General features: G+C 38.2%; 103 protein-coding genes, 3 rRNA genes and 1 pseudogene (1 of these 107 only partly in view). 50 read left to right on the top strand and 57 right to left on the bottom strand.

The window, feature by feature from the left end; translation table 11 throughout:
- Both ACLLO5_RS09375 and ACLLO5_RS09370 read left to right on the top strand, forming a co-directional pair.
- Positions 1 to 655 carry the 3' portion of a CPBP family intramembrane glutamic endopeptidase gene (locus tag ACLLO5_RS09375; protein ID WP_413175187.1) on the top strand. The gene continues 179 nt to the left of window position 1, outside the view, so 655 of the gene's 834 nt are visible here — the last part of the coding sequence; its start codon lies off the left edge, out of view; it ends in the stop codon at positions 653 to 655.
- Positions 648 to 941 (top strand): hypothetical protein, encoded by a 294-nt coding sequence (locus tag ACLLO5_RS09370; protein WP_413175186.1) that lies wholly within the window; start codon positions 648 to 650, stop codon positions 939 to 941. The genes ACLLO5_RS09375 and ACLLO5_RS09370 overlap by 8 nt, the downstream gene beginning before the upstream one ends.
- A gap of 132 nt (positions 942 to 1,073) precedes the next feature.
- Here the strand turns inward: ACLLO5_RS09370 and ACLLO5_RS09365 are convergent, their stop codons facing one another.
- From ACLLO5_RS09365 to ACLLO5_RS09355, 3 genes are all read right to left on the bottom strand, one after another.
- Positions 1,074 to 1,712, bottom strand: a complete 639-nt coding sequence (locus tag ACLLO5_RS09365) for a pentapeptide repeat-containing protein (protein WP_413175185.1) — start codon at positions 1,710 to 1,712, stop codon at positions 1,074 to 1,076.
- Positions 1,709 to 3,088: a DICT sensory domain-containing protein gene (locus tag ACLLO5_RS09360; RefSeq protein ID WP_413175184.1), complete on the bottom strand. Its 1,380-nt coding sequence runs from the start codon at positions 3,086 to 3,088 to the stop codon at positions 1,709 to 1,711. The genes ACLLO5_RS09365 and ACLLO5_RS09360 overlap by 4 nt, the downstream gene beginning before the upstream one ends.
- Before the next feature lie 158 nt (positions 3,089 to 3,246).
- Positions 3,247 to 4,839 carry a photosystem II high light acclimation radical SAM protein gene (locus ACLLO5_RS09355; protein WP_413175183.1) on the bottom strand — a complete coding sequence of 531 codons (1,593 nt, stop codon included), beginning with the start codon at positions 4,837 to 4,839 and terminating at the stop codon, positions 3,247 to 3,249.
- Between the two features lie 468 nt (positions 4,840 to 5,307).
- Between ACLLO5_RS09355 and ACLLO5_RS09350 the strand changes: the two genes are divergently transcribed.
- The 8 genes from ACLLO5_RS09350 (at position 5,308) to ACLLO5_RS09315 (ending at position 8,575) form a co-directional block, all read left to right on the top strand.
- A complete protein-coding gene (locus tag ACLLO5_RS09350; RefSeq protein WP_413175182.1) occupies positions 5,308 to 5,889 on the top strand; it encodes a hypothetical protein in 582 nt (193 codons plus the stop codon).
- A 226-nt stretch (positions 5,890 to 6,115) separates the two neighbouring features.
- Positions 6,116 to 6,415, top strand: a complete 300-nt coding sequence (locus ACLLO5_RS09345) for a hypothetical protein (protein WP_413175181.1) — start codon at positions 6,116 to 6,118, stop codon at positions 6,413 to 6,415.
- 12 nt (positions 6,416 to 6,427) lie between these two features.
- Entirely contained in the window at positions 6,428 to 6,829 is a 402-nt protein-coding gene (gene vapC, locus ACLLO5_RS09340; RefSeq protein ID WP_413175180.1) for a type II toxin-antitoxin system tRNA(fMet)-specific endonuclease VapC, read from the top strand.
- 7 nt (positions 6,830 to 6,836) lie between these two features.
- Positions 6,837 to 7,193, top strand: a complete 357-nt coding sequence (locus ACLLO5_RS09335; protein WP_413175179.1) for a hypothetical protein — start codon at positions 6,837 to 6,839, stop codon at positions 7,191 to 7,193.
- Positions 7,194 to 7,310: 117 nt separating this feature from the next.
- The gene (locus tag ACLLO5_RS09330) at positions 7,311 to 7,541 is read left to right on the top strand and encodes a CopG family transcriptional regulator (protein ID WP_413175178.1); all 231 of its coding nucleotides are present in this window, start codon (positions 7,311 to 7,313) and stop codon (positions 7,539 to 7,541) included.
- The gene (locus ACLLO5_RS09325) at positions 7,528 to 7,887 is read left to right on the top strand and encodes a type II toxin-antitoxin system PemK/MazF family toxin (RefSeq protein ID WP_413175177.1); all 360 of its coding nucleotides are present in this window, start codon (positions 7,528 to 7,530) and stop codon (positions 7,885 to 7,887) included. The genes ACLLO5_RS09330 and ACLLO5_RS09325 overlap by 14 nt, the downstream gene beginning before the upstream one ends.
- A 21-nt stretch (positions 7,888 to 7,908) precedes the next feature.
- Entirely contained in the window at positions 7,909 to 8,364 is a 456-nt protein-coding gene (locus ACLLO5_RS09320; protein WP_413175176.1) for a DUF29 domain-containing protein, read from the top strand.
- Entirely contained in the window at positions 8,342 to 8,575 is a 234-nt protein-coding gene (locus tag ACLLO5_RS09315) for a hypothetical protein (RefSeq protein ID WP_413175175.1), read from the top strand. The genes ACLLO5_RS09320 and ACLLO5_RS09315 overlap by 23 nt, the downstream gene beginning before the upstream one ends.
- A gap of 245 nt (positions 8,576 to 8,820) precedes the next feature.
- On the opposite strand, the gene ACLLO5_RS09310 is transcribed toward ACLLO5_RS09315, so the two are convergent.
- The 5 genes from ACLLO5_RS09310 to ACLLO5_RS09290 form a co-directional block, all read right to left on the bottom strand.
- Positions 8,821 to 10,524: a hypothetical protein gene (locus ACLLO5_RS09310; RefSeq protein WP_413175174.1), complete on the bottom strand. Its 1,704-nt coding sequence runs from the start codon at positions 10,522 to 10,524 to the stop codon at positions 8,821 to 8,823.
- A 143-nt stretch (positions 10,525 to 10,667) separates the two neighbouring features.
- Positions 10,668 to 11,258 (bottom strand): hypothetical protein, encoded by a 591-nt coding sequence (locus tag ACLLO5_RS09305; RefSeq protein ID WP_413175173.1) that lies wholly within the window; start codon positions 11,256 to 11,258, stop codon positions 10,668 to 10,670.
- Between the two features lie 158 nt (positions 11,259 to 11,416).
- On the bottom strand, positions 11,417 to 12,820 hold the full coding sequence (locus ACLLO5_RS09300) for an NAD(P)(+) transhydrogenase (Re/Si-specific) subunit beta (RefSeq protein WP_413175172.1): 1,404 nt from the start codon (positions 12,818 to 12,820) through the stop codon (positions 11,417 to 11,419).
- Entirely contained in the window at positions 12,817 to 13,110 is a 294-nt protein-coding gene (locus tag ACLLO5_RS09295; protein WP_413175171.1) for an NAD(P) transhydrogenase subunit alpha, read from the bottom strand. Before ACLLO5_RS09295 ends, ACLLO5_RS09300 begins: the two co-directional genes overlap by 4 nt.
- 183 nt (positions 13,111 to 13,293) lie before the next feature.
- Positions 13,294 to 14,448, bottom strand: coding sequence for a Re/Si-specific NAD(P)(+) transhydrogenase subunit alpha (locus ACLLO5_RS09290; protein ID WP_413175170.1), 1,155 nt, complete (start codon positions 14,446 to 14,448; stop codon positions 13,294 to 13,296).
- Between the two features lie 881 nt (positions 14,449 to 15,329).
- Between ACLLO5_RS09290 and ACLLO5_RS09285 the strand changes: the two genes are divergently transcribed.
- From ACLLO5_RS09285 to ACLLO5_RS09250, 8 genes are all read left to right on the top strand, one after another.
- Positions 15,330 to 15,842 (top strand): DUF2808 domain-containing protein, encoded by a 513-nt coding sequence (locus tag ACLLO5_RS09285; RefSeq protein WP_413175169.1) that lies wholly within the window; start codon positions 15,330 to 15,332, stop codon positions 15,840 to 15,842.
- A gap of 295 nt (positions 15,843 to 16,137) precedes the next feature.
- Positions 16,138 to 16,272 carry a 50S ribosomal protein L34 gene (gene rpmH / locus ACLLO5_RS09280; RefSeq protein ID WP_015209090.1) on the top strand — a complete coding sequence of 45 codons (135 nt, stop codon included), beginning with the start codon at positions 16,138 to 16,140 and terminating at the stop codon, positions 16,270 to 16,272.
- 26 nt (positions 16,273 to 16,298) lie between these two features.
- Positions 16,299 to 16,721 carry a ribonuclease P protein component gene (gene rnpA, locus ACLLO5_RS09275; RefSeq protein ID WP_413175168.1) on the top strand — a complete coding sequence of 141 codons (423 nt, stop codon included), beginning with the start codon at positions 16,299 to 16,301 and terminating at the stop codon, positions 16,719 to 16,721.
- The gene (locus tag ACLLO5_RS09270) at positions 16,708 to 17,097 is read left to right on the top strand and encodes a PH domain-containing protein (RefSeq protein ID WP_413175167.1); all 390 of its coding nucleotides are present in this window, start codon (positions 16,708 to 16,710) and stop codon (positions 17,095 to 17,097) included. Before rnpA ends, ACLLO5_RS09270 begins: the two co-directional genes overlap by 14 nt.
- A 319-nt stretch (positions 17,098 to 17,416) precedes the next feature.
- The gene (gene yidC, locus ACLLO5_RS09265; protein ID WP_413175166.1) at positions 17,417 to 18,568 is read left to right on the top strand and encodes a membrane protein insertase YidC; all 1,152 of its coding nucleotides are present in this window, start codon (positions 17,417 to 17,419) and stop codon (positions 18,566 to 18,568) included.
- A 2-nt stretch (positions 18,569 to 18,570) separates the two neighbouring features.
- Complete coding sequence (locus ACLLO5_RS09260) at positions 18,571 to 19,104, top strand: protein jag (protein WP_413175165.1); 534 nt, start codon at positions 18,571 to 18,573, stop codon at positions 19,102 to 19,104.
- A gap of 80 nt (positions 19,105 to 19,184) precedes the next feature.
- Positions 19,185 to 19,694, top strand: a complete 510-nt coding sequence (locus ACLLO5_RS09255; protein ID WP_413175164.1) for a YceD family protein — start codon at positions 19,185 to 19,187, stop codon at positions 19,692 to 19,694.
- Between the two features lie 183 nt (positions 19,695 to 19,877).
- Positions 19,878 to 21,677 (top strand): AAA family ATPase, encoded by a 1,800-nt coding sequence (locus ACLLO5_RS09250; RefSeq protein ID WP_413175163.1) that lies wholly within the window; start codon positions 19,878 to 19,880, stop codon positions 21,675 to 21,677.
- Positions 21,678 to 21,836: 159 nt separating this feature from the next.
- On the opposite strand, the gene ACLLO5_RS09245 is transcribed toward ACLLO5_RS09250, so the two are convergent.
- Positions 21,837 to 21,989, bottom strand: a complete 153-nt coding sequence (locus tag ACLLO5_RS09245; RefSeq protein ID WP_413175162.1) for a hypothetical protein — start codon at positions 21,987 to 21,989, stop codon at positions 21,837 to 21,839.
- Positions 21,990 to 22,064: 75 nt separating this feature from the next.
- Between ACLLO5_RS09245 and ACLLO5_RS09240 the strand changes: the two genes are divergently transcribed.
- A complete protein-coding gene (locus tag ACLLO5_RS09240; RefSeq protein WP_413175161.1) occupies positions 22,065 to 23,390 on the top strand; it encodes a site-specific DNA-methyltransferase in 1,326 nt (441 codons plus the stop codon).
- On the opposite strand, the gene ACLLO5_RS09235 is transcribed toward ACLLO5_RS09240, so the two are convergent.
- Positions 23,365 to 24,225, bottom strand: a complete 861-nt coding sequence (locus ACLLO5_RS09235) for a hypothetical protein (protein ID WP_413175160.1) — start codon at positions 24,223 to 24,225, stop codon at positions 23,365 to 23,367. The genes ACLLO5_RS09240 and ACLLO5_RS09235 overlap by 26 nt on opposite strands.
- 186 nt (positions 24,226 to 24,411) lie before the next feature.
- On the opposite strand from ACLLO5_RS09235, the gene ACLLO5_RS09230 reads away from it, so the two are divergent.
- Together ACLLO5_RS09230 and ACLLO5_RS09225 are read left to right on the top strand one after the other, a co-directional pair.
- On the top strand, positions 24,412 to 25,923 hold the full coding sequence (locus ACLLO5_RS09230; RefSeq protein ID WP_413175159.1) for an AAA family ATPase: 1,512 nt from the start codon (positions 24,412 to 24,414) through the stop codon (positions 25,921 to 25,923).
- A 165-nt stretch (positions 25,924 to 26,088) separates the two neighbouring features.
- Positions 26,089 to 26,571 carry an SH3 domain-containing protein gene (locus ACLLO5_RS09225; RefSeq protein ID WP_413176045.1) on the top strand — a complete coding sequence of 161 codons (483 nt, stop codon included), beginning with the start codon at positions 26,089 to 26,091 and terminating at the stop codon, positions 26,569 to 26,571.
- 82 nt (positions 26,572 to 26,653) lie between these two features.
- Here ACLLO5_RS09225 and ACLLO5_RS09220 read toward each other — a convergent pair whose 3' ends face one another.
- From ACLLO5_RS09220 to sbcC, 3 genes are all read right to left on the bottom strand, one after another.
- Positions 26,654 to 28,567 (bottom strand): EAL domain-containing protein, encoded by a 1,914-nt coding sequence (locus ACLLO5_RS09220; protein ID WP_413175158.1) that lies wholly within the window; start codon positions 28,565 to 28,567, stop codon positions 26,654 to 26,656.
- Between the two features lie 856 nt (positions 28,568 to 29,423).
- Positions 29,424 to 30,038: a hypothetical protein gene (locus ACLLO5_RS09215; RefSeq protein WP_413175157.1), complete on the bottom strand. Its 615-nt coding sequence runs from the start codon at positions 30,036 to 30,038 to the stop codon at positions 29,424 to 29,426.
- 209 nt (positions 30,039 to 30,247) lie between these two features.
- A complete protein-coding gene (gene sbcC, locus ACLLO5_RS09210; RefSeq protein ID WP_413175156.1) occupies positions 30,248 to 33,271 on the bottom strand; it encodes an exonuclease subunit SbcC in 3,024 nt (1,007 codons plus the stop codon).
- Between the two features lie 219 nt (positions 33,272 to 33,490).
- Between sbcC and ACLLO5_RS09205 the strand changes: the two genes are divergently transcribed.
- Together ACLLO5_RS09205 and ACLLO5_RS09200 are read left to right on the top strand one after the other, a co-directional pair.
- On the top strand, positions 33,491 to 33,616 hold the full coding sequence (locus ACLLO5_RS09205) for a hypothetical protein (protein WP_413175155.1): 126 nt from the start codon (positions 33,491 to 33,493) through the stop codon (positions 33,614 to 33,616).
- A 63-nt stretch (positions 33,617 to 33,679) separates the two neighbouring features.
- A complete protein-coding gene (locus tag ACLLO5_RS09200; protein ID WP_413175154.1) occupies positions 33,680 to 34,291 on the top strand; it encodes a Uma2 family endonuclease in 612 nt (203 codons plus the stop codon).
- Between the two features lie 242 nt (positions 34,292 to 34,533).
- Here the strand turns inward: ACLLO5_RS09200 and ACLLO5_RS09195 are convergent, their stop codons facing one another.
- Positions 34,534 to 35,115 (bottom strand): PAP/fibrillin family protein, encoded by a 582-nt coding sequence (locus ACLLO5_RS09195; protein ID WP_413175153.1) that lies wholly within the window; start codon positions 35,113 to 35,115, stop codon positions 34,534 to 34,536.
- A gap of 239 nt (positions 35,116 to 35,354) precedes the next feature.
- Between ACLLO5_RS09195 and ACLLO5_RS09190 the strand changes: the two genes are divergently transcribed.
- Positions 35,355 to 35,594, top strand: coding sequence for a DUF3134 domain-containing protein (locus ACLLO5_RS09190; RefSeq protein ID WP_413175152.1), 240 nt, complete (start codon positions 35,355 to 35,357; stop codon positions 35,592 to 35,594).
- Positions 35,595 to 35,685: 91 nt separating this feature from the next.
- A complete protein-coding gene (gene mraY, locus ACLLO5_RS09185) occupies positions 35,686 to 36,789 on the top strand; it encodes a phospho-N-acetylmuramoyl-pentapeptide-transferase (RefSeq protein WP_413175151.1) in 1,104 nt (367 codons plus the stop codon).
- A gap of 95 nt (positions 36,790 to 36,884) precedes the next feature.
- Here the strand turns inward: mraY and ACLLO5_RS09180 are convergent, their stop codons facing one another.
- From ACLLO5_RS09180 to ACLLO5_RS09160, 5 genes are all read right to left on the bottom strand, one after another.
- Positions 36,885 to 37,064 carry a PCP reductase family protein gene (locus ACLLO5_RS09180; protein WP_413175150.1) on the bottom strand — a complete coding sequence of 60 codons (180 nt, stop codon included), beginning with the start codon at positions 37,062 to 37,064 and terminating at the stop codon, positions 36,885 to 36,887.
- A 153-nt stretch (positions 37,065 to 37,217) separates the two neighbouring features.
- Positions 37,218 to 37,730, bottom strand: coding sequence for a MogA/MoaB family molybdenum cofactor biosynthesis protein (locus ACLLO5_RS09175; RefSeq protein WP_413175149.1), 513 nt, complete (start codon positions 37,728 to 37,730; stop codon positions 37,218 to 37,220).
- 139 nt (positions 37,731 to 37,869) lie between these two features.
- Positions 37,870 to 38,205: a photosystem II reaction center protein Psb28 gene (gene psb28 / locus ACLLO5_RS09170; RefSeq protein ID WP_413175148.1), complete on the bottom strand. Its 336-nt coding sequence runs from the start codon at positions 38,203 to 38,205 to the stop codon at positions 37,870 to 37,872.
- 152 nt (positions 38,206 to 38,357) lie between these two features.
- Positions 38,358 to 38,810, bottom strand: coding sequence for a D-aminoacyl-tRNA deacylase (dtd, locus tag ACLLO5_RS09165; protein ID WP_413175147.1), 453 nt, complete (start codon positions 38,808 to 38,810; stop codon positions 38,358 to 38,360).
- A 289-nt stretch (positions 38,811 to 39,099) separates the two neighbouring features.
- Positions 39,100 to 40,230 carry a CobW family GTP-binding protein gene (locus ACLLO5_RS09160; protein ID WP_413175146.1) on the bottom strand — a complete coding sequence of 377 codons (1,131 nt, stop codon included), beginning with the start codon at positions 40,228 to 40,230 and terminating at the stop codon, positions 39,100 to 39,102.
- A gap of 376 nt (positions 40,231 to 40,606) precedes the next feature.
- On the opposite strand from ACLLO5_RS09160, the gene cysS reads away from it, so the two are divergent.
- From cysS to ACLLO5_RS09135, 5 genes and pseudogenes are all read left to right on the top strand, one after another.
- A complete protein-coding gene (gene cysS, locus ACLLO5_RS09155; protein ID WP_413175145.1) occupies positions 40,607 to 42,067 on the top strand; it encodes a cysteine--tRNA ligase in 1,461 nt (486 codons plus the stop codon).
- Positions 42,068 to 42,133: 66 nt separating this feature from the next.
- Entirely contained in the window at positions 42,134 to 43,570 is a 1,437-nt protein-coding gene (locus ACLLO5_RS09150; protein ID WP_413175144.1) for a TldD/PmbA family protein, read from the top strand.
- Positions 43,571 to 43,733: 163 nt separating this feature from the next.
- Positions 43,734 to 44,414, top strand: a pseudogene (locus ACLLO5_RS09145) (Uma2 family endonuclease).
- A gap of 9 nt (positions 44,415 to 44,423) precedes the next feature.
- The gene (locus ACLLO5_RS09140; protein ID WP_413175143.1) at positions 44,424 to 45,773 is read left to right on the top strand and encodes a TldD/PmbA family protein; all 1,350 of its coding nucleotides are present in this window, start codon (positions 44,424 to 44,426) and stop codon (positions 45,771 to 45,773) included.
- Positions 45,774 to 45,799: 26 nt separating this feature from the next.
- Positions 45,800 to 45,928: a hypothetical protein gene (locus tag ACLLO5_RS09135; protein ID WP_413175142.1), complete on the top strand. Its 129-nt coding sequence runs from the start codon at positions 45,800 to 45,802 to the stop codon at positions 45,926 to 45,928.
- A 20-nt stretch (positions 45,929 to 45,948) separates the two neighbouring features.
- On the opposite strand, the gene ACLLO5_RS09130 is transcribed toward ACLLO5_RS09135, so the two are convergent.
- The gene (locus tag ACLLO5_RS09130) at positions 45,949 to 46,821 is read right to left on the bottom strand and encodes an XDD3 family exosortase-dependent surface protein (RefSeq protein ID WP_413175141.1); all 873 of its coding nucleotides are present in this window, start codon (positions 46,819 to 46,821) and stop codon (positions 45,949 to 45,951) included.
- Between the two features lie 285 nt (positions 46,822 to 47,106).
- Between ACLLO5_RS09130 and ACLLO5_RS09125 the strand changes: the two genes are divergently transcribed.
- Positions 47,107 to 49,485 carry a tetratricopeptide repeat protein gene (locus ACLLO5_RS09125; protein ID WP_413175140.1) on the top strand — a complete coding sequence of 793 codons (2,379 nt, stop codon included), beginning with the start codon at positions 47,107 to 47,109 and terminating at the stop codon, positions 49,483 to 49,485.
- Here the strand turns inward: ACLLO5_RS09125 and ACLLO5_RS09120 are convergent.
- The 9 genes from ACLLO5_RS09120 to coaD form a co-directional block, all read right to left on the bottom strand.
- Positions 49,482 to 49,727, bottom strand: coding sequence for an element excision factor XisI family protein (locus ACLLO5_RS09120; RefSeq protein ID WP_413175139.1), 246 nt, complete (start codon positions 49,725 to 49,727; stop codon positions 49,482 to 49,484). The genes ACLLO5_RS09125 and ACLLO5_RS09120 overlap by 4 nt on opposite strands.
- A 78-nt stretch (positions 49,728 to 49,805) precedes the next feature.
- A complete protein-coding gene (locus ACLLO5_RS09115) occupies positions 49,806 to 50,012 on the bottom strand; it encodes an element excision factor XisH family protein (protein WP_413176044.1) in 207 nt (68 codons plus the stop codon).
- Complete coding sequence (locus tag ACLLO5_RS09110) at positions 50,012 to 50,119, bottom strand: type II toxin-antitoxin system HigB family toxin (RefSeq protein WP_413175138.1); 108 nt, start codon at positions 50,117 to 50,119, stop codon at positions 50,012 to 50,014. The genes ACLLO5_RS09115 and ACLLO5_RS09110 overlap by 1 nt, the downstream gene beginning before the upstream one ends.
- 13 nt (positions 50,120 to 50,132) lie before the next feature.
- Positions 50,133 to 50,582 (bottom strand): DUF29 domain-containing protein, encoded by a 450-nt coding sequence (locus ACLLO5_RS09105; RefSeq protein ID WP_413175137.1) that lies wholly within the window; start codon positions 50,580 to 50,582, stop codon positions 50,133 to 50,135.
- Positions 50,583 to 50,638: 56 nt separating this feature from the next.
- Positions 50,639 to 51,223, bottom strand: a complete 585-nt coding sequence (locus ACLLO5_RS09100; protein ID WP_413175136.1) for a Uma2 family endonuclease — start codon at positions 51,221 to 51,223, stop codon at positions 50,639 to 50,641.
- A gap of 149 nt (positions 51,224 to 51,372) precedes the next feature.
- The gene (locus tag ACLLO5_RS09095) at positions 51,373 to 51,750 is read right to left on the bottom strand and encodes an STAS domain-containing protein (protein WP_413175135.1); all 378 of its coding nucleotides are present in this window, start codon (positions 51,748 to 51,750) and stop codon (positions 51,373 to 51,375) included.
- Positions 51,751 to 51,826: 76 nt separating this feature from the next.
- Positions 51,827 to 54,190, bottom strand: a complete 2,364-nt coding sequence (locus ACLLO5_RS09090; protein WP_413175134.1) for a SpoIIE family protein phosphatase — start codon at positions 54,188 to 54,190, stop codon at positions 51,827 to 51,829.
- Between the two features lie 208 nt (positions 54,191 to 54,398).
- The gene (locus ACLLO5_RS09085; RefSeq protein ID WP_413175133.1) at positions 54,399 to 55,067 is read right to left on the bottom strand and encodes a DivIVA domain-containing protein; all 669 of its coding nucleotides are present in this window, start codon (positions 55,065 to 55,067) and stop codon (positions 54,399 to 54,401) included.
- On the bottom strand, positions 54,977 to 55,528 hold the full coding sequence (coaD, locus tag ACLLO5_RS09080; protein ID WP_413175132.1) for a pantetheine-phosphate adenylyltransferase: 552 nt from the start codon (positions 55,526 to 55,528) through the stop codon (positions 54,977 to 54,979). The genes ACLLO5_RS09085 and coaD overlap by 91 nt, the downstream gene beginning before the upstream one ends.
- A gap of 347 nt (positions 55,529 to 55,875) precedes the next feature.
- Here coaD and lgt point away from each other — a divergent pair, with 347 nt between their 5' ends.
- From lgt to rlmN, 5 genes are all read left to right on the top strand, one after another.
- The gene (gene lgt, locus ACLLO5_RS09075; protein WP_413175131.1) at positions 55,876 to 56,757 is read left to right on the top strand and encodes a prolipoprotein diacylglyceryl transferase; all 882 of its coding nucleotides are present in this window, start codon (positions 55,876 to 55,878) and stop codon (positions 56,755 to 56,757) included.
- Between the two features lie 216 nt (positions 56,758 to 56,973).
- Positions 56,974 to 57,783, top strand: a complete 810-nt coding sequence (cobM, locus tag ACLLO5_RS09070) for a precorrin-4 C(11)-methyltransferase (protein ID WP_413175130.1) — start codon at positions 56,974 to 56,976, stop codon at positions 57,781 to 57,783.
- A 195-nt stretch (positions 57,784 to 57,978) separates the two neighbouring features.
- The gene (locus tag ACLLO5_RS09065; protein ID WP_413175129.1) at positions 57,979 to 58,332 is read left to right on the top strand and encodes a phenylpyruvate tautomerase MIF-related protein; all 354 of its coding nucleotides are present in this window, start codon (positions 57,979 to 57,981) and stop codon (positions 58,330 to 58,332) included.
- A gap of 108 nt (positions 58,333 to 58,440) precedes the next feature.
- Positions 58,441 to 63,867, top strand: coding sequence for an AAA family ATPase (locus ACLLO5_RS09060; RefSeq protein ID WP_413175128.1), 5,427 nt, complete (start codon positions 58,441 to 58,443; stop codon positions 63,865 to 63,867).
- Positions 63,868 to 63,915: 48 nt separating this feature from the next.
- Positions 63,916 to 64,986, top strand: a complete 1,071-nt coding sequence (gene rlmN, locus ACLLO5_RS09055) for a 23S rRNA (adenine(2503)-C(2))-methyltransferase RlmN (RefSeq protein ID WP_413175127.1) — start codon at positions 63,916 to 63,918, stop codon at positions 64,984 to 64,986.
- 39 nt (positions 64,987 to 65,025) lie between these two features.
- Here the strand turns inward: rlmN and ACLLO5_RS09050 are convergent, their stop codons facing one another.
- The 8 genes from ACLLO5_RS09050 to ACLLO5_RS09015 all read right to left on the bottom strand — a co-directional run bounded on the left by ACLLO5_RS09050 (position 65,026) and on the right by ACLLO5_RS09015 (position 73,677).
- Positions 65,026 to 65,205 carry a replication restart DNA helicase PriA gene (locus ACLLO5_RS09050; protein WP_413175126.1) on the bottom strand — a complete coding sequence of 60 codons (180 nt, stop codon included), beginning with the start codon at positions 65,203 to 65,205 and terminating at the stop codon, positions 65,026 to 65,028.
- Between the two features lie 587 nt (positions 65,206 to 65,792).
- Positions 65,793 to 67,670 (bottom strand): excinuclease ABC subunit UvrC, encoded by a 1,878-nt coding sequence (uvrC, locus tag ACLLO5_RS09045; RefSeq protein ID WP_413175125.1) that lies wholly within the window; start codon positions 67,668 to 67,670, stop codon positions 65,793 to 65,795.
- A gap of 148 nt (positions 67,671 to 67,818) precedes the next feature.
- Positions 67,819 to 68,748 (bottom strand): NF038130 family PEP-CTERM protein, encoded by a 930-nt coding sequence (locus ACLLO5_RS09040; protein WP_413175124.1) that lies wholly within the window; start codon positions 68,746 to 68,748, stop codon positions 67,819 to 67,821.
- Positions 68,749 to 69,033: 285 nt separating this feature from the next.
- Positions 69,034 to 70,236 (bottom strand): LL-diaminopimelate aminotransferase, encoded by a 1,203-nt coding sequence (locus tag ACLLO5_RS09035; RefSeq protein WP_413175123.1) that lies wholly within the window; start codon positions 70,234 to 70,236, stop codon positions 69,034 to 69,036.
- 66 nt (positions 70,237 to 70,302) lie between these two features.
- Entirely contained in the window at positions 70,303 to 70,638 is a 336-nt protein-coding gene (locus ACLLO5_RS09030; protein ID WP_413175122.1) for a thioredoxin family protein, read from the bottom strand.
- A 170-nt stretch (positions 70,639 to 70,808) separates the two neighbouring features.
- A complete protein-coding gene (locus ACLLO5_RS09025; protein WP_413175121.1) occupies positions 70,809 to 71,582 on the bottom strand; it encodes a PspA/IM30 family protein in 774 nt (257 codons plus the stop codon).
- A gap of 194 nt (positions 71,583 to 71,776) precedes the next feature.
- Positions 71,777 to 72,478: a PspA/IM30 family protein gene (locus ACLLO5_RS09020; RefSeq protein ID WP_413175120.1), complete on the bottom strand. Its 702-nt coding sequence runs from the start codon at positions 72,476 to 72,478 to the stop codon at positions 71,777 to 71,779.
- Positions 72,479 to 72,492: 14 nt separating this feature from the next.
- Positions 72,493 to 73,677 (bottom strand): hypothetical protein, encoded by a 1,185-nt coding sequence (locus tag ACLLO5_RS09015; protein ID WP_413175119.1) that lies wholly within the window; start codon positions 73,675 to 73,677, stop codon positions 72,493 to 72,495.
- 96 nt (positions 73,678 to 73,773) lie between these two features.
- Here ACLLO5_RS09015 and ACLLO5_RS09010 point away from each other — a divergent pair, with 96 nt between their 5' ends.
- Both ACLLO5_RS09010 and ACLLO5_RS09005 read left to right on the top strand, forming a co-directional pair.
- Positions 73,774 to 74,331 carry a DUF721 domain-containing protein gene (locus ACLLO5_RS09010; protein ID WP_413175118.1) on the top strand — a complete coding sequence of 186 codons (558 nt, stop codon included), beginning with the start codon at positions 73,774 to 73,776 and terminating at the stop codon, positions 74,329 to 74,331.
- A 526-nt stretch (positions 74,332 to 74,857) separates the two neighbouring features.
- Positions 74,858 to 75,172, top strand: coding sequence for a hypothetical protein (locus tag ACLLO5_RS09005; RefSeq protein WP_413175117.1), 315 nt, complete (start codon positions 74,858 to 74,860; stop codon positions 75,170 to 75,172).
- A gap of 128 nt (positions 75,173 to 75,300) precedes the next feature.
- Here ACLLO5_RS09005 and menB read toward each other — a convergent pair whose 3' ends face one another.
- Positions 75,301 to 76,134 carry a 1,4-dihydroxy-2-naphthoyl-CoA synthase gene (menB, locus tag ACLLO5_RS09000; RefSeq protein WP_413175116.1) on the bottom strand — a complete coding sequence of 278 codons (834 nt, stop codon included), beginning with the start codon at positions 76,132 to 76,134 and terminating at the stop codon, positions 75,301 to 75,303.
- A gap of 157 nt (positions 76,135 to 76,291) precedes the next feature.
- Positions 76,292 to 78,025: a 2-succinyl-5-enolpyruvyl-6-hydroxy-3-cyclohexene-1-carboxylic-acid synthase gene (gene menD / locus ACLLO5_RS08995; protein ID WP_413175115.1), complete on the bottom strand. Its 1,734-nt coding sequence runs from the start codon at positions 78,023 to 78,025 to the stop codon at positions 76,292 to 76,294.
- 115 nt (positions 78,026 to 78,140) lie between these two features.
- On the opposite strand from menD, the gene folB reads away from it, so the two are divergent.
- Positions 78,141 to 78,515, top strand: a complete 375-nt coding sequence (gene folB, locus ACLLO5_RS08990; protein ID WP_413175114.1) for a dihydroneopterin aldolase — start codon at positions 78,141 to 78,143, stop codon at positions 78,513 to 78,515.
- Between the two features lie 85 nt (positions 78,516 to 78,600).
- On the opposite strand, the gene rrf is transcribed toward folB, so the two are convergent.
- The 3 genes from rrf to ACLLO5_RS08975 form a co-directional block, all read right to left on the bottom strand.
- Positions 78,601 to 78,718: ribosomal RNA gene (rrf, locus tag ACLLO5_RS08985) — 5S ribosomal RNA — on the bottom strand.
- Between the two features lie 55 nt (positions 78,719 to 78,773).
- Positions 78,774 to 81,599: ribosomal RNA gene (locus ACLLO5_RS08980) — 23S ribosomal RNA — on the bottom strand.
- Between the two features lie 294 nt (positions 81,600 to 81,893).
- Positions 81,894 to 83,382 (bottom strand): 16S ribosomal RNA (locus ACLLO5_RS08975).
- Together the 16S, 23S and 5S rRNA genes form the textbook arrangement of a ribosomal RNA operon.
- 423 nt (positions 83,383 to 83,805) lie before the next feature.
- Here ACLLO5_RS08975 and nadC point away from each other — a divergent pair.
- Positions 83,806 to 84,678, top strand: coding sequence for a carboxylating nicotinate-nucleotide diphosphorylase (gene nadC, locus ACLLO5_RS08970; RefSeq protein ID WP_413175113.1), 873 nt, complete (start codon positions 83,806 to 83,808; stop codon positions 84,676 to 84,678).
- A gap of 74 nt (positions 84,679 to 84,752) precedes the next feature.
- Here the strand turns inward: nadC and ACLLO5_RS08965 are convergent, their stop codons facing one another.
- Both ACLLO5_RS08965 and ACLLO5_RS08960 read right to left on the bottom strand, forming a co-directional pair.
- The gene (locus ACLLO5_RS08965) at positions 84,753 to 87,674 is read right to left on the bottom strand and encodes a substrate-binding domain-containing protein (RefSeq protein WP_413175112.1); all 2,922 of its coding nucleotides are present in this window, start codon (positions 87,672 to 87,674) and stop codon (positions 84,753 to 84,755) included.
- Between the two features lie 669 nt (positions 87,675 to 88,343).
- A complete protein-coding gene (locus ACLLO5_RS08960) occupies positions 88,344 to 89,567 on the bottom strand; it encodes a ribulose bisphosphate carboxylase small subunit (RefSeq protein WP_413175111.1) in 1,224 nt (407 codons plus the stop codon).
- A 150-nt stretch (positions 89,568 to 89,717) separates the two neighbouring features.
- Between ACLLO5_RS08960 and ACLLO5_RS08955 the strand changes: the two genes are divergently transcribed.
- Entirely contained in the window at positions 89,718 to 90,233 is a 516-nt protein-coding gene (locus ACLLO5_RS08955; RefSeq protein WP_413175110.1) for a GNAT family N-acetyltransferase, read from the top strand.
- Between the two features lie 198 nt (positions 90,234 to 90,431).
- Here ACLLO5_RS08955 and ACLLO5_RS08950 read toward each other — a convergent pair whose 3' ends face one another.
- The 3 genes from ACLLO5_RS08950 to ACLLO5_RS08940 all read right to left on the bottom strand — a co-directional run bounded on the left by ACLLO5_RS08950 (position 90,432) and on the right by ACLLO5_RS08940 (position 92,727).
- On the bottom strand, positions 90,432 to 90,761 hold the full coding sequence (locus ACLLO5_RS08950; protein ID WP_413175109.1) for a ribulose bisphosphate carboxylase small subunit: 330 nt from the start codon (positions 90,759 to 90,761) through the stop codon (positions 90,432 to 90,434).
- 41 nt (positions 90,762 to 90,802) lie between these two features.
- A complete protein-coding gene (rcbX, locus tag ACLLO5_RS08945; RefSeq protein ID WP_413175108.1) occupies positions 90,803 to 91,210 on the bottom strand; it encodes a RuBisCO chaperone RbcX in 408 nt (135 codons plus the stop codon).
- A gap of 86 nt (positions 91,211 to 91,296) precedes the next feature.
- On the bottom strand, positions 91,297 to 92,727 hold the full coding sequence (locus tag ACLLO5_RS08940; RefSeq protein WP_413175107.1) for a form I ribulose bisphosphate carboxylase large subunit: 1,431 nt from the start codon (positions 92,725 to 92,727) through the stop codon (positions 91,297 to 91,299).
- A 745-nt stretch (positions 92,728 to 93,472) separates the two neighbouring features.
- Between ACLLO5_RS08940 and ACLLO5_RS08935 the strand changes: the two genes are divergently transcribed.
- From ACLLO5_RS08935 to prmA, 4 genes are all read left to right on the top strand, one after another.
- Positions 93,473 to 94,552: a two-component regulator propeller domain-containing protein gene (locus ACLLO5_RS08935; RefSeq protein WP_413175106.1), complete on the top strand. Its 1,080-nt coding sequence runs from the start codon at positions 93,473 to 93,475 to the stop codon at positions 94,550 to 94,552.
- A gap of 204 nt (positions 94,553 to 94,756) precedes the next feature.
- The gene (panB, locus tag ACLLO5_RS08930) at positions 94,757 to 95,524 is read left to right on the top strand and encodes a 3-methyl-2-oxobutanoate hydroxymethyltransferase (protein WP_413175105.1); all 768 of its coding nucleotides are present in this window, start codon (positions 94,757 to 94,759) and stop codon (positions 95,522 to 95,524) included.
- Between the two features lie 238 nt (positions 95,525 to 95,762).
- Positions 95,763 to 97,343 carry a phosphoglycerate dehydrogenase gene (gene serA / locus ACLLO5_RS08925; protein ID WP_413175104.1) on the top strand — a complete coding sequence of 527 codons (1,581 nt, stop codon included), beginning with the start codon at positions 95,763 to 95,765 and terminating at the stop codon, positions 97,341 to 97,343.
- A 100-nt stretch (positions 97,344 to 97,443) separates the two neighbouring features.
- Complete coding sequence (prmA, locus tag ACLLO5_RS08920) at positions 97,444 to 98,364, top strand: 50S ribosomal protein L11 methyltransferase (protein ID WP_413175103.1); 921 nt, start codon at positions 97,444 to 97,446, stop codon at positions 98,362 to 98,364.
- A gap of 59 nt (positions 98,365 to 98,423) precedes the next feature.
- Here prmA and trxA read toward each other — a convergent pair whose 3' ends face one another.
- Positions 98,424 to 98,741: a thioredoxin gene (gene trxA, locus ACLLO5_RS08915; RefSeq protein WP_413175102.1), complete on the bottom strand. Its 318-nt coding sequence runs from the start codon at positions 98,739 to 98,741 to the stop codon at positions 98,424 to 98,426.
- A gap of 257 nt (positions 98,742 to 98,998) precedes the next feature.
- Between trxA and ACLLO5_RS08910 the strand changes: the two genes are divergently transcribed.
- Positions 98,999 to 101,029 carry an FAD-dependent oxidoreductase gene (locus tag ACLLO5_RS08910; protein ID WP_413175101.1) on the top strand — a complete coding sequence of 677 codons (2,031 nt, stop codon included), beginning with the start codon at positions 98,999 to 99,001 and terminating at the stop codon, positions 101,027 to 101,029.
- Positions 101,030 to 101,094: 65 nt separating this feature from the next.
- On the opposite strand, the gene ACLLO5_RS08905 is transcribed toward ACLLO5_RS08910, so the two are convergent.
- Positions 101,095 to 101,532, bottom strand: a complete 438-nt coding sequence (locus tag ACLLO5_RS08905; RefSeq protein ID WP_413175100.1) for a DUF29 domain-containing protein — start codon at positions 101,530 to 101,532, stop codon at positions 101,095 to 101,097.
- Positions 101,533 to 101,664: 132 nt separating this feature from the next.
- Between ACLLO5_RS08905 and clpS the strand changes: the two genes are divergently transcribed.
- Together clpS and ACLLO5_RS08895 are read left to right on the top strand one after the other, a co-directional pair.
- Entirely contained in the window at positions 101,665 to 101,988 is a 324-nt protein-coding gene (gene clpS, locus ACLLO5_RS08900) for an ATP-dependent Clp protease adapter ClpS (RefSeq protein WP_413175099.1), read from the top strand.
- Between the two features lie 2 nt (positions 101,989 to 101,990).
- Positions 101,991 to 102,287 (top strand): DUF2103 domain-containing protein, encoded by a 297-nt coding sequence (locus ACLLO5_RS08895; RefSeq protein WP_413175098.1) that lies wholly within the window; start codon positions 101,991 to 101,993, stop codon positions 102,285 to 102,287.
- Between the two features lie 53 nt (positions 102,288 to 102,340).
- Here the strand turns inward: ACLLO5_RS08895 and ACLLO5_RS08890 are convergent, their stop codons facing one another.
- The 5 genes from ACLLO5_RS08890 to ACLLO5_RS08870 all read right to left on the bottom strand — a co-directional run bounded on the left by ACLLO5_RS08890 (position 102,341) and on the right by ACLLO5_RS08870 (position 107,680).
- Positions 102,341 to 102,661, bottom strand: a complete 321-nt coding sequence (locus tag ACLLO5_RS08890; RefSeq protein ID WP_413175097.1) for a hypothetical protein — start codon at positions 102,659 to 102,661, stop codon at positions 102,341 to 102,343.
- Between the two features lie 245 nt (positions 102,662 to 102,906).
- A complete protein-coding gene (locus ACLLO5_RS08885; protein ID WP_413175096.1) occupies positions 102,907 to 104,139 on the bottom strand; it encodes a hypothetical protein in 1,233 nt (410 codons plus the stop codon).
- Positions 104,140 to 104,230: 91 nt separating this feature from the next.
- Positions 104,231 to 105,451 carry a hypothetical protein gene (locus tag ACLLO5_RS08880; protein ID WP_413175095.1) on the bottom strand — a complete coding sequence of 407 codons (1,221 nt, stop codon included), beginning with the start codon at positions 105,449 to 105,451 and terminating at the stop codon, positions 104,231 to 104,233.
- A 35-nt stretch (positions 105,452 to 105,486) separates the two neighbouring features.
- Positions 105,487 to 107,046 (bottom strand): MBOAT family O-acyltransferase, encoded by a 1,560-nt coding sequence (locus ACLLO5_RS08875; RefSeq protein ID WP_413176043.1) that lies wholly within the window; start codon positions 107,044 to 107,046, stop codon positions 105,487 to 105,489.
- 163 nt (positions 107,047 to 107,209) lie between these two features.
- Complete coding sequence (locus tag ACLLO5_RS08870) at positions 107,210 to 107,680, bottom strand: molybdenum cofactor biosynthesis protein MoaE (RefSeq protein WP_413175094.1); 471 nt, start codon at positions 107,678 to 107,680, stop codon at positions 107,210 to 107,212.
- A 316-nt stretch (positions 107,681 to 107,996) separates the two neighbouring features.
- On the opposite strand from ACLLO5_RS08870, the gene ACLLO5_RS08865 reads away from it, so the two are divergent.
- Together ACLLO5_RS08865 and ACLLO5_RS08860 are read left to right on the top strand one after the other, a co-directional pair.
- Entirely contained in the window at positions 107,997 to 110,813 is a 2,817-nt protein-coding gene (locus tag ACLLO5_RS08865) for a PAS domain S-box protein (RefSeq protein WP_413175093.1), read from the top strand.
- A gap of 362 nt (positions 110,814 to 111,175) precedes the next feature.
- Entirely contained in the window at positions 111,176 to 113,083 is a 1,908-nt protein-coding gene (locus tag ACLLO5_RS08860) for a response regulator (protein ID WP_413175092.1), read from the top strand.
- Between the two features lie 51 nt (positions 113,084 to 113,134).
- On the opposite strand, the gene pyrR is transcribed toward ACLLO5_RS08860, so the two are convergent.
- The 3 genes from pyrR to ACLLO5_RS08845 form a co-directional block, all read right to left on the bottom strand.
- Positions 113,135 to 113,671 carry a bifunctional pyr operon transcriptional regulator/uracil phosphoribosyltransferase PyrR gene (gene pyrR, locus ACLLO5_RS08855; protein WP_413175091.1) on the bottom strand — a complete coding sequence of 179 codons (537 nt, stop codon included), beginning with the start codon at positions 113,669 to 113,671 and terminating at the stop codon, positions 113,135 to 113,137.
- Between the two features lie 97 nt (positions 113,672 to 113,768).
- Positions 113,769 to 114,731, bottom strand: a complete 963-nt coding sequence (cbiB, locus tag ACLLO5_RS08850) for an adenosylcobinamide-phosphate synthase CbiB (RefSeq protein ID WP_413175090.1) — start codon at positions 114,729 to 114,731, stop codon at positions 113,769 to 113,771.
- Positions 114,732 to 114,753: 22 nt separating this feature from the next.
- Entirely contained in the window at positions 114,754 to 115,197 is a 444-nt protein-coding gene (locus ACLLO5_RS08845) for an Rrf2 family transcriptional regulator (RefSeq protein ID WP_413175089.1), read from the bottom strand.
- Positions 115,198 to 115,343 lie beyond the last annotated feature (146 nt).

Genomic DNA, 115,343 nt, shown 5'->3' with positions numbered 1-115,343 from the left:
TTTGCTTAAACTATGGGGAAAACGAGTCTATCAGCAACCACAAATATTAACCCATTATGGTTTAGAGTTTTCTAGTCTAAATGCCGCAAATTTTGTCCAAGGTTTGGCTATTGGGTTAATTAGTATTTTGATTGTATTTAGTTTACAGGGTTTGTTAGGTTGGTTGGTATGGGAACAACCGAAAGTTTTTTTATTGAAAATTATTTTAGAAGGTTTACTCGTTGGTTTTGGTGTTGGTTTTGCTGAAGAATTATTATTTCGTGGTTGGTTACTGGATGAGTTGAAAAGAGATTATGGTTTAAGTTTAGCAACTTGGATAGATACAATTTTATTTGCTGTTGCCCATTTTATTAAACCTTTTGAGGCTATAATTCATACTTTTCCACAATTTCCTGCTTTAGTATTGTTAGGGTTAACGCAGGTATGGAGTAAAGGTTCATGTAGAGGAAGGTTAGGTTTACCAATAGGTTTACATGGTGGTTTAGTTTCGGGTTATTACATTATTAATGTGGGAGAATTAACAAAATATTCAGGAGTAGTTCCAGACTGGGTGACAGGTGTAAATAATAATCCTTTGCAGGGAATAATGGGGGTATTATTTATGGGTGGACTCGCTTGGTGGATGAGGGGTAAAGCCTTAAAATTGTATGATTAAATATTTAGTGATTTTACTATTATTAATATTTTCTTTTTCTGGCACATCTCCAGCTTTTGCTCTTGTTTGTCGCAATTATGATGGACATGAAATTTGTATTCTTAATATTAAACGCAGTGCTAAGAAGTATTGGGAATATAGGGCTACTGTAAGTGTGGATGGGGTGAAAGCACCTGTAGAAATTTACAATTGTCGTGCTAAATTTAAGATAAATAAAGACAGGACTGTTTCGCAATTTACAGAGAATAGCCCTGGTGAAATGATTTGTAGTTTTTTTCAACAGTAGTTGAATGAAATTATTCTATTTATTTTCTGCGGCAAATATGCGCCAAATAATAAATATAGTTATTCCCAGATATGCAAATACAGTTAGCCATTCTTGCCAACGTGATATATCATTCATAAACAAAAGTAAAAATTAAGAAACTGCCTCAAGCACTGTACCCACCAAACAAGTCCGATCTAAATTGACTCCGCTGAAATTTGCAGCTTCTAATTCTGCACAAAGTAAGTTTGCTCCGGTTAAATTTGCTCCTGCTAAGTTCGCACCTCGCAAGTCAGCTTCTTCTAGATTAGCTTCACTCAATAAACTCCCTTGTAAGTCAGCCCTACTCAAATCTGCTCCTTTGAGATTTGCTCCTGTGAAATTGGCACCACGTAAGTCGGCACCACGAAAATCAGCGCCTTGCAAGTTCACGCTCATCAAATTAGCACCACTCAAAAAAGCACCTGCTAAAGAGGCATCGCTAAGTGTAGCACCCATTAAGTTCGCACCACGCAAATTACCACCGCGCAAGTCCGCACTGGTTAAGTCAGCTTGCATTAAGTTGGCTCCCATGAGGTTAGCTCGCAAGTCAGTGTCTTTGAGGTTAGCGCCCATTAAATTCGCGCCTTCTAAATGTGCGCCTTCCAGTTTAGAACCTGTCAAGTTAGCACCAACGAGGGTTGCACCGGCTAAGTTGACACGGCTTAAATCTATTTGGGATAGTTCCTCGTCTTCTAAGTCTGCTCCTGGAAGTTGTTTGATTTTTCCTGATCTAATAGCTTCTATGTTCATTGGTGTTGACTATTAATCTCTTCATTGCTTTTGCTGTGACTATCCCATCGAGAATCCAGTAACCACATACCTCTGCTGATTTTTGTTCTCATCAGGGGTAGGTCTAGTCCCTGTTGTAAACCCATAACTAACAAAGTTAGGATATCTATCAGTTTAGGATCAAAACGGGTAGATTGTTGCTGTCTACATTCATCTAAGGCTTGAGTGAATACATCTTTTTCACTTGTTTCTGAGTCTAATTTTTTGCTAACTTGCCATTGAAAGCTGGCTGCTAATGCCAAGATTCTTGACTCTAGGGGAATTTCGTCTCCTGCTAAACCTGCTGGTTGACCTGTTCCATTCCACCACTCGGTTTGGTGGGTGATAATTTGGGCAACTGCTCGCAGTCGTGGCATTGTCCGTAGTGTTTGCGCTCCTGGTATCAGGGGACAGGTTAAAGGGCAACTGGGGGCATCTTCTTGGTAGGTTGTGGATGCACTGGGAGTGAGTGCGCTTTCTACTCTTTGGAGTGGATCTATACGGTGTAATAAGGCGGCAAGACGCAATCTTTTAATTTGCCATGCTGGTAAATCCAATAATTGCCCCATTGTCTCGACAATTGCCACTACTTCTGAGGCGGCCATGGGGTTGTTGATCTCTGCTAAATCTAGCAGTTGTGCCATCCGTAAAAATGCCTGGATTTCGTTAGAAACTAAGTTACGATCTAGGACTGTGGGAATGGTTAAATCATTTTGTTCTGTTTGCAGGTAATCAACTACGCGGGTGACGACTGCGCTTACGTCTTTGGGTGAGATGATGGCGGCTTGAATTGCCTGTTTATGGGTGTTAAGTTTATTGGCTAGTTCTGGGTTATATTTTTCGATGTGAGCGATCGCAAACTCTGCTGTCTCTCTTACTAATTCAGGCTCAAATGTCCACAAACCATAAAATTTACGCTCTAAATCTGATATCGGTACACCACTACCATAATCAGACTCAGATAATTCTTGACAAATTACCATTGCTGTGTATTGGGGTGACAAAATAATCAAGTGCCACTCCTGCCCCACCGGATCATCTGCTTCTAACCCTACTAAATCAACATTAGGTAACTGACTGGTAGGATGTTCAGCAAAGCCGGCATCAGCAGCAGCCATAATCGCAATTTCACGGCTTTTTTGGGCAATGTCTGCGTATCTATTTGCCTCTTGCAGATACCACTTACCGCGTTGGAATGCGGTTATTACTAAAGGCTGACCTTCTTCAGTTAAAATGTGGTCTTCCAGAGCGTGACACAAAGCGACCAGGGTATTTTTGTAATACACCCCAAAATGAATCGGCCTGGTACTGTGACGATGGGCTGTTTCTAGTTGTTGGAGAATTGAACCTTGTAACATGGAGTTTGGGAGTTCAGGAGTTCAGGAGTTCAGGAGTTCAGGAGGCAGAGGTGACAGGTGACAGGTGACAGGTGACAGGTGACAGGTGAATTAAGAAGATTATTATTTCTCCTCTGCTCCCATGCTCCTCTGCCCCTCTGCTCCCTGTTAAGAGTTCCCTAGTTAATACCTACAAGTTGTTTTTCTTTGACTTCAATTGGTGCAGAAAGTGCTGTTTCTAGTTCGGCACAACCTAATTTTTCTTCTAAGATATTCATAACTTCTCGTCCGAAGTCGTTAGGGTTGCGTCGCCAAGCTTGTAAACAAACTTCACCAAAGAATGAACCCAATGGTTCAGGATTCCACAGGAGTTTTTTAGCTGTCCAGGGCATCAAACTCATAGGATCATAACCTGGTTTGAGGATACCCTCTTTAAAAGCATATTCTTCCAAGTGGGTATGGGGTTGGAGTCCAATAAAGAAAATTGCAGGTTCGACTTTATCAGCACCAAAAATCTTTTCTAATTCCCGATGATAAGCGATCGTTTGGCGGATGGTTTCGGGACGTTCGTCAATCACGTTAAAGGAGTAATTGACGGAAACCATATCATTGAAACCGGCTGATTTTAAATCACGGCAATTTTGTAAAACGGTTCGCAAGTTGTAACCCATCCGCATTTTGCGTACAAGTTCTTGAGAACCGCTGGTAATGCCGATTTCAAAATAATTCATGCCGGTTTTCGCCATCAGGGTACATAAATCTGGTGTTAAGTTGTCTGCTCTAATGTATGCTGCCCAATTTATATCAGTCATGCCAGAATCGACAATTTTCTGCAACAGTTCTACAGCATCATCAATATATCTCCGGGCAGGAATAAATTGAGCATCGGTAAACCAAAAGTTACGAATGCCACGATTATATAATTGTCGCATCTCAGCTACGACTTCATCGGCGGGATTAATCCGTACCTGTTTACCTTCAACAACTGTGTAAACACAATAACAGCAGTTGTGGGGACAACCACGCTTAGTTTGGACACCAATGTAGAAATCTTGATCTTGCAGGTAATAGTTAAATTCTGGCCAGATGGTTTCTATATAGTCGTAGTTACAAGCAGTTTTTTCTAGGGGTGTAGGTTGTTCATGAATCAGGCGTTCCCGTGGTTTATTTTCTCCCACTACATAGCAACGTTCATCCCGAAATTCTTGTCCACCTAAGAATTTTGTCAGCAGGGTTTCCCCTTCACCTACAGAAATAATTGTTCCTGCTGGTAGGCTTTTTCCTAACTGTTCATAAAAGACGCTGACAGCACCACCACCTACAACTACACGCGCTTGGGAGTGATATTTTTGGGCGCGTTTTAAACCCCGCTTAATTAATCCCAGGTTACGCCATAGTTCGACATAGTAGGCGATGAAGATCCGCAAACCGCCTAATGCACCCCGTAATTTTATGAATGGGTTTTTGGCATAGTAAAATTCAAAGGCGTTTTGTAGCGGGTTTCCGCCTCGTCCACCCACAGGAGCATATATTTGAATATCTCGCCAAGAAAATACTAGGAGTGTAGGCTTAAATTCATCAATGCAGTAATCTAAGGCAGCAGCATAATCTAGAGGTGGTACTGTGCCTAAGTCAAAGATCCGCTGTTCAATGCTGGGAAACAGCTTGTGGACGTGATCAGAAAGATAAACAACCCCAATGGGAAAGATGGGGTTACAAGGAAGGCGAACGTAAAGTATTCGGTTTTCCGTCATAGTTTTTTTAACTTCCATCTTGCCAATGTTTAGGGGATTTGTGGGCTTAATATTAATTTACCAATATTTACAGTAGCTTTCATCTTTGAGCGATCGCCTGTGCCAGTTGCGTCAGTCCTGGTTAATAAAAACCCTATCCTGTAAATCCTCTAATCCTGGATATCCTGATATGGCTACGCCACGCTATCAGACAAAAATTCCTGACTGACTATTAAATAAGGCGGTTCTTGACATCCGTAAATTTACTCACTTCAAAAGAAATTGATTTCTCAAGTTCTGCTACTTTGCAGTAACGTGAAACACAAGGATAAGGGTAAAAAATTATATAAATTTTCAGTTAACTAACTAGACAAGCTCGTTAGTTTTTTTTTACGATCTCGGTAGTATCTAAATGCTCAGGTGTACAATTTGTTTTTTCAACTTTGGATCACTGGTTGTTGTGTGCGGTTGATGTTATTTGCAAACAAGAAAACAAAGGGTAATGTGATGAAATTATCTCGTATTCTGCCTTTGGTTGTTGGTGGTGCTGTGGCTGGTATGGTGGTTAGTGGTGCTTCTCCAGCGCAAGCTTTAACTTGGAATTTGAATAATGTGCAATTTCAAGATGGAGCAACTGCTACTGGCTCATTTGATTATAATGCTACTACTAGTACTTACTCTAACGTAAGTATTACTCTATCAAATGGAACAATTTACAGTAGTCGAAGTTTTAATACATCCAACCTTAACTTTGTACAACCCTATCGATTCTCTCTGTGTAGTAATGGCTCAGGTTGTTTTTCTAGTCAATATTTATACTTGATATTTTCATCTAACCTGACTAATACACCAGGTACTTTATCAGTTATCGGTCATTCTTATGGACTGACCAATACCTCCGGTATTATCTCTAGTTCTTCTGCTTTAGTGGGAGGCACATTAAGTTCTGCTGCTGTACCCTTCGACATTCCCGGTGGTGCAACTATCCCCACATTCGGTTCTCTATTTGCTCTAGCATTAATGAGACAAGTTAAAAAGCGTTTAGTAGCAAAAACCCTCATTGTTAATCCTGTAGAGACTGTAGTTTAAGTTTTTCAAAATCAGGATGTCCAGGATTTGAGGATGTACAGGATAATTTAAGAAGGTGCGTTAGATATTTATTTATAGGACTATCAGATATCAAATATCTGTTTATTTGCAGGATTCATGAAGTCTGACGCACCCTACTAATATGCCAGTTGCGTAAGTCCTGACTAATCCTAAAGGAAATCCTCTAGTTAAATCAACATACTGAAAATTTAGTAAAAATAAAACTATGAACAATCATCAATCTATTACAGAAACATCCTCAACAACACCCTGGAATGATTTATTATTAGAAATTGCCCAAACTCCAGAAGAATATATACCGGAAATATTGCAAATTGTCCGTTTATTTCGTGAAAACTTGAGCAAAAAAACAGCAACTTTGATAACTACAGAGAAACACAAATTAAACTGGCAAGAATTTATTAATCAAACAGCAGGAAGTTGTGCTGATGATCCAATTATTCTGGATGATTTAGGTATTGATGATAGATTAGATGATAGTTTAGAAGAAATGATTAATTGTTAGAAATACAAACTGATGAAATATTTATTAGATAGTAATGTTTGTATTCAATATCTTAATCAAAGATCAGAAAATATTATTCAGCGTCTTCAAGATTTATCTGATATAGATATAGTAGTTTGTTCTATTGTCAAAGCGGAATTATTTTATGGTGCAATGAGAACTAATAATCCTGCGAAAACTCTGCAAAAGCAACAGGAATTTTTAGACAGATTTGTTTCTTTGCATTTTGATGATAAATGTGCTTTGATTTATGGCGAAATTCGTAGTAAATTGGCTGCTAAAGGTACTCCTATAGGTAATAATGATTTACATATTGCTGCTATTGCAATGGCTAATAATTTAACTTTAATTACTCACAATACTAGAGAGTTTAGTAGAGTTGAAAATTTAAAATTAGAAGATTGGGAGATTTAAGTCTAATTTGCGATCGCACACTTTCCCCCAAATATCACATCCCCTCAACCTCCCAAACAGCGATACCTTCGGTCAGCTATCTCTACGAGACGCTACGCGAACGCTATCGCACCTCCTCACCCTCCTAATAGCGAACTGCTTGCAGCAACTCTTGCGCTATCGCACTCCCTTCAACTTCCCAACATCCTTTTTTAACGAACCACAGAGACACAGAGGACACCGAGAAAAAGCGATCGCACCTCCTCAACTTTCCAAACATCTCTTTTTAACGAACCACGAAGACGCGAAGAGCGCGAAGGGAAGAAAGAATAGAAGAGCGATCGCACACCTTCCCCCAAATATCACATCCCCTCAACCTCCCTAGCGATATCTTCGGTCAGCTTCGCTATCGCACCTCCTCAACCCCTGAAAATCTCTTTGTACCTCATCCAATGTCAAAAAAGTGGTATGATTGATTGGTAAGATGAATGAGTCATACATAATGATGAAAGTCACAATTACTTTGGAAGAAGACATTCTCCAATTTATTGATCAACAAGCAAAAGGTAATCGTAGTGCCTATATTAATGCACTATTAGCAGAACAAAGACGCAAGATTTTAGAAGCAGAAATAATTGCTTCACTCCAAGAAGATGCGAAAGATTTAGAATATCAAAATGAGATTTCTTCTTGGGATAATGTAGCTGGAGATGGTATTAATGCCAGAGAGTAATTTAACTTATAAACGGGGTGAAATTCGCTGGGTAAATCTTGATCCAACTGTGGGAGCAGAAGCACAAAAAATCCGTGCTTGTTTAATAGTTCAAAATGATATTATGAATCAATATGGATTATTAACTATTGTGATGCCATTTCGACCAGGAAGTAAGCAAGCTCCCTATATTGTCAATGTCAAAGCAACAGCAACTAATGGATTAGATAAAGATCGTTTTATTGATGTTGCTCAAATTCGTTCTGTAGATTATCGTCGCGTTTTAGGGTTGGTGGGGATTTTAGAAGCTGAATATTGGGAAGAAATTCGTACTGCTTTGGATGTGGTTTTGGGTTTTGGGATTTAAATTTTTACCAAGGAGAAAACTATGACACATCAATCTATGATATTAACTAATAATCTTTATGCAGAAGATTATAATTTATGGATTCAAAAAACCGCTTCTTTATTAAAAGATAAGCAATTTTCAGAATTAGAATTAGAAAATTTAATTGAAGAAATTGAAAGTATGGGAAGAAGTGAAAAAAATGCTTTAAAAAGTAATTTACGAGTTTTAATTATGCACTTACTTAAATACAAGTTTCAACCTCAAAACAGGTCAAATAGTTGGTTGTATACAATATATGAACATCGTCAAAGATTACAAGAAACGTTTTTAGATAGTCCTAGTTTAAAAGGCTATTATTTAGAAGTTTTGGATAATTGTTATCACCACGCTCGTAAAGAAGCAGCGATTGAAACTGGACTTCCTTTATCTATTTTTCCTCAAGATAATCCTTTTTCTGCTGATGAAATTTTAGATGCTGATTTTTTTCCAGTTTAATTATAATTTCTGTTATCAAGCGATCGCATCCCCTCCAACTCCCTATAAACAGCGATCGCACTTCTTCCAACTTCCCAAAAACGATCGCATTCCCTTCAACTCCCCAAACAGCGATCGCACATCTACCCCCAAGTATCGCACTCCATCAACCTCCCAAATAGCGATACCTTCGGTCAGCTTCGCTATCGCATCCCCTCAACTTCCCAAATAGCGATACCTTCGGTCAGCTTCGCTATCGCACTCCCTCAACTCTCCAAATAGCGATACCTTCTTCGGTCAGCTTCGCTATCGCACCTCCTCAACTTTCCAAACATCTCTTTTTAACGAACCACGAAGACGCGAAGAGCGCGAAGGTAAGAAAGAAGAGAAGAGCGATCGCACATCTACCCCCAAGTATCGCATCCCTCCAACTCCCCAAATACTTGAGTTTGGAAATTCCGCACACCGCTTTCTAGGTCATCTAGGATGACTTTTAATAAAGTTAACATATTGACAAAATTGTATAAAATTTAAATCATCAAATTTTCCTTTTTTGGTATTATCAGCTTGATTCATTTTTTTTATTTGATTAATCTTTTTTATCAATTCACTACACTTTTTAACTTGAATTTCCTGTTTTTTAAGTGAATTTAGTATCTTTTCAATACATCTAATAAATGATACTTCTGTATTCGCTGATCTTTTTCTACTAAGTGAAAAAGAAAGTCTCCAGTTTAAATGTGTAATTCTGTCATCTAAATCCTTGAAAAAGCTATCTTCATAACACATTGATTTTGCTAATTCTAACATTTCTTCAAGATTGTAAAAATCAGGTATTTTTATATTTAATATATGTCCATACTCTATTTTCAGTAAGTTATCATTTATAGTTTCTATATATCCTCTCTCTACTATCTTTTCTCCTTGTTTGATTTGTTTAATAATATTAACCATTAAATTAATAGGTATATTATCTGTTGTAATACGATTGCAAACATCATGTAAATCTAGTAATAGCAAGCATGAAATCTGATGTTCTTCTTCTTGACTGAATAATTTACCATGTGCCACTCTATTTCTAATTTTAGGGAAGATAAATTTAAAATATTCAAAATCACATATATTTGGATTTTTCTTAACAATCTGATCTAGTTTTTCCCCAATACTAGCTTTTTGTAGTGATTTCTCAGAAATTCCTAACCCTAAGCAGTAGTCATGGAATATACCTTCTATTTGAAGTGGTACTAAGTTCAGAAACAATAATAAATTGTTTTGCTCATAAGCATCTAATATAGGAATTAAAATTTTTTCACGATCATTCAAAAAATGATTTTTCTGAATATATTTTTTTATTTCAAAAATAATGTTTTTTTCACGTATATATTGATGAGTATATTCATAGAATTCTAAATCACCAGTTTTATAGAGTGTCTCTAATTTTTCTATTTCCTCAGAAGTAGCATATAAAAATTTATTGGCAATCTCGGACAATTGATCTTTATCATACCTTGATAATAGATATCTATGCTTTGCTTTATAAATATAATTATAATGATCATCTGGTTTGCGACGAAATATTCCGTCGTTTTGTGTGTCACTAACGGCAGTCCATTTTATAGATTTAGTTGTTATATATTTTATAATTTCATTTCTTGCATCTTCATTTACTTTTATATAGTGTCTCATGATTGAATCTTCATAACTATCATTTTCATCAGTATCAGAGTCTTGACGATTTATTTTAATTTCTTGTTGATATTTATTTATTCTTTCTTCAATTTCCCTTAAATCTTCTGCTGCTTCTTGATATAGTTCCAATAAAACAAGACGTGGATCTTTGAGTATAAGACACATTGTTTTGCAAACACAAGTATAAAAATCTTGTTCTTGTTCAGGTAATTCTGGAAAATATATCCTCTGTAACTCTTCAACAATATTATTTTCCTCACTAATATTACTAATAAATTTATTGCGATAATCTTGGTAGAATTCGCTAAAATTACTTCTAATTTCTTGAAATGTAAATTTTTCAAATATATCATTTCCTTGAAATTCTTTAAAAAATAGCTTACCAATTTCCTCCATAGAAAGAGTAACCAAGTATTCTGGATCTTGCAAAAGTTTGTTAGCAAATTCTAGCCCATCAGATTTTTTTATTTTATTTAACGAGAGTTCTTGCATAGTAACGATATTCCCATTGTTAATTTTGAAAAAAATACTAAAAAAAGTAGGTTAAGATAAGGAACAAAAACTAAGACAAAAAATACGAGTTAAGTTTCAATTGGTTCAATTGAGTCTAAAAAAATATTTTTTTACTCAGCATTTTACCAATCATTTAGTAAACATATACCAGCGATACCAGATAAAATTGCGGTTAAGAAACTACCAGAAGTCAAAGAAATAGCTGCCACAAATAATAATAAATAAGCCAGCCACTTTTTAAGGGTATGCTCATCAAAATTAAAGTTTAAATCACCCAAAAACACAACTCCTATATTTCTAAGAAGTGCCTTAGTTGGCAGGTTTAAATGTTGACCAATTCGGCTAGGAAGTTCAATTTGTCGTCTTGGAAGTGAATATTCTGGCTTTGGTAATAAGTGAGAAGTTAAGTCAATCCAGCTTTGCATAAGTCTTATTGATCTAGCTAATTCTTCAGCAGCATCAGGTTCAAATTTTTCATGTCCTATAATATTCATAACACTGGTAAGTCTTGACATAGATTCAATTTCTTGTTCAAAAAACAAGTTCATATATTCCAATTTGCTAGGATCTATCTCATATCCATGTTTTTTGGATATTTCTAGAAAATTTCCAATATTAGTAGCTGTCTTCAATTCCTCTTTTAATAAATTGTCCTTATCTAGTGCTAAAGATAAAAGGACTATATTCTGTGCAGATGGTGATTTTACGTCCATAAGGGTTATTTTTTGAAAAAATCGTCTAAATCTAATAAGCATACTTTAATATCTAGGTAATAAATTTGCAAAAAAATTGCCCCAGAAGCATCACACCCCCAAGGCAAACTCTATAAATTCTTTCTTCGTGTTCTTCGTGCCTTCGTGGTTCGTTTCTTCTAAAGTTGCTTCACCTCACTAACCAACTTAGCCACCATATCCTTAGCACTACCAAACAACATAGTCGTCTTATCCTTATAAAACAACTCATTATCCACACCAGCAAAACCGGCACTCATCCCGCGCTTAATCACAATAGTTTGCTTTGCGCGATCAACTTCCAAAATCGGCATCCCATAAATAGGACTATTCACATCACTACGCGCCGCAGGATTGACCACATCATTAGCACCAATCACTAACGCCACATCAGCTTGTTCAAACTGGGGATTAATATCCTCCATGTCATACAACTGGGTATAAGCCACATTAGCTTCCGCCAATAATACGTTCATGTGACCCGGCATTCTACCCGCAACAGGGTGAATCGCATATTTTACATCTACACCCATGCGTTCTAGTTGATCTGCCAACTCCCGGACGCTATGCTGTGCTTGGGCAACTGCCATACCGTATCCTGGGACAATCACCACAGAACGGGCATATCCCAACATCATCGCCCCTTCTTCAGGATCTATACTGCGGACTGTTTGATTACTAGCACCAGCAGCAGCACCACCAGTAGCGGTAGAAACTGAACCAAAGGCACTAAATAAGACGCTGAACAAAGAACGGTTCATGGCCTTACACATAATTTCGGTGAGGATGATACCCGACGCACCCACCAAAGCACCGGCGATGATTAACATATTGTTCATCACCACAAAACCCGCAGCCGCCGCAGCTACACCTGATAAGGAGTTTAACAGGGAGATGACCACGGGCATATCACCGCCACCAATGGGCAGTACAAACATTACACCCAACACCAAGGAAACAGCTACCACTGCTAAAAAGATGGGTAAACTATCCGGTGAGATGATTAAATATGCACTTCCAGCTAGATATGAACCCAACAGTAAGAGGTTAAATGGTTGTTGCAAAGGAAAGGTAATGGGTGTACCACTAACTAAACCTTGCAATTTGGCAAAAGCGAGAAAACTACCGGTTAATGTCACACCACCGATTAACACATCCAATAGCATGGAAATGTTGACATCGAGGGGGATAGGTTGAGAACTTCCTAATAACCGCCAAAATTCTGCTACAGCGATAAGTGCGGAAGAAGCACCACCCAAACCGTTGAGTAAACCCACCATTTGGGGCATTTCGGTCATTTGCACTTTGTAAGCTGCGATCGCACCAATAATAGAACCAATCGCCAAGCCTATCAATATCATCTCGTAATTTAAGACTTGCTGATCTAGCATTGTGGCGACAACTGCTAACAGCATCCCCACCGCAGCCACAAGATTACCGTTTCTGGCTGTAGCTGGAGAACCGAGTTTTTTCAAACCAAGAATAAATAATGATGCAGCGACTAAATACGTCAGCTGAATCCCAGTTGGTAAAAAGTCGCTCATGCTTTAACTTCCTTTTTCTTGAACATTTGCAGCATTCTGTCAGTTACTAAAAAGCCACCGACAACGTTAACCATTGCCAAAATTACGGCAATTAAACCCAGAATTACAGATAAACTGGTGTTTCTCTCCCCCGCAGCCAGGATTGCACCAATTACGGAAATACCGGAAATGGCGTTGGAACCGGACATTAAGGGAGTGTGGAGTGTGGGGGGAACTTTGTTGATGACTTCAAAGCCTATGAAGGAGGCTAAGACGAGTACGAATAAGGCCGCAAGTAATGCTTCTGTCATGTCGATTTTAGATTTTAGATTTTGGATTTTGGAGGATGTTTGTAAAGTCAAAAAGTTTACTAAAAAACCTCTCTCCAAACCTCTCTCCTACAAAGAGGCTTTAAAATCCCCATTCCCTTGCAGCGAAGGGGGGTAGGGGGGTTAGGTTTTTCATTAATCCTCTTACCTGTTACAGATGTTGAATTACACCGCTACTGCTTGCAAAGCGTCCTTTACTCTTTGGTTTCTGATTTCTCCACCATGAGTAACACAAGCTGCATCAACGATGTCGTCATCAAAGTTGATTTGTAATGCTTTGTCTTTGATGAGTAGTTGCATTAATGAAGTGATATTTTTTGCATACAGTTGGCTGGCGTGTACTGGCATGGATGAAGGTAAATTAATTGGTCCAATAATGGTTACACCGTTCCAAACAATATCCTTTCCAGGTTCGGTACAAGCGCAGTTTCCACCCTGTTCTGCGGCTAAATCCACAATTACAGAACCGGGTTTCATCGCTTTTACCATTTCTTCTGTGACGAGAATTGGCGCTTTTCTGCCTGGTACTTGTGCCGTTGTAATTACTACGTCTGAGTTTTTGACGTGTTCGGCTACTAATTCTTGGGTACGTTTTTTGCTGTCTTCGGAGATTTCTTTGGCGTAACCACCAGCAGCAACGGTTTCTTCTTCTAGTTTGACTTCTACGAATTTCGCGCCTAAGCTTTGTACTTCTTCTTTGACCGCTGGGCGAATATCAAAGGCTTCTACTACTGCTCCTAGTCTACGGGCTGTAGCGATCGCTTGCAATCCTGCTACACCTGCTCCCATAATAAATACTTTGGCTGGAGCGATCGTCCCCGCAGCGGTGGTTAACATCGGGAAATATTTTGGTAATGCGGCTGCTGCTAACAGCACGGTTTTATATCCTGCTAAAGACGCTTGGGAAGATAAAGCATCCATGCTTTGCGCCCTGGTAGTACGGGGGATTAATTCCATACTTAAGGCGGTAATTTGCCGATTTGCTAATTTTTCCGCAATCACAGGATTACCCAAGGGATTCAAAAAGCTAATTAAAACTGATCCTGGTTTGAGTAAGTCAATTTCTGAACGTCCATCTTCTCTTTCTTGGGGAGGACTTACTTTCAGTAATATATCCGCTTCACTCCATAATGTCGCTACATCACTGATAATTTTTGCACCTGCTGCTTCATAGTCTGCATCTGTAAAATATGCTTTGTCTCCAGCACCACTTTCTACATAAATTTCTAAACCCTGTTTGACTAATTTAGCTACAATGTCAGGAATTAATGACACACGACGTTCACAAACTTCAATTTCTTTAGCAACTGCTATTTTCATGGAATCTCCTGAAGATAAATACCTACATATCTACTAACTATGGAATTTCTCTGTTGAAGGATTTCCGCCACTTATGGTATATAAGCGGGTCATCTCACCTCTGATTTTTTTTAGTAGATTTCAAATTCAACTCTGTCTTCTCCACTCTTATTTCTCTACCCCCAGCAAAGCTTGATTATGCCAATGAAAAAGTATGTACCAATCCTAGATAGTTGGAGACTAATTTACTTACTGCACATCTTATGGTCTTTTTCTGTTGTTCTATCTATGTCTTCAGATTATTTTCGGGATTGATAAAGTTTGCTATTTTTTGTTGGCATCATGCAATTTTCATTAAATTTCGCCAATTTGCTTTTGTTCCAATTAATTGTTAATTTTTTATGAGTTCATTCCTGTTGCTAAATAATTCCAGGAATTCCTAAAATACCCATAGTTGAGAGGGTTAATACCAACACATCTTAGACTTGATTTCGGTGGATATAGAACACAAAACGCTGTTTACAATCCTTCTCAGCAGCCACGGTAGTCAACTGGAAAGTTTGAGTCTAACCAATTTATCGTAATTTAAGTAGCGATCGCCAAAGTCATATTTCAACTTTTATGAACTTTTTTTATATTTCTCCATATTTATATATACTCAAAACTATTTAAGCAGTTAAACTCATTTAACGTAAAACGTCAAAGCTACAACGCTCAGGAGATCAAATTCAGTTTTTTACCCCACACCCAGACCCTAAACCCTTAATTTTGGACACACAAGGCACTTTGATTTTGATTTTTCGTCTATTTTTAAGCATAAAGTAGTAAAGTTTAGTTACGAATACTAACGTGACTGTTACTTAAGATTACAGAAATAATATTTATTTAGAGGATGCCTAACTATGCGACGTTTACTTTCTGCTTTGGCTGTTACTGGTTGTTTGTTGACGAGTCTTCCGGCTACAACTTTGGCACAAAGCTTACCCGGCTTAACATTGTTCAGTGGTGTTAAATCAGAAAATCAGCTACCCTTCCGCTTAGATTTTGGCGGACAAACCGCTTCGACCGACAGATATATACTCAGACTACCTGCCAAAAAAATGAAATTGGCAGTGGCTCAATTCGCCATTACTTACCCCAAATATTACAAAGGCAGCTTTGACACCAAAAAAGTCGAAGTCAAAGTCAAAGGTAAAAGCGTGCCACTGAGTGAAGTGAAATGGGATCAAGAAGGACGGGTAATTGAAATATTTCCCCAAGAACCAGTACCAGCAGGTAGCAACGTGGAGGTAGTTCTATCTAACGTACAGAATCCCACCTTTGGGGGAATTTTTTATTTCAACTGCCAAGTTCTCTCCCCTGGAGATGTACCACTACTTCGTTACCTTGGTTCTTGGATTATCAGTATTTCTTAAGAAGAGAACAGGGAATAGGGGAGATGGGGGAGCAGGGGAGCAGGGGAGCAGGGGAGCAGGGGAGAGGGGAGAGGGGAGAGGGGGGAAATATTTTCTTCTTATCCTCCTGACTCCTGACTCCTGACTCCTAGCTCTAACGGAAAGACTTTTTCCGCAAGCCCTAATTAATTTTTCTCCCCCAGTTCCTAGACCCCAATTCCCAGGAACTCTATCCAGAAATATGTTGAGATTGCCTGAAAAGTGGTAAGATTACAGATTGTGACTTTTTATAAAAATCGTCTAAAAGGAGAACGGTATGCAAAGGACATTGGGCGGCACTTGTCGTAAGAGAAAAAGAACCTCTGGGTTTCGTGCCAGAATGCGGACACCAGACGGTAGAAACGTGATTAGCGCCAGAAGAAGAAAAGGTCGTCATCGTCTGAGCGTTTAGGGTAAATTCATCAAAATACAGCCGTTGTGCCTTTGCCCAAAGCATATAGACTAAAATCCCGTAGGGATTTTCAGGCAGTTTTCCGAGAAGGAATTCGGTGTCATAGCTCTCATTTCACTTTGAGAGCTTTAAAACCGTTGGGTGCAAAACAACCTTCTATGGATGCTGCCCATGCCAAAACACAACCAACTAACTGTGAAAATTTAGCCACAACTAAAATTGGTATTTCTATTAGCACCAAAGTCAGTAAAAGAGCAGTAGTTCGCAACCGCATTAAACGGCAAATTGCCACCGCTTTGTATCAATTAATGCCTAAATTACTACCAGGATGGCGGCTAGTCGTAATTGTGAAGCCAAAGGCAGCAGAATCTGAGTGCGTAAGCCAACAATTTCTGCAAGAATTAGAGCAGTTGTTGGCAAAAGCTGAGGTCATAAATGGGTATTCGTGAAGAAATTTATTATGAAGGTGGCCCCCATATTGGGGATTTAATTCTCAATTTATTAATTGGGTTAACCTTAGTTGGTTTACCATTGACCATTGGTGCAATAGTCAGAGCTTTGTGGTTACGTTTCCGCATCACTGATCGCCGAATTGCCGTCATGGGTGGTTGGATGGGACGCGATCGCACTGACGTAATTTACTCAGAAATCGTCAAAGTCGTCAAAATACCCCGTGGTGTTGGCTTATGGGGAGATATGGTAGTTACACTCAGAAACGGCACTCGTTTAGAAATGCGGGCAGTTCCCAACTTTCGGGAAGTTTATGACTACATTAACGATAAGGTGGCTGCTAAGAATCCCCAATATACTGCTGCTAACAAGTAGTCATTAATAGACGGTGTATATCAAGACCAATCTAGCTGGGAAAATACAGCAGGAGTTCAGGAGTCAGGAGTTCAGGATTCAGGAGTCAGGAGTATGGCTAACGCCACGCTATGCCTTCGGCACACTACGTGAACGCTATCAGGAGTTCAGGAGTTCAGAAGAATAAGAAAAAATTTCCCCCCTGCTCCCCCTGCTCCTCTGCTCCCCCTGCTTTCTTCCCTGTGCGGCTATCCGTAGCGAAGGATAATCGCTAATAAATCAAGATTTAGATAAATTAGATTCAGTTCAATTTACAGTACCTCAGGTTGGATTCAGAATAATGGATTTTGGTATCGGATTTCTCTCGAACAACGTGATGCTACCAATCATAGACTTCTTCTATGGTTTTTTCCCTAGCTATGGATTGGCGATCGTTGCCTTGACATTGATAATCCGCTTTGCGCTCTATCCCCTGAGTGCTGGCTCGATTCGCAGTATGCGAAGAATGCGGGTTGTCCAGCCTGTGATGCAAAAGCGGATGGCAGAAATCAAAGAGCGTTATAAAGACGACCCGCAAAAGCAGCAAGAGGAAATGGTCAATGTCCAAAAAGAATTTGGCAACCCCTTAGCTGGATGTTTGCCTCTGCTATTACAGATGCCTGTCTTACTAGCACTGTTTGCGACTTTGCGGGGTTCACCATTTGCAGGAGTTAACTACTCCGTTAACTTGCAAGTTTTCCCAGCTGAACAAATCGAACAAATTCAGCCCCAAGCTTTTGCAACTCCCCCACAAAATATTTATATTGCTGATGGAGAACACACAAAAATTACTGCTATTCTTCCCAGTGGTAACAAATTGACTGTGGGAGAAAAAACTAAGATTCAATATCAGACAGTAGAGGGTAAACCGTTTGATTTGCTCTTAGCAGCACATCCAGAAACTAAGTTAACCCCTGAGTGGAAAATTACCAAAGGCGAAGAAAGGGTCAAAATTGATGCTGAAGGCAATTTAGAAGCCTTACAACCCGGAGACGTTACCATACAAGGTACAATTCCCGGACTGGCAGCAGACAAAGGATTTCTGTTCATTGATGCTTTAGGTAGGGTAGGCGCACAAGATCCTGATGGCACAATCCACTGGGATATTGTGGCGATGATTGTCTTCTTTGGCATTAGTCTTTACGTCAGCCAAATGCTTTCTGGGCAGAATTCCAGCGGTGGAAATCCTCAGCAGGATACGGTTAACAAAATTACCCCTGTCATCTTTTCGGGGATGTTTTTGTTTTTCCCACTGCCAGCTGGTGTGCTGATGTACATGGTGATTGGCAACATTTTCCAAACCCTGCAAACCTACATTCTTTCCCGCGAACCTCTACCGGAGGAGTTGCAAAAGTTGGTGGCTATCCAGGAGAAGGAAAAAGAAGCAGCAACCGCAGAAGCTAAAACTTTGCCCTTTGAGCCAAAAAGTTCTAAGAAAAAGGCTACAGGCTGATTATGAGTGACATTTCCATGCAGCGTGGTGAAGAATGGTTAACACAATTGCTGCAACTTGCTGGCATCTCCACTAATGTGAAGGGGAATTTGGAGGCTGCTCCAGCTATTGGGGTAGACTCTCAAGAACCGGATAGCTACTGGTTGACAATTGATGAAACGAATTTGATGCCAGAACAAATCAGGATGTTGATTGGTACTGGTGGTACTGTGTTGGATGCAATGCAGTATCTAGCAAATTCGGTGCTGAATTTGCATCAACCAGAACAGGATCATACATCTTATACTGTTGAGTTGAATGGCTACCGTGTCAGACGACAAGCAGAAATTAGTGCTTTAGCAAAAACAGCGGCTCAAGAAGTGCGTTTTTCTGGACGGGAAGTGGAAATTAGATCCCTTAGTTCGGCAGAACGGCGACAAGTTCACAACTTTTTGAAGGAATTTCCTGATTTAGAAACCTTCAGTCGAGGTAAAGAACCCCATCGTAATTTGGTAGTTCGTCCTGCTACTGAACCACCAACAGATCCTGGCTATTAGAGCTAAAATCAAAGATGTAGTAACAGCAATTTTGCTGATTATCAACCATAATTTTGCGTGAGGATATCTCACAAATCATAATGGACGCTATTTTTATTCCGCAGCTAACCAAAGCCCCGGAGCGAATAGAGGAAATTCAAGTTAATGAGTCTCTGCCCGGTCTGGAAACTTTAACCCCGGTGCGTGGAACTATCCGCGTGCAGCATCAGGGTAATTATTTAGAAGTTTCCGGTCAGGCAGAAACAATTATTACTTGTACCTGTAACCGCTGTTTGCAGCAATATAATCAACGCTTGGCTGTTAATACTAAAGAAATTATTTGGTTAGATGAAAAAGCTAATCAAACGGAACACTTGCCTTTAGAAATGGAAGTGGCTATAGAAGATTTAGTGGAAACTGTACCACCTGATGGTTATTTTTATCCTAGTGAATGGCTGTATGAGCAGATGTGTTTAGCTATTCCTCAGCGGCAATTGTGCGATCGCAAATGTCCAGGTATTTTGGATAAAGTTGCTAGTAGTTCTGAACAGATTATTGATAATCGTTGGTCTGCTTTGCAAAGCTTGAAAAAACAACTTCCAGAATCTTAAGTCATATCAATTATTGACTGTAAGTTTTACTACCTATGCAGTAGTTGAGTAAGTTAATATATGGCGTTTACCCAGAAACCTGGTTTCTTAGCGAAGCCGGGTTTCATTGTTTCATTAATTTTACTTGGCAAATTAAGTACAATCGCTAATAATAGGATTGGCTGAGTAAATAAATGACACAAGATGTATATCAAGAAGTTGCAAGTATTTAACTATAAATCTTATTTTGACTCTGGGGTAATGGAATTTACGCCAGGTATTAATATTATTGTTGGCAAAAATAATGCAGGTAAAACATCTTTACTTGAGGTGCTGACTTTGGATTTTGAAAATCAGCCGCATAGAATTTTGGATTTTGAAAAATATCCTGATAGAAGTTTAAGGACATTGCCCAATAATATTTCTGGGATAAAAGAAGAATCAAAAATAGAAATTACTTTTTATATAGCTTCAGATGAAGATAATTATCTTGCTATAAAAAAAGTATTTGAAGAAAATCCAGACTTATCTTTAATCGAAGTGTCAGTATATCAGGATTATTTAGAAATAAAATTAAGCCTCAAATTTGATTATAAAATAAATGAAGTAGTTCGTAATACGACAGAAGTGATTAGCCATTATACATATGAAACCAGGGATATATCACAAAAGATGAAATTATTCAGCAATAACATTGATACATTTATTTATAAATTCAATATATTGGTAAGTCGTATTTATAAATTTAAAGCTGAACGTCTAAATATTGGTAGTTGCAAATTTGAAAATAATAATCAACTAAAATCAGATGCTTCTAATCTGGCTGAAGTAATATGTATATTGCAAGGTAAAAATCCAGGGGTGTTTAGCCAATTAAATAAATTAGTTTCAAGTATTTTGCCTGAAATTAAGTGGATTTCTGCACTACCCAGAGATAATTCAGAGGTTGAAATTATAGTTTGGACGCTAGATACTCAACTTAACAGAGATGATTTATCACTTCCCCTTTCTTCATGTGGAAGTGGAGTTAGTCAAGTTTTAGCAATTGTATATATTCTAGTTTCTTCTATTCACGAATCGAGAACGATAATAATTGATGAACCACAATCATTTTTACATCCAGGTGCAGCGAAGAAACTGATAGAGACTATTAAACAATTTCCGCAGCATCAATATTTTATAGCTACTCATTCACCAGATATTATCACAACGGCAGATCCTTCTAATATTATCAAGTTGCAATATCAAGATTGTGAAACAACTGCATCAGTTATAGATGCAAAAGATATAGATTTACAAAAAGAAATTTTAAATGAACTGGGAATTAGATTATCTGATGTTTTTGGTGCTGATAGTATTTTGTGGGTTGAAGGAGAAACTGAAGAAAAGTGCTATCCACTGATACTTGAGAAAATATTAGATAAGCAGTTGAGGGGTATTAAAATTCTTGCAGTTCAGCAGACTGGTGACTTTGAAGGGACAAAGGCTAATCTTGTATTTGATATTTATAAAAAATTGAGTGAAGGAAGCAACTTATTTCCTCCTGCTATTGGTTTCTTATTTGATTCTGAGGGTAAATCAGAAGAAGAGAAAAAAATCTGGCAAGAGAGAAGTAAAAAACCTGTTGAATTTTTGTCACGGCGAATGTATGAAAATTATCTACTTGATCCAGAAGCGATAGCAGCAGTTTTTAATGAAGAAAATCAATCTCGACAAGAACCACTATCAAATATTACCAAAGTTGATGTTGAGGAATGGCTAGATAAGAAACAGCAAGAAGAAGGACTTTCAGAAGAAGAATGGCTATATAAAGTTCATGCTTCTAATATTCTTGAGCAACTTTTCTCAAATCTTTCTCAAAGAAAAATTAAGTTTAGAAAACCCAAACATTCTTACGAACTTACAAAATGGCTAGTTGAAAACAAACCTGGGTTCTTGTCTGGACTTGCTGAAGAAATTGCAAAGATGCTTAATTGTGAAGATCGATCGCACCGACAACCATAATTATCGACTATCGCCTACATCCGCCTGAGATTGAAATCTCAGGCTAATAGCAAAAGTCGTTTCAAGACGACTGAGAAAATATTGAATTATTGAGTCTAATTATTTAGTCCGTTAAAACGGACTTCCGCTATGAGACTGGGAATTGATTTCCAGGCGGATTTAATTTTGTTGACTACGCAATAAACGCAAAATTTCATCTATACTCGATTCTAAATTTCTGATATCTGACTTTATTTGCCGAATGTCACTTTTAACCTCTTTCATATCTGAAGCCAAACCAGTAGCTAAAGTCAAGGTTGTAGGGATTGTCATATTTTTTATGTATTTTATTGGGTAATATCACTATATTTTGCCTGATTTATATAATATAATTATATACAATTGAAAATGCAAAATAAAATGGCAACAGGAATACCTAGTAAAAACGGACGTAATTACCAAAAAAATACAACTTCATTCCGTATTGAATATGAAGGGAAACTTCCTATAGAAGATATATTTAAAATTCACCCAGCTAACTTAAATCATATAATCAGTGTTGTAGGAAAACATAGAAATAAACTCATATATGGCGATAACCTAAACGTTCTTAGCACATTATTGGATGATGAGAATGTTAACGGAAAAGTTAACCTAGTATACATTGATCCACCATACTCAACAGGTAGCAGTTTTGAATCTCGTAATAGAAATCATGCTTATCATGATCACATGGAAGGTGGAGAATATTTAGAATTTTTGCGCCAACGTTTGATTTTAATCAGAGAACTCTTATCAGAAACAGGTTCTATTTATGTTCATTTAGATGAAAACATGGCTTTTGCTGTGAAAATTATCATGGATGAAATTTTTGGAGTTAAAAATTTTCGTAATTGGATCACTAGAAAAAAATGCAACCCTAAAAACTACACCCGCAAACAATATGGTAATATTTCTGATTATATTATTTTCTATACCAAAACAGATAATTATATTTGGAATCAACCTTTTGAAACTTGGACAGAAGAGGCTATTAAAAAAGAATATCAATATGTAGAAGAAGAGACAGGAAGACTATATAAAAAAGTTCCTATCCATGCTCCAGGAGAAAGAAAAGGAGCAACCGGTCAACCCTGGAGGGGTATGTTACCACCTCCCGGTAAACATTGGCAATATACACCAGAAACTTTAGATGAAATGGATGCAAGGGGGGAAATATATTGGTCTGCAAATGGTAATCCTAGAAGAAAAGTATATTTAGATAATAGTCAGGGTATTTCTATTCAAGATATTTGGCTGGATTTTAAAGATGCACACAATCAAAATATTAAAATTACTGGTTATCCAACAGAAAAAAATGCAGCTTTAATGAAACGCATAATCATGGCTTCATCTAATCCTGGCGATATAGTTTTAGATGCTTTTGCAGGGAGCGGAACTACTTTAGCTGTGTCTGAAGAATTAGGGAGAAAATGGATAGGTATTGATAATTCTGCATTGTCGATTGATACAATCATTAAACGTTTAGCGAATGGTAGTGAAGCAATGGGTGACTTTGTTAATGGTAAAACTGCTAACAATCAATATAAACAAATTAGCTTAATTGAAGTCAATAGAATTTTGCAAACAGGCTTAGATTTTTATATTGAAGAATCACCAAATTTAGAATTAATTCCTGAAGAAACTATCAAAGATTGGAATAGCAAGCTTAACTCTCTAGCCAACTTTTTGTAAATCTATCATCTAACATTTTTAAAGTACAAACCATAACTTGACCTTGTCCATATTGTTCAAGGTTAGAGTAATCATCCCACATAGAGCCGAGAAGTAAGCCAGGTCCATCATTGAGAATTAAGACTTTTAATGGTAAATTATAAGCTTGAGCATAATTCAGTATTTCTGTGATTTTATCTCGATTTCCACCTGTTCTATCATCTTCTTGAGAACCTCCTCTGTCAGAATCATAACGAGCAAATCCAACTACTAATGGAGTACCATCTAAGCGAGATATTAAAAGATCCGCAGGAGTTTTATGTTGCCAATTATCTAATACTTCATTTAGCATTACATCTCTTCCAGCACGAACAGGACCACGAATTAAATAATCCTTACTAAATGTTTTGTTAAACCATAAGAAAAAACTTTCTGTTAAGTCATAACCTTTTTGTCCTCTTGTACTTTGTTCTAAAAGTATTGCCATGAGAGTTTCATCAGGTACAGGACGACTCTTTAAATTTTGTTTAACTTGTTCTAGGGGACGAAATCTATAACCAAAATCTTTAATAATATCAGGTATTTTGCTTTTCTTCTTGGTCATTTCTACAGATGTATCGGGAGAAACGTATCTGCGAAAAACTCTGAGTAATTGAATTCGTAAAGGATCAGGCTCTTTTGTGATAATCTCCAGTAAATTTGCAGAACTTTGAGCTTGTTCTACAACTTCAATAAAACGCAATAACACATTCTCATAAAGAATTTTCGCCTCATCCAAAGAATCTGGATAGAAAGGAGAATCAAATATAGTAATCCACTGAGATGCTGTTGCTTTGTAACTAGCAAATGTAGTCAAAATGATTTCCTGTTTTTCATAAGTCTCACAAGTGATTAATATAACTAGTTATCCTATTCTTGTCTAGATTTTGACCAAAAGCTAGATATTCAGCGATCGCTCTCCTCTTCCTTCGCGTCCTTCGCGCCTTCGCGGTTCATTACCTTAAAAATAAGAAAAGAACAAAAATCACCAAACAACTACATCATGAACTTCCGCGACGAATTTAAACTCCTCCTCCGCGCCCGCTACCCGCTGATTTATATACCCACCTACGAAGAAGAACGGGTAGAAGTTGCTATCCGCGAAGAAGCCACCAACCAAGGAAATCGCCCCGTTTATACATGGGATTTTGTTGATGGTTATCAAGGAAACCCCAATGATGCGGGGTTTGGAAAACGCAACCCGTTACAAGCATTGGAATTTATCGAAAAATTACCAGCTTCAGCCCCAGCAGTGTTGATTCTCCGGGATTATCACCGTTTTTTAGATGATGTGGCTATTTCTCGCAAACTCCGCAATTTAGCCCGACTCCTCAAATCTCAACCGAAAAATATTGTTTTATTATCGCCACGTATCGCTATTCCTGACGATTTAACGGAAGTGTTGACGGTGATTGAATTTCCCTTACCAGCCGCACCGGAAATTAAAACCGAGGTGGAACGGTTATTACAAGCCACTGGTAACTCTCCATCTGGTAAATTTCTCGATGACTTGGTGCGTTCTTGTCAAGGTTTATCTATGGAACGGATACGCCGAGTTTTAGCGAGAGCGATCGCATCCCACGGACAATTACAACCAGAGGACGTTGATTTAGTTTTGGAGGAAAAACGCCAAACTATCCGTCAAACCCAAATCCTGGACTTTTACCCAGCCACTGAGCAGATTTCTGATATAGGGGGACTTGATAACCTCAAAGATTGGCTGATTCGTCGGGGTGGTTCATTCACAGAACGAGCGCGACAGTACGGATTACCGCACCCCCGTGGTTTAATGTTGGTGGGTATTCAGGGAACTGGTAAATCTTTAACAGCAAAAGCGATCGCCCATCATTGGCATTTACCCCTGTTACGCTTAGATGTAGGGCGGTTATTTGGCGGTTTAGTCGGTGAATCAGAATCCCGCACTAGGCAAATGATTCAAGTCGCAGAAGCCCTTGCACCATGCGTTTTATGGATTGATGAAATTGATAAAGCCTTTTCTGGGTTGGGTAGTAAAGGTGATGCGGGAACAACTAGCCGGGTATTTGGAACATTTATCACCTGGTTAGCAGAAAAAACTTCCCCTGTATTTGTTGTTTCTACCGCTAATGATATCCAAGCCTTACCGCCAGAAATGTTGCGTAAAGGGCGTTTTGATGAAATTTTCTTTGTTGGTTTACCTACTCAAGAAGAGAGAAAAGCAATTTTTAACGTCCATTTATCCCGATTGCGTCCCCATAACTTGAACAGCTATGAAATTGACAGATTAGCTTACGAAACACCTGATTTTTCCGGTGCTGAAATTGAACAAACCTTAATTGAAGCAATGCACATCGGATTTAGCCAAAATCGTGACTTTACCACTGATGATATTTTAGAAGCCGCCAGTCAAATCATACCTTTAGCGCGAACTGCGGTAGAACAAATTCAGAAACTGCAAGAATGGGCTGCTGCGGGGAGAGCGCGTTTGGCTTCAAAGCATAGTCCTTTGAGTGAACGCATTCAACGCCAAATGTAATCATAATTTAGTCAAAATTACTTGATCAATAGTTCATCGTTTAATGATCATTTACTATGGACTATTGATTAAAAAAGGGACAGTTGATAGGTGACAGTTGACAGTTGACAGGTGACAGTTAAAAATTTACCAATCACCAATTACCAATTACTAAAGGATATAAATATGCTTTCTGGCTTGCTTAAACTTATACTGGGTTTTTTATTAGCGATCGCAGTTTTATTAGGTAGTGGACTAACAATAGCTCTTTATTTTGTCAATCGTACCGCCATACCCCCGGCAAGACCTACATTTGCTAACGATAATCCCCAAACCAAACCAGACAAACCAAAAGTTACTCAAGTAAAAGCCACATCCACACCGAAGTCTACTCCCAGTTCCACTCCCACACCCAGTCCTACTCCCACACCCACTGAATCACCTGATTCATTACCACCAGGAGCCTACCAAGGCATTGTCACTTGGTCACAAGGCTTAAGTATGCGAGATCAACCAACCTTGGATGCTCAAAGTATAGGTGGGGTTGGTGCTAATCAAAAAGTGATTATTTTAGAAGAAAGCCCAGATAAAAATTGGCAAAAAATTCGTATTGAAGGTACTGATAAAGAAGGTTGGGTAAAAGCAGGTAATACTAAACGAGTTGATTGACACTCTCTTGTATGACATACTCCCACACTGATGTTTGCATAGAGTGTGGGCTTCTCATCCAATCCAGCTATAGCTTCGGATTTTATGCCACTAAATATGAGTTTTTGAGGCTATGGGGTTGATATGCTGTCAACATTCTTGTAGCTTCTTCCGCAGAAAGAGGGTGACTAAAAAAATACCCTTGCATAATTTCACATTGCAGAATTCGCAGTGCATTTAGTTGTTCTTCAGTTTCTACCCCTTCCGCAACTACTGATAAATTAAGTCCATGTGCCAAGGAAATAATCGCTGTTGTAATTGCCGTCTGATGATCCTTATTAGCTAAATCCCGCACAAAAGACTGATCTATTTTTAAGGAGTGAATAGGAAAATCTTTTAAATAACTTAGAGAAGAATATCCTGTACCAAAATCATCTATTGATATAGTAACTCCTATTTCATCTAATTCTTTTAAAATCTTTTGAGTCAATTCCACATCTTGCATAGCTACAGTTTCAGTAATTTCTAGCTCTAAATACCTGTGAGCTAATTTAGTTTCTGATAGTACCTGTTCTACCATACCAACTAAGTTAGGTTGCTGAAATTGTCTGGCTGAAAGATTGACAGCCACTGATAAAGATGATAAATTTAGTTTTTGTTGCCAAGTTTTGTTTTGCAAACAAGCAGTTTTTAAGACCCATTCAGAAATTGGTAAAATTAACCCAGTTTCTTCCGCAATAGGAATAAAAGTAGCTGGTGGAATTAAACCTAATTCTGGATGTTGCCAACGCAGCAGAGCTTCCATTTTAGTAATTTCACCCGTAGAACTATTTACTTGCGGTTGATAGTAAACTTTAAATTCTTGGCGTTCTAAGGCATTGTGTAAGCTATTTTCTAAAATGAACAATTCTGTAGCTTGAGAATTGATAGCTGCGTGATAAACTTGATAGCTATTACGTCCTTGTAATTTCACACGAGATAATGCTGCTTCAGCATTTTTAATTAATGTTTCTCCGTCTTCTCCGTGTTGGGGGTACAAAGCAATTCCAATACTAGGACTAATATTTAAGTGATAATTATCTATCTTAAATCCTTGTTTAAACGCAGCAAATATGCGTTTTTGAATGACATCAATGTCATGCATTTCACTAATTTCTGGCAGCAGAATAATGAACTCATCCCCTCCCCACCGAGCAACTATATCATCTGAACGCAGAGATTGTTTGATACATTGGGCAACCATTTGTAATAATTTATCACCAATACTATGACCTAGACTATCGTTAATTTTTTTGAACCGGTCTAAGTCTAAAAAACATACACCCAAGCTATGATTATGACTGACTTTTGTCAAAGCATCAATCAATAAGTTTTTAAATAATACTCTATTTGGTAAATTAGTTAAAAGATCATGTAAAGCTTGATAATGAATTGTACTTGAAGCTAACTTTTCAGCAGTAATATCCCGAAAAATCAAAACTTGACCAATATTTTTTTTATCCCTATATTGCTGTTGATAATAAGGACTAAATATTCGTCCATCTTTAAAAAGAATGTTATCACTAATTTGAATATCTGGATTCTGTTTTAATTTTCTAAGAAGTGATAAATAATGTCTAGGATTATCTAGTTTTTTGATAGCAATTCTCAATACTTGTTTATAATTACCTGATGTGATTATTAATTCGGGTATACCCCACATTTCCAAAAATTTTTTATTAAATCCTACAATTTTATCTAGACTATCTACTATTAAAATGGCATCTGTAGCAGATTCTAAAGTTGCTTTTTGCAAAAGCATTATTTTTTCTAATTCGGTTTGTATCCGTTGGCATTCAGATATTTCTTTTTCTAATTTTATTGACAAATATTCTTCTGATTCTGTGAAATTTAAATTATCATTTTCCTGATTTTTTGGTTGGTTTTTACTAAATTTAGTGACCAAAAAATTCCAAATAGATAAAGAAATCAATTGAATTCCTACGCCGGTGATTACCCCAATCATCAAAATCATCATATTATTTTTGCTCTAGTAGAGTGCGGCTGATGTTCGTCTGGTTATATTTGTGATTTTGCATAATGAATTAATCCACCTTATTTATACCCTATTTCAGCATCAATAAATTAAAAAAATTAAGTAATAACCCAGTTTTAGGGTGATAACTGTAAATTATGAAAATGATGCGTTTTCCCTGGAATTTTCCCTGTACTCCTTGAATTCTACTTTTTTAGCCTAGTTGTGCAAAGTTGCACTTTTAACTAGCAAATTATTTTAATAATATGTTATGTTCATGTTTACATAAGTCTAAATTAAGTCAAAACATGAAGAAGTTAATTAATAAAGTTCCTAGTATATTTTTGAGCCTTTTTATATTCTTTATATTCTTTATAAACTCTTAAAATATAGGCTTGAGTGGATAAATCCGTGCATTCAAGGTTTTTAACGGATCAACCCCTGAACCTTTTTTCAATTTGTTTGTACTCATCTGAAAATAGGGTAACGACGTAGTAGTCGTAAAACTAATCACAGTTTTCGTATCCTGATCTGGTTCAAAAGCACAATTTTCTCAACTGTAAACCTTTTCAGATAAGGAAGGGTAATTTAAAAACCTGCCTTCAGTATTATCACTAATAAACTTCTCTAATGTCAAGATATGAAGAAGCTACTATACCGAATACTTGTAATTACTGAAAGATATATTTAAATATCATCTAAGACTGACGCAGTGATCAAAAAAATGAACCACTTATAAGTTAAAGGGTTCATTTGGTATACCGTAGGCATAAAGGAACTCTACAAATTACAGCATTCAATCCCTGCATATAATAAGACTGGCTTCTGCTCTATCTTAACAAGAAAAATTTATACATACTTAGTTAGATAACAAACCTACACTAAGTTTACTTTTGCGTTTCAGAGTAAATGCACTAATACCGAATACTATTAACCCTAACGTAGTAGTAGGTTCAGCCACAGATATCTTTAAAGCAAAGTTATTAAAACCTGCATAACCCCCTCCAGAAAGCTGATGAGTAATGCTGTACTCTCCTGGAGTTATAAATAAGTTAGTGAGATTGATGTCAGCACTACTACCAACAGAAGTGTTTAACGACTCTACTAAAGTAGAAATACCTGTTGTAACGTTGTTGAGGTACAACTCAAGTATAGAATTGGTGTTCTGGGAGAATACATAGTCAAAGTGTAAAAATGTTTGTTTTGATTTGATGGGAAGAAAAGGGGATGGTTGAGAAGTGGCTAATCCAGATCCATTGATGAAAATGTAATCAGATTGAAAGAAGTTAAATTGATTATCTGGAGGGGCTGTTTGGATGCTGGTGTTTCCTTGCAGTGTAAACGTATTTATACTTAAAGGTATAGTTATTGTTGCTGCTGAAGATACTTGAGTATCCATCAGGCTAGATAAACCAACTATACCGACAATACTGGCTGTCAGAGTTGCTTTCTTGAATAATTGAATATTCAACATTGATATTATTTGTGCAGAACTTTTTATAAATTAGCTATTTATACGGTTAAATAAACTAATTTTATGTTCTCTTCATGTAAAAAATATATTACAAAAATGTTACATTAGCACATAGATATAGTGGAATTATGGTTTCGCGTATATTGACACACCAAATAATGGTCACTTATATAAAGATTTGATGAAGTAAGGCTGTTACTAATTAGCAATTAAATTGATAGAGATATCTGTGAACCTTGTTGAGTTTTATTAACTTCAATCCGGGCTTGGAAAGCTTCTTTAAGGTGGGGGATATGAGTTACAGTGAGTATACAGGCGAAATCACTAGCGATCGCATTAATCGCCGCAATCAAGCGATCGCACCCTTCATTATCCTGTGTCCCAAAGCCTTCATCTACAATCAAAAGTTGTAACGCTGCACCGGCACGTTGAGCCAATAATTTCGCTAATGCTAACCGAATCGCAAAATTAATTCTAAACGCTTCCCCCCCAGAATAAGTTTCGTAAGCCCGCGTTCCCCTCGCATCAGCAATTAAGATATCCAAAGTATCAATCAACTTAGCATTTTTCCTAGTAGACTTTCCACTTCGTCCCGCCCTCTGAGTAACAAATTGTACGTGCAATTGATTAGCACTTAACCGCGAAAGTAGTTGATTTGTCTCAGCTTCCAACTGTGGTAACACATTTTCAATCATCAACGCTTGGATACCATTTTTACCAAAAGCTTGCGTTAATTCCTGATAAACACGCTGTTGCTGCTGACAATATTTTAATTGTTCCTGTTCTTGCACATACTGAGTCTGCAACGTTTCTAATTGATGTAATAGTTGCTCTACACGCCCCAAATTAGCGATTTTTTCATCAAGTTCCCGGCGACGAATCGCTATTTGCTGTTCTAAACTATTAATTTGCTCCGTTGGATTCGCTGTGGCTTTTAATTGCTCCACAATGCTGTCAATTTGAGTAGCAAATTTTTGCTGATCTGCTAATCTACTCTGGTGAGAATTTGCCAAATCTTGTAATCTTGTCTCAAGTTGAGGATACTGTTGTTGAGCCGACAAAAACTGTTGATAACGTAACTGCCAAGATTGTGACTCACGTACAGCTTGACGCAACTTATTGTGTTGTTCTGAACTGTAATTAAGCTCTTTAATTTCCTGAGTTAAAGCTTCTATTTGTTTAGCTGTATCTGAATCAGTTTGTTCTAACTGAATTTTGACCTGAAACTCCTCAATACTAGCTTGTAATTCTGGTTTTCTGGCTGCTAACTGAGCTTGTTTTTTAGTAGCTTCTTTAATTTGTGCTTGTTTAATTTCCGCCCATCGCCAACGCTCTACTTCACTTCTAGCTAAAGCATGGTCTTGTTCGTTGTAATTCAATTGTTGCAGATACTCATCTAACTGCTGGAGTTCTGCTTGTTTATCAGGAGCATAATCACCTTGCAGAGAACGTTCTAAATGTTCTCGTTCTAGCGCAATTTGTCGTAATTGTTCTTGAACATCTGTCGTTGCTTGCAACTGTGCGGCTAATTGTCCCCTTTGTTCACGCAAAGCGTCATAACCAGCTAATTGTTGAGAAATTTCTCGATATTCTTGTCTAAGTACCTGAATTTCTCGGTCTGAAACCGCCATTTGTTCCCGCACTACCCAAAATTGTCCTTGGGTATCTTCATACTCTAGTTGAGTTTTTTGTATAACCCGACTCCAATGATGCTCATCTAGAGGACGTTCACACAAAGGACACAAAGCATTGGGATTTTGAAGCATTTGTAATTTTTGCTCTAATTCTCCCAGTATTTTCTCGTAGTCTCGTTGGTGGGCTTGTAAACGTTCAATAAAGTGCCGGCGTTCCTGTCCTTTTTCCTGTACCCGCTGTAAATAAACCCGCTTTTTCTCCAGTTCTTCAATTTGTATACCCACGTCCAGTACCGCTTGTTGGAGTTGCGGTTGACGACGATGTTGATTTTGGAGTTGGGTTTCTGTGGCTTGCAGTTGTTCCAAGCGTGCCACTAAACTAGCATGAGTGCGATCTAATTGACTTTGTAAACTTAACCGTTGTTGTAATAAAGGATTCACTTGCATTTGCAACTGATCCAAATAATTGAGATGCTTACGAGCCTCAGCTAATTGAGCTAAAGCGGTTTCTACTTCCGACGATTTGGTGAGAGTTTGTTGAATTTCTCGCTCTTGTTGTTCTAAAGCTTCTAATTGAGCTTGAGCTTGTTGGAATTGACGTTCAATTGCTTGAACTTGTTTAGTAAGCTGTTGTTGTTGTTGTTGTCGAAAGCTGGTAGCACGGGTATGTTGTTCAAATTTAGCAGCAAAAGCTTCCTCTTGGGATTGCAGACTTTGATATAGAGCGTATCCGGCTGTAATTTCGTCTTCTTGATTTAAAATGACTTCTAAATCTGCTAATTGGGATTTAACGGCTAACTGTTCTTGGTGCAAGCGATCGCAATCTTGGCTAAGATTTTGATATTGTTGCCTGACAAAATTCAATTGTTGTTCCCAGTTTTGGCGTTGATGTTGGACAACCTGCAAACTTTGTAATTGAATATTATCAAAAGCTTGCTGCTGTTGAAGACCATTCAGTTGAGATTCTAACTCCATTCTTTGCGCTTTCGTTGTTTCCTGTTGTTGGAGTTGAACCTTGATATTATCCAAAGAACGCTCTAACTCTTCCGCCCGTCCTTTATACTGTTTAGAACTGTCCTTAGCTCGTTCTTCTAATAGATCATATTGATTAAGTTTTAACAACTCCGCTAAAATTTCCTTCCTTTCCGTAGGACGCTTGAGCATGAATTCATCTGCTCGTCCTTGACGCAAGTAAGCAGAATTAATAAAAGTTTCGTAATCAAGCTTGATATGTTGTATGATCACATCCTGCGTTGCTCGCATCCCTTTACCAGTTAGGGGACGAAAACCAGCCGGAGTTTCAATTTGAAATTCTAGGATGCTAGTGGCACCCCGTGCGCGAGTACGAATTACGCGATAAGTTTGTTGGTTATTGTAGAAAGTAAAATCAACTCTGACTTCTTTTGCGCCAGAATATATCACATCATCTTCAACACTGGCACGGCTTTGACCCCAAATAGCCCAAGTGATAGCTTCCAGAAGAGAAGATTTACCCGCACCATTAGAACCACAAATACAAGCCGTATGCAAACCGCCAAAATCTAAAGTTGCATCACGGTAACTAAGGAAGTTTTTAAGGATAAGTTGAACTGGTATCATTCAGGCTATAGCGCCATATCTACAATTTTTATAATGAGCAGTACAGATGCACTTTTTGTTAGTTTAGCTGTCTGAATATCAGGTTTCTAGTCTTGAAGACATCAATTTTACAAAAATTTACAATTAAGCAGCAATTTTTTTCCTATTTGATGGTTCGACTAGAAATCAATCAAAAAAAACCGGGGTTAGCATCAACAGTCCCAACCCAACAATTAGTAAATGAACTACATCTTTTGTATCTCACCCAAAGCCGTAGAGGTGCAAAGAAAAAAAGAAGTAGTGTTTGATGCCTTTCCCCATTCCCCAGATTCGGTAAATGGTGTAGAGGTGAAAATGTTATTCTAGGTAATAAATGTCTGGCAGCAAGCATCAGAGCAAACATTGTCAATCTGGGGAGAAACAGCAACAATGATTCAAACTCTACAGAAAGAAGTCACATTTGACGAATTTATTGCCTGGTATCCAGAAAATACAGAACACCGTTATGAATTGCATGATGGAGTAATTGCCGAAATGCCAAAACCAAAAGGTAAGCATTCTAAACTAGCAGGATTGATCTCTGGTAAGCTATTTGTAGAAATTCAGCGATCGCAATTACCCTTCTTTATACCTAGAGAATGTATCATCAAATCTAGAGACGGAAAATCTGGATATGAGCCAGATGTGATAGTTTTAGATGAAGCAGCCCTTGTGAATGAACCAAGATGGGAAGCTGAATCAGTCATCACACAAGGAAATTCAGTTAAATTAATTATTGAAGTGGTCAGCACAAACTGGCGTGATGATTATTTTAGGAAATTGGGAGACTATGAAGAGTTAGGTATTCCAGAATATTGGGTTTTTGATTATTTAGCTTTGGGTGGAAGAAATTTCATTGGTAATCCTAAACAACCGACTATTTCTGTTTATGAATTAGTAGATGGAGAATATCAAGTTACTCAATTCCGGGGCAATGAAACCTTAAAATTGCCAACATTTCCAGAATTGAATTTAAATGTTGAGCAGATTTTTCAGCTTTAGCAGATTTGTACGCCAGTATATAGAAGATACTTTACCCATTGCAGAAATAGAAACCTATCACAGACAATAGCATCTGTGATTATTTATCCTACTTAACCCCTTGAAAAGGGAAACCAGAATCAATCACCTCTACACCCTACACCCCAGTCCCGATTCCCCCATAAAAGTATCATTCCCTACTTGACAAAGGACTCATAATAGAATAAGGTCGTTCGCAAATACTTCTTGCGAAATACTAAAACTTATGACTTGCTCAAGACGAACACGCTTCCCTCGTTACCCCTGCCAATCCGTAGATCGCTATCTATATAGGTAATATCTAACCATCCTTGTCGATCGCTTTTGATGGGAAAGTCAATGGCTGTGAATTTCTGACCGGATTCAATTTGTTGGATAAAATCTGCTGGCGATTTGTAGCCAACTAGCTTTTGTAAGCCAATAATAGAACGTTGGAATTTTACTTGGACTCGACGCTCAGAGACTGGTTCAAATTTAGCAGCTACGCTGACTAATCCTTCTAAAGAAGGTAGTCCATAGATTTCAGCTATGTTATAAACACTGGTAGTTTCTACCCGAATAGATTGGTAAATCTGACCAAGTTTATAAAAGGGAAAACGATCTAGGTTTAACAAAGCTTTGCTGGTAGTGTATAGTAGTCGCCAATCACCTTCTAGTAAGTGTGTGGCTTCTAAAGGGCGCGGTGTAGGGTTAAAATCTTCTAAACCTGCGATCGCAGTGAGGATCACCTGTTTTTGGGTTTCAGTTGCCAGCAAACCGCGATTTGTACCAGCAATTGCTTCTAACAGAGCAGATTTTGTCATCATGGCCTTCTACCTCAAAATATAAATATAAAATCAGAATTAACAATCTTAATTAATGTTCTGTGTATACAGCCATGCAATCTACTAAGAATGACTGGCGGTTTACTATAGGCCAATTAAATTAATTTTTTTGTTTAATTCGGATTTCTAAATCAAAGAGTTGAATCATTAACTAAATTATCCCGTATCAAATGATAGACTCTTAATGTCTAGTTACAAAAACCTGTTCGTACATCGTTGATATGTTAAATTCTCCTCTACGTGAGCAACCCCGAAACCAGCGAGCTACAGTAATTCCCGTGAAGCAAGAGTCCTCAATGTTGGACTGGTTGCAATCTAGCGGTCGTCTCATAGCGCGTGAAGCTCATGAATCGGCATTTTCCGAACAAGAAGAAGAAATATCAGATTTCCTTGGTGGAGAAGATGGAATTGGCGACATTGATTATGATGATGATAATGATATCGCTATAGATGAGGAATAGTCAGAAGAGGCTTGGGGACTTAGTTTGATCAACATCAACAGTCTCTTTTTGCCGTTTTTATTTTTAAGTGTGGAGTGAAGGGAAATTTTTTGTGGACGCTAAACTATCTCCTAATCAAGGTTTGAACATTTCTGGTATTGGGTTGGCTTCTTTGTTAGCCCTTTCGTTGACTGTAACTGCATTAATTTTAGATTGGCTGGGGCATAGATTACCCTGGTATCCGAGTTCCCTCACCATGCCGTTTTTACTGTGTGCTGTGGGTGCTGCGGCTGCTGGTAATTTTGTCATCCCCCTATTACAAGCATTGAAAACAGGGCAGATTATTCGAGAAGATGGACCTCAAGCACATTTGAAAAAAGCTGGTACTCCTACCATGGGGGGTATTTTTTTCATACCTGTAGCTGTGGTAGTTGCCTGTGTGTTGTCTAACTTTTCTCAAGACGTAGTTGCTGTTTCTGTTTTAACACTCAGCTATGGTTTAATTGGCTGGATAGACGATTGGCAAATTTTGCGTCGGAAATCAAATAAAGGTATATCTCCGAAGATGAAACTGGCTTTGCAGATCCTGTTTGCGACTGGTTTCTGTCTGTGGATGATGTTGAATCGAGATTTTAGTATAACAAATATCGCCTTACCTTGGGTTAGTTTTACCCTCCCTTTAGGATTACTCTTTTGGCCTTTAGCTGGTTTTGTGTTGGTCGCAGAAAGTAATGCTACTAATTTAACAGATGGGATTGATGGGTTAGCAGGGGGAACGGTTGCGATCGCTATTTTCGCATTAGGCGCTTTTATTGCACCAACTTCACCTGACCTGATGATATTCTGTGCAGCCATGAGTGGTAGTTGCTTAGGATTTTTAGCCCATAACCGCAACCCAGCCCGTGTTTTCATGGGAGATACAGGTTCTCTCGCCTTGGGTGGTGCTTTAGCTGCTGTTGCACTGCTAACTAATAGCTTAGTAGCCCTGTTTATTTTGAGCGGTATCTTCTTTGTAGAAACCCTGTCTGTAATGGCGCAAGTGAGTTATTACAAAGCCACCAAAGGCCCAGATGGTAAAGGTAAGCGTCTATTTAAAATGGCTCCTTTACACCATCACTTAGAATTAACTGGCTGGTCAGAATTGCAAGTAGTTTCGGTCTTCTATATTATCGCCGCGATTTTAGCTACCATCTGCTTGACAATGATTAAATTCTAGAAACTTTAGCATATCAACGCAAATAAAACGAAAATAAAATCATTAACCCCCTGTAAATTAGGGGGTTTTTTATGTTTATTCCTGCATTTAATCAGTTAGTCATATTTTTTATTGAACTGTTGTTTAACCTGTTCATAAATCTCAATTGTGATCAAAGATAAATTATGATCTTGAGCATAAGTTTCAATCTTTTTGCGAGCAAAAGGACGGACAAAAAAGGGAATGTCTTTGAGTTTAGCTTCGGCCTCAGCAGTCCATTGAATTTTTTCACTCATGGATTTTTAGGTTTCATTTTTGAGAGTTTGCTTCAGGCTCTATAAATTTTATAGCAGGGAACGGGGAACGAGTTGAAAGTCTTTTAGTGTATGGATTTTTGACGTTAATTGTGTATCTCATTCAAGTGCATACCGCTATAACCCTTGAAGGGGCTATCTATCGCCTGTTAACTGTTTTACTAAATGCACCAATTCTGGTAAGATAAGTTTTTCCATCCCCAATCGCACGGCGTTACTAGAACCGGGAAGAGAAAATATGATTTTATTTTGATAAATACCAGCTACAGCGCGAGATGCGATCGCACGTGAACCAATTTCTTGATAACTTAAAAGGCGAAATAACTCACCAAATCCAGGTAAAGTCTTTTCTAACAATTTGGCGATCGCATCATAGGTGGTATCTCTCGGTGCAATTCCTGTACCACCATTAAAAATAATTACATCTACATTAGTGTTTTTACTGATACTTTCTATATATGCTTGGATTTGCTCTGGTTCATCTTTGATAATTTGATAATCTGCAATTAGATGATTAGCGGTTAATAATATTTCCTGTATTAATTTTCCACTTTTATCTGTTTCTGGTGTGCGGGTATCGCTGACGGTAATAACAGCACAATTAACCGTGATATTTTCTGCATCTGGATGTGGTTGTAATTGGATCATATATGGATATAGAAAATGCAATTGCTATTATTAATGCTGCTATAAATTAGTATGTAACAAATATCAAAAAAATTAAAACTACATTTTCTTAGTCAAAGATCAAAGATCAAAGACCAATGACCAATGACCAATGACTAATTTAGGATTTACTTAATCCCAAATCGTTTTCTTGAGCGTAGCGTTCCATAAAGCGCATAAAGCGATCCCATTCTTCGGGAGTTTTCATCAGATAAACAGCTTCTAATGCTTCTGGTTTACCATTGACAAATTTACCCTTAACTTCGCGGGTAAGAATTTCGCCTTCTTCGTCAATCATATACATCCCAGTGATTTCATCAGTCCCACCTTGACCCAAAATCTGGGGATTGGTAAAAATAAATGTCGCTGTCCCTTGATCACCACTGCGCGATCGCGTTAAACGCACCTCTGGAATTACTTCTTCGTCCAAGCCTCTAGAAAACTGGATTTTTGCCATGATGAATGAATTTTAAGTTTTGTGATGTTTAGTTTAATATTCTCTCATCTTACAGTAGGTCTTTAGCTATAGCAGCCGAATCAGTTTCTAGGTTTAGCCTTAATAGCAAGTTATTTGCCGCATCTTAAAGTTAAAATTAGTTTATACTTATATCAATCAGCTTCCCGTTCTAATGTTAAAGTCACGGGTCCATCATTTTCAATTGTGACTTGCATCATTGCACCAAATTCACCAGTTTCGACTTTTAAACCGCTTTCTCGTAATTTTTCAACAAAGCGGTTATACAAATTAACAGCCAATTTGGGTGTAGCAGAACGGTCAAAAGAAGGACGACGACCTTTACGACAATCTCCATAAAGTGTAAACTGACTGATTACCAATAACTCACCGTTAATTTCCTGTACAGATTTTTGCCATCTATCACTACCTTCATCATCAGGAAATAAGCGTAAATCAAGACACTTTCGCACCATCCAATCAAGTTCTGCATCAGTGTCTGTATGAGAAATACCAACGAGTAAATTTAATCCCCGGCTAATTTGTCCGACAATTTCCCCATTTACAGTTACTTGCGATGACTTAACTCGTTGAACAATTACTCGCATAGTTGTTATTTGTCAGTTGTTAATTATTGGTAGGACTAAAGCTGCGTGTCACACCAAAAATCTATTGTAGGGTGCATCAGATATCAAAAATCTGTTTATTTACTAGTTTTATGCAGTCTGACGCACCTTAACCAATGTGCCAGTTGCGTAAGTCCTGTATTTGTAGAACTTAAGCAATATGTGACTGAAAACCTTATTCTTGCATAGCAGTAATTCATGAATTACTGCTACTTTTGTTCTGTTTTGCGTAAGTCCTAATTTATCTAGACCGCTGACAACTGACTAATGACTATTTCCCAAATCCTTTACCTCTACTAACCGAAGGGAGACAAAGACAATTTTCTAGTTGCTTGAGTAGAGTTTCTTCATGCAAATTTTGACCAATTAACACTATTTGGTTTTTCCGTTCACCCTTCCATTCATCATCATCTATGGTAAAGCGTTTACCGCACAGATGAAAAATATGGCGTTGGGGACTTTCATCAAACCACATAATTCCTTTAGCACGGAATACATTAGTGGGGAGTTGGTTATCTAAGAAATATTGAAATTTGCGAATTGAAAAAGGTTTATCACTTTGGAAAGATATGGATGTGAAACCATCATTTTCCAAGTGGTTAGAATGATGATGGTGGTGGTGTTCATGGTCGTGATGATCGTGACCACAATTAGCATGGTCATCATCGTGATGTTCATGTTCACATTTAGAATGGTCATGATGGTCATGATGATCATGATGTTCATGATGGTCTGCTTCTGATTCAAAGTATTTATCAGATTCAAACAAACCAACACTGAGAATCAAAGGAAGTGGAACTTGAGAATTTTTAGTTCTAATAATTCTTGCACCTTCCTTAACTTCGTTAATCTTGACTTCTAATTGTTGTAAAGTGGGTTCATCAACTAAATCTGCTTTATTTAACAGAATTACGTCTCCATAGGTAATTTGACTAAATGCAGCTTGGGAGTTAAATAAATCTAAACTATAATTTGCCGCATCTACTACTGTAACAATGGAATCAAGACGGGTTAAATCGCGTAATTCTGAACCCAGAAATGTCATGGCTACAGGTAAAGGATCTGCCAATCCTGTAGTTTCTACAACTAGATAATCTAGTTTTTCTTCTCGTTCTAAAACTTTGTAAACAGCATCAACCAAGTCATTATTAATAGTGCAGCAAATACAACCGTTGCTAAGTTCCACCATATTATCCGTGGTGGAAATAATCAATTCATTGTCAATACCAATTTCACCAAATTCATTAACTAAAACAGCGGTTTTTACACCTTGCTGATTAGTGAGAATATGATTGAGTAAGGTTGTTTTGCCGCTGCCAAGGAAACCTGTGATAATGGTTACTGGTAATCCTTGTTTGGGGGCTTCCATTGTTTGAGATTCAGATGTAACTGCTGATGGCATAGTCGTAAAGTAGGATTTTTGTCTATCTTGAATGTTAGCCTGATTTTGGCTAATTGGTATTGCTGGTTTATATTCTCTATCCTGAATACCTACGGATGTTCAATTCATGAAAAACCAAAGTTTAATTCATCTCAACAATTACTCCATTATGTAATTCACATTTTTTATTTTCTGGTTTATATTCCAAAAACTCAGCAAAAGTTGTTGTTTTATTTGTGGGTAATGTTTGAATCATAATTTACCTCACTGCTTGCTGTTAGACATATCATCTACAACTTACACCAAATATTCAAATACAAGCAATTCAAGGGATTGTAGATTTTAAGTTACTATTGGTTTATCATTGCTGATCGTTAGATTGTCCCATTCCTAGATTATGACCCTATCTATTTACAATACGCTTACTCGTCGTCAAGAACCGTTTACCACCGTCGAACCTGGCAAAGTCAAGATGTATTATTGCGGTGTTACGGTTTACGACTATTGTCATTTGGGTCATGCTAGAGCTTGTATTGTTTGGGATGTAGTGCGTCGATATTTACAGTTTATCGGCTATGATGTGCGGTATATCCAAAACTTTACGGATATTGATGATAAGATTCTTAACCGTGCTAGACAAGAAAATTCATCAATGGAAACGGTAGCAGAACGTTATATTCAGGCATATTTTGAAGATATGTCACGTTTGGGGATTAAAGAAGCTGATGAATATCCCCGTGCTACCCATACGATGAATGGTATTCAAAGATTAATTCATGATTTAGAACATAAAGGTTTTGCCTATCCTGCTGATGGAGATGTCTATTATGCAGTGCGAAAATTTGATGAATACGGTAAACTTTCAGGACGCAAACTAGAAGATTTACAAGCTGGTGCGAGTGACCGGGTAAATATCGAAGATGCGGAATATCAAAAGAAGCAATACCCCTTTGATTTTGCCCTGTGGAAAGCTGCAAAACCGGGAGAACCTGCGTGGGAATCTCCATGGGGGAAAGGCCGTCCTGGATGGCATATTGAATGTTCAGCTATGGTGCGCGATCGCCTCGGTGATACGATAGATATTCATGCTGGTGGTGCAGATTTAATTTTCCCTCACCATGAAAATGAAATTGCCCAATCAGAAGCTGTTACAGGTAAACCTTTAGCAAGGTACTGGTTACACAATGGCATGGTCAAGGTAGATGGAGAAAAAATGTCCAAATCCTTGGGTAATTTTACCACTATCCGCGACTTGTTAGATCGTGGTGTTGACCCAATGGCATTAAGGTTGTTTGTGTTGATGGCACAATATCGCAAACCTATTGATTTTACCGATGAAGCCATATTAGCTGCAACCAATGGTTGGCATACATTGAGAGAAGGTTTATTATTTGGCTCTCAACATGGTAAACAATTAGGCTGGGAAAATCTCGAATTAAATAAATCTCAGTTAGAAAAATTTGAAGTTGAAAAATTTACCACAGCAGTCAATGATGATTTTAACTTTCCCGGTGGTTTAGTGGTAATTTTTGAATTAGCTAAAGAACTGCGGAAAGAAGGAAATATCATTGTTCATCAAGGGAAAACAGCAACATCCGCAGACCAATTATGGCAAAAATGGCAAACCCTTGTTACTTTAGCAGATGTGTTAGGATTAACTGCTCAACCCGAAATAGAACCTATATCCCAGGATAGTTTAAGTAATGCAGAAATTGAGGATTTAATTCAAAAAAGACAGGAAGCAAGAAAAGCTAAGAATTTTGCTGAATCCGATAGGATTCGTGATGAACTGTTAGCAAAAGATGTTGCCTTAATTGATACTAAAGAAGGCACACTCTGGCACAAAATGAACAATTAAAAATTCTCTCTGTGCCTCTGCGTCTCTGGTTGAGAAAAAATTAATTTCCAATTTTTAATTAATACCATGTGGAAAGAACTAACAACAGCAATTTCTCATTTTGATATTCCTGCTGATTGGATTGGTATTCGCGCTGTAAGAGAAACAGCTAGAAACCATTATGTTCGTGATGGCTTACCCAAAAGCAATGGTAAATCATTGACAATGGGAGCGATGATAGAAGTTATGGTTAACGGTTGTTTGGGTTATGCTGCTACCAACTCACTCACCTTATCATCCCTAAAAAATGCTGCCGAAATAGCCTATAAACAAGCACTAGCAGCTAGTGAATTTTGGATTTATCCTTTTGGTGAAAATACCCGTCCTAAAGTTGTTGGAGAATATAATTCACCATTCTTTGAACCATTAGACGCTATTAGTCCAGGTGAAATCAACGACTTATTAATTCGTGTTTGTCAAAAATTGAAAATTAACGACAAAATTGTCCAAACTACTGCCAACATTAACACCAGTCAAAAAGAAACTTGGTTTGTGAGTAGTAATGGTTCAGAAGTATATCAAAAAATCCTATCTCTTGGTACTCATTTTGGTGCGATCGCACAAGATGCTGGAGTTGTTCAACAACGTACAAATAACGGACTTCACGCACACTGTTATCAAGGTGGATGGGAACTATTAAAAGAAGAGAATTTATGGCATCAAGGGCAAAAAATTGGTGAACAAGCATTAGAATTATTAACAGCCGAAGAATGCCCAAATATCCGCACTAATTTAGTTTTAGCACCAGATCAAATGATGCTACAAATTCACGAAAGCATCGGACATCCCTTAGAAATAGATAGAATTTTAGGAGATGAACGTAACTATGCTGGAGGTAGTTTTGTTAAACCGAGTGATTTTGGTAAATTAGAATATGGTTCACCTTTAATGAATATTACCTTTGATCCAACAGTAGAAGGTGAATTTGCCAGTTATGGCTTTGATGACACTGGTGCAAAAGCAACCAGAGAATATGTCATTAAAGATGGTATTTTACAACGAGGTTTAGGAAGTTTAGAAAGTCAATATAGATCAGGTTTACCAGGGGTAGCTTGTGCGCGTGCTTGTTCTTGGAACCGTCCACCAATTGATCGCATGGCTAACTTAAATTTAGAACCTGGAAATGCTAGTTTTGCAGAAATAATTGCAGGAATAGAACACGGTATTTATATGGAATCTAACCGTTCTTGGTCAATTGATGATCAACGGTATAAATTTCAGTTTGGTTGTGAATATGCCAAATTAATTGAAAACGGTAAACTTACTAAAACTCTGCGTAATCCTAATTATAGAGCGACAACTCCAGAATTTTGGCACAGTTTAATTCAAGTTGGTAATGACTCCAATTGGCAAATGTATGGTACACCTTTTTGTGGAAAGGGAGAACCAAACCAAGCTATTTGGGTAGGACATGGTTCACCTGTTTGTGTATTTGCAAATGTGGAAGTTTTTGGTGGTGGATAAAGATTATCGAATTTACCTTAAATTCTTGATAAAAATAAGCTAAATTTCCCAATTTATTACTTTGATCATCTCAATAGATTGTTAAGCAATCTTAGAGTTGGGAGATTTGAAAGATTTGAATTAATGCTAAAATTAACAAACAACTACTTGATGCTATATCAATATGATCATTGCACAAGATTTAGAACCAATAGAAGACACCTCCCCAGATGTAACATTTCCCCCTAGCGACTTATATAGTGATGAACCACCCGTGGAAACTGAACTGCATCTACGACAAATAATTTTATTGTTCAAATGCCTAGAATGGTTGTGGAAAGATAGAACAGATTTCTATGCTGCGGGAAATCTAAGCATTTACTATAGTCCTAAGCAGAAAAAAACCGAAAAGTTACGAGGCCCTGATTTTTTTGTCGTTTTAGGAACTGAGCGCAAAACCCGTAAAAGTTGGGTAGTGTGGGAAGAAGACGGTAGATATCCTAATGTGATTATAGAAATTCTTTCACCAAGCACAGCTAATACAGATAGAGGTAATAAAAAAGAACTTTATCAAAATACTTTCCGTACACCTGATTATTTTTAGTTTGATCCTTACACATTAGAATTTGTCGGGTTTCATTTAGTAGATAATAAATATCAACCTTTAGCAGCAAATGAAAAAGGTCATTTATGGAGTGAACAGTTAGGTTTATATTTAGGAATTTATGAAGGTTTGTTAAGGTATTTTACTCCTGAAGGGGAATTAGTGCCAACACCAGAAGAAACCGCAGAACAGGAAGCTAAAAGAGCAGAACGTTTAGCAGCGAAATTGAGAGAATTAAATATTGATCCAGAGACGATTTAAAAAAATAAAATGGGAATTGAAGAATTGTTAAAATCAGAAAAAAACTTTGATCAACTGTTAGAAATGCTGCTCACAAAAAAAGCAGAAAATGAACATTTCACAGTCAGACTTAATAGCGAGATAAGCCAATTTATCCGCTTTAATCATGCTAAGGTGCGACAAACGGGATTAGTTGCTGATGGTTGGATTAAATTGACTTTAATGGAAAATCAGCGCAGCAGTTTTCGTCAATTTCCTTTTACTGGAGAATGGGAAACAGATTGGCAATTAGCATACACAGCTTTACAAGAATTACGGGATGAGTTAAGTGTATTACCTGCTGATCCTTATTTAGTTTTACCTACAGGAAATAATACCAGTCGAGAAATCAATACAGGTAAGTTATTAGCACCAGAAACTGTAGTTGATAATATCTTACAATCTGTTGCTGATTTGGATTTTACTGGTAGCTATGCTGGTGGATTTGTTATTAGAGGGTATGGGGATTCTAGTGGACAAAAACACTGGTTTGTAACTGATTCTTTTAATTTAGATTATTCTTTGTTTATGGAATCAGGACAAGCTGTAAAAGGCACTTTTGCTGGTAGTGAGTGGGATGAATCTGCGTATATAGCCAAGATAAATGAAGGTAAACAGCAATTAACAATGCTTTCTCGCTCACCTAAAGAATTAGCAAGAGGACAATATAAAACTTATTTTGCTCCTGCATCTGTTGCCGAATTATTAGGTATGCTATCTTGGGGTGCTATTGGTGAAGCGGATATTCAACAAGGCAATAGTGCTTTAGCTGCTTTGTCCCGTCACGAAAAACAACTTTCACAAAAGTTTAGTTTAAAGGAAAATTTTCAACTGGGTTTAGTTCCGAGATTTAATGATTTGGGAGAAATGGCAGCACCGGAGTTAAATTTAATTGAAAAAGGTGTTTTAGTCAGTAGTCTGGTTAATTCTCGCACGGCTAAAGAATATAATAAATCTGCTAATGGTGCGAATAGTTCAGAAACTTTACGTTCTCCAGAAATAAGTCCAGGTAATTTGAGATTTGATGAGATTTTACCCAGTTTAGATACAGGGTTATATGTTTCTAATTTACATTATTTAAATTGGAGCGATCGCCCAACTGGTAGAATTACAGGTATGACTCGTTATGCTTGCTTTTGGGTTGAAAAGGGGGAAATAGTTGCACCTATTGAGAATCTGCGTTTTGATGAAAGTCTTTATCGCTTTTGGAGTCAAGAAAATTTAGTTGATTTAACCAATTTTCAAGAATTTATTCCCGAAGTTGGAACTTATGAAAGCCGTCAATTAGGTGGTAGTTTAGTTCCTGGTATGTTGGTGAATGATTTCACCTATACTTTGTAACAACAGTTAGCAAGAATATCGCACTGATGAAGTCGTGGCTAGAGACTAGAGTGCGATCGCTCAATCTGATGAATGAGAAAGGCGATCGCACTGATGAAGTCGTGGCTAGAGTGCGATCGCTATGGGTTCATATCCAATTAGTGATAATTAGCTAGAAACACGGTAAATTCAATTTCTATCTAGCTAAAACTGATTTTTGACGTTTTTTTATCACCAGACTTCCAATAGTACCAAAAACCAATAAACCTAAAGTAGTTGATGATTCTGGTACAGATTGTTTTCCATAAATGAGAGCCATGATATCATTACCACATTCAGGAGAAAACAAAGCAGTAAATTTACCATTACGAAGTAAAGAAGAATCAAAACCTACTGCTATAGTGTTATAACCTTCGCGTCCAATATAACTAGAATCATAACCAAGATTTTGTAAAGCATTAGCATCCAAAAGATTGATATTACCTTTCAAATCTCCAGAAGCAATCACATTGAGAATATGTTGACTGGAGTCAATCTCAGAAGTATTTAATGCTAAATCTCCCATTGAGGGTGTTCCCCCATGATTCGGAACATAATTATGATATGCTCCTACACTGTTTAAAAGTAGTCCATTAGCGGTAGTCACAGATTTAGCAACAACATTTTCATAAAAACCTAAAGAACTAACTCCCGCTGCATTGTTCAAAACCAGGTGTATTGCGCTCAAATTACCCTTTTCACTGGCTACATTAAAACTATCTGTAGTAGAGTTGATCAGAATATCACCTAAAGCTATATAACCATCATCAGCATAGGTAGAAGCAGTTCCTTCTAAGGGAAGTTTAGTAGAAATCACAAAAATAGATTGACCATTTTTTTCCCCATAAGCCATACCACCAATTTCATATTTTGTTCCACCTACAGTATTTCCGCTAATACTATCAGTCAGAGAATCAAAAGCATAATACCAGTTGTCTTTTGCTATTCCGGCTTGAACACCTTTTCCAGGAAGAAAAGATAGAGCGAGTCCAACTATAATCACACCTGTTGCTTTAAGAATAGTCTTCATGGTATTTACCTAATCTGTAGAAATAATTTACGATACCTGACCTTTATGGGTTAGTTTTTTTGCTTCAATAATCCAGATTAATGAAAGCAGTATTTTTACCGTATTTTCAACCCACAACCTGACTATACAGAAACCTCAAAGCCGTGTCTGTCTGTAAAAGTCGGGTATTTTTGCATAGATGTATTACAAATTTTGTCGGAAAATGTCGGTTTTAATCGGTTTATAGTCAAAAACTGATATATATAGTCTATATTTGTCAAAAGAGTATTTAAGTTTACATTAACTATGAGTCTTAACCGCGCGGTAAATTTTGCCTGTGAGTTAATTATTACCGAGACTGGTAAACCCCTGATTGACTCAGAGATGAATGTACTCAGGGGAATGTTAGATAAGAAAACTTATATACAAATAGCTGAATTACACCAGTATAGTGAAGGTGCTATCAGAGATATTGGTTCTGATTTATGTAAAAAACTATCTGTTTCACTCAATATCAAAGTTACTAAAAATAATCTTATAACTATTATAGAACAAAATTCACCTACTGAACAAAAGAAAATATCTAATTCTGAAACTCTACCCAAATGCAATGATGAATCGCATTATTTTGTTGGACGTGACACAGCAATTAATTATATTAATGATCGCATGAATGAAGGAATGAAAATCATCGTCATTCAAGCAGCAGGAGGTGTAGGAAAAACTACTTTAGCCAAGCAATATCTATATAATCAAGGATTTGATTTAGTCCTACCGCTAGAAATGGCGAAAGGTACAGAAAATATCACCGCAGTTGAAAGTGAAGTTGAAACTTGGCTAAAACAATATTTTCAAGAAGAACCAGGAAGGGACTTTAAAACTACTCTAACCAGACTAAAACAACAATTGCAAAATCGCAAAATTGGAGTATTTATTGATAACTTAGAACCTGCTTTAGATAAACAAGGTAGGTTTATTGAAAAACATAGTCTTTATGTTGAATTATTACGAGTTTTAGGTGATGATAAGGTGCAGTCTGTCACCCTCATTACCAGTAGAGAAAGGTTATGTGATGACCGTGTTAATGGCATTTATCATTATCCTTTAGCTGTGTTGACAGTAGAAGCATGGGAAGAATTTTTGACATCTCGCAAAATTAAGATTGATACTCCATCTCTGGAAGCAATGCACAAAATTTATGGGGGTAATGCTAAAGCAATGGATATCCTGTTTGGGGTAATGAGAGAAGATTATGATGGGGATATGGCAGCGTATTGGCTAGAAAATTCTACTTGCGTAGAAACGGAATTAAAAAATTTAGTTGAAAGTCAGTTTAACCGTTTACAAACTTTAGATAATGAAGCAGATAAATTGCTTTGTCGGTTGGGTTGTTTTCGTTATCAGGATGTACCTAGAGTTTCTATTGATGCGCTGTTAGCTTTACTTTGGGATGTTCATCAAGATAAGCGAAGAGATGTAATTAAAGCTTTAAAAAATCGGTGTTTAGTGGAGTTTGAAAAGGGTGAATACTGGTTACATCCAATTGTTCGGGAATATGGGATAGAAAGATTGAAAGCAAGTGGAAAATGGGAGGAGATAAATCGTAAAGCTGCTGAGTTTTGGACTGAGAGTGTTAAGAGTGTTAAAACTTTAGAGGATGGGAAAAAAGCATTAGAAGCTTATCATCATTATTTAGAAATTAATGATTTTGAAATGGCTGGAAAAATTCTGATTTTTGGTAGAGATAATAAATGGGAAAAAGGTGAAAAACTAGGGAAAGCTTTGTATAGATTAGGTTGGTTACAAAAAATCAATATTTGTATTAGTCAAATAATAAATCAAGTTAAACTGCCGTATACCCTCTGCCATATTTATAACATATTTGGTAATGTCAAGTGGTTACAAGGTGATATTAATAATGCTATTAAATTTCACGTCATGTCGAGCCATATAGCTAATCAAGCATTAGATAATTCTTGTGATGAAAGGGAAAAAATAATACTGCAAATTATGATAGGAGTATCTTTATTTAATCAGGGATTATGTAAAATAGAATTTGGAGATTTATCAGAAGCTTTGAATAGCTTTAATAGTTGTCTTATAGTGATTAAAAAAAATTATAATAATGAAAGTCAATATAATCTTCCTTCTCGTTTAAAATATACTGACTTAATAAAAGAATCTTATTTAAATATCGCCTTTATTAATTCATACTTAGGAAATTATGTAGAAGCAAGAAAATTTTTAGAAAAAAGTCAACCCTTTACGACAACATATAATACTTGGGGACATGGTTATTCTTTAGTGTATCTTGGTGCAACTTACCAAAAACTTCAAGATACAGATAATGCTTCTTATTTTTATCATGAAGCTATATCATTTGCACAGCAAAGTAATTATATTCAAGTTAAATCTCTAGCATTAATAGGTTTAGCAGAACTATATCGGGAACAAAATGACTTTAAAACAGCACTTTCCCATCATTCAGAATCAATAGAAATATTAGATAAAATAGGTGCTAAAAGTGATTTAGCAGAAGCATACTACCAACTAGGTTTAACATATAAAAAAATGGGTGAACCCGAAAACAGCAACACCAATTTTAATGAAGCTATCCAACTCTACCAAGAAATGGAAGCACCCAAGCAAGTTGAAAGAGTGGAAAAAGCGAAAAGCCAAAATTAAGCTACAGAAAAATCTTTAAACTGACGATACTCAGGACGAATAAAGCCTAAAATAATGTCATCTTTACTTACTCCTAATTCCAATAATTCCGCAGTTATCCCTCCTTCTGTACCATCCCATTCAATGCAGATTTTATTATCAATAATTAGCAGATGAAACACGACTGCATGAACCCTACCTGTTTTATCCCAACCCGTATCCATTAATAAATAATTATCAGATTCTTGATCACAAATACACAAAGCCTCAATTTTTCCATGACTAGGTTTATATTGAGCGTGTTTTTTTTACAATACTAACTACTAATTTTCTGTATTGTTTTAATTTATCCATTTTATAATTACCTCCTGAATTGGATCGAAAATAATGTAATTAATCTGCTGTTGATCACTTAAAATATCTTGAATAGCTGGTTTTAGAAAAAAGTCTTGATAAGCAGCTTCAGGAATTGCTAAATATAATTTATATTCTGGATTAATCCTTTTTATTAAACTCACATAAATATTATATTGTCCTAATGTTTTTATTAAAAAATTCTCCCAGTTTTTGATTTAAAATAAATTAATTGATCTTCGTAATCTATGCTAACAATCAAACGATATTTATTGCCTTTAATTTTGTTTATACTTTCCAAATTTAAACCATCACTATTCTTCCCAAAACTTCTTACTTAACAAAGCATCTACATCACTGGGAAATGGACAAACATCAGAAAAATAAATATCAGGATAACCATCTCTGACATTTTCTAAAGCCATTTCATAGCTTTTAGCAAGAATCTCTAAAACAAAACTCTTCAAACTTGGTGAGTCTTCTAACTCAATTTGTAACCTTTGCCGAAAATTTCTAATTTCAATTTCCCAACCCCGATAACAGTCGGACATTGGTACATAACACCGCTTTAATAAATGTTCTAATAAACGCACCAAAAAACTCCTGACAGTTTTACGCTGACTTTTACCCAAAGACTCTACCTCTTCAATCAAATTATCCCAATCTAAATTTTCATTGTCTCTTGCTTTTAATTTACTGACTGTATCCTCAACCCAAAGATAAAAATCTTGTTCGTATAAATTTTTGACTGATGTTTTACTCATATTTCGTACTCGCTATTTATTTTAACTTGATCGGATATTTTCTCTAACCATCATCTCTACCAAATTTTCTCCATCTTCAAAACAAACCCCGGTAACACAGGTTCACAACTCACAGTATCAGGATTTTCTAAACATTCTGCTATTTGTCCAGGACGATAAATATAAACATGACGATTTTTGCGATCAATTAATAAACCTAACTGTATACCAGGTTCTTGCATATATTCCTGCATTTTATCTTTTAAAGGTTGCAAATTATCAGATGCTGACCTTAATTCAATGACAAAATCAGGACAAATAGGTGCAAACTTTTTCTGTTGTTCTGGTGTGAGTTTATTCCATCTGTCTAATTTTATCCAGGAAGCATCAGGAGAACGTTCTGCACCTGTAGATAGTTTAAAACCTGTACTGGGGGAAAAACCAATTCCCGTACCATCTTGTTCTGACCAAACTCCTAGCTGGACAGCAATATTAAATTCTCGATTTCCTGTTTCTGAACCTGCGGGTGACATGATTGATATATCTCCAAATTGATTCCTCTCTATGCGTAAATCACGGTTTTCTTGACAGAAGTCAAAAAATTGTTCGTCTGTCATTGGCATTGATGAGGGAAAATGCAAGATCAAAGGTGATGAAAGCATAAATAGTTCCTCCATCTGAAGATTACAATTAATTTTAGCACAGGCTATTACTGAGCTTTGTTAAGGATAACTGTAGGTTTGTTAAGCGATAGTGCAACCTAACAAATGCTCTTAAATGTTAGGTTACTATTCGAGTGAGTTTTGAGTTTTTAATTACTTTCCCCATCTACTCCAGCTTGCATGGCTGTTAAGTAATCATCTAATTCTTTCGTATTGGCAAACACCTCAGCCAGAGGCACAGCTTTGACAATATCAAATACTTTCTGTACTTGCGGGGTAGGATGGGTGAAATATACTTTGCCTTTTCTGGATGTCATTGTTTTGCGTGCTTTGGCAAATATTCTTAGTCCAGCACTGGAGATAAAATTTAGGTTCTGAAGATTTAAAATCAGAGTCTGAGTGTTCGGTGTTAAGCTGCTGTGAATGGATTGATCCAAATCATTTGCTGTTAAAGTATCTAACCGACCATCCAAGGCTATACACAAGGTACAGGAGTTAGTATTTTCTACGTGGATTTGCAATGCCATAGGTTTTATTTTGTAATTAAGTATTTATTGGTAGTTTAGCTGAAATTGGGTTATTCTAAGCTGCTTGAGCGATCGCCTACGGTGAGCATTTTGCGATCGCTTGCCTAACTGTCAAAATGTTATTACCGTTGAGATAAACATAATCTACTTGCTGTGCCAATTGTTGCACTAAGAAAAAGCCAAATCCTCCGAGCGATCGCTCGTCATCATCCATACTTGTATCTGGTAGCACAATCTCCGTCAGGGGATTAAAAGGCTTACCACTATCTTTAAAGGTCATTATTAACTGTTGATTATTAATTTCAATCCGCAAGTCAATATAACCGTCGCTGCGATTTTCATAACCATATTGAATAATATTGACTAATACCTCTTCTACAATCAACTGGGCATCTTCAATCAATTCCACAGTCAGACTAGCTGCCTGTAAAATCTTACCTAAGCTGTGTTTCACTGTCTCTAACTCGGTTAACTCGCTGTTGAGAGTCAGATTCCATTCCATAACATTTACTACTTGAGCAAAAGGGCTTGACGGTAAATACTGCACAGCTAACAAGGTAATATCATCTGATTGCGGTGCATCCCCCACAAACTGCTGGCAAAAATGTACAATTGTGCGAACTGCACGTGCTGGGTTGCTTGGTGGATAAGAGGTCATCATCTCGATTAACCGCGTTTCAGAAAATATTTCGCCCTGGGAGTTCATCGCTTCTGTGATGCCATCAGTATAAAGTAAGATCAAATCGTTGGCAGCAAGTACACACTCACTTTGCTCAAATACTGAATCTTCATACAATCCTAGCGGTGGGCCAGTTTCCAAGTCTAAAAACTTAACTTGCCGATTGTGTATCAATAAAGGAGCATCATGACCACCACTGGCGTAAATAAATTTGCCACTACGTAAATCAATTACACCGCAAAACACGGTAACAAATAAACATTCTTCGTTTTCGGCACATAGTTCCTGATTCACGGTGTACAGGATTTCGCTAGGGGTATTGAAGGGTTTGGTAAGAGTGCGAATTAAGGTGACAGTGCGTGCCATCAGTAGTGCCGCTGGAAATCCTTTATCGGCGACATCGCCAATAATTATACAGAGGCGATCGCTTCCCAGGAGAAAGAAGTCATAAAGATCACCACCCACAATCCGCGCAGGTTTCAAGAGAGCAGATATCTGATATGGCGAATTGGGACTGCTATCCACAGTAGTCCGGGGTACCATCGTGCGCTGAATTTGGGCAGCTATGGAAAGTTCACTTTCTAGTTTTTGTTTAGCCGCTGTTGTCTCTTGCAAATTGCTGATATACAGTTGCAGAGAATCGCGCATTTGCCGAAAAGATTGGGTTAACCGTCCTACCTCATCATCGGAAGTAACTGCGGGTAGGATGGTATCAAGGTTGCCCTGAGCCATTTCTTGGGTGCTAGTGTTGAGTTGACGCAGAGGGCGGGTAGTAAGTTGAGAAATAAAGGCAATTACTACACATATCAACAACATATCTTTTGACATAGAAACAATTACCAACCACAGGTATTGCTGCTGGAACTGCTCTAACTTGGCAGATGGAAATGTGATGCCGACAATCCAATTTGTAGAGTTCACCTTTGTCGTCACCAAAATGCCTTGGGGATTGTTTTTAGTATTAATTAAACCCGGACTTGGTTCTTGGTTATTTAAACTATGATTTTGCCCAGATAACCATAGATGAAGTAGTTGGGGATTTTCTGGTTTGACAATCCATTGTGCATTTGATGGTGAAAATACAAAATAATTACCCAATTCTAGACCACGCGATTGATGGGACTGGGTTAATTTTTCTGCCATATTAGGAGATACCCAATCTAAATTCACTGCCATCACTAGCCAATTAATAGTTTCTGGATTACTATTAGCAGAGAAAGGAAAGCAATAAGTAATAGCTGATGGATGATTGAGGGGATAGGGTTGTGTCCAAAACGGTGAGGTAGCGGAGGTATTGCCTTTGATTTGGCAGCGAGTTAGCCAAATTTTGCTTGCTTCTGGATTAAGGTTGCTATATTTTCCCTGTCGGTCATAGTACCATCCAGTCTCAGAAATATTGCTGGCATTAATGAGTGCGATCGCCTGAATTTGAGGCTGTTTTTCGACTAGGTTTGTTAGTAGTGGTAACAGTTCATTTTGATTAACAGCATTGGAATTTTGTGCTGATTTTTCAATACCATAAATCGACAGCAGAATACTTCTTTCAATGGCTTGCAGTTTCCCTTCTATCTCATTGGCCACAGTGTCAATTCGGGACTGAGCTAAATCAATCAACCAATCATTTACACTGTTTTGCAACAGTTTGCGGGCTTGCCAATAGGAAACTCCATAAATTCCTATTGCGGCCACAACACAACTAAATATCAACCGATGGGTAATACTTTTAAATCTAATAAATCGAAATATGAATAGCTTGTTCATAACTAAATTTGTAATTAAGCTGCCTAAATTTGATGCGTTTGTCATGATCAAGACAAGGCATCAATAGGATTTTCAGCTTTCCTACAATTATGAATTAAAAATTACCGGAATCATCTTTGATTTTTGTAAAGATAATTACACCTGAATATACTGGAGTCCTATTTCCTGCCTCCACAAGTAATTACAATCATCAAATGCGATTCCTGTATCATCTCTTTTTAGAATTTGGTGAATTTCTTTGTTTTGGTATATCTCCCCGCAGTTGTAAACGACCATTGGTAATAATCCGCAACATTTCCTGAAGATCCTGTTCAATATTTTCCAGGACATTATCAGCATATTGATCAGCACCATCTTCAATTTCTTGAGCTTGTGCGATCGCACTTTGTCTCATTTCCTCCAATTCTTGCATACAAGCACGTCGTTTTTGCTCAATTTCTGCCAGAGTCTCTTGCATCATCGCATCACACTCTTGCTGCACTTTGCGGCGTACTTGTTCTGCTTCTCGTTCAGCCTGTCGGATAATATCGCTATCAGCCAAAATTTGCGCTCTTTTAGACTGTGCTGCTTCCACAACCTGCTGTCCATATTCCTCAGCTTCCAGCATAATTTGCTCCTTTTGTTGCAGGAGTTCTGCTGCATTCTGAAACACCGACGGCAAGGAAAGACGAACAAAGTCAAGCTGTTCTAGCAGCTTTTCTTCATCTATCAGCGTCCGTCCAGTCAGCGGAATTCGTAAACTAGAAAGAACAATGTCCTCTAGTCGGTTGAGTTCTTGCTGAATATCTACACCTCCTTGTCCGTAGGGAAACTCTTGAGGTGGGGGATTGTGTCCGTTGTGGTTGGATTCAGGGCTGGGGATTTTTGGTTGTAGCATTTGTATATATCTATGGCAATATGTGGGGGAACAAGATGATTGACAGAGCCACCAAACTTTGCAATCTCTTTTACCACACTACTACTTAAAAAACTATACTCATTCGAGGTTGCCAGAAAAACAGTCTCAATTTGAGTAGAAAGTGTTTTATTAGTGTGCGCCATTTGTAACTCGATCTCAAAGTCGGAAACTGCTCTTAATCCGCGCAATAAAACTTGTGCTTGTCGCATTTGGGCATAATTAACAGTTAAACCATCAAAGCTGTCTACTTCCACATTAGGTAAATGTTTTGTAGCTAGACGAATTTGCTCTAACCGTTGTTGCACTGTAAAAAGTGGCATTTTGTTAGGATTTCGCAGTACAGCAACTACCACCCCCTCAAAAAGCCGACTACCACGCTGAATTAGATCAAGATGACCCAAGGTGATAGGGTCGAAGCTTCCAGGATAAATAGCAATCATTTATATACATCAAGCTGCTTTAGGTAATTATAGCGACAGAAGGGGGCAGGGGAGCAGGGGGGCAGGGGAGCAGAGGAGCAGAGGGGCAGGGGGCAGGGGAGCAGGGGAAGCAGGGGGAGCAGGGGGAGCAGGAGGATAAAGATTAATTCTTTCTTCTGACTCCTGACTCCTGACTCCTGACTCCTGACTCCTGAACTCCTGAACTCCTGAACTCCTGAACTTCTGCCTATTCCCTATTCCCCATTCCCTATTCCCTATTCCCTATTTTGATTTGATTTCCACCCAGCTTATGATGTTTAGGATCGGGAACGTAGCAGTAGTCAATCAAATCTTTTAGGTAATTTTGCATGGCACTGGATTTTTCTGCTTTGCCCTTGGGGTTTCAATTTACTTCTCCAGGCCCGATTTTAGTAAAAATAGGGCCAATACTTATTCGCTGGTATGGCTTGTTAATTGCCTCAGCCGTATTAATTGGTGTTACCATTTCCCAGTACCTGGCAAAGCGTCGTCACGTTAATCCTGAATTAATCAGCGATTTGTCAATTTGGCTGGTAATTGGCGCTATTCCCGCTGCTAGGCTATATTACGTTTTATTTCAATGGTCAGAATACTCCCAGCATCCAGAGAGGATCATTGCTATTTGGCAAGGAGGTATTGCGATTCACGGGGCAATTATTGGTGGTGTAACAGCGGCGTTAATCTTTGCCAAACTCAAAAAGATATCTTTTTGGCAATTAGCAGATTTGGTAGCTCCTTCGCTGATTTTAGGGCAAGCAATTGGACGTTGGGGAAATTTCTTTAATTCAGAAGCTTTTGGTGGACCGACAAGTTTACCCTGGAAGTTATATATTCCCGCAGAACGTCGTCCTCCTAGCTTGGTTAATTTTGAATATTTCCATCCCACGTTTCTTTATGAATCGCTGTGGGATTTAATGGTGTTTGCTTTGCTGCTAACTTTATTTTTTCGCGCTCTATCTGGCAAACCAAGGCTAAAAGTAGGGACGTTATTTCTAGTTTACTGGGTAGCCTACAGCTTGGGACGATTTTGGATTGAAGGCTTACGCACAGATAGTTTAATGCTCGGACCGCTGAGAATAGCGCAAATAGTTAGTTTAACGGGAATTACTTTAGGATTAGCTGGTTTAACCTGGCTTTATTTTCTCAAACGTCCTTTACCTGATGTGGTTTCCCCGTCTAAAGGTGATGGGATGATGGGGACTGGGAACTAGGAATTGGGGATTGGAGATTGGAGATTGGGTAAAGATGAGGGAGATAGGAAGTAATTTTCCTAATGCCTACTAAAAATAAAAAATGCCCCAGAGTGTTCTCCAGGGCTTAACCAGGGTGCATCTACCATATCTATCTACTAGGCAAAGGGAGTTAATCCGGAAGGGTATTGACAGAAATGCTAAAAAGTTTTTTGTGGATTTTTTGTTTAGGTATGTATGAGTAAATGTACGAATAATGTGAGTAATACAAGTTCGATTTCTTCCTTAGAATCGGCTGTGTACATTGTGGGAGCAGGCCCAGGAGATCCAGATTTATTAACTGTTAAGGCTCAGAAACTGCTGGCTAATGCTGATGTGATTTTATTTGCTGATTCTTTAATTCCCGAACAGATTTTAGATATTTGTCGGTCAGATGCGGAGATTATTAAAACAGCAAATAAGACTTTAGAAGAGATATTACCGATGATGATTGAAAAAGTGCGATCGCACAAATCTGTTGTTCGTCTTCATTCGGGTGATCCTAGTCTTTACAGTGCTATCCATGAGCAAATGCAGCTTTTAGCAGAGGCTAATATCCCTTTTGAAGTTATTCCTGGCATTAGCGCCTTTCAAGCAGCTGCGGCTAAACTCAAAGTAGAGTTAACTGTCCCTGGCTTAGTACAAACTATCATACTTACTCGTATCAGTGGACGCACTGAAGTTCCCACCAAGGAAGAATTAGCAGCTTTAGCCACACATCAAGCTAGTCTTTGCTTGTATTTGAGTGCGCGTCACGTCAGCGATGCCCAAGCCAGACTCCTAGAACATTATCCAGCACATACTCAAGTGGCAATTTGTTTCCGTATAGGTTGGCCTGATGAAAAAATTCGCGTTGTTCCCCTCGAACAAATGGCAAATTGTACCCATGATGAACAATTGCTACGCACTACACTTTATATAATCAGTCCCGCACTCTTGCCAACAACAGGCAGGTCTCGTTTATATCATCCTCAACATAGTCATTTGTTTCGTTCATCTCATCACTAAATAGGTAAAATTAATACAATGATTGCGACTTTCTAGGTCATACCGTTTGTTCATAATAGCTTGCGTAATATATCCATAAATACACTGTATTTATAAATACAGATACACCGATTCAAGTTTCTACATAATTTAGTGGGTGCAACCTCACATAGAATTGGATAGCGATTGTAAATTTTGAATTTAAAATAGTTGATTATGCCACTAATTAAAGTCCAAACTTCTGTTGCGTCCCTAGAAAAAGCTGCTATTGAGTCCATGCTCAAAAATCTGTCAGCTAAGTTAGCTAAACATACAGGGAAACCAGAATCCTATGTGATGACGGCTTTTGAACCTGAAACACCCATGACCTTTGCAGGAACAACAGAACCAGTATGTTATATCGAAATTAAGAGTATTGGCACAATGAAACCTGAACAAACTCAAGCAATGAGTCAGGACTTTTGTCAGGAAATTAACCAAGTCTTGGGTGTTGCCAAAAATCGTATTTATATAGAGTTTACAGATGCCAAAGGTGCCATGTGGGGTTGGAATAGTACAACTTTTGGTTGATGTTCTATAGCAGCAGTCAGCAGTTAGGAAGCAGAAAACAGGTTATAATTAATTGACTATCTCCTCTGCTCCCTGCTTCCCAGTCCCTAATCCCCAGCACCTAGCTTTATGAGCAAGAGTAACATCTCTGCGATCGCAATTCCAGGTTATCAAATTACCGAAGTAATTCATGTTAGCACTAGAACTACTGTATATCGTGGAGAAAATGAAAAGAATCAAACCCCAGTAATTATCAAAATTTTAAACGCACAATATCCACAAATCCGCGAATTGATATCGCTGAAAAATCAATTTACAATCACCCAACAAATAGAACATCCAAATATTATTAAAAGTTATAGCATAGAAAATTATGGCAATAGTTATGCCTTAATCTTAGAAGACATAAATGGAATATCTCTCAGTCAATATGCTAATTCTCAACCCTTAGAATTAGAACTATTTTTCAGTGTTGCCTTGGCAATTACTCAAGCATTAGAGTTTTTATATGAAAATAAAATTATTCATAAAGATATTAAACCCAAAAATATTATTATTAATCCAAACACTAAGCAAATAAAACTAATAGATTTTAGTATTTCCTGTCTGTTACCCAAAGAAATTGCCCAAATCAAAAGTCCGCACGTATTAGAAGGTACTCTTGCCTATATGTCACCAGAACAAACGGGCAGAATGAATCGGGGTATAGACTATCGTACTGATTTTTACTCCCTTGGTGTCACTTTTTATGAATTACTCACAGGACAAGTACCTTTTATTAGTAAAAATCCTTTAGAATTAGTACACTGTCATCTTGCTAAAACACCTAATAATCCCAGGGAAATTAATCCCCAAATTCCTCCTGCTATTGCAGATATGATTATTAAGTTAATGGCAAAAACTCCAGAGGAAAGATATCAAACAGCCAGAGGCATTAGATATGACTTAGAGATATGCCAACAGATGTTATTAACTAAGGTAAATAACATTGTTAAATTTGAATTAGGGAAGGGAGATAGAGCCGACCTTTTTTTAATTTCTGAAAAAATTTATGGTAGAAAGAATGAAATCACCAGCTTATTAAATGCCTTTGAAAGAGTCAGCAAAGGCAATCAAGAATTAATGTTAGTTGCAGGGTTTTCTGGTATAGGAAAAACTTCTGTCATTAATGAAATTCATAAACCTATTATCCGCCAAAAAGCTTATTTTATATCTGGTAAATATGATCAATTTCAGCGCAATATACCTTTTTCAGCTTTATTAAAAGCATTACATAATTTATTACAACAACTTTTAACCGAAAGTACAAATCGGTTGCAAGAGTGGAAAGATAAAATTTTATCAGCCTTGGGAGAGCAAGCACAAGTTATCATTGATGTCATTCCCGAATTAGAAAATATTATTGGACATCAATCTCAAGTTTCAGAACTTACAGGCAATGCTTCCCAAAATCGTTTTAATTTACTATTTAGTCAATTTATTCAGGTATTTGCTACTAAAGAGCATCCATTAGTAATATTTTTAGATGATTTACAATGGGCAGATGCAGCTTCTTTGAAGTTAATACAATTATTAATCAGCGACACAGATACTAAATATCTGTTGTTAATTGGTGCATATCGAGATAATGAGGTCTATCCCGGACATCCTTTAATAATGACCTTAGAAAATATTCTCAAATCCCATACTATAGTCAATCAAATTAATTTACAACCTCTGGATAAATTACACATCAATCATCTGATAGCAGATACTTTATATTGTCCAGAATTTCAAGCTAGTTCTTTAACTGAACTACTGTTCACAAAAACTCAAGGCAATCCATTTTTTACTAATCAATTACTAAAATCCCTGCATGAAGATGGGTTAATTAATTTTGATTTTAGTTTAGGTTACTGGCGTTGTGATATTCACGCAGCAAAAGCTATATATCAAAATAATGACATAGTTTATTTTATAAAATTACAGTTACAAAAATTACCACCTAATACTCAAAATATCTTAAAAATAGCTGCTTGTATTGGCAACCAATTTGATTTATATACCTTATCTACAGTCTGTGAAAAATCCCAGTTAGAAACAGCTAGCGATTTGTGGAATGCTCTGAAAAAAGGACTAATTTTACCACAAGATGAAAGTTACAAATTTTTTGCAGATACTGTTGATTTATTCAATTCTAATTTAAAACTTATTAACTCTGCACACCTCATAGTTAAGTATAAGTTTCTCCATGACCAAGTTCAACAAGCGGCTTATTTTTTGATCCCAGAGAATGAAAAACAAGCAATGCATTGGAAAATTGGTCAACAGATTTTAAATCATACTGATGCTATTGAATTAGAAGAAAAAATATTTGAAATTGTTAACCAATTAAATATTGGTATTGACCTTATTACTAATAAATCCCAAAAATATCAACTAGCCAAACTTAATTTAATCGCAGGTCATAAAGCCAAATTAGCTACAGCTTATGAAGCTGCTGTCAGATATTTAAAAATGGGTTTAGAACTGTTATCAAATGATAGTTGGATACATGAGTATGACTTGACCTTAAATCTCTATGTGGAAGCTGTAGAAGCAGAATATTTAAATATCAATTTTAAGCAAGCAGAAATATATATAGAAATAGTTAAAAAAAATGCAACTAATCTACTAGATCAAGTCCAGGTTTATGAAGCACAAATCCAGATGTATATGGCTCAACTTCAGATGCAATTAGCAATTGATACCGGCTTAAAATTGTTGGATATGCTGGGTGTAAAGTTGGAAGAATTAGCACCCTCGAACTTGAATGTTGAAGATTTAATTAATTTACCAAGTATTACTGCTCCTGATCAGCTTGCCGCTATTCGTATATTAATCAGTATGAGTGCAGCTTCCTATTTTGTTAAGCCAGAATTATTGCTGCCAATTATTTTTACCATGATTAATATATCTATTCATTATGGTAATTCCTCTGTTTCTGCTTATGTATATGTTGTCTATGGTTTAATATTGTGTGGGATTTTTTCTGATATTGATACTGGATATCGTTATGGAGAACTGGCTTTAAAGTTGGCAGATAAATTTGATGCCAGAGATATAAAATTTAAAGTTTTGTTTTTTTGGTATTCTACCATCAGATGTTGGAAAAAACATATTCGAGAATCAATTCAACCGTTAGAAGAAAATGTTCGTTACGGTCTGGAAATTGGAGATTTAGAATATGTTGGATATTGTTCTACTAATCATTATTTCAGTCTAATATTTTCGGGAGAAAATTTAGCAGATGTATTTCAATGTATTGAAAAATATGGTGTTTTAATGTACAGATTGAAACAACAGTGGAGTATTGATAACCAAAAATTCTGGAAGCAGATGGTGTTTAATCTTTTGGAAGTTACTCAACACAAATCAAAATTATATGGTGATTTTGTTAATGATGAATTATTTCTTGGTTTCGTTAATACCAAAAACTATAATTCAATTTTTGCATTTCATCTAGCTCAAACTATTTTATATTATTTATTCAAAATTCCCAAAAAGGCACTTGATAGTGCTAATTTAGGCAAGCCATATATAGCATCTGTAACAGGGCAAATTCTCGTTAGTCAACATAATTTCTATTATTCTTTAGCTCTTTTGGCTGAGTATAATCATGTGTGTGATGAAGAAAAATTAGCATACATGAATCAAATTTCAATCAACCAGGAGCAAATGCAAAATTGGGCTAATCATGCTCCCATGAATTATCAACACAAATATAATTTAGTAGAGGCAGAAAAAGCCAGGGTATTAGGTAATAATTGGGAAGCTATGGAACTTTATGACATAGCAATTTCTGGCGCAAAGCAAAATAAATATATCCAAGAAGAAGCACTAGCTAACGAACTAGCTGCTGATTTTTATCTTGGCTATGGTAGAAACAAAGTTGCCCAAATATATTTAATAGATGCTTATTATTGTTATTTAAATTGGGGTGCTAAAGCTAAAGTCGAAGATTTGGAAAGATTGTATCCTCAATTACTTGAGCCTATCCTCAAACAAAAAGCTATTGAAAGTGAAGAACCTGCTTTAATTAGTAAAATTATCTCGGATTCTAGCAATATTGGTGTATCAGCAATTTTAGATTTGGAAACAGTTACTAAAGCTTCTTTGGCGATTTCTTCAGAAATTAAAATTGATAAATTACTGCATACTTTATTGGAAGTAATGGTAGAAAATATAGGAGCTAAAAAAGCTGCTTTCATTCTGCAAAAAGAGAATAAATTAATTATTGTAGCCGAATTTTTAGAAGGTATAAATAAGCAAAACAGTGGTCTTCAATCTACAGTAATAACTGAAAGTGAAAATATACCACTAAGTGTGATAAATTATGTTTTTAATACGCGAGAAGATATTCTCATTAATGATGCTAATACTGATAATATGTTTGGTGCTGACCCCTATGTGAGAAAATACCAACCCAAGTCTATACTATGTAATACTATTCTGAATCAAGGTCAACTTATCGGAATTATTTATTTAGAAAATAATTTAACTGTGGGTGCTTTTACTCCTGAAAGATTGAAAATTTTAAAACTTTTATCTTCCCAAGCTGCTATTTCTTTGCAAAATGCCCAACTCTATGAGAATTTGGAAGAAAAGGTTGCTGATAGGACTCAGGAATTAAATGATAAAAATTTATATTTAGAAAATACTCTGAGTAAGTTAAAACTGACACAATCGCAACTTATTCAAACGGAAAAAATGTCTAGTCTGGGACAAATGGTTGCAGGTATAGCCCATGAAATTAATAATCCAGTTAGTTTTATTTATGCTAATATTGACTACGCTGATAGCTATATTGAAGCTTTGATTAATTTGATTAATATTTATCAACAGGAATATCCCAATCCTACATCAAGAATTAAGAAAAATCTTGCAGATATAGATTTGGATTTTATCAGAATTGATTTGCCAAAAATTTTCAATTCTATGGCTGTAGGAGCAGAGCGGATTCGGAAAATTGTTCTGGGGTTACGTAATTTCTCCCGTCTTGATGAATCGGATATGAAACCTGTAGATATCCATGAGGGTATGGAAAGTACATTAATGCTTTTACAGCCACGGTTTAGAGAAAAGTTAGGTTATTCACCAAATATAGTTATTAAGGATTATAGTGAATTACCTTTGGTGACGTGCTATGTATCTCAAATCAACCAGGTATTTATGAATATTATTAGTAATGCTATTGATGCTTTATATAATTGTAAGCAAGAGATTTGCTCAACAGAGAAAGAAATTTCTTGTAGCCAAATTAAAATTTGTACTAGTGTTATTAATGATGATTGGGTAAGAATTTCTATTAAGGATAATGGTATGGGGATGAGTCCAGAGGTTAAACAACGGATATTTGATCCTTTTTTCACTACTAAACCAGTTGGTGAAGGTACAGGTTTAGGATTATCAATCAGTTATCAAATTGTTGTAGATAAGCATGGTGGTAAACTAGAGTGTATATCTGAACCTAAGCTGGGAACAGAGTTTATTATTGAGATTCCTATTAATTTGACCCAGAAAACCAAGACAAGTTGAGATGGTGGGTGTAGGATAGAGATCCAGCATCAACTAATAATTTTTTTTATGTCTGCTACACCTCTGGTATCTCAGGTAAATTCCCCAAACTCCGAAAAATCTGAACTTATTCCTCCTCTTCTCGGTGCTTCGGTGGTGGAGTTAACTGCTTGGGTACAACAGCAGGGACAACCAGCTTATCGGGGTAAGCAATTGCATGATTGGATATATGATAAAGGTGTGCGATCGCTCGCAGATATTTCTGTATTTCCTAAAAGTTGGCGTGAAGAAGTTACCAATGTCCCCATAGGCCGTTCTTCTTTACATTACCGTGCTGTTGCTCCTGATGACACGGTAAAATATCTTCTCAAATTGGCAGATGGGGAAATTATTGAAACTGTCGGTATTCCCAGTGAAAAACGGCTGACAGTGTGTGTTTCTACCCAGGTGGGTTGTCCAATGGCTTGTGATTTCTGCGCGACGGGAAAGGGAGGATATAAGCGTAATCTTAGCCGTGCAGAAATTGTTGATCAGGTATTGACTGTACAGGAAGATTTTCAGCAACGGGTTAGCAATGTGGTTTTCATGGGGTTGGGTGAACCGTTGTTGAATACAGAAAATGTGATTTTGGCATTGAAGGCTTTAAATCAAGATGTGGGAATAGGACAGCGATCGCTTACTATTTCTACTGTAGGAATACGCGATCGCATCCGTCAACTAGCACAACACCATTTGCAAATTACCCTCGCAGTCAGTCTCCACGCACCTAACCAAGCACTACGGGAACAACTGATTCCCAGTGCAAAACCCTACCCCATCGAAGATTTGCTAGATGAATGTCGAGAATATGTAGAAATAACTGGACGCAGAGTAACTTTTGAATATATACTCCTCGCTGGGGTAAACGACTTACCAGAACAGGCTTTAGAACTATCAAAACGTCTGCGCGGGTTTCAAAGTCATGTGAATTTAATTCCTTACAACCCCATCGAAGAAGTAGATTATAAAAGACCAAACCGCGACAGAATCCAAGCTTTTGTTAATGTTCTTCAACAACAAAATATTGCCGTTAGTGTGAGATATTCTCGCGGTTTAGAAGCAGATGCAGCTTGTGGACAACTGCGAACCAGTAAAAGGTAATTTTGTAATTTGTAATTCGGAAAAACTGTTAGCTGTCTTCTACCTTCTTGCGTAAATTCCTGGTGCATACGCCTCAATCACTTTACCAGTGCGAGTGCAGGTAATCATCAGGTAATCACAAGTTGGACATTGGGTGCGTGTGACTTGACTCTCAGCAATATAGTGACGTTCGGCTGCACAGCCACAGTTTGGGCAGTGAATCTTTTGTAGTAATTGCATTTTAAAACCCCTGTATCTAACAATTTTTTGGAAAACTTTGTAAATAAAATCTAGCTAGTCAATATTTAAAATCAGTAGATTAGCTAGTGATTTTTAACTAAACTTAACACCCAAACATCCCACACAAATTTTTATCTCCTCTTTTAATATCGTAAATTTACTAGGTTTTATTATCATCCTTTAGATATATAAATTTACTTTACCTGTGAATTTCTCCTATGTTCATAATGATCCCTACCATTTAAGCTTTGAGTTCCGGCACTTTGACTGTTGAAGAAAAAGGTCGTTTTTGTATTCAACCGCTACCAGATTAGAAAAACTGTAGCCAAAGTCACAAAAAATATTTCTTTATATTTAGTTAATCTTTCTGTTTTGATTAAGATGTATTTCAAATCACAATCTTTATATCTCTAATAGTTCTATCTACTATATTCATTAAAGAAAATATGATTACATAGCCAAAAAAGAATTTAAGCAAAACTTCCGATATTAGATATTACAGCCATCAGTTAACTTTGCTAGTCTAGTTATTAGTAATGGGTAATGATAAATGGGTAATTATTAATTGCCCATTATTTCTTCTCATCTCAATCAGGATGAAAATAATTATAAATCTCCTGTGCTAACTTCATTCCTATTCCCTGAACTTCTGCTAATTGTTGCGATGTAGCTTGACGGATATAATCCACCGAGCGAAAATGGGCTAAAAGTAATTTTTGCCGATGTTGTCCTAAACCAGGAATTTCATCTAAACGCGATCGCGTTAATTTATCACTTCTTTGTTGACGATGAAAACTCACCGCAAATCTATGTGCTTCATCTCGCAGTCTCCGTAATAACTGTACTCCTGGTTGTTCTGCTTGAGTTTCTAAAGGTTGAGATTCTCCCGGTAAAAATATTTCCTCCCGCTTTTTTGCTAAACTTACAACTTGCAAATCAGCTAATAAATCTATTTCTGATAAAATTGTCACCACAGATGATAATTGACCTTTACCACCATCAATCATAATTAAATCAGGCCAATCAGAATTACCCACCCGTAACAATTTTGGATCTTCAATATATTTTCTAAACCGTCTGTGGATTACTTCAGCTAAACTAGCAAAATCATCAGAATGTCCGATAGTGATATCAGGATTTTTAATTTTGTAGTGACGGTAATATTGTTTAGCTGGTAAACCATCAATAAAAACTACTTGAGAAGCTACTGCATTACTACCTTGAATATGGGAAATATCATAACCTTCAATTCTGTGCGGTAACTCGGCTAAATCCAAAATAGCTGCTAAATCTTCGAGTGCTTGTTGGTTAGCATTGCCCAATTTTTGCATTCTTTGTAACTCGTATTGGGCATTACGTTCCACCATTTCTATTAATTCTGCCTTAGTTTGGCGTTGAGGCGCAATAATAGTTACTTTTTTTCCCTTGCGTTCCGTCAAAACATCCGCCAAAATATCCCCATCGGCTAACTCATGCTGAACTAAAATTTCAGTGGGAATTTCTACATTTTCCGCAGTTTGATAATGTTCTTCTAAAACTCGTTGTAAAATCGCTCCAGGTTCAGCATGAGAGTTAGCAATAAAAGCTAAACGTCCTACTAACTGACCTGCGCGAATTTGGAATAATTGAATATGGGCGTGTTGATCATCTGCTGCTAAAGCTATGGCATCTCGTGATATAGTATCATCAGGTAAGGATACCTTTTGCTGTGCAGTTAGAGATTTTAAACCAGAAATTTGATCGCGAATTTTAGCCGCAGTTTCAAAGTTTAATTCTTCAGATGCAGCTTGCATTTGTTCTGTTAAAATATCAATTAATTCCTGAGTTCTACCTTGAAATACCATTGCTATTTTTTGAATAATTTTATGGTATTCTTCTACCGAAATCAATTTTTGACAAACACCAGGACAGCGACCAATATCATAATTTAAACAAGGACGGTCTTTAAATAAAGGTTGTGGTCTTTGTCTGAGAGGAAAAATTCGTTTACATAGATGTAATATTTCTCTGAGCAAACTAGAATCTGTATATGGACCGTAATATTTATCTTTTGGTTTTCCTAGTTGACGCTTGCGAGTGATAAAAATGCGCGGATATTGTTCTGACCAAGTAATGCACAGATAAGGATATTTTTTATCATCTTTAAGTAAAACGTTAAAATATGGCTGGTGCTGTTTAATTAAATTGGCTTCTAGTGCTAATGCTTCTGTTTCAGTATCGGTAACTATAAATTCAATCTCCGTTACCAACTTAACCATCGTATTGATGCGTTCTGTCTTGTTGGTGGAGTCACGGAAATAGGAACGGACACGCGATCGCAATTTACGAGATTTTCCTATATAGATTATGCGATCGCTCCCATCCCGCATCAAATAAACCCCCGGTTCAGGGGGAATTTCTGAAAGACGGTTTTCCAATCTTTCGGGATTTTTAACTATTGGTAGTCTTGATGAAGATATTGTCACGGCTAAAGCTAGGTAATCTTACAAATGTACCCCAACTTTATTTTAAGAAATATTTCTGGGAAATTAACCGCCAATATCCATAACAAACAAAAAGGTTTAGCACTGCTAAACCCCTACTTTCTAGATTGATGATGTTGAAATGTGAATCTTAAGCCGATACTTTTTTCAACTTGCGTTGTGCAGCTACAATACCAGCAACACCAAATAAACCCAGCATTACAGAAGGTTCGGGTACTTTTGCTGGAGGTACACCATCAATGGTTACTTCATAATTACCAGTATGGGAGATCCCGTCATCGCTGGCAACTAACCCAGAATTTGTAGCTGCAAAACTGTATAGATAATCTGTAACGCCATTGTAGGTATACTTAACAACTTCACTGGCTTGGAAACCATCGGATACTAAATTTTTGAATATGGCAAATGGTGAACCTGTTTGAGAATAAGCAGTTTTTAAATTGAAGTGACCTGCTAAACCAATCTTGATTAAGCCGCTGTTGTCATCTTGGTTAACGTAAGAAATGTTAGGATCGCTAGAACGTTCTAAACCTTTAATGGATTTAAATGTATTAAATACGGCCGTGCGGACTGACGCGCTGGGGGTGTTACTTGGCAGACCAAATGCTATTTTAATTAAACCTTCTTTGCTAGACAATCCAGCAGCATTATAAAACTGGTCAAACCAAAACTCACCAAAGCTTTTTCCTGTGTTTTTGTAGGTGGTAGTCCAATCAGATAGGGTCAAACTACTCAAGGTAATATTTTTACCACCGATGTTTCCTGATAATGTGGTGTTTTTGCTAAAGTCAAAACCAGGTTGTTCGCTACTTACTCTTAATTCTACGTTACCAGTAGGGCTTGTAGCGTTCCCATTCAATACATTCTGCACATTGGTTGTAGTGTTAGGTAGAAGTACGGTTTGATTACCAGAAACACCATAGACGTAATAATCACTGGCTGCTGTACCACCGATAGTAACGCCAGAAATAGTTCCTGCTTGTGCTGGGTTAGCAGCTAAGATCCCTGCACTAACCACCATTGATGCACCGATCACAAAGTTCCCAAAAATCTTTTTCATTTTTTTAGAGTTGTATTTAATACTGTGTCTAAGTTCGAGCCGAGTACATCAAGAATATAATTAGCTTTTTTGTTTTTATAGGGGTTCGAGAAACTAGCACTTTTGTTCTCGATTCTCATAAGTAATCACACTGCTCTAGTTTAGGCTAATTTTGCAGTTTATTAGATGAAGTTACTGTATTTTTTTAATAAAACATCTTAATCATAATGCCTTTTTTCTAAGTAGAATTACTTGATTTTTAGAAAAACGGCATGATGTCTGGATTGTAAATATTGAAGGTGCAGTTTATACGTGGTTTATGAATTTAGCAATTCTCTCCACCGCCGTTTCTAAAACTTTTGGTTCTTGCACCAATGCAAAACGCACATAGCCTTCTCCAGCTTTACCAAAACCAGCACCAGGGGAAGCTGCTACACCAGTTTGTTTGACTAAATCGGTGCAAAATTCAATGGAATTATTACTCCAATGATTAGGTAATTTTGCCCAAATGTACATTGTCGCTTCTGGCGTGGGGACATTCCAACCAATGTGGTGTAAGGCATTGATGAAAGCGTCACGACGTTGACGAAAGGTATCAACGGCAGCTTTCACACTATCTTGATTACCTGTAAGTGCGGCGATCGCACCATTTAATATTCCCAAATATTGATTAAAATCAACGGCAGCTTTTACTTGTCTTAAAGCTTGAATTAATTCTGCATTACCGATCGCATAACCAATGCGGAAACCACCCATATTGTAAGACTTGGACAAAGTAAAAAATTCGATGGAAACACTTTTTTCTGGGTCAGCTTGCAGAATTGAAGGGGCTAAGGATTTGGGATTGAAAGTTTCTTCCTTGGTAAAGATCAAATCCACGTAAGGGAAATCATGGACTAAAACAATGTTGTGTTTTTGACAAAAAGCTACAGCTTCTTGGAAAAACGATAAAGGAGCGATCGCACTTGTAGGATTATGGGGATAGCTTAATACCATCATTTTTGACTGAGATAAAACTGAAGCGGGAATATCAGTCAACACTGGTAAAAAATTATTTTCTGCCTTTAATGGCATAGGATAAATTTGCCCACTGGCTAAATATACTCCTCCTGCATGGGAAGGATAACCAGGGTCTAATAACAAGGCAAAATCTCCAGGATTGAGGATTGCTAAAGGTAAATGGGCTGTTCCTTCTTGAGAACCAATCAGCGGTAAAACTTCTGTTTCTGGATCAACTTTGATACCAAATTTTTGCTCATACCATTGAGCAGCCGCATAGCGAAATTCTTGAGTTCCTCGGAACAACAAATAACCGTGAGTGCTAGGGTCATAAAGAGATTTTGCGATCGCTTCAATTACATGATTCTGTGCCGGCAAATCAGAAGACCCCAGAGACAAATCAATTAATTCCCGTCCAGCAGCTACAGCCACAGCCTTAGCCCTGTCCATATCAGCAAACACATTAGATTGTAGGGGTTGTAAACGCTTCGCAAATTGCATTTTAGTCATTGGTTATCGGTTATCGCTCTGACAGTCAGGGTTTAGAAATGCTAAACCCCTAGAACTGACCATCGACTAATTATGATCCAAATGCTGATCCAAAAGACTGAGAAATTTATCTTTACTAATAACTCCCTCAGTAGCTTCTAATATTTGTTCTCCTTTCATCAACCTGAGAGCGGGGACACCTTCCACCTGATACTGCTTCACAGTTAGGGGATTAGGGTCAATTTCCATTTTTACAATTTTCAGGCGATCGCTATATTTAGCAGCAGCCAAATTAATCATTGGCGACATCAATTGACAAGGACCACACCAGGAAGCCCAAAAGTAAACTAATACAGGCTGCTCGGCTTTTAAAACTTCAGTTTCAAAGTCAGCATCAGTGATAGTGATTACACCCTTACTCATTAAAGTCTCCATTAGGTGGCATCGTTCAAAGTTGACACACAAATTACTGTATCGTAAAAGGAGTCAGGAGTCAGGAGATAGAAGATTGATTTTTGTTCTCCAGTCCCCAAGGAAGCAAAATCCCACAACCAAGAGGCGTGGGATTGTTTAAAGTTTGTTCTCTGCAAAGGTTACATTTGATCTAATTGTCTCTTCAGTGCTTCTAAATCAGAATCTACCGGTTCAGCAGGTTTAGCAGTGGTGGTTGGTTGAGAAGGGGGTAATTGTCCTTGAGGAGCAGGTGCTGGTGGTAGCATACTTGCTTTCAAAGCTGCCAATTCATCATCTACATCACTACCAGATTCTAATTGAGCAAATTGGGTTTCTAAATCTGCACCTACTAATTCTGCGGTAGACTGAGCGCGGGCTTCTTGCAGTAATACCTTTTCTTCCATCCGCTCAAAAGCTGCCATAGCACTACTGCTATTCATACCAGCTACCATTGATCCCAATTGCTCTTGAGCTTTAGCGGCAGTAATCCGCGCTTTGAGCATTTCTTTCTTAGTTTTGGCTTCAGAAATTTTGCTCTCTAGCTGGATTAAATTCTTCTTGAGAGTGTCTACCTGAATAGTTTGCTGATCCAGGCTAGTTTTCAGGGCTGTAGAGGTGTCTGTAAAACTTTTCTTGCGCTCTAATGCTTGACGTGCTAGGTTTTCATCACCTTTTTGTAGAGCTAGTCTGGCATTGCGATCCCACTTATTGATTTCATTTTGGGCATCATTGTACTGTTTTTCCGTGCGTTTTTGGGCGGCGATCGCTTGGGCTACCCCCTGACGCAGCTGAACCAAGTCTTCCTGCATTTCCAAGATGGCTTGTTCCAGCATTTTTTCTGGATCTTCTGCTTTATTGATTAAATCGTTAACGTTAGCACCAACAACTCTTTTAAGACGATCAAATAATCCCATAACTGTGTTTTTCCTTTCTTGGTTTACGCGCTTGGTTAGACAGTGAGCTTTTTTATTGTTTAATAGCTACCTATTTCAATTTAATCTTTTCAGTCTGGAATGGTATACTCTCTCCATTCTGAATCATCAGACTATAATTCAGCTACAGTAACTAATTACATTTAACACTCTAGATTTTTGGACGTTGTGGGTACTTACTCTCCAGAGAGGCGATTTGGGAATGGAGTGTTATTTACCTGATCTAACATTTGGGTTTTCATCGCTGTTAGTTCAGCATCCACATCATTAATAGATTTCAATCCAGCAAATCTTGTTTCCAGATTATCACTACTAATTTGACCAATTGCTTCTGCTTGTGATTCTATCTGTAAAACTTTCTCTTCCATTCGTTCTAAAGCATTTAAACTAGAATTAACTGATACTCCACTCAGCATCTCTTGTAGTTTATAAGATGCTTGAGCAGAACGAGCGCGAGCAATATACATATCTTTTTTGGTTTTCACCTCAGCGGTTTTCAACTCCAAGTGACTCATATCCTGTTTTAGCTTCCCTATCACCTGTTTTTGTTGCTCTATTTGCTCAAATATGGCTGTGGCAGTTTGTTGGTAAGCTTGGCGTTTGGTGAGAGCCTCCCTTGCTAAAATTTCGCTCCCTTGTTGTAGAGCTAGTTGGGCGCGACGATACCACTCTTGGGCTTGGGATTGAGCAGCAAAGGCTTGGCGTTCAGTACGTTTTTGAGTAGCGATCGCACAAGCCACCCCCTGACGCAACTGCACCAAATTTGACTGCATCTCCAGAAAAGTTTGCTCCATAATTTTTTCTGGATCTTCAGCACCGTTCACCAAACTATTGAAGTTAGCACGAATCACCCGCACAATCCGCTTCATCACGTCCATTTTAGCTACTCCGTTTATTGCTGCTGTACAGTGGCTTTAATACCCTGTGCTTGTAACTGCTGCAATCTAAGTTTTACTTCCTCTTTAGTTTTCAGCGCACCAAGATAAATATACTTTTTGTTAGGAGATAAATAAGCATCAGGAACAACTCGCTTGGCTGCGGCTAAAGCACTATCACCTTGATTATCAGCTATCAAATAATAGAACCCATCAGCGGAGGGTTTAATTTCTGCATTAACAGCTGATAAAGTTTGTGTTGGCTTAGGTATTGGTGCAGTAGAGACTGAATCTACAGGAACTACTGGATTTTTTGGAGTTGAGACAGCTATAGGTTGAGGTATTTCTGTGGGAGTGGCTCTAACTTTAGGTTTTAAACCCACCACATCATTAGGATCTCTTACCTGTGGAAACTCACGCGCAGCCAAGTTAGGACGTTTGGGTATAGGAGTGATTTCTGGTTGGGCGATCGGTAGGACATTACTCTCAGTAATGGCAGTATTTTCTGTATTTGTTGACGAACCACCGTTAAATAATTTTCCCAAATTCAATTGCGGTAACGTTTTAGGATTGAACACTACATAACCTAAAGTCAGGCTGGCCAGTAATAACAGCAGCATAGAACCAATACCCACAGGTGAAATCAAACTATCACTAGAAGCACTCAACTTCTTTGGTTCTGCTGCTTCTTCTTTCAGACTCCGCAACAGTGCTTCACTAGATTCTAAATAATCATCTGGGTGTGCAGAAGCATTTTCAGTAGGAATGATAGTTTCATTTTCAGTAGCCTGAGCCTTAGTAGGGACTATACTGCTGATTGATTTTGGACTTGGATCAGCTGGAACTTTTATTTTGCCTGACTCTTGGATAGAAGACACCGGAGAATGACTGATTTGTGCCTGGTTGTCTGTCTTCAAAACTGGGCTTTCTGGAGAAATTGCGTTAGTCTTAATTTCTGGCAATGTGGGCTGAAATTTTCCCAATGTCTCAGTCATGCCATTTAACTGTTGGGGTTGATTAGGGGTGTAACTCTCTACACCAAATTGTTTTGTTTGCTTAAATCCCTTACGTGCGCGTCTGTATCGAGTTAACTCTTGATCTAGCTGCACCTCCAAACTTGCCAATGCTGTGGCTAGTTCTGGCTTTAAGCCAGACATTTTAGACGATTGAGTGCCGGAATCTATTATGGGATTTTGACTCATTGCCACAGTGCCTCCAACGTAATACTGCTGGATAAATTTTATTACTTTGTATTATAGTTTCCAGAACCTAGCTAAATTTTTGCTTTGGTGAAAAAGATGTCGTTGAAATCAGTTAATGATATTTTAGGCATTCTCGAAATAGAAGCCAAATGGCAAGAACAACCTTTTCAACGCTTGCTGAAATGTTGGGGAGAAATTGTTGGTGCTGCGGTGGCGGCACAAACTCGCCCTTTGTCAGTGCAGCGGGATATTTTGTGGGTAGCAACCTCTAGTGCTGCTTGGGCGCAAAACTTAACTTTTGGACGCAAAGCCATACTTTTCAAATTAAATCAAAAGCTACCTGCACCTTTGATAGATATTCGCTTTTCAACAGCTGAATGGAAGCGATCGCCATTACCAGGAAATCAGCCACAAATGCTGTCACCACAACAACATCCCAGTTACTTAGGTATCAATGATTTAGGTAAAATCATCTCTGACACTGAGATTCAAGCCACTGCTGAGAACGCCCAGACTATTTTTGCAGATTGGGCTAAGGCTATGCAAGAGCGATCGCACAACTTACCTATTTGTCCCCAGTGTCAATGTCCCACCCCACCAGGTGAACTACAACGCTGGAGTGTTTGTTCCCTGTGTGCCGCCAAACAGTCATAGCAGGGAATAGAAAATGGGTAATTGGGGGAATATTAGCTTACTTCTGCCTCCAGCCTCCTTACACCAGCACAGCTGAGGTTAATACTTTGCCATCCTCTCACAGAATTTTGGATTCACCCCAACCATCACAGAATAATTGCTCACCTACTTATCCCATAAATTTTTACCAATTCAGAAAACTATCTGCTACTATATCCATCCCTTCTCAATGAAGTAGATGACTTTACCTCATAAACAGTGATTTTAGGTGAACTAATGAGTTAGTTGCAAAAGTCGAGCAAATCTAAATCTAATCATTTAACCTTGATCCCCAATACGTTTTAGCCAAAAACAAGTATGTAACCACTTCCATAATCATTGACAAATATAACAACATTCTAAAGATATCCTAAAGTTTATTTTTGAATATAAATAGCTAGAACCCAGATAAAATAATACCTTTTTGGCTTTTACACCTATTTTGTCAGAGAAGGAAAATATATAGGTGTGATAAGTCAGCCCTCAACCGCACTGAAGATGAACCCAAATGAAACCAACTAACCATCTAACATCTGCTTGTCGATATTGCCGTCATTACCAACCAGAGGGTCGTCGCGGTGGAATGTGTCAACAGTTGGGCGCACCAGTACAAGCAGGTTGGAAAGCTTGCCCATTAGCCTTACCAGCCTTTGCACCTTCCTGGGAAACCTTGGAAGAAGCCTGGACTTTGCCAGTAGCAAAACCAGTCTTAGCCGTATCTCACACTCTAAAAACAGATTTAGACAATCTACCAGCAGTTTCTGTGGAAGAAATACCCACTCCCACTACACAAGAAGTTAATACCCAGGCAGTCCTGATTTAGCCTACCATTATTACATTAATCAATTTTTTCCAGTTCAATAAAATTTGACTTTAACATTTTTTGGTTTTACAAATTTTGAAATCTATCAAAATCGCACCACTGAATAAAGGTGCGATTTTAATTTAAATCTAAGGCAACCAAGGAAAATCTCGAAAATTTGGAGGACGTTTTTCCAAAAATGCTTGTTTTCCTTCCGCACCTTCTTCTGTCATGTAGTACAGGAGGGTGGCATTACCAGCAAGCTCTTGCAAACCAGCTTGTCCGTCACAGTCTGCATTAAAAGCAGCCTTGAGACAACGAATAGCAATGGGGCTTTTTTCTAACACCTCTTGCGCCCATTTTATACCTTCCCTTTCTAAGTCTTCCACTGGCACAATACAATTCACTAAACCCATTTCTAAAGCTTGTTGGGCGTTATATTGACGACAAAGAAACCAGATTTCCCGTGCTTTTTTTTGTCCCACTATCCGTGCTAGATAACTAGCACCAAAACCACCATCAAAACTACCAACTTTCGGGCCTGTTTGTCCAAAAATAGCATTATCAGCAGCTATGGTTAAATCACAAATTAAATGGAGAACATGACCCCCACCAATAGCATAGCCAGCTACCAAAGCAATTACTACTTTCGGCATAGAACGAATTAGACGTTGCAAATCCAACACATTTAAACGGGGGATACCAGCATCATCCACATAACCCGCTTGTCCGCGCACACTTTGATCACCCCCTGAACAAAAGGCATATTTACCATCTGTGTGGGGACCTGCACCAGTAAATAAAACTACACCAATACTTGTATCTTCGCGTGCATCACAGAAGGCTTCATACAGTTCAAATACAGTTTTGGGACGAAAAGCATTACGTTTATGGGGACGGTTGATGGTGACTTTAGCAATACCATCGGTTTTTTCATAGAGAATATCTTCATAGGTTTTCACCGTTTTCCAGGTAGTTTCCATAAAAGTAGAGTGCTTGAAAAGTGCTTGAAAATTTTATCGCAGACTTGGTGTAATGCGTTAGCGTACTGTAGGTATCACTTAGATTCTGAGTAGGATGATTATCAAGATGTATATTAATTAAATAATTAATTTTCCTCAAATCTAAAAAATACCATAATTAAATCGCCAGATATTCTGCCAATTTCTTCAAATTTTCCATTCTCCATTTAGCATCACTTTTTCTATTTGTCTTTATTTCCAAAACCCTTATACCTTGCTTTGGTAGCACCCTCAGCCTTGCTGTTAAATTTTCCCAAGAACTAATTAACTCATACTGCACATTATAAGTAGCACATAATTTAGCAAAATCAACATCTTGTGGTGTAGCAAAAAATTCTTCAAATGGCGGATCAAATTTGGCAATAGGTAACATTTCAAAAATTCCACCACCATTATTATTAATTAAAACAATAGTCAAATGTCCAATAAATTTATTTCTAATTAAAAACCCATTAGTATCATGTAATAAAGCTAAATCTCCTGTTAACATTAAACTACTTTGCTGATAATGTGCTATTCCTAAAGCCGTAGAAAGTGTACCATCAATACCATTTGCACCACGATTAAAATAAGGTTTAATTTCTAAATTATTCGGTTTCCAGAAAAATTCTACATCCCGCACAGGCATACTATTAGAAATAAAAACTGGTGTTCTTTGTGGTAAATTTTGAGAAATTAACCAAGCTGCTTTACATTCAATTAATTCATCTATAATTTCAAAATTAGCATCAATTTTTGTTCTTACTTGATTTTCTATCTCACACCATTGTTGTAAATATTCGTTTTCGCTCCTTTTTTCCATTGCCCTATTTTCCATTCTCCCTATTTCTTCTATAGATACCCTTAAATGTGTAGTTTTACCATGTAAAGGATCTAAATTTTTAATACTTTTATCAATTAGCCAACAATAAGGTTTAGTAACAATTAACCAATTACGTAATTCTTTACTTGTGGGCATTTCTCCAATTAGAATTACCATTTCTGGCATTAATTGTTGAGCAATTTGTTGATTACGTAAAATAATGTCATAGCTAGAAATTAAATAGGGGTTAATATCAGTATAATTTCTAACAGGGGACAGTCCTTCAGCTAAAACAGGCCAATTAAGAGTTAGAGCAAGGTATGCGATCGCTCTACAATATTCTTCAGGTTGCTTGGGTTGTGCTACACCAGCAATAATAATCCCCCGTTTACATAATTCCCATTCTTTGGGTAATGGGTAATTGGCAAAATGTGATTGGATAGGAATTATTCCATCAAAAAACTCTTCACAATCTAATTTAAAATCAGTACCATCAGGAAGGGGTGCAAGAGGGTCACGGAAAGGAATATTTAAATGCACTGCTCCCCCATGAGGAAATTGGCAACGTTCCCAAGCATGAATTACCATTTGTCTGAGATAACTTAACATTGCCATATCTGCCGAAGGTATAGCTAACTCAGTTTGCCAATTGGGATAATTACCGTATAATTTCACTTGGTCAATAGTTTGGCCGGAATGGCATTCTCGCAATTCTGCTGGCCTATCAGTAGTTAATATTAATAAAGATACACAACTTTCTTTAGCTTCTATCACCGCAGGATAAAAGTTCGCTCCTGCTGTTCCTGAAGTACAAACCAATACCACAGGTTTTCCTGTCGCTTTCGCTCTTCCCAAAGCGAAAAAACTCGCAGAACGTTCATCTAAAATAGGAATAACTTCAATATCTGGTATTTGCCTTGCAAAAGCGACTGTTAGAGGTGTAGAACGAGACCCAGGACAGATAATAGCACAACTTAAACCCAAGCGTTTTAGGGTTTCCGTCAACACATAAGACCAAAGCTGATTAATATTATTAAACGTAAGTTGCATTTATAGTAAATTGGTGATAAATGATGGGTAATGGGTGATTAGTAAAATTATTGTTTCTCACCTATCTAACCTGACTTATAGTATAAATATTCAAGCTGAAAGTATATACAAACTTATGGATTCGATTCTTTTAACGGGAATTCGCTGCTATGGTTATATTGGGTTTTTACCAGAAGAACAGGTGCTGGGTCAATGGTTTGAAATAGATGTAAAGTTATGGTTAGACCTTTCTCGTCCAGGTAAGACAGACCACATTAAAGATACGATAGATTATCGGCAAACTATTAGATTGATTCAAAATCTAGTCAAAACTTCAAAATTTGCATTGCTGGAAAGATTAGCTGGAGCTATAGCTGATGCTATTCTGGAAGATAGCCTTGCTATTACACAAGTACAAGTTATCGTCAGCAAACCCACAGCACCCATTCCCGATTTTAATGGCAAAATTAGTATCGAAATGACAAGAACTAAGTCTAATGTCTGCACTTAATTTTAAACTTTATTATTTATATATAATAATACAAAAAACAAAGCCCCCTTCATGTTGTTGTAGGAGGCATTTGTAGAAGTAATAGACCTGGCATAGAGCTATTTTGGCGTGGGGCTACCCCCAGACTATCGTCGCCGCAGCAGCGTTTCACCTCTGAGTTCGGGAAGGGATCAGTGTGGTTCCACCGCGCAATCAACACCAGGAAAAATTGTTGGGTAACAAAACCCTGAAGACTGCAAGTAACGCGAAAAAAGAAAAGAGGTCAAGCCCTCGGTCTATTAGCACGGCTCGGCTGCATACATTACTGCACTTCCACCTACCGCCTAAGAACGGGTGTTCTGCCCGTGACCTTACCTACTTATGTAGTGAGAGCACTCATCTTGAGGTGGGCTTCCCACTTAGATGCTTTCAGCGGTTATCCGCTCCGCACTTGGCTACCCAGCGTTTACCGTTGGTACGATAACTGGTACACCAGCGGTGCGTCCTTCCCGGTCCTCTCGTACTAAGGAAGGCTCCTCTCAATGCTCTTACGCCTGCACCGGATATGGACCGAACTGTCTCACGACGTTCTGAACCCAGCTCACGTACCGCTTTAATGGGCGAACAGCCCAACCCTTGGGACGTACTTCCGCCCCAGGTTGCGATGAGCCGACATCGAGGTGCCAAACCTCCCCGTCGATGTGGACTCTTGGGGGAGATCAGCCTGTTATCCCTAGAGTAACTTTTATCCGTTGAGCGACGGCCATTCCACTCTGCGCCGTCGGATCACTAAGGCCTACTTTCGTACCTGCTCGACTTGTCGGTCTTGCAGTCAAGCTCCCTTTATGCCTTTACACTCGCCGCACGGTTTCCAAGCGTGCTGAGGGAACCTTTGCGCGCCTCCGTTACTTTTTAGGAGGCGACCGCCCCAGTCAAACTGCCCACCTGAAACTGTCCTCTCTCCGGCTGACGGAGATGAGTTAGAATTCTAGCTTCGCCAGAGTGGTATCTCACCGTTAGCTCCATATTCCCCACAAGGAATACTTCATCGCTTCCCACCTATCCTGCGCAAGCGAAGCCCGAACACAATTCCAGGCTACAGTAAAGCTTCATAGGGTCTTTCTGTCCAGGTGCAGGCAGTCCGTATCTTCACAGACATTCCTATTTCGCCGAGTCTCTCTCTGAGACACCATCCAGATCGTTACGCCTTTCGTGCGGGTCGGAACTTACCCGACAAGGAATTTCGCTACCTTAGGACCGTTATAGTTACGGCCGCCGTTCACCGGGGCTTCGGTCGCCAGCTTCACTTACGCTGACCGACTTCCTTAACCTTCCGGCACTGGGCAGGCGTCAGCCCCCATACGTCCTCTTACGAGTTTGCGGAGACCTGTGTTTTTGGTAAACAGTCGCCTGGATCTCTTCACTGCGACCCACGTCTAAGGTGGGCACCCCTTCTTCCGAAGTTACGGGGCCATTTTGCCGAGTTCCTTAGAGAGAGTTATCTCGCGCCCCTTGGTATACTCAACCTCCCTACCTGTGTCGGTTTCGGGTACGGGTACTATGCTTTCATCGCATAACTAGCTTTTCTTGGCACTATCCTTCACCACTCGACCGTCGTAACGGTCTCCCAAACCAATCAGGGTATGGCTATCTTTCATGCGTCCCTAGTCATGCTCCCACATAATAGTCAGGGATTATTGACCCTGTGTCCATCGACTACGCCGTTCGGCCTCGCCTTAGGACCCGACTAACCCAGAGTGGACGAACCTGGCTCTGGAACCCTTAGGGTTTCGGGGTGTATGATTCTCACATACATTTGCGCTACTCAAGCCGACATTCTCACTTCCGTTTCGTCCACAGCTGCTTGCCGCTACTGCTTCTCCCTACCACGGAACGCTCCCCTACCACTTAGATTAATCTAAGTCCACAGCTTCGGTACATCACTTAGCCCCGTTCATTTTCGGCGCAAGATCGCTTGACTAGTGAGCTATTACGCACTCTTTCAAGGGTGGCTGCTTCTAGGCAAACCTCCTAGTTGTCTGTGCAATCTCACCTCCTTTATCACTTAGTGATGATTTGGGGACCTTAGCTGGTGGTCTGGGCTGTTTCCCTCTTGACAATGAAGCTTATCCCCCACTGTCTCACTGGCAATGTGTTCTCTGGGTATTCTGAGTTTGCCTCGATTTGGTACCGGTCTCCCAGCCCGCACCGAAACAGTGCTTTACCCCCCAGATTTAATCATTACCGCTGCGCCTAAACACATTTCGGGGAGAACCAGCTAGCTCCTGGTTCGATTGGCATTTCACCCCTAACCACAGTTCATCCGCCGATTTTTCAACATCGGTCGGTTCGGACCTCCACTTGGTGTTACCCAAGCTTCATCCTGACCATGGTTAGATCACCAGGGTTCGGGTCTATAAACACTGATTATCGCCCTCTTCAGACTCGGTTTCCCTTTGGCTCCAGCATTCTCGCTTTAACCTACCAGTGCCTATAAGTCGCCGGCTCATTCTTCAACAGGCACGCGGTCATCCGTTTAATCGGACTCCCACTGCTTGTAAGCTAATGGTTTCATGTTCTATTTCACTCCCCTTCCGGGGTTCTTTTCACCTTTCCCTCGCGGTACTTGTTCACTATCGGTCACACAGTAGTATTTAGCCTTACGAGGTGGTCCTCGCTGATTCACATGGGATTCCTCGTGCCCCATGCTACTCGGGATTCAGCTCCTATCCTTTAACTTTCGACTACAGGACTTTCACCCCCTCTGGTGCAGTATTTAGCTGCTTCGTCTAGTCTCTAGATTCGTTATTGCTGTCCCACTACCCCAATCAGTAAACCAATTGGTTTAGGCTCTTCCCCTTTCGCTCACCACTACTTAGGGAATCTCTAGTTTGATTTCTCTTCCTCCAGCTACTAAGATGTTTCAATTCGCTGGGTTGGCTCATACCTGTCTATATATTCAACAGGCTGTACTTGGGGTTGCCCCATTCGGACATCTCCGGCTCATAGTTTGCTTCCAACTCCCCGGAGCATTTCGTCGGTAACCACGTCCTTCTTCGCCTCTGTGTGCCTAGGTATCCACCATTAGCCCTTATTAGCTTGACCACTTTTCTTTGGTTCGACTTGCTTTCACTTTCATCCTCTCGAATGTCTGTGTCTGCCTGCTTTTTTTCGCGTTACTATGCAGTTTTCAAGGTTCTGACTGGACTCTAATCCAGCAGTCTGTACTCTCTCTGACTACAGTTGCTGAATTTTTCCACTTTTTTATTCTTAGGTTATGAACCAAACCAAGATAATACTTTGAAAGTTTTCAACCAATTCTCGACCGACCTAGGATAGACCAATTCAGAATCTAATGACAGAATGTGTTCGATTTCTAAATGGATTAGGTCTCCCTAAAAAGGAGGTGATCCAGCCACACCTTCCGGTACGGCTACCTTGTTACGACTTCACCCCAGTCACCAGTCCTACCTTAGGCATCCCCCTCCTTTCGGTTGGGGTAATGACTTCGGGCGTGACCAACTTCCATGGTGTGACGGGCGGTGTGTACAAGGCCCGGGAACGAATTCACTGCAGTATGCTGACCTGCAATTACTAGCGATTCCTCCTTCACGAAGGCGAGTTGCAGCCTTCGATCTGAACTGAGCTACGGTTTATGAGATTTGCTTGCTATCGCTAGCTTGCTGCCCTTTGTCCGTAGCATTGTAGTACGTGTGTAGCCCAAAACGTAAGGGGCATGCTGACTTGACGTCATCCTCACCTTCCTCCGGTTTGTCACCGGCAGTCTCTCTAGAGTGCCCAACTTAATGCTGGCAACTAAAAACGAGGGTTGCGCTCGTTGCGGGACTTAACCCAACATCTCACGACACGAGCTGACGACAGCCATGCACCACCTGTGTTCGCGCTCCCGAAGGCACTTTCAGCTTTCACCGAAATTCGCGACATGTCAAGTCTTGGTAAGGTTCTTCGCGTTGCATCGAATTAAACCACATACTCCACCGCTTGTGCGGGCCCCCGTCAATTCCTTTGAGTTTCACACTTGCGTGCGTACTCCCCAGGCGGGATACTTAACGCGTTAGCTCCGGCACGGCTCGGGTCGATACAAGCCACGCCTAGTATCCATCGTTTACGGCTAGGACTACTGGGGTATCTAATCCCATTCGCTCCCCTAGCTTTCGTCCCTCAGTGTCAGTTGCGGCCTAGCAGAACGCTTTCGCCACCGGTGTTCTTCCTGATATCTACGCATTTCACCGCTACACCAGGAATTCCTTCTGCCCCGAACGCACTCTAGTTCTGTAGTTTCCACCGCTTTTACAAGGTTGAGCCTTGCTCTTTAACAGCAGACTTACAGTACCACCTGCGGACCCTTTACGCCCAATCATTCCGGATAACGCTTGCATCCTCCGTATTACCGCGGCTGCTGGCACGGAGTTAGCCGATGCTTATTCCTCAGGTACCGTCATTTTTTTCTTCCCTGAGAAAAGAGGTTTACGACCCAAGAGCCTTCCTCCCTCACGCGGTATTGCTCCGTCAGGCTTTCGCCCATTGCGGAAAATTCCCCACTGCTGCCTCCCGTAGGAGTCTGGGCCGTGTCTCAGTCCCAGTGTGGCTGATCATCCTCTCAGACCAGCTACTGATCGTCGCCTTGGTAGGCTCTTACCCCACCAACTAGCTAATCAGACGCGAGCTTATCTTCAGGCAGCAAGCCTTTCACCTTCCGGCATATCCGGTATTAGCCACCGTTTCCAGTGGTTGTCCCCGACCTGAAGCCAAATTCTCACGCGTTACTCACCCGTCCGCCACTAAATCCCTAAAGATTCCGTTCGACTTGCATGTGTTAAGCATACCGCCAGCGTTCATCCTGAGCCAGGATCAAACTCTCCGTTTTGTTAAGTTTGTAGCTCTTTTGACCACTTTTTACAACCACGGTCAGGTTATTTTCTTTACTGACGCAACTTCTTGTTGTATACTGGCTTTCAAACTATAATATTTTCAAGGTTCGGTAGTCCCTCCGAGTCCCGCTCTCTCGCGGCTCTCTCTTTGGCACTTATTCAATATAGCGAACCTCCTTTTACTTGTCAACTACTTTTTCCATTTTTTTTGGAATTTTTTTTAATGTGTCTTTAAATCCTGATATAGCGAGGGTTTTGGACGCTAAAATTATTCGATAGGGATGATACTGATTTCTGACTCTGGATTTTCTGTGAGCTATTCCTGGAAAAGAGAAGCGATCGCAGGACATGAAACAATTATTGATAGGGTTGAGTAGATATAGAAGAATTTGAACTCAATTCCAGAGGGAAGAAATCAGATGAAAGGTTCAGTGGCTGTACTACCACCGTTTTTGGTGCTGGATCAATTGTTGCAAGGTTGGTTGGTGGAGGATATTGGTAGAGGCGATCGCACTACCCAATCTCTTTTATGCCAAAATGCAACCATAGGAAAAGCTCAGTGGATAGCAAAGGCACCGGGGATAATTGCTGGTTTACCGATTGCGGCTAGGGTGTTTCAGTTGTTGAATGATCAAGTCAGCTTTGTTGATGTTTCCTCTGAAGGTGCAAAGTGTGAACCGGGACAGGTGGTAGCAAAAATTAATGGTTCACTGGATGCGCTGTTGATGGGGGAAAGGGTGGCGTTAAATTTGGTGATGCGACTGAGTGGCATTGCAACGCTAACTAATAAATATGTGGAGAAAATAGCAGATTTACCTGCAATGTTTGTAGATACACGCAAAACGACACCAGGGTTGAGAATTTTGGAAAAGTACGCTACTGCTGTCGGTGGTGGGATTAATCACCGGATGGGTTTAGATGATGCGGTGATGATTAAGGATAATCATATTGTAGCGGCTGGGGGTATTGGGGAAGCGATCGCACGAATTCGTTCCCGAATTCCCTATCCTTTGACCATTGAGGTGGAAACGGAAAGTTTGGAACAGGTGCGCTCGGCATTGGAGTATCAAGCTGATATTATTATGTTGGATAATATGACTGTGGAGATGATGACTGAGGCCGTGCGGTTGATTCGTCAGATCGATAGCCGGGTGAAAATTGAAGCTTCGGGGAATGTCAGTTTGGAGACTATTCGTAGTGTGGCAGAAACTGGAGTTGATTATATTTCTAGTAGTGCGCCGATTACTCAGTCTAGGTGGTTGGATTTGAGTATGAGAATGATCCCAAATTAAGTTTTGTACAACTAAAATCTAGAATCTCAAAATTAGTGGGAGTGATTAGCGGTAAAAATAATCACTCCTGAATTTTAATTTTCTGGATTTTCTTGGGAAAATTTCTTGAGGAGGGTAATGGTCTGTTCTCCACTAGCAGCGGTTGCTGTCATCAGATATTGAAGTAAATTATTGGAGAAGGGAACACGGAAATCGAAGGTTCCATCAGCTTGAATTTTAATTTCATGACCATCAATAGTGACTTTTGCGCCTGGTTCGGTAGATCCATGAATAACTAGTTCTGTATCTGTGACAAACCAGAAATCTCCACTAGGACGATTGAAGATCCGAATAGTACCGGAGCGAGCTATACCTAACCAACGATTATTATCTGTTGCATAGCCAATTTCAGTTATGTAGTCACGATTGCTGGTGGGAATAGCTATATAGCGATCGCAAGTTGCTTCCTCACATTCATACTGCTGAACTAGTTGGGGTGTTTGATAACTCAGATCAATGTCAGTAGCATCATAAAGTCTCACTGCTAAAAGACGACCTCCTTTTTTTCGCAGTGCTTGTTTGTGAGTTTCTGAAACATACCAAGAAACATAAGCCCACTTTGGTGTGCGGGGTGTGAAGACTATACTGCTGTCTGTGTCTATATCCAGCAAACTAGCAAATTCTGTGATGTTAGTTTGTGGTTGTAACTGTGATGAAACTTCTGTCTTTGCATCTGCATAGTCAATAGTATCTTCTGACAACATTGATGAAATAGACAAGTCTGAAGAGAATTCTTCTGGTGTCAGATCCGTTTTGAGTTCAGCTTCGTCTGCTAAGTTGTTGAATAGCTCTCCTAACTCATCTGATAGTTCAGGTAGTGAATTTGTTGTTTCATCTTTGCTCAGTTCTATATCTAAATCTAATGTTTCTGGAGATAAGCCCAATAATTCTGATAGGGATGTAATAGGCTCTTTTGTGGATACAGAACGTGATTGTAGTGGAATATCACTGGACTCAGTATCAAGGGAAGTTGCTGCGATACCGAGTAATTCTGAGAGAGAAGTGCTAGAGTTAGCATCAGTTGAAGTTGCTGGAAAACCTATTACTTCTGAGAGTGGAACGGTAATATCCTGATCAGATGGTGCTGCTGAGTGATTTAGTAATTCTGATAATGGAGCGGTAATATCCTGATCAGATGGTGCTGCTGAGTGATTTAGTAATTCTGATAATGGAGCGGTAATATCCTGATCAGATAATGCTGCTAAGTGATCTAGTAATTCTGATAATGGAGTAGTAGCATCTTGATGAGATGGCGCTGCTGGGTTATCTAGTAATTCTGATAGTGGAGTAGTTGTATCTTGATGAGATGTTGCTGCTGGGTTATCTAGTAATTCTGATAGTGAAGTGGTTAATTCATCAGTTAGTAGTTCTACATCAAATGTTATTCCTGAAATATTGGGTACTGATGGGTAAGGTGTATTAACAACAGCTACTGGTGCTTCCGTATCCCATACTACTTCACCACAATCAAGAGCTATTGTTTCAGTAGAAATGTCAAGATTACTATTTTTATGATCTACTCTGGTATTTGTTCCTGTGACAGTTGCTGTTGCTAAATTACCTGTTAAGTTATCTTCTTGAGTCAGGTTAAGATATTCTTCATCGGATAGCGTGGAAGTCGTGGTTTTATTTAAGTGCGATGTTCCGTTAGTGCGACTGCCATTTTCAACACGGGCAAGAATGCTGTAATCCTCTGGTGTGATTGATATTGTTTCTGTGGTAGATGCGCTGGAAATTAATGTTTCCAAGTTATCTGTTTTTTCATCTGCCGATCGCAATTTTTTCTTGAACCACCAAGTCAAAAACCCACCTAAACCAAAAATTGGCAACAGGGATAAAACCATGAAGAGGATGAAGTTCTTATCCTCAAGCGGATTATTTTCCAGAGGATTTACAAACTGTTGTTGGTTACTAGAACCAATGTTATTGGGTGCAGTTTCTGGTTGTGTAGTGGTGTTTACAGTTGGATTTTCAGATGGCGCAACAGTTGGTAGGGGTTGAGCTTTTGATGTAGAACTTGTGGGAGTTTCTGGAGTAAAACTTTGTAAAGAACTGGCTGCGATCGCAGAGGCTTCAGCTTCTCTAGCCGCTTCTATTGCCTTTTCTCCTACAGATGCAAGGGTAAAACCCAAAAAACTAGCTATTCCTGGGTTGGGATTTGGCTTGTAAACGTAAACGAAAGGCTGAGAAAAAGGATATTGAGAATTATCTGGTGAAAGCCCCTTAATTTTCAGAACTCGCACATCTGGTAGCTTTGATACTTGATTGGCTATGACATAGCTAATGCCATCTGTACCTAATTGTTGGATAATTTGGGCAGTTTTATCTTCGGCTATTTGAGTCGCATTTGCGCCTGTCGAAAATTCAGCGGCTTGAAAAACTGAATAATCACGAAGGGCGTTACGAGTATCGCTGGTTGCAGGTCGATCAATGAGGCGAATTTTACCAGCTTGACCTCCTAGTTCTGACCAATCCTTAATTTCGCCTCGAAAAATTTTAGCAAATTGTTCAGGAGTCAAACTTCCTTGAAAGGGATTGTTTGCACCAACGATGATGGCTATTTTTTCTCGGTGCAGAAGGACTTGTTCTAAACCTTGAGTTTTTTCTGCTGGAGTTAGGTTTCGTGCGATCGCCGCTATATCAATTTTGCCTTCTAGTAAAGCCTTGAGTGCAGCATCAGCACCATTCACCCCCACTTCTATCTGTGTACCGGAAAATTGCTTCTCAAATGTATCTTTCAAGCTTTGGTTAATCATCACCAAACTCGTAGAACCATCAATCCGCACTTTAGTTCCATTCTCCACCGTTTGCGGCAGTGGGAAAGTAGTAACATCAGATTTTGATTCTGCCTGTGCAGGTGCTAACACAAATAAGTTGGCTACCAGTGGAGTGGTAGCTAAGGCCAGCGATAATGCCAGATTAACGATTACACTATCTTTTTTTTCTTGTTGCCACATATGCCCCTTATCAAGGTAAAAGAAACAGTAAAGCGGGCTATTACTCAAGATGTTATTTTTATAGAGGAGACGGGCTAATTATACATCTTTGTTATCTTTATCCCCAGTAACCGAAGTTATTTAGAAGAATTTATACCATGATGTATTGGCTTTAATGTGACAGCAATATTTATTACTGTTGATTTTTGTAAAAATTCCCCATCACCACTCAAACCCAGAATGGAAAACATTCTCATGGAATCTAATGCTCCATTGCACTGATAAATATTCTGTATAGATGTTCTAGAATAGTTTTTCCCCATTGTGCGAATTATTTCCAATCATCTCTGGGCTTAGAATATGATAATCTATACGTGAGATACTAGCATTCATTTAATCAAAATTGTTGAAGGCAAAATAGTATTACCTGTACCAGTGACAGAAGACAGAAGGGAAAAAAGCCAGCTTTTTCAGCTTTTTAACCTTTTTTGACTAGATAGTTATTTTTGTAGCAGCACAATAGCCATATATCTTTGATAGCTCTTAAAGATAAAAATGACAATTAGCCTGAGTTTCACTCAGCAACTCCACCCAGGCATTCAAGCGTATTGATGCTATTTTCACATTTAAGCCCATGCAAAAGCATAACCTGCTAGGTTCTTGTAGAATACAGGCAGAGTGTAAAATACTTTACGGACGTTGAATAATAGTTTCCACCACCCGTTTTTTCACTTCTGGGTCAATCCCTACCAAGCGCACATATTCACCGCTATATTCAGCCAAACAAGATTCTAAAGCAGAAATAGCATCCGATTCAGCATCAGCATGAATAGTGCCGCAACTTTGCCAAGAACCAGTGCGGAAACGACGTTCATCTATATGTTCAATCCCAATTTTGTAACCTTGAGATAGAATTTTGCGAACTTGAGCTTGGATATCTAAAGTTAAATGGGTATTTGATAATTCTTCTTTTTTAACAGAAACTTGAGTAACGGGTGTTTCCGCAACAGATGCAGGTTGATAACTTTTACCGCGATTTAAACGATTATATTCATCAACCAACTGGGAAGTTTCCACCCGTTTTTGTTCACCTACCATGAATTTACCAGAATCAATTAAATGGGATAGGCTGAAATTAGGCTTTTTAAAAGCTGGTGGTCCTTCTGCACTATTAACCACCCGCGAGGATACATTTTCAAAACCGATTTGATGAATAAAGGCACGGATTTGTTCATCATAGATTCGGGAACGTAACGCACTAAAGAAGTCAATAGACTGATGAGCAAAAGTATCAACTAACTGCTCAATTTCTCGCTGTGAAAGTCCATCTTCTGCAAAAATTCCCCCCACAATTCCCACCTTATCATCACGGTTAGGTTCCCAGTAAAATTTTTCCATGCGTCCATCCCGAATCAATGGTGCGTAAAGAGTAGAAAAATCATTACCTGTGACTATAATTGGTACACGACGGATCGGGTTAGAATCATAACTTCCTGGTAACTGCACATCTGTAGGATTATCAGCAATATTCATCAGTGTGGCATTTACCAACTGAGTATTTACAGTATATTGAGTACCTTCATCAAAGCGTCCTGCACCTGCATCTAAATCATTAATCATCAGTACGCACATTTTTCCGCGTACCTTGATTAATTCTGCTGTTTCCCGATAACGTAACCGAATCAACCGTGCTGGATCTCCTGCATCTGGACTTTCTAACTCTCCCCCAGAGATCAGAGTTGTTTCAATACCCATTTTTTCAAAGACTAATTCGCATTGAAAAGATTTGCCTTCCCCTTTGCGGCCATGAATGCCTAAAATTAAGGGAACTCGAATACCAGGAATGTTTAAGAAGTTTTTGGTGATATGAACAGCAAGTTTATCGAGAAAGCTGGGAGCGATATAATAACTCATACAATTATCCCTCATTATAATTTCTTTAGATTAGCATAAATTTGTTAGATAACTATAGTCAATTAAATGGTAAATTGAATTTAGAAAATATCACATCTAAATTAAATAACTTAAGTTTTATTGAACTGAAATTTATTTATAACTATCATTATGAATGATTCATCAATTACGATTATCAAGTTATTAGATTCTGATTTAGAGGAACTGAGAAACATTAGTCAAAAAATTTGGTATGCCCATTATCCGACAATTCTCAGTATTGAACAAATAGAATATATGTTGAATAAGATGTATGGAACGGGAGTAATTGAAAATGAAATTTATAATTTAGGAATAGTTTATGATAAAGTCGTTAAAGATTCTCAAATAGTTGGTTATTTATCATACAGTTCAGAAATGAAAGATAATATTAATTGTTTGAAATTACATAAATGTTATTTATTATCTTCATTGCATGGTTTTGGCTACGGGCAAATAATGTTATCTTATGTTTGTCAAAAAGCAAAAGAGATGAATTTGAAAAAAATCATTCTCAATGTCAATAAAAGGAATGAAAAAGGAATTAAAGCCTATACTCGATTTGGTTTTGAGATTATTGAGAGTAAGATAATAGATTTTGGGGATGGCTTTGTTATGGATGATTATATAATGGGCTATGAAATTTGAGATATAGGAAAGCAATATTTATTAAGTGAATTTCTAGACAGCCTAATTACCGCTTTGAACTTTGTATATGTTACTCAACAATACTATAAAAACCCTCCGCGTACCTCTGCGCTAACCTCCGTGTTCCTCTGCGTTAAAAAAAGAGAGATAGAAAACTCTACCTCCCCAAAAAATAAATTATTTAAACCAAATCAGAACTTAGTATCTGCTGGGTTTGTGAACGATAAAGCTAAGAACTTGACACTGTTTGATGTTGTCAAAACCAACAACACGAACATAGCAGTTACCGTACTGAGAACGGCAAGCTTGAACTTCACCTAATACTTCTTGAGTAGTTTTAGCACCAAACAAAGGTAGCTTCCACATTGTCCAGAATAATTCAGTAGGTTCAGAAGTTTCATTGAACTCAACTGCTGGGATGTAACCTTGGTTCAGAATGTATTGAACTTGCTTGGCAATTTGAGCATCAGACAGGGGGGGAAGATAAGAGAGGGTTTCGTAACGGCGCTCTTTTGGTAAAGTTTGCATAGTTGTTGATAATGGGTTGTTTTTACTACTGCGTTGAGCGACTAACTGGATAAATTATCCAAATCAGGATCTGAAATTATCTGCTGTTCAGTTTTTGGGGCGGGATTTGATAAATTTAGTTGCGTGATGCGTTCGAGATGCTGGCGACGCTGTTCCATGTTGGCTTGCTGAATGCCAGTGCGAACCATTTCTGGTAAGAAATCTGTCACTTCCGCCGCGATGTGTTCCCTGACAGTCATAATCCGCAAAGCCAAATCTGACTTGACTAGAAACAATTCCTCGATATATGCTTCTCCGTCTTGGATTTTCCCAGCGGAAAAGTTTTGCAACCAATGTGCTAAAGGAGGATTTGTTTCGCCTAGCTGTGCCAATACAGTCCTTAGCGCCTGATAAGTTAGGTAGCTTTGGAGAGTTTTGGCTGTGTCTTTCGCAATTTGCTTTAGATTCATGCTTGACCCCAGCCCCATAGATTTTAGATTTTAGATTTTTGGATTGAAAATTCACCCAATAGTCCAAAATCCCAAATCCTAAATCATCAGACGGTATCCATTGCTTCAAACTCGAACTTGATTTCTTTCCACAGTTCGCAAGCAACGGCCAATTCAGGAGACCACTTAGCCGCTTCGCGGATAATGTCGTTACCTTCACGAGCCATGTTACGTCCTTCGTTACGAGCTTGGATACAAGCTTCCAGAGCTACGCGGTTAGCGGTTGCACCAGGAGCGTTACCCCAGGGGTGACCAAGTGTACCACCACCAAACTGTAGTACGGAGTCATCACCAAAGATTTCAACTAGTGCGGGCATGTGCCATACGTGGATACCACCGGAAGCAACTGCCATTACACCAGGCATAGAAGCCCAATCTTGGGTGAAGTAGATACCGCGAGACTTGTCTTGCTCAACGTAGTTTTCACGTAGTAGGTCAACGAAGCCCATTGTGATGCCGCGTTCGCCTTCCAATTTACCAACAACTGTACCGGTGTGAATGTGGTCTCCACCAGACATCCGCAAGGTTTTAGCCAATACGCGGAAGTGAATACCGTGGTTCTTTTGACGGTCAATAACGGCGTGCATAGCACGGTGAATGTGCAGCAAAATACCGTTTCTACGACACCAATGAGCCAAGGTGGTGTTAGCTGTGAAACCTGCGGTCAGGTAGTCATGCATGATGATGGGCATATTGAGTTCTTTAGCGTACTCAGCCCGCTCAAGCATTTGTTCACAGGTAGGTGCGGTTACGTTCAAGTAGTGACCCTTGATTTCGCCGGTTTCTGCTTGTGCTTTGTGGATTGCTTCTGCTACGAATAGGAAGCGATCGCGCCATCTTTGGAATGGTGCAGAGTTAATGTTTTCGTCGTCTTTGGTGAAGTCCAAACCACCGCGCAAACATTCGTATACAGCGCGTCCGTAGTTCTTAGCAGACAAACCTAATTTGGGCTTAATGGTACAACCCAACAAAGGACGACCATATTTGTTCAACTTGTCGCGTTCAACTTGAATACCGTGAGGAGGACCTTGGAAGGTCTTCAGGTAAGCAACGGGAATCCGTAAGTCTTCCAAACGTAGTGCGCGTAAGGCTTTGAAACCGAATACGTTACCTACGATAGAGGTCAACATATTGGTTACGGAACCTTCTTCAAACAAGTCCAAAGGATAAGCTACGTAAGCAATATATTGGTTATCTTCACCAGGAACTGGCTCGATGTCGTAGCAACGACCTTTGTAGCGGTCTAGGTCGGTGAGCAAGTCTGTCCATACAGTTGTCCAAGTACCTGTAGAAGACTCAGCCGCTACCGCAGCACCAGCTTCTTCGGGTGGAACTCCAGGCTGAGGAGTCATCCGGAATGCTGCAAGAATATCTGTATCTTTAGGTGTGTAATCGGGAGTGTAATAAGTTAGTCTGTAATCTTTAACCCCAGCTTGATACCCAGATTTAGCCTGAGTCTTCGTTTGCGCGTAAGACATATTTTCCTTCCAAGAAGTCAATCTTTTTACTATCAAATCACGTTATGTGCAACTTTTTATCACCTTTTATCTTTCTCTTTATCTCATTATAGATATAAAGAAAACTTATATTTGGGTCTGTTTGTCGGTTGAGGGTAGCGTTGTTTGTTCTGTAAATACTTGGTAACAGTACCAAATTACCGCACCTTTTTATCTCTATGTTGTAGAGGCGCATATCTAGGCGCTTGGTTTTTTCCCTTGTTCCACGAACACAAAGTCTTTGATATATCTTTTGCTTACCGTACTAAACCTGCTTAATCTCAGAGAAACTTCGGTGCTTTAGGGCATTGTTGACAATTTATGCCTTCAAACTTGGAAAAATTAGGGTTTTAGGCTGTCTAGCTTATTTTCCCGGTTCTTCTTTCCTGATATCTTGATCCTGATTGGGTAATAAAGATATGGAGGAAACTTCACTAACGGCGGTTTAGCTCCAGGATGAGCCAAAGATAAAAAACTGCACACGACGGAATTTGTAACTTGTCTCACAATATATCAATAATTCAATAAGTTATCCTTTGAAAATTTTTAACTTATTGATTTAAATTTCTTATTAAAGAATTTTTTAAACATTTTGTTAAGACTGCTTTACAAAGGGTGATTATTAGTTGTATGGCAGTACAGTTTCAGATTAGGCTTACCATTATTTGTTAGTTTTGCATTTTGAATTACTGAGTTCTCTGGTACTGTCTCCAAAGGATATACAACCGTGGTATTATTTAATAGACGTACTCGTGTATTGATGATTTCTATTTTACTGGGGCTGATAGCTATGCCCAGTACAGGGATACGAGTACGAGCGCAACAAAAGCCTGATATTAATCCCACTAATAATGCTACTTATCCAGTTGCACCTCCTCCAAAACGAGTAGATCCTTTACCGGATGATCGAGATGTGCAGGAAAGAGAGGCAGAAACTGATTATCGTATTAGTAACTTGTTAGGTGATTTTGCTGGTAATTTGTGGGTAGGTTCTTGGCGTGGTTTATCGCGGATTGACCCGAATACGGGTAAAATTATTGCTCGTGTTAGTTTACCCAATGTGACTATTGGTGCATTAGCTCAAGATAAAGTCGGTCGTTTGTGGGTGGGTAATTATGAAGGGTTGACACGAGTAGATCTCCGTACTAATGAAATTACAGCCCAAAATTTATTACTACCTTCCAAACGGGTGTTGTCGCTGCTGATTGATAAACGTGGCTATTTGTGGACGGGTACTGATAGTGGTTTAGCTTTGATTAGTCCTGATCAAGGCTTAATTATGACAACAGTTAAAAATATGCCTGGTGTTAGTGTCAATGCGATGACTTTGGATGCTGAAGGTCAGCTTTGGGCTGGGACTTTGGATGGACTGATCAGGGTGAATACTGCCAGTGCTTTGATTATAAAGAGGATTAATAATCTACCTGGCACGACTGTACAAACTTTGGCTATTAGTCCTGAAGGGTTAATTTGGGCAGGGATGCCAAATCAATTACTGGTAGTTAATCCGAAAAATGGGATTGTGCTGAGGTCTGTAACTCCTCTGAGGGGAAGAAATGTAACTTCAGTTCGTTTTGCTCAAGATGGTAGTGTTTGGGTTGGTACTACTAATGGGTTACTACGATTAAATCCTAATACTGGAGCTTTGTTAGATAGAGTTGCGGGACTTCCTTCTAGCCGGGTGCTGACGGTTGCTCCTGATCTGGGTAATAAGTTGTGGGTGGGAACCAGCGAGGGACTAGCTTGGTTAATGCCTACAATGGATAAGGCACAACCTCATTTTGGTTTTGGTCGAAGTGTGAAGTAGGGGTGTAGGTGACAGGTGACAGGTGACAGGTGACAGTGAAGAAAGCAGGGGAGCAGGGGAGCGGGGGGGCAGGGGAAAGATTAATTCTTGTTTCTTCTGACTCCTGACTCCTGACTCCTGACTCCTGACTCCTGACTCCTGACTCCTGAACTCCTGAACTCCTGAACTCCTGAACTCCTGAACTCCTGAACTCCTTTTTTCTTTATGGCAATTACTACCCAGCAATTAATTCAATGGAAACAGCAGGGACGGGCAATTGTCGCTTTGACTGCTTGGGATTATGCGATCGCTCAACTGTTAGATGCAGCTGGTGTAGACTTAATCCTGGTAGGAGATTCTCTGGCAGTAGTGCTTGGGTATGATACAACGCTGCCAGTAACTCTAGATGAAATGATCCATCATGCTAAAGCTGTGCGTCGAGGTGTCAAACGAGCTTTGCTTGTAGTTGATTTACCCTTTTTAACCTATCAAGAAAGTATTTCCCAAGCGATGCATTCAGCCGGTAGGGTGTTAAAAGAGACAGGCGCACAGGCGGTAAAATTAGAAGGTGGACATCCGGCAATGGTGGAAACGGTGGACAGGTTGGTGCAAGCGGGAATTCCGGTCATGGGTCATGTAGGATTGACACCACAATCTATACATCAACTGGGTTTGCGACAACAGGGGAAAAGTCCAGAAGCCGGTGAGAGAATTTTAAATGAAGCGATCGCTCTCGAACAAGCAGGTGTATTTTCGATAGTATTAGAACATATCCCGTCCCAACTAGCCTTACAAATTACCCAAAAGTTGCGTATCCCTACTATTGGTATTGGTGCAGGTTTGGAATGTGATGGTCAGATTTTAGTCACTTCCGATGTCTTAGGACTTTCGGAAAAACCACCACCGTTTGCTAAAGTTTATACAAATCTGCGAGAACAGATTACCAAAGCTGTGCAGAATTACGCTTTAGAAGTACGTGGTGACCAGTCATAGAAACACATAATTTTTGCTGAATTGTTACAGATAAAGACTAAACTTAAAAGTCTTGTACAGCAAATTCGTAAGAATATGGCTTACGCCACGCTACGCTATCAGGAGTCAGGAGTCAGAATGTTTTATCAAACAGTAAATTATCAAATATATGATTTTGGACATAACTGTTAAAAATCTGACTGCTGACCGCTAATAGCTGAATGCTTGCGGAAAACCTAGAATTATAAATGAAGTAATCATGTCCAAGGTTCTTGTCTCCGATCCGATTGACCAAGCTGGTATTGACATTCTTTCCCAAGTGGCTACGGTTGATGTCAAAACAGGTCTAAAACCAGCAGAACTAATAGAAATTATTGGTGAGTATGACGCGCTCATGATCCGTTCTGGAACTCGCGTTACTCAAGAGATTATTGAAGCTGGCACACAATTAAAAATTATTGGTCGTGCTGGTGTAGGTGTGGATAATGTGGATGTTCCTGCTGCTACCCGCAGAGGTATTGTAGTAGTTAATTCTCCAGAGGGAAACACGATCGCTGCTGCTGAACACGCACTAGCAATGATGTTATCTTTATCCCGTCATATCCCCGATGCAAATGCTTCCGTTAAACGCGGTGAATGGGACCGGAAAACTTTTGTAGGTGCAGAAGTATACAAAAAAACCCTGGGTATTGTGGGTTTGGGGAAAATTGGTTCCCATGTCGCGGCTGTAGCTAAGGCGATGGGGATGAAGTTATTAGCTTATGATCCCTTTATTTCTACAGAACGCGCCGAACAAATTGGCTGTCAGTTGGTAGATTTAGATTTGCTATTTCAGCAAGCAGATTATATTACTTTACACATCCCAAAAACTCCAGAAACTACCAATTTAATCAACGCTAAAACTTTGGCGAAGATGAAACCAACTGCGAGAATTATTAACTGCGCTCGTGGTGGCATCATTGATGAGTCAGCTTTGGCAACGGCGATTAAAGAAGGTAAAATCGGTGGTGCAGCCTTGGATGTGTTCGATTCTGAACCTCTGGGAGAGTCTGAATTGCGATCGCTCGGTAAAGATATCATCCTCACTCCCCATTTGGGTGCATCTACCACCGAAGCCCAAGTTAACGTAGCCATAGACGTAGCTGAACAAATCCGTGATGTGATTTTAGGACTACCAGCCCGTTCAGCTGTCAATATTCCCGGACTCGGACCCGATATCTTGGAAGAACTCAAGCCCTATATGCAGTTGGCTGAAACCTTGGGTAACTTGGTAGGACAACTAGCAGGTGGCAGGGTGGAAACACTGACTGTCAAACTACAAGGGGAACTGGCAACTAATAAGAGTCAGCCTTTAGTAGTAGCAGCCCTGAAAGGACTACTATATCAAGCTTTACGGGAACGAGTAAATTATGTTAACGCCAGCATAGAAGCCAAAGAAAGGGGTATTCGCGTTATTGAAACCAGGGATGCCTCAGCACGAGATTATGCAGGATCACTGCATTTAGAAGCTACAGGTACTTTAGGCACTCATTCTGTCACAGGTGCTTTGTTAGGTGATAAGGAAATCCACCTAACTGATGTTGATGGCTTCCCCATTAACGTTCCACCTAGCAAATATATGCTGTTCACTCTGCACCGTGATATGCCAGGAATTATTGGTAAACTCGGTTCTCTATTGGGTAGTTTTAATGTCAATATTGCCAGTATGCAGGTAGGACGAAAAATTGTCCGTGGTGATGCTGTAATGGCTTTGAGTATTGATGATCCTTTACCCGATGGCATTTTGGATGAAATTACGAAAGTACCAGGCATTCGAGACGCATATACAGTAACACTTTAAAATAGGTGACAGGTGACAGGTGACAGCTATGTTCTTTATTTCCTGTTCCCTGTTCCCTGTTCCCCGTTCCCTGTTCCCTGTTCTAGTAATCTAAAATTTTATGGCAAATACTTGGTGGGAACTAAAAATTTTATGTGAGCCAGACCTAGAAGATATAATCTTTTGGCGACTGGAAGGTTTTGGCTGTCGTGGTACAGCCAGCGAAAGTAAAGGGAATTCTTCATTATTAAAGGCTTATTTACCAAGTTTTCAAGCACAGCTACTGGATTTGTCGGCGCTATCACTATGGTTGCGTCAAGATGCTTTGTGTATAGGATTGCCATCTCCCCTGCTACACTGGAATTTAATTGATGAGGAGGATTGGGCTAGTAGTTGGAAACAGTATTGGCAACCTCAAGAAATAGGCGATCGCTTCCTAATTAATCCCGCATGGCTACCGTTACCGGACTCATTAGAACGGTTAGTGATTCGTCTTGATCCAGGTGTTGCTTTTGGTACAGGTAATCATGCCACAACTCAACTGTGTTTAGAATCTCTAGAAATGCGCCTCAGCGAAGTCCCCACAGCTTTTATTGATAAGAATGAAAAAAAACAATCTTTAGTAATCGCAGATATTGGGTGTGGTTCCGGTATCCTTTCCATTGGTGCCATACTTTTGGGAGCAGAAAAAGTTTATGCAGTCGATAATGATCCCTTGGCTGTGAAATCAACTTTCAGCAATCGCGCCCTTAATGATATTAGTTCAGAACAGTTAATACCAGCCCAGGGTAGTGTTGATATTTTGACAAAACTGATTTCTCAACCAGTGGATGGTATTGTTTGCAATATTTTGGCTGATGTCATTATTGAATTAATTCCAGAAATGGGAGCTATTACTAAAACTACTAGCTGGGGAGTCTTTAGTGGTATTTTACTAGAACAATCTAAAGCTGTTGCTGATGTTTTAGAACAAAATGGCTGGGTTGTAGCGACTCTCTGGAAAAGAAAAGAATGGTGTTGCTTAAATGCACGTCGGTCTTAAAGGGAACAGGGAACAGGGAAGAAATAAAAGTTTATACTCCCCTATTACCTATTACCAGATTAAATCAGAGTTTTCAGATGTTGAACTAGCTGTGGTGCTTGGACTACTCCCTCAATTCTCTCTACTGCCTTACCTTGCTTAAATAGTACCAAGGTTGGTAAAGCAGCTATTTCATACTGAGTCGCCAAGCCTGTGTATTTTTCAGTATCAATTTTGACAATTCGTAAACGGTCTTTTAATTGAGCATTAACTTGTTCTAAAATTGGAACCATCATCTGACAAGGACCACACCAGTCAGCGTAAAAGTCCACTAATACTGGAACATCAGAACCTGATAGCATTTCTTCAAAGCTGTTAAATTCCTTTTTAGTTGTCATGACGGCACATACCGATTTTTAATTGTTTGTTTTAATGGTAGTTCTTGGGTTATGGAATTGCCGGAATTTTATTTTTTCTTGAGAAAGATAGCAGTGGACATAATGGTGAGGACATAAATTAATAATGAAACTCTGACTAAAACAGGGTTTTACTCCTGATTCCTGACTCCTAACTCCTGACTCCTGACTCCTGCTATATGAACATTTCTCCAAAACCACCGTCTACTCAATGACGTAGTTTTCAGAGTGCAGAAACCATGAACCGCAGACAAAAAAAGGCTTGTCACCAAAAATTACTCATCAGCATCAGCTTACTAACCACCATTTTCACACCCTATTTCGTCACTGCAACCCCACCCAGAAACCCAGATAAAATCATCAACTGTGAAATTCTCGTTGTGGGTGGTGGACTTTCTGGAGTTGCTACAGCTTATGAAGGGTTACTCGCAGGAAGGACAGTTTGTTTAACAGAAATAACCGACTGGTTAGGTGGACAGATATCCTCTCAAGGTACATCTGCATTAGACGAAAGACCAACCCAACGAGATAAACAGTTCTATTCTCGCGGATATTTGGAATTGCGCGATCGCATTCAACGCAAATATGGCAAACTTAATCCTGGTGACTGTTGGGTAAGTGACTCCTGCTTTCTCCCCCGTGATGCTCACAACATCATCACAAAAATGCTTAAAGATGCCGAAAAACAGGGTAAAGGAAAATTACAATGGTTTCCCAATACCGTAATTAAAGATTTACAACTTAGCCAAGATGGTAAAATAATCAATAGTGCGATCGCAATACAACACCAACCAGCAAAAAACGCACCACCCCTTAACACCTTCACCTTATCTCAAACCATAGAAGACGCTTATAGTTACCAAAACTCATCCCGCTTCACTAAAACTATAATTCGTTTTCAGCCCAAACAATCTCAAAACAAAACCTCAAAATGGTACGTTGTAGACACCAGCGAAACCGGGGAAATTATCGCTTTAGCAGATGTTCCTTATCGTCTAGGAATTGATGCGCGTTCCTATCTTGAACCTTCATCTTCCAGCACCACCAACGATCCTTATTGTACCCAAGGTTTTACATACACCTTTGCAATGGAGGCAACAAAAGAACCACAAAACCAAGTTATGCCCCCATTTTATCCCCAATATGCGCCTTATTTCAGCTATGAATTAGCAAGATTAGCAAATTTTGATTTAGTTTTCACCTATCGTCGTATTTGGAGTCCGCAACAGGGAAAACAAACTAAATTTGGTGGTGTTAATTTTACCACCCCCACCCCAGGGGACATATCCATGCAAAACTGGACTTGGGGGAATGACTACCGTCCAGGAACAAGTCAAGATAATTTAATTTATACTCGTCAACAATTACAAGCCACAGGTCAATTACAACCCGGTGGCTGGTTAGGAGGACTCAGAACCGAAACCTTCCGCAAAGGAGAAGAAAATGCTCTCGCTTATTATTACTGGTTAGTTGCGGGAAATACTGACTCTCAACTAGGTGCAGGTGTGAAGCAACCCCAACCTAACAACCGTTTGTTAACAGGTTTTAATTCCCCAATGGGAACTGCACACGGTTTATCCAAATACCCTTATATGCGAGAAGGAAGACGGATTATCGGCCGTCCTAGTTGGGGACAACCGCAAGGGTTTGGTATTTGGGAAGTTGATATTTCTCGCCGTAATTATAATGATGAGTATTATCGGAAAACTCTACCTGTGGATATGTATCGCCAGTTAAAAGCGACACTTGCAGGTTTAGAAGCAACATCTGTAATTAGAGGTGAAATTGCTCCAGATAAAGCCATAAAACGCAGTCGTTCCACTATTTTCCCGGATGCTGTAGGTATCGGTCACTACGCTATAGATTTTCATCCTTGTATGGAGAAAAGTCCAGCGGAAGCACCGGGAAATAAAGAACGTCCAGGAGAAAGAAGGGGTGCGGGTAACGCTTATCCCTTCCAAATTGCCCTAAGAGCAATGATTCCCCAAAAAATTGATAATTTATTGGTAGGTGGTAAAAGTATTGCTACTAGCCATATAGCTGCGGCTGCGTATCGCGTACATTCCTTTGAATGGTCTTCTGGTGCTGCTGCGGGAACTGTGGCCAGTTTTGCGCTAAAACAGAATATTGCACCCTATCAGTTAGTTGATGATTTACCGAAACCAGAACCGCAATTACAAGTCTTAAAACGGTTGTTGGAGTCCAACGGTAATCCTACTGCTTTTCCTGATACTTCCATTTTTAACCAAAATTGGGAAGATTGGAAATAAATTAGTTATCAGTTATAACTATTAACTGTTCTTCTTACTGTCACCTGTCACCTGTCACCTGTCACCTAATTTGGTAGAAAGTCAGAATTGAGAGTTTGTTCAGAAGTGTAAGGACATATTTCTGGAAATACCTGTTCACCTAATTGAGTTTCTCGCATTGCTAAGGCTAAACCCAGTTCGTAAGCTGTGAGAAACACTTCCTCTAAATAAGGTTTTAAGCTGGGACTATCTTGTAAAAGTAGTTTGATTTGAATGCGTTGTTCTTTAATTGTACTCAGCCAACTATTACTACGTTTTTCTGCTTGAAATTGCCATTTTAATAGATGTCCTAGTAACACGGCCAATCTATTTCTCAATTCTTGTCTTTCTTTTCTTCCCAAGGTTTCCAGTTCTTCAATTAAATTAACAGTGTCTAATGTGTCCCATTGTTGAGTTTTGAGTAAATTAGCCTGTTCTTGAGTCCAAGCATGGAAATCGGTTGTATAGAGTTGAAAGGTGTTCATTGTTGCACCTGTTATCAGTTTATATGTTCTTAGCTAAATTGTATTCTTGAGCAACTCTCCCCAATTCTCAACCCAACAATGAATTAAACTAGTTATTTGAAGTGTTGTTTTGTAAAACGTAGTTTTTGATTTATGGAGATAAGACTTGCAGCTGTTTACGATATGGCCACAGCACCAACTGTAACACCTGATCGGGTTAATCAAGTTACTCGGAAAACCTATCCTAATTATAAGGTGATTGTCTTAAATGATGATTTCAACACTTTTCAGCACGTGGCTGAATGTTTGGTGAAGTATATTCCGGGAATGTCAGGCGATCGCGCTTGGGATCTCACTAATCAAGTACACTATGAAGGACAAGCGATAGTTTGGGTTGGTCCCCAAGAACCAGCAGAATTGTACCATCAACAGCTGCGACGTGCTGGATTAACAATGGCACCGTTGGAAGCAGCTTAATCATGACTAAACCCACTGATGGCAGACTTGTTTGGAATCATTCTACCCACATTCCTGGTCTTATCCCCATTTTAGAACGTTTGTGTCAACAGGATGGTATTTCTACTGTGACACCGGCGGTAATTGGACGAGTGAAAGGCCATGCGCCAAAAATGCAATTGCGTGTGTCTGTACCTATTCGTGGGGGTTATAAAGTTATTGCACGTCAGGGAAAGACGGTGCAAGAGGTATTTGTGCTAACAACTTTACCACAGGAACAACTCGAATATGCGATCGCTATAGCCATGAAAATTGCATGAATCAAAAAATTAAACCAGGGAGGAATCAAAAACACTCCTCCCTAGAAATTTAACTATTCTTCAACTTCATGCACTGCAAATTTATGTAATGGCAAACTAAGAATACAAGAAAAAGTTAAAAAATATGACAAAGCTGTAGTAATCTTTAGAGTTGTAGTTAAACCTTCCCAATCCGGTAAAACCATCTTTTCAATACCAAAAGCAACACAGTAAACCAGCCAATAAGCAAAGCTCATTCTCAACAAAACTTCTTCTGTCGCTTGGGCTTCATCTTTCTCTATCTTACTGTCCCACAATAATACTAGACCAACAATACAAGCCACAAAGGAAACAGCAACTACAAACTCGTGACAAAATAGATTTACTAAACACATTTGTCTTTATCCCCATCTTAAACCATGTCTGTATCGACATTAGTCTAAAGGCATAGTCCTTACAGCTACACAAAATATTTACAAACTGCAATACTTGATGGCAATATCTATAAACAATTGCAACAGTAACCTTTTTATTTGTTAAGTATTTTTACAGGAATGTTTTCATTTTTTAAACTATTGCTTAATTCTCAAACTGCTTTACCTGCTGACTACTCAAGTGCTGAATGTGGGTTATTAAGCGTTTACCTAATTATTTTCATTGTCCTTTTATTCTGTTTCTTTAATTCTTCCACAAATTTTCTTTGCAAACTTTCCACTAAATCTAATTCATTTGGGCGGGTTTTTACCCATTCTTCTCTATCACTACGAATTTTACCCAAGTGAGATTCAATATTTTCTTTAGTTACTAAAACCCCAAAATCTGCTGGTACTTCATTTTCTTGATAGGAGAGAATACGATTCAGTAGCAAATCACCAACTGGTTTTACATAATGGGAATTATCTGCATAGTTTTCCATCACATCATTAATTGGCTCATTGGTGATAGTATTATATCCAGAAAAATCCCAAACTGGAGTTACTTGCACAGCTTTCCTTTTCCAGTTTTCAAATATTTCCCACTTTCCTGCGGCTCTAACTGCTTCCCATTGAGTAGCATGAGATGGAGAAATAAAAACAATTAATTTTATCTTGTTTTCTCGGCAAAGATTAACAATTTTTTGAAAATCATCAAAATATTTATCAGAAAATTTATAGTAATGGTAGCGATTCAAGTATAAACCTAGAGAATATTTAAAGTTCCATCTAGTCTTGCCATTTTTGTATTCACTATAAGGTACAAATCCATTTTCACCATATAATTCATTTTTATTAGGCTCTTTCAAACTAGCCAACATGGTTTTCTTACTGACTTCCCAGGTATCTAATGAAAATAGAGAATTCATTATATCAGCAGGAATTAAATAAGTTTTTTCTAACCTACTTTCATCAAAACCAGGCCGATTAAGTAGTAATTCATTAAACATAAAAAAATCAATCCCAACAATTACTTGCTTCAGGTGAGGTTGATTTTTTAGTGTATGTTGTAAATAGCGCATCATTTCATAGCTATTAGCACTATCAATTCCCAGATTGTAAGCAGGTTGAGCATTAGATAAAGCCGGATGAGTAGGATCTAAACCTTGCTTAGTTCTTGATGAACCTAAAAATATAGTTAATGGTTTAATACGAATAATATCAATAGCTTTATGTAAGCGATCATTTGAATTTTTTTGGATTTTTACATGATTAATACCGAAAAAATTAGGCGTTTTATAGATTCCATAAGGATCAACTACTATATTAAAACTTAACACTAGCCACATAGATACTACTAGAGTTAATAAAAACCATTTATTAAAGTTGGAATCATTATCAGAATTTTTCGGCTTTGGTTGAGAAGAATTAGTTAAATCAGTAAAAGGTGAACTACTCATACATTATGGTTGTTTTATTCAATTACATCATGATTAATTTCTTGGAGGCTACAAAAATATTTCACCAGGAAGGTTGTAATTTATTGATAATTTATTGTTGCCCATGTCGAGCATTCTTATTTGTATTTTCCACAAATTTCTTTTCCAGAGTTTGGACTAACTCTAATTCATCTTTGTGGTTTTTTACCCATTCTTCTCTATTTGCACGAATTTTAGCTAAATGAGATTCAATATTTTCTTTAGTTACTAAAACACCAAAATCTGCTGGTACTTCATTTTCTTTATAAGCAAGAATGCGATTTAATAATAAATCACCAACTGGTTGAGTATAATGGGAATTATCGGCATAATTTTTCATTACATCCTTAATTGATTCAGTGGTTATAGTACTATATCCAGAAAAATCCCAGACAGGAATTACTTGCACAACTTTCCTTTTCCATGTTTCAAAAGTTTGCCATTCTCCTGTGGATCTAATCGCTTCCAAATCAGTCGCATGAGTAGGAGAAATAAAAACAATTAATTTTATCTTCTTTTCTCGACATAAATTAACAATTTTTTGGAAATCATCAAAATATTTATCAGAAAACTTATATTTGTGATGGAACTCATAATATACATTAATCGAGTTTTTAAATCTACTTTTAGTCTGTCCATCTTTATATTTACGATGAGGTAAAAAACCATTTTTACCATAGTATTCATCTTTATTAAACTCTCGCAAACTAGCTAATACTGTTTCCTTGCTCACCTCTAAAGTATCTATTGAAAAGAGAGAATTCATAATATCACCAGGAATTAAATAAGTTTTTTCTAACCTACTTTCCTCAAAACCTGCTTGATTACCTAGAAGTTCATTAAACATAAAAAAATCAATACCAACTATTACTTCTTTTAGATCAGGTTGGTTTTTGATAGTATGTTGTAAATAGCGCAGCATTTCATAAGGATTAGCTCCGTCAAGAGCTAGATTGTAAACAGGTTGATCATTAGATAAAGCTGGATGATTAGGGTCTAATCCTTGTTTAGTTCTTGACGAACCTAAAAATACAACCAGGGGTTTTATTTGCTGAATATCAATAGTTTTATATAATCGGTCATTAAACTGTTTTTTGGGTTTTACATGATTAATACCCAAAAAATTGGGAGTTTTATATATTCCATAAGGATCAACCACAAAATTAATACTTACAACCATCAAAATAGATATGGCTATAGACATTAAAAACCATTTATTAAAATGATGATAATTATCAGACTTGCTCGGTTGAGGTTCAGAACTATTAGTTAAGTGAGAAGAAGAATCGCTCATAATACATTCGTGAATAACACTGTTTATACTCGTTTCTAAAATTGAAAATAGAGGAATTCAGAAACACGATTCAATGAAAGTATGCAATAGCCAGCCAATAAACCGATACCAATTCCCCACCATTTGTTAAAAGTGATTTTATTGCTGATTTCCTGAGTATTAGGTAGGAAGGTAACAGCAATCATTAGTGCAAATAAGACAACAAAGCTTAAAGATTGTTTACCATAGAATTCAGGTAAATAAGTCAGGTTACTCCATTCTTGAACTTGAATACCAAATTGAGACAGAAAAGACAATTTACCACCAGGCGCACCAGGTATAACTATGCCATTCATTCCTGACATTGTTTTGAGAAGTTGTATAGCATCCTGTAAATTCTGAGCGCGGAATATTACCCAACCTACTACCACTGCAAAAAAAGTCATCAACCACCCTACTAATGCAGGAAGTTTAATATTTAGTTTTCGCCAGCCATGATTTATTGATAATAAAATACCCTGTAATCCTCCCCAAATCACAAATGTCCAACCTGCACCATGCCATAATCCTCCTAATAACATGGTGATAATTAAATTGGTATAACGTCGGACTTCTCCTTTACGACTTCCGCCTAAAGGAATATATAAATAATCTCTCAAAAAGTTAGAAAGGGTAATATGCCAACGTCGCCAAAAATCAGTTATAGAAGTAGCTTTATAGGGTGAATTAAAATTGACTGGTAGGTTCGTATTAAACATATATCCCAGTCCAACCGCCATATCGGAATATCCTGAAAAATCAAAATATAGCTGCAAAGTGTATGCTAAAGCTCCTACCCATGCTTCAATAAATGTAGCAATATCAGCATTATTAAATATCGGGGATACCCATTGGGATAAAGTATCAGCAATAATAATTTTTTTGGCTAAACCTAAACTAAAAACTGCCAATCCTACAGCAAAATTTTTATCAGAAAATACAAAATCCTTCAAGCGTCGCAGTTCAGGTATTAATTCATCATGGCGCAAGATTGGTCCGGCAATAAGTTGAGGGAAGAAAAGAATAAACAAAGCGTAAGTGGGTAAATCATAATTTTGTCCTTTAACTTCCCCACGATAGGCATCTACCAGATAAGCAATTTGGGTAAAAGTGTAAAAAGAAATTCCCAAAGGTAAGATGAGATTTCCTACACTCCAGTTAGCTGAAAACACGCTACCAACGGTAGATAAAAAGAAATTAGCATATTTGTAATATGCAATCAGACTAACATTGACTATAGTGCCAATAATCAACAACAATTTAGCTCGTTTGCTAAGGAGTTGTGCTGAAGCGATCGCCATCCCCATTTGATGATTAAAAACAATCGAAAGAATAATCAACAAAATGTATCCTGGCGTTACTTCTTGTCCTGCGGGAGAAAAAAGATTCCAATAAGAATAGAAAAATATTGAAGTAATTAGTAACCAAGGTAGTACAAATTTATCTAAGCGCCATTTGCTTAAGAGCCACAATACCAACAGTGTTACCGGCAGAAACCCTAAGATAAAAACCGAAGAACTAAACAGCATATAGGTAGGTTGACTAGTAGGGGCAATGGCTACACCCACCGTAGGCATAGCCACAAGGATCACGTAATTTTCATCTACTAGCCAAAAATATTACCACAAAAAAGCTAGTGTTTGTAAAATTCCTGTAAATTTATTGCTAGAAATACTGGTTATAAATACTGTGAATCAATCTTACCATTTAATCTAGCAATGTTTTGTCAGAGAATACCCTTCAACATTCCTGTTCACAAGCACCAATACTTACCCAGGAACTAGAACCGTCTTGCCAATGTTCCTTTTTCCAAATCGGTGCGTTGTGTTTCAGGGTATCAATTATATATTGACAAGCTGCAAATGCCTCACTACGATGAGGACACCCTACAGCTACTACAACACTGATCTCGCCAATTTTTAACCGCCCCACGCGATGATATATTGCTACCCGATTCACATCAGTCCAACAGCGGCGTACATCAGCAGCAATTTGATAAAATATATGTAACGCCATTGGTTCATATGCCTGATACTCTAAAGCTATCACCGCTTTACCATCAGTTTGATTCCGAACCATCCCACTCATTACCACTACTGCACCATTGGCAGGGTTGTCTGCTTTAATATAAATTTCTTCAATAGACAATGGAGCTAAGGTAATACCAAAGCTGTCTTCAGCTTTAGGTCTGATGGGAAAAGTAAGATTCATGTTTATCACTAATTGCTGAAACATAAATCTTAAACTGGTGAGAAAACTTTATCAACTTATACAGCCCCAGCCGAGAGTAAAAATGGGCTAAAAAAAGAAGTAATTGCTGTATATATTGTGCTAATAACCGTATACATATTAAATCAAAAATGACTTGTAGTGCTAATATGATCAGAATAATATTCTCAAACGCTTTTGCCAATGAGATACAGGGTGTAGTAGTACATCTATCAAGGATAAATCCTTACAAAATGGTTGCTTAGAAGAATTGAATGTTTTTCTATCAAACCTGTAACTATTAGTAGGAAAATTTTTCATGAAATTCCCAGTCTTTAAGCATGAAACAGCAAAATTTGACACTCCCCATCAACATGAAATTTTTGATATAGATTCAGAGCAAACTTTTGATGATTTAGCATCTTTAGCTGCGCTCCTTTGTGATACACCAATTGCTGCAATTAATTTTATAGATACCCACCATCAGTTTAACTCCAAAGTAGGGTTGGATTTTCAGGAAATACCCTTAGATAAAGAGTTTTTTCAAACCTATGTTCAGCAAGATGATATTTTAATTATTCCTGATACTTTGGCAAATGAACAGTTTGCGACAGCAAATGCAGTTATCTCTGAACCGTACATAAGATTTTATGCCGCTGTTCCTTTAGTAGTCTCAGGAGAAGGAGAAGCAATTATTGGTACTTTGTGTGTAGCAGATCAAGTACCACGCCAAATCAGTCCTAAACAACTGACAGGACTGCAATATATTAGTCGTCTAATAGTTAGGCAATTAAAAATTCGCCGCAATTTAAAAGAAATTTCACGTTTAAATACAGAATATACACAAACTCAGACAGCACTTGATCACAGTGAATCTACGTTACAGAGTTTCTTTGAAAGTGCGCCGATGATGATGGGAATTGTAGAGTTAGTAGATAACGACATTTTACATATTTCTGATAATCCCAAGACTGCGAAATTTTTTGGACTCACTCCACAAGCAATGCAAAATCGTCTAGCGAGGGAGATAGGCGCAGATATAAGCCATTTAAATCAGTGGATTAATTACTATCGTCAGGCAGAATTGACTCAAGCACCTGTGAAATTTGAATATACTCAGGAAATCCCCAGAGGAAAAGTCTGTTTATCAGCAACAGTCTCTGCGATCGTTAAAAAACATGATAGTAATCAACAATTTGCCTATATAGTAGAAGACATTACAGAACGCAAGCAAGTAGAAGATGAATTGCGCTGGAAAGAAACACTTTTACTTTCAATGAATAGTGTTTCTCCCCTAGCATTGTATGTGGTTGATGATCGCACTGACGAAATCCTTTATTTTAATGAAAAATTGTGTGCGATTTGGAAAATTGAACACTTAAAAGAGCGCATGCTAACCAGGGAATTAAAAAATCAAGATATTCTTCCCAATTGTTTCCAATTAATCACTGATAGTGAATCTTTTTTATCATCATGTCACGCCCTCAAGTTTGAAAATAATCGTTCCGTAATAGAAGATGAACTATCGTTCACAGATGGGCGAATTATTCGACGTTTTTCTAGCCAAATTCGTGATAAAAATGATCAATACTTTGGTCGTTTATATATATATGAAGATATCACAGCCCGTAAACAAGCAGAACAAAAACTCCGCGAACAAGCTACATTATTAGATATTGTTACAGATGCCATTGTTGTCCAGAATTTAGACAACAAAATATTATTTTGGAATAAAAGTGCAGAAAATTTGTATGGTTGGAAAGCAGAAGAAGTTATCAATCAAAATGCTAACCATCTATGGAACCATGAAATAGAATCACAACAGCAGAAAATATATCAAACAGTTTTCACAAACGGTTATTGGCAAGGAGAATTATATAAACATCAAAAATCTGGTGCAGAAATAATTGTAGAAAGTCGGTGGAACTTAGTATATGATGATAATTCCATAGCTAAATCCATCCTCATTATTGAGACAGATATCACTCATAAAAAACAGTTAGAACAGCAATTTTTACGCGCTCAACGTATGGAGAGTATTGGCACTCTTGTTAGCGGAATTGCCCATGATTTAAATAATGTATTTTCGCCAATTTTAATGGCAGTACATCTATTGCAAAACCCAACACCAAACTCCCAATTTTCACAAATATTATCAATCGTAGAAAGCAATGCTAAACGGGGAGCTAATTTAGTTAGGCAAGTGCTATCATTTGCCAGGGGAATTCAAGGCTATCACACAGTAATTCAAGTTAAATATTTGATTACAGAAATGCAGCAAATAGTTAAACAAACATTCCCCAAGACAATTACTGTAAATACAGAAATTCAGCAAAATCTATCCCCCATTTGTGGTGACATTACCCAATTAGACCAAGTATTAATTAATTTATGCCTGAATGCTCGTGATGCCATGTTAAACGGTGGTATTCTAACTATCATCGCTGAGAATATTTGGATTGATGAAACATACAAAAAAATACATCTAGATGCACAAGTAGGTTCTTATATTGTTATTAAAGTTACCGACACAGGAATTGGCATTCCCAGCAGCATATTAGACAGAATATTTGAACCTTTTTTTACAACTAAAGAATTTGGTAAAGGAACTGGACTAGGTTTATCAACAGTTATAGGCATCATTAAAGGTCATGGTGGTTTCATCACCGTATCCAGTACCCTACGTAAAGGTACAGAATTTTCTGTTTACTTGCCTGCCGTTGATACCCAAATTACTAAGTCACTAACAGAAATAGCAACTCCTATAGGTAATGGAGAATGGATATTGTTAGTGGATGATGAAGTTTCTATTCTAGAGACAACTAAAACCACCTTAGAAAACAATAATTATAAAGTAGTTACTGCTAGCAATGGAGAAAAAGCTACCAAATTATACAATCAACATCAAGATGTCATTAGAATCGCAATAATTGACATGATTATGCCAAATATGGATGGAATTACAACTATTCACAAATTGCGAAAAATTAATCCACAATTAATAATTATTGCTATCAGTGGATTAATTACCACTGAATATCTATCCTTGCAACAAGAATTTAATCATATAACTTTTTTATCCAAACCATTCACAGTTCAAGAACTATTAAAAACCCTAGATACAGTAAAAAAATAATAACAGTATTATAACTGAGTTTTACAAATGTACGGTATAGCATTTAATAATATTAGCTAATAGTTGAATTCTGAAAATTTTTCTTCCCAGAGAGGGATTACTACTACACTATAAAATGAGGTTAATTATACAAATGTAGCCGATATTTTAGGTCTTGGAAAAAGCAACTAACAAATAAAGTAGTACACTACGGTAGAAATTAACTATCCATTGTAAATCTCTAAAAAGCTAATGCTGCATACATTTTCAATTTTTAATTCATTGCGGTACTAGGTTTATTAGTAGGTAATTATCCAAACTTGATATGAAGCAGTTAAACAGAAATCTATTAAAACTTCCCCTATAAGCGGTGGGAGGCAATTATGAATAAAACCAAAATTAAAATTTTGTTAATTGATGATGAAGAGGATGATTATTTTTTAACTCGTGATTGGTTCAGTGAATTTCAGGTGGCTGGTTGTGAATTAGAATGGGTTGATAGTTATCTATTAGCTAGAGAAGTGATAGCTCAAAATCAACATGATATCTATCTAGTAGACTACCGTTTAGGGGCATATAACGGACTAGAATTGTTACGCGAAGCTATTCATAATGGTTGTACTTGTCCTTTTATTTTACTTACAGGTCAGGGTGATAGAGAAATAGATATAGAAGCTATGAAAGCAGGAGCAGTTGATTATCTCGAAAAAAGTCAATTAACAGCACCTTTATTAGAACGTTCCATTCGCTATGCCATTGAACGCAAACAAACAGAACAAAAAATCCGTCAACAAGCTGCTTTACTCGATGTTGCTACTGATGCAATTTTTGTAGGTAATCTAGAAGAACACATTTTATTTTGGAACAAAGCTGCTGAACATCTGTATGGTTGGAGTCAAGAAGAAGCTCAAACAAAAAAAATCCGCCATCTTTTTCCAGAAAAAAGCATTTTTCAATTTTCAGAAGTATTGAAAATTATCATTAAAAATCAATCCTGGGAAGGAGAACTATATCAAATTACTAAAAATGGTCAAGAAATCATTGTTGAAAGTCGCTGGACATTAGTACCAGCATTCAACGACAAACCCCAATCTATTTTAGTCGTCAACACTGATATTACTCAAAAAAAGCAACTAGAACAGCAATTTTTACGCGCTCAAAGATTAGAGAGTATTGGTACTTTAGCTAGTGGTATTGCTCACGACTTAAATAATGTCCTAGCACCCATTTTGATGACTGCACAACTTTTAGAAGCACAAATTAAAGATGAACGTTCTCAAAGACTAATACCGATATTGATTAATAATGCTAAAAGAGGCGCAAATTTAGTTAAACAAGTATTATCTTTTGCTCGTGGACTAGATAGTGATGACTGTGGTGGCTTAAGCAAACCTACTCTGATACAATTAAAACATTTACTAATCGAAATCCAGCAAATTGTTAAAGAAACATTTCCTAAAAGTATTGAAATTATTACCCAAATTTCTCAAAATCTTTGGACTGTTTATGGCGATGCTACGCAATTACATCAGGTGTTAATGAATTTATATGTTAATGCCCGTGATGCTATGCCCAAAGGTGGCATTTTAAAGATTTCTGCCGAAAATCTTTTAGTTGATGAAAATTATGCTCAAATCCACATGGATGCTCAAGTTAGACCTTATGTTGTGATTACTGTAACTGATACTGGTATTGGCATGAAGCCGACAATCATAGACCGGATCTTTGAACCTTTTTTTACTACTAAAGAATTCGGTCTAGGTACTGGTTTAGGTCTTTCTACCGTCTTGGGAATTATTAAAAGTCATGGCGGTTTTATAAATGTTTATAGCGAAGAAAAAAAAGGTAGTAAATTTAAAGTTTATTTACCAGCACAAGATACAACCGAAATTATCAAAGAACCAGAAATATTGTTGACTCAAGGCAATGGAGAACTAATATTAGTTGTAGATGACGAAACTGCTATTTGTGATATTACAAAAACATCACTAGAAAAATACAACTATCGAGTCATAACAGCTGATAATGGTATTGAAGCAATTGCTTTATATGTAGAATTTAAAAATGAAATATCTCTAGTGTTAATTGATATAATTATGCCATCCATGGATGGACTAACTACTATTCGTACTCTCAAAAAAATTAATCCCAATGTCAAAATTATTGGTATCAGCGGACTGCCTTCCAGCGATAAAATAAGTGCAGTTTATAATCTAGGTGTTAAAGCTTTTTTATGCAAACCTTATACAACAAATCAATTATTACAAACTATTCACACAGTTATCAGTTAACTGTTATCACTCTCTTTACTGTCACCTATTACCTATCACTGATCACCTGTTTCAATTACCAATCAATTCCACCGCATCCCGTCCATCTCCGTCTTGTAAGTAAACTTTGACAATCTCTTCTTTAGCAGTAGGCAGTTTCTTACCTACAAAATCTGGGTGAATTGGTAATTCGCGATGACCCCTATCTACTAATACAGCTAAACGAATCACCTCTGGTCTACCATACTCATTCACTGCATTCAAAGCAGCACGAATCGTTCTACCTTTGAAAATTACATCATCAACTAGAACAACTGTTTTTCCTGTTAAGTCAAAAGGTATTTCAGTTTTAGCAGGTGTTCTTAAGCCAATTTTATCTAAATCATCACGATAGAATGTAATATCTAATGCTCCAACTGATACACTTATATCTTCAAGTGTTTCTATTTGACGAGCCAATAAATTAGCTAAAGGCACACCTCTAGTGTGAATACCCAACAGTACCAATTGGGACAAATCACGAGTTCTTTCAATAATTTGAGAAGCAAGCCTGGTCAAGGTGCGACGCAGTTCTTCTGATGAGAGAATTTCAACTACTTTGGTAGACATAAATTCTGGGGGAGGGACATGAGTGAAATGAGGGATGAGGGAGATGGAGGAATATTTATCTTTCTTCTACTTTCTGCTTTCTGTCTCCAATTATGAATTACGAATTATATATTAAAAATATTGCCGACCCCAACCACAGTAAAAATGAATATCTAGTCAATTGTAAAGCTTTGTAAATTGACGCTGGGGTGATTGGATAAATAGCATCTCCTAACAATGGTTTATTTTTAGCTACTCCACTATAGTAATTGATCCCTCCCATCTGTACACCTAAAATAGCAGCATAGGCACACTCGCTCCAACCAGAATTAGGACTGGGGTCTTGAATAGCATCCCGTCGACAAATACGCCAAACATCTAAAGGTTTAACTGATAAGAGTGCCAAAGTCATGACTGTTAACCGACAAGGAACCCAAGTTAAAAAGTCTTCTGTCCTAGCACTGAACCAACCAATATAAGTATAGGGTGTTTGTCGATAACCCACCATTGAATCTAAGGTACTACTGGCTTTATATGCTAGAGCCAAAGGGACTGCTCCAACCACAGGAACTAATGCGCCCACAATTGCATAAAATAAAGGAGCCATTACTCCATCCGTAGCATTTTCTGTCACAGTTTCTAAAACTGCTCGCAAAACTTCTGGTTCTGAGAGGTTTGCTGTATCCCGACCCACATAATTGCTTAAAATCTGTCGAGCTTGTTCTAAATTTCCTGTTGTTAAAGGTTTGATAACATCTACAGCAGCGGTTCGTAAACTATGAAGAGCAAAACAACTGGCTAAAAAAATACTCTCTAAAATGATTCCTAATAATGGATGCAGCCATTTGGCTATTTGAATTATTAACCAGCCTGATAAACCACTGCCTATTATAAGGATAATGGCGAGTACAATTCCAGCTAGACGCTGTGTTATCTCACGCTGGCAATGTTGGAGAAAAAATTTACTTAATCCAGAAATTATCCACCCCATCACTCGTACTGGATGAGGCCAACCCCAAGGGTCGCCAATTAAATAATCTAACAAGGCTGCAATGATGAAGATATAGATGTTATTGGTCATTGTTCATTGGAAACAGGGAACTCTAAACCACAAAACTAGCTTCTTCACCCAGAGATGCTTGCCAACTGCGAGCATCATAATAAAGGTCTGCCAGAGTGATACTGTACAAAGCTTCTTTTAGCTTTTGGTTCAGTCTTTGCCATAGTGTAAATGTTACCCAATCTTCTGTTTGTGCAGGAGGTGGATTGTTCAAAGGTAAGTGGGTGATATTTTCCCCTACTGCTTCTAAAATTTGTCCTATAGAGATTTGTGCAGGTTTGATTGCTAATTGATAACCACCGATGCTGCCACGAATTGATTTCACTAATCCGGCACGACGCATTTCTATTAGCAGTTTCTCTAAATAAGGAGCCGGAATATCTTGACGCTTGGCAATTGCTCTTACAGACACAGGTCCATATTTTGGCTGTAAACTCAAATCTAGCAATGCCTTAACACTATAGTGTCCTCTAGTGGTTAGTTTCATCTGTCAGTTATCGGGGAATGGGGAATAGGGAAGCGATATATCAATGACCAATGACCAATGACTTCAAGTTCATCTTCCGTGAGCAGACGACTTTTTTGCTGGACTTTAAAAAACTTAAACTAATATAGTCTACCAGCAATTCACAA

Source organism: Anabaena azotica SJ-1, assembly GCF_047275885.1.
Classification (GTDB): domain Bacteria; phylum Cyanobacteriota; class Cyanobacteriia; order Cyanobacteriales; family Nostocaceae; genus Trichormus_B; species Trichormus_B azotica_A.
Note: the sequence above shows the minus strand (reverse complement) of the source record. Positions and strands in the feature narration are given on the sequence as shown.

Bases quoted from the DNA above. Each gene is read 5' to 3' on its own strand.
- ACLLO5_RS09370 (WP_413175186.1), top strand. From the start codon at position 648: ATGATTAAATATTTAGTGATTTTACTATTATTAATATTTTCTTTTTCT.
- ACLLO5_RS09365 (WP_413175185.1), bottom strand. From the start codon at position 1,712: ATGAACATAGAAGCTATTAGATCAGGAAAAATCAAACAACTTCCAGGA.
- ACLLO5_RS09360 (WP_413175184.1), bottom strand. From the start codon at position 3,088: ATGTTACAAGGTTCAATTCTCCAACAACTAGAAACAGCCCATCGTCAC.
- ACLLO5_RS09355 (WP_413175183.1), bottom strand. From the start codon at position 4,839: ATGGAAGTTAAAAAAACTATGACGGAAAACCGAATACTTTACGTTCGC.
- ACLLO5_RS09350 (WP_413175182.1), top strand. From the start codon at position 5,308: ATGAAATTATCTCGTATTCTGCCTTTGGTTGTTGGTGGTGCTGTGGCT.
- ACLLO5_RS09345 (WP_413175181.1), top strand. From the start codon at position 6,116: ATGAACAATCATCAATCTATTACAGAAACATCCTCAACAACACCCTGG.
- vapC (WP_413175180.1), top strand. From the start codon at position 6,428: ATGAAATATTTATTAGATAGTAATGTTTGTATTCAATATCTTAATCAA.
- ACLLO5_RS09330 (WP_413175178.1), top strand. From the start codon at position 7,311: ATGATGAAAGTCACAATTACTTTGGAAGAAGACATTCTCCAATTTATT.
- ACLLO5_RS09325 (WP_413175177.1), top strand. From the start codon at position 7,528: ATGCCAGAGAGTAATTTAACTTATAAACGGGGTGAAATTCGCTGGGTA.
- ACLLO5_RS09320 (WP_413175176.1), top strand. From the start codon at position 7,909: ATGACACATCAATCTATGATATTAACTAATAATCTTTATGCAGAAGAT.
- ACLLO5_RS09315 (WP_413175175.1), top strand. From the start codon at position 8,342: ATGCTGATTTTTTTCCAGTTTAATTATAATTTCTGTTATCAAGCGATC.
- ACLLO5_RS09310 (WP_413175174.1), bottom strand. From the start codon at position 10,524: ATGCAAGAACTCTCGTTAAATAAAATAAAAAAATCTGATGGGCTAGAA.
- ACLLO5_RS09305 (WP_413175173.1), bottom strand. From the start codon at position 11,258: ATGGACGTAAAATCACCATCTGCACAGAATATAGTCCTTTTATCTTTA.
- ACLLO5_RS09300 (WP_413175172.1), bottom strand. From the start codon at position 12,820: ATGAGCGACTTTTTACCAACTGGGATTCAGCTGACGTATTTAGTCGCT.
- ACLLO5_RS09295 (WP_413175171.1), bottom strand. From the start codon at position 13,110: ATGACAGAAGCATTACTTGCGGCCTTATTCGTACTCGTCTTAGCCTCC.
- ACLLO5_RS09290 (WP_413175170.1), bottom strand. From the start codon at position 14,448: ATGAAAATAGCAGTTGCTAAAGAAATTGAAGTTTGTGAACGTCGTGTG.
- ACLLO5_RS09285 (WP_413175169.1), top strand. From the start codon at position 15,330: ATGCGACGTTTACTTTCTGCTTTGGCTGTTACTGGTTGTTTGTTGACG.
- rpmH (WP_015209090.1), top strand. From the start codon at position 16,138: ATGCAAAGGACATTGGGCGGCACTTGTCGTAAGAGAAAAAGAACCTCT.
- ACLLO5_RS09270 (WP_413175167.1), top strand. From the start codon at position 16,708: ATGGGTATTCGTGAAGAAATTTATTATGAAGGTGGCCCCCATATTGGG.
- yidC (WP_413175166.1), top strand. From the start codon at position 17,417: ATGGATTTTGGTATCGGATTTCTCTCGAACAACGTGATGCTACCAATC.
- ACLLO5_RS09260 (WP_413175165.1), top strand. From the start codon at position 18,571: ATGAGTGACATTTCCATGCAGCGTGGTGAAGAATGGTTAACACAATTG.
- ACLLO5_RS09255 (WP_413175164.1), top strand. From the start codon at position 19,185: ATGGACGCTATTTTTATTCCGCAGCTAACCAAAGCCCCGGAGCGAATA.
- ACLLO5_RS09250 (WP_413175163.1), top strand. From the start codon at position 19,878: ATGTATATCAAGAAGTTGCAAGTATTTAACTATAAATCTTATTTTGAC.
- ACLLO5_RS09245 (WP_413175162.1), bottom strand. From the start codon at position 21,989: ATGACAATCCCTACAACCTTGACTTTAGCTACTGGTTTGGCTTCAGAT.
- ACLLO5_RS09240 (WP_413175161.1), top strand. From the start codon at position 22,065: ATGCAAAATAAAATGGCAACAGGAATACCTAGTAAAAACGGACGTAAT.
- ACLLO5_RS09230 (WP_413175159.1), top strand. From the start codon at position 24,412: ATGAACTTCCGCGACGAATTTAAACTCCTCCTCCGCGCCCGCTACCCG.
- ACLLO5_RS09225 (WP_413176045.1), top strand. From the start codon at position 26,089: ATGCTTTCTGGCTTGCTTAAACTTATACTGGGTTTTTTATTAGCGATC.
- ACLLO5_RS09220 (WP_413175158.1), bottom strand. From the start codon at position 28,567: ATGATGATTTTGATGATTGGGGTAATCACCGGCGTAGGAATTCAATTG.
- ACLLO5_RS09215 (WP_413175157.1), bottom strand. From the start codon at position 30,038: ATGTTGAATATTCAATTATTCAAGAAAGCAACTCTGACAGCCAGTATT.
- sbcC (WP_413175156.1), bottom strand. From the start codon at position 33,271: ATGATACCAGTTCAACTTATCCTTAAAAACTTCCTTAGTTACCGTGAT.
- ACLLO5_RS09205 (WP_413175155.1), top strand. From the start codon at position 33,491: ATGAACTACATCTTTTGTATCTCACCCAAAGCCGTAGAGGTGCAAAGA.
- ACLLO5_RS09200 (WP_413175154.1), top strand. From the start codon at position 33,680: ATGATTCAAACTCTACAGAAAGAAGTCACATTTGACGAATTTATTGCC.
- ACLLO5_RS09195 (WP_413175153.1), bottom strand. From the start codon at position 35,115: ATGATGACAAAATCTGCTCTGTTAGAAGCAATTGCTGGTACAAATCGC.
- ACLLO5_RS09190 (WP_413175152.1), top strand. From the start codon at position 35,355: ATGTTAAATTCTCCTCTACGTGAGCAACCCCGAAACCAGCGAGCTACA.
- ACLLO5_RS09180 (WP_413175150.1), bottom strand. From the start codon at position 37,064: ATGAGTGAAAAAATTCAATGGACTGCTGAGGCCGAAGCTAAACTCAAA.
- ACLLO5_RS09175 (WP_413175149.1), bottom strand. From the start codon at position 37,730: ATGATCCAATTACAACCACATCCAGATGCAGAAAATATCACGGTTAAT.
- psb28 (WP_413175148.1), bottom strand. From the start codon at position 38,205: ATGGCAAAAATCCAGTTTTCTAGAGGCTTGGACGAAGAAGTAATTCCA.
- dtd (WP_413175147.1), bottom strand. From the start codon at position 38,810: ATGCGAGTAATTGTTCAACGAGTTAAGTCATCGCAAGTAACTGTAAAT.
- ACLLO5_RS09160 (WP_413175146.1), bottom strand. From the start codon at position 40,230: ATGCCATCAGCAGTTACATCTGAATCTCAAACAATGGAAGCCCCCAAA.
- cysS (WP_413175145.1), top strand. From the start codon at position 40,607: ATGACCCTATCTATTTACAATACGCTTACTCGTCGTCAAGAACCGTTT.
- ACLLO5_RS09150 (WP_413175144.1), top strand. From the start codon at position 42,134: ATGTGGAAAGAACTAACAACAGCAATTTCTCATTTTGATATTCCTGCT.
- ACLLO5_RS09140 (WP_413175143.1), top strand. From the start codon at position 44,424: ATGGGAATTGAAGAATTGTTAAAATCAGAAAAAAACTTTGATCAACTG.
- ACLLO5_RS09135 (WP_413175142.1), top strand. From the start codon at position 45,800: ATGAAGTCGTGGCTAGAGACTAGAGTGCGATCGCTCAATCTGATGAAT.
- ACLLO5_RS09130 (WP_413175141.1), bottom strand. From the start codon at position 46,821: ATGAAGACTATTCTTAAAGCAACAGGTGTGATTATAGTTGGACTCGCT.
- ACLLO5_RS09125 (WP_413175140.1), top strand. From the start codon at position 47,107: ATGAGTCTTAACCGCGCGGTAAATTTTGCCTGTGAGTTAATTATTACC.
- ACLLO5_RS09105 (WP_413175137.1), bottom strand. From the start codon at position 50,582: ATGAGTAAAACATCAGTCAAAAATTTATACGAACAAGATTTTTATCTT.
- ACLLO5_RS09100 (WP_413175136.1), bottom strand. From the start codon at position 51,223: ATGCTTTCATCACCTTTGATCTTGCATTTTCCCTCATCAATGCCAATG.
- ACLLO5_RS09095 (WP_413175135.1), bottom strand. From the start codon at position 51,750: ATGGCATTGCAAATCCACGTAGAAAATACTAACTCCTGTACCTTGTGT.
- ACLLO5_RS09090 (WP_413175134.1), bottom strand. From the start codon at position 54,190: ATGAACAAGCTATTCATATTTCGATTTATTAGATTTAAAAGTATTACC.
- ACLLO5_RS09085 (WP_413175133.1), bottom strand. From the start codon at position 55,067: ATGCTACAACCAAAAATCCCCAGCCCTGAATCCAACCACAACGGACAC.
- coaD (WP_413175132.1), bottom strand. From the start codon at position 55,528: ATGATTGCTATTTATCCTGGAAGCTTCGACCCTATCACCTTGGGTCAT.
- lgt (WP_413175131.1), top strand. From the start codon at position 55,876: ATGGCACTGGATTTTTCTGCTTTGCCCTTGGGGTTTCAATTTACTTCT.
- cobM (WP_413175130.1), top strand. From the start codon at position 56,974: ATGAGTAAATGTACGAATAATGTGAGTAATACAAGTTCGATTTCTTCC.
- ACLLO5_RS09065 (WP_413175129.1), top strand. From the start codon at position 57,979: ATGCCACTAATTAAAGTCCAAACTTCTGTTGCGTCCCTAGAAAAAGCT.
- ACLLO5_RS09060 (WP_413175128.1), top strand. From the start codon at position 58,441: ATGAGCAAGAGTAACATCTCTGCGATCGCAATTCCAGGTTATCAAATT.
- rlmN (WP_413175127.1), top strand. From the start codon at position 63,916: ATGTCTGCTACACCTCTGGTATCTCAGGTAAATTCCCCAAACTCCGAA.
- ACLLO5_RS09050 (WP_413175126.1), bottom strand. From the start codon at position 65,205: ATGCAATTACTACAAAAGATTCACTGCCCAAACTGTGGCTGTGCAGCC.
- ACLLO5_RS09040 (WP_413175124.1), bottom strand. From the start codon at position 68,748: ATGAAAAAGATTTTTGGGAACTTTGTGATCGGTGCATCAATGGTGGTT.
- ACLLO5_RS09035 (WP_413175123.1), bottom strand. From the start codon at position 70,236: ATGACTAAAATGCAATTTGCGAAGCGTTTACAACCCCTACAATCTAAT.
- ACLLO5_RS09030 (WP_413175122.1), bottom strand. From the start codon at position 70,638: ATGAGTAAGGGTGTAATCACTATCACTGATGCTGACTTTGAAACTGAA.
- ACLLO5_RS09025 (WP_413175121.1), bottom strand. From the start codon at position 71,582: ATGGGATTATTTGATCGTCTTAAAAGAGTTGTTGGTGCTAACGTTAAC.
- ACLLO5_RS09020 (WP_413175120.1), bottom strand. From the start codon at position 72,478: ATGGACGTGATGAAGCGGATTGTGCGGGTGATTCGTGCTAACTTCAAT.
- ACLLO5_RS09015 (WP_413175119.1), bottom strand. From the start codon at position 73,677: ATGAGTCAAAATCCCATAATAGATTCCGGCACTCAATCGTCTAAAATG.
- ACLLO5_RS09010 (WP_413175118.1), top strand. From the start codon at position 73,774: ATGTCGTTGAAATCAGTTAATGATATTTTAGGCATTCTCGAAATAGAA.
- ACLLO5_RS09005 (WP_413175117.1), top strand. From the start codon at position 74,858: ATGAAACCAACTAACCATCTAACATCTGCTTGTCGATATTGCCGTCAT.
- menB (WP_413175116.1), bottom strand. From the start codon at position 76,134: ATGGAAACTACCTGGAAAACGGTGAAAACCTATGAAGATATTCTCTAT.
- menD (WP_413175115.1), bottom strand. From the start codon at position 78,025: ATGCAACTTACGTTTAATAATATTAATCAGCTTTGGTCTTATGTGTTG.
- folB (WP_413175114.1), top strand. From the start codon at position 78,141: ATGGATTCGATTCTTTTAACGGGAATTCGCTGCTATGGTTATATTGGG.
- nadC (WP_413175113.1), top strand. From the start codon at position 83,806: ATGAAAGGTTCAGTGGCTGTACTACCACCGTTTTTGGTGCTGGATCAA.
- ACLLO5_RS08965 (WP_413175112.1), bottom strand. From the start codon at position 87,674: ATGTGGCAACAAGAAAAAAAAGATAGTGTAATCGTTAATCTGGCATTA.
- ACLLO5_RS08960 (WP_413175111.1), bottom strand. From the start codon at position 89,567: ATGAGTTATTATATCGCTCCCAGCTTTCTCGATAAACTTGCTGTTCAT.
- ACLLO5_RS08955 (WP_413175110.1), top strand. From the start codon at position 89,718: ATGAATGATTCATCAATTACGATTATCAAGTTATTAGATTCTGATTTA.
- ACLLO5_RS08950 (WP_413175109.1), bottom strand. From the start codon at position 90,761: ATGCAAACTTTACCAAAAGAGCGCCGTTACGAAACCCTCTCTTATCTT.
- rcbX (WP_413175108.1), bottom strand. From the start codon at position 91,210: ATGAATCTAAAGCAAATTGCGAAAGACACAGCCAAAACTCTCCAAAGC.
- ACLLO5_RS08940 (WP_413175107.1), bottom strand. From the start codon at position 92,727: ATGTCTTACGCGCAAACGAAGACTCAGGCTAAATCTGGGTATCAAGCT.
- panB (WP_413175105.1), top strand. From the start codon at position 94,757: ATGGCAATTACTACCCAGCAATTAATTCAATGGAAACAGCAGGGACGG.
- serA (WP_413175104.1), top strand. From the start codon at position 95,763: ATGTCCAAGGTTCTTGTCTCCGATCCGATTGACCAAGCTGGTATTGAC.
- prmA (WP_413175103.1), top strand. From the start codon at position 97,444: ATGGCAAATACTTGGTGGGAACTAAAAATTTTATGTGAGCCAGACCTA.
- trxA (WP_413175102.1), bottom strand. From the start codon at position 98,741: ATGACAACTAAAAAGGAATTTAACAGCTTTGAAGAAATGCTATCAGGT.
- ACLLO5_RS08910 (WP_413175101.1), top strand. From the start codon at position 98,999: ATGAACCGCAGACAAAAAAAGGCTTGTCACCAAAAATTACTCATCAGC.
- ACLLO5_RS08905 (WP_413175100.1), bottom strand. From the start codon at position 101,532: ATGAACACCTTTCAACTCTATACAACCGATTTCCATGCTTGGACTCAA.
- clpS (WP_413175099.1), top strand. From the start codon at position 101,665: ATGGAGATAAGACTTGCAGCTGTTTACGATATGGCCACAGCACCAACT.
- ACLLO5_RS08895 (WP_413175098.1), top strand. From the start codon at position 101,991: ATGACTAAACCCACTGATGGCAGACTTGTTTGGAATCATTCTACCCAC.
- ACLLO5_RS08890 (WP_413175097.1), bottom strand. From the start codon at position 102,661: ATGTGTTTAGTAAATCTATTTTGTCACGAGTTTGTAGTTGCTGTTTCC.
- ACLLO5_RS08885 (WP_413175096.1), bottom strand. From the start codon at position 104,139: ATGAGTAGTTCACCTTTTACTGATTTAACTAATTCTTCTCAACCAAAG.
- ACLLO5_RS08880 (WP_413175095.1), bottom strand. From the start codon at position 105,451: ATGAGCGATTCTTCTTCTCACTTAACTAATAGTTCTGAACCTCAACCG.
- ACLLO5_RS08875 (WP_413176043.1), bottom strand. From the start codon at position 107,046: ATGCCTACGGTGGGTGTAGCCATTGCCCCTACTAGTCAACCTACCTAT.
- ACLLO5_RS08870 (WP_413175094.1), bottom strand. From the start codon at position 107,680: ATGAATCTTACTTTTCCCATCAGACCTAAAGCTGAAGACAGCTTTGGT.
- ACLLO5_RS08865 (WP_413175093.1), top strand. From the start codon at position 107,997: ATGAAATTCCCAGTCTTTAAGCATGAAACAGCAAAATTTGACACTCCC.
- ACLLO5_RS08860 (WP_413175092.1), top strand. From the start codon at position 111,176: ATGAATAAAACCAAAATTAAAATTTTGTTAATTGATGATGAAGAGGAT.
- pyrR (WP_413175091.1), bottom strand. From the start codon at position 113,671: ATGTCTACCAAAGTAGTTGAAATTCTCTCATCAGAAGAACTGCGTCGC.
- cbiB (WP_413175090.1), bottom strand. From the start codon at position 114,731: ATGACCAATAACATCTATATCTTCATCATTGCAGCCTTGTTAGATTAT.
- ACLLO5_RS08845 (WP_413175089.1), bottom strand. From the start codon at position 115,197: ATGAAACTAACCACTAGAGGACACTATAGTGTTAAGGCATTGCTAGAT.